The sequence below is a fragment of the Vibrio sp. 970 genome (assembly GCF_033339075.1).
In genome coordinates, this window is sequence record NZ_JAWOTW010000002.1 from 1 (window position 1) to 114445 (window position 114445).

Consider the following 114445-nt stretch of genomic DNA (forward strand, 5'->3'; position numbering starts at 1 on the left):
GCCGCCAGCGTTCAATCTGAGCCATGATCAAACTCTTCAATTTAAGATTTTGTTCGGCTCAATGAATACTGAACATTACATAAGTAATGTTTGAATTGACTGTGCTGAATCTTTCGATTCAATGGTCACTTCGTTTCATTGAAACCTAATTTGATACCGCTTTCCGTTAAGAAAGAAATATCTAATTGGATTATCATCAACGAGTGCCCACACAGATTGATAGGTCTATATTGTTAAAGAGCTTGCTTCGTAAGCTTTGCTATCGAAGCGGAGGCGTATTCTAAGGAATTAATTTTCAGTGTCAAACACTTTTTTAAATTAATTTTTAGAAGTTTTCTTTCGCCTTCTTGCCAACCGCTTTTGCGTTTCCGCTTTGCCCTGACAACGGAGGCGCATTATAGGGAGATGATTTTTCTTGGCAACCCCTTTTCAGAAAAAAAATCAAAAAAAAGCGTCGAATGATTAAATCTCACTCAAACGCTTATTTTTAGCACTCAGTTGTTAACTTCAAGTAGCAAATAGGCAATCAATATGTGTCTAGCCAAGACTCTTCAAAGCCTGTGATATCGAGACTCATTGATTGCGCCGCTTCGATTTGCTCGATAGCCTCCAATTCTTTATTTACACTGCTCATCGTCAGTGTGTTGCTGTCTAGCTCAAACACCTGACTTTGAGTCGTATAGTAGAACTTAAGGATCGTCAGCGCTTTTACATCGCCATTGTTCGCGGCTGCTTTAATGCTTTTTAGTTTACGAAAGATCTTGTTGTGCAGCTGCTTGAGTTTCCAAACGTACAGCACTTCTTCCATGTATGGTCGAGTTTTAATTTGATTCAATAAAGAGAGGGAAGTTGCAACTGCGAGAACGACACCAATCAAATTCCAATGGAAATTGCCCGTTGATTGTTCTGGTACGACTTCAGTGTTGCCAAACAAAACAATCAACAAGGTACTAAAGGCAAGAGAGGAGATGGCGAGCAACGCAACAAAACCGCCAATCACAAGGTTTACTTTCTTTTTATAAATGTCTTTATTTATCTGTTTGATTTCCATATACCACTCCTAACAGGGTTGCCTCCTATTCTAGCCAGCACACCCAGCTCCACAATCGAAGCTTTGTAAGTAAGTTCACATTTGCTATTAAACTCGCATCCCTTCCCTGCTTGGGTATATACTTCCGCGCATTCACTCTTCCTATATAGAGGCTAAATTCATGCGCTCTTTTGTTTTACGAGCTCGCGCGGCGCCAACCACCAGCAAAGCACTGTTAGAAGGTGTTGGTAATGAAGCGCATACAGAGATTCTTGCTCATACCATGATGAACACGATGTTCGTTGCTCAATCACACCGTGAAGATGTGGTTGTTCACTTGGTTTTAGAAAGCACAAAAGATTTCTCACGCACCATTACTATTCGCTCCAACGACATCACCAACATTGGCGGCTTCCATGAGTCAACCTTGATTGCAGCAGTGGCTCGCGCTTTGGATGCTTCGGTTGGTATGGGTAAAGAGCAACTTCGTGAAGTCGAACCTGGTATTACCGTTCGTACAGTGAGCTTTGAACGCCTAGTACAAGAACTGGCAGAAGATCACCAACTATATATGCTGGATAAGAAAGGCGAATTTGTTCGTGATGCAGAAATTGGTGAAAATCCATGTTTCTTGCTAACTGACCATATACCGATGCCGAAAAAGTCTTTTAACAGCTTAAAGCGCCTTGGCACAGAGAAGATCAGCTTAGGTCCTAAGATGCTTTTCGCTTCTCAGTGTGTAGTATTGATCCACAATGAGTTGGACATACGCGAATTCTAGTTATTCGCGCACACGTTGCTAGATAATGAAAGAGGACTCTATTGAGTCCTCTTTTTGTTTCTATAGTAATGCTAAGTTTACTTACCACCAATGCTCAAACGAGCAAAACGAACGTCTGGCGAGAAGAAAGTTCGGCTATCGTTAATTAGCTGAGTATCACCTACTGCCTCAACTTCTTGCAGCATATTGTAGAAGTTACCCGCTACCGTGATCCCACGAACTGGTTGAATGCGCTTACCATCACGGCACAAGAAACCACTCGCGCCAAATGAGAAATCACCACTCACTGCATCCGCACCAGAATGGACACCTTGAAGTTCGACTAACTCTAGGTACTCACCCGCTTTTACTTCTGACGCACTGCTGTTACCCGTCGCAATCACTTTGTGATTCGCTGATACGTCTAGGCTCGATTTTGCACCGCGAGCGGCACTTGCTGTCGAGACTGCGCCCAAGTAACTTGCGGTCTGGCTGTTGTGTAGCAAGGTTTTCAACTCACCATTAGCAATCATGACATTATCTTGAGTAGCGAAGCCTTCACTATCAAAACTCGCGATTGCCATACCATTTGGCATGTAAGCCGTATCAGTAAAGGTAATTAAATCACTCGCAACACGTTGACCAAGCTTGTCACCCAGTGGCGTAATGCCTTTCATCGCGCTTACGCCAGAGAAAGCACTGCCGAAAGCACCGAATAAACTTGCTAGCGCATTGATGTGGAAAATAGCAGGGTAGTTACCTGTCGCAACCGGAGCGCCTTCCAGAAGATCACGAGCAAGGTTGTAGCCACCTTCTATACAGTAAGCTGGATTCAACTCATCAAAACGGCGACCAAGTGACATTCTACCCGCCATTGACTGTTTGCCGTCTTTTTCAAACAAGGTATACGCGTAACAAGTGAACGAGCGCTCGAAGTGTTGACACAATGTGCCTTGAGTATTGGCAATGATCAGTTGTGTTTCGCCATCGCTATAACCATTGTAAGGTGCGCTAGAAGCGTGAGGCAGAGCCACTACGCCTTGCTCAAGTGCGAGAGACAGTTCAATTTTTTCATCAACCGAAGTTGTGTCTTCTTGAGCAATCTCAGCCACGTCAGTCGTGATTTGGCTGTTCACACAACTAATGGTCTGATGTTCATCTTGCTTGGAAAAACGAGCGCTTTGCAGTGCATTAGTTAGCATTAAATCCAAGCTTGGTTGCTCTAGTGATTCAGAATAGCTTGTCGCGACACGAGCATCTTTAATAAGTCGAACACCCAGCACTTGACTTGAGCTTACTTTGTACTCATCCAGCTTTCCTTGGTTCGCTTTCAGAGAAAAGCTGCTGTTGCGGTTTACAATGACGTCCGCTTCTGCACCTTGGCGTTTTGCTTCTGATAGGACGTAATCAACCGCATTGAGAAGTTGTTGTTCTTGGCTCATTAGTTACCGCCTCCTACCAGAATGTTATCGACTTTCAGCGTTGGCTGACCGACTGTTGTTGGCACTGAACCACTTACGGAACCACACATGCCCGGCGCAAGTGCCATGTCTTTGCCGACCATGCTGATTTCTTTCAACACTTTTGGACCCGTGCTGATCAGCGTTGCTGTTTTCAGAGGCTTGGTGATTTTACCATTTTCAATGAGGTAAGCTTCACGAACGGCAAAGTTAAACTCGCCCGTTCCCGGTTGAACCGAGCCGCCGCCCATCTTCTTCGCATAGATGCCGCGTTCAATACCTGCCAGCATGTCATCAAGTGAATGCTCGCCTTCTTCGATAAAGGTGTTACGCATGCGTGAGGTTGGTGCGAACTTGTAGTTTTGACGACGACCAGATCCCGTAGGTTCGTAACCCGTCTTCATGCCACCCATTTTATCGACCATAAAGCTGGTTAGCTTACCGTCTTTGATCAATTGGGTGCGCTGAGTCTTCATGCCTTCGTCATCAACATGAATCGAGCCCCATTCGTTGGTCATGGTACCATCATCGACTGCATTCACTGCGGCATGAGCAACCATTTCGCCCATCTTGTCGTGGAAGACTGATGCTTTCTTCGCAACTGAAGTAGTTTCTAGCAAGTGGCCACACGCCTCATGGAAGATTACTCCACCAAAGCCGTTACCAATCACTACTGGCATTTCACCCGATGGACAAGCATCCGCACCAAGTTTTACTAACGCTTGTTGCGCGATAGTTTGACCTAGCTCTTTCGCATCAAGCTGTTCACTGAACTCCCAACCAGCAAGAGCGCCAGGACCTTCCATACCAGAAGACTGCTCATTACCTTTTTGAGCGACAGTATTACCAGCAACTCGGATGTAGTGGCGAGTATCGTCAACGTGTAGACCTTCTGAGTTGAAGATAGACACTTGTTGTTCGCGCTGAAGCACGCTGCCGATGAACTGGCTGATATGTTCACTCTCTGCGCGAGCGGCTTGGTCAACTTGCAATAAGAACGCGATTTTAGAATCTAGGTTAGCGTCTTTGCCAAGTGGCAAACTACAACCATGTTGAATTGGGTAGCGGTTCAGATTGAGAGAACCTGCTGACGCGATTTGCTCACGCTTATCTTTTGCAGCAAGCAGTGAGGTTACGCGTTTAAGTTCAGCTTCATCGGTGCTGTTGGTGTAACCGTAAAGCACTTTATGACCGAAGAAGAGACGAATACCGATACCAAAATCGATACCCGAGTTAACCTTGTCCACCTCACCAGATGCGATCTGGACAGTGTTGGTTTGATGGTGTTCAACGAATAGCTCAGCGAAATCAGCCCCTAAAAAGAGGGCATGATCGATCACCGCTTTCGCTGTTACAGAATTAAGCATGAAATCTCCTTGCTCGTTGATCGTCCTAGCCTTCCCCACCTTTGAGTTAGACTCTGTTTATAACAGTCGTAACCTAAATTGGATGACTCAAAAGCATATTGGCAACGCGTTAAATATTAACACTTTTTTAACCTTGTTTTATGCTAATCCTTGCTAAATCAAACAACGATTCGTTACGTATTATGTCGACATCTCACTAATAGATAGTGTCTTGAACTGCCAGTTTCAATGCGGCACGTTATTTACACTAATTTCTGTTCTCTCGTTACTGCTCTCAAGTCTCATATTTAATCGATTGCCCCCTCTTGGCCGGAAAAAACACGTGCACCGTAACTGAGTGAACTGCTATTATCTTGACGAAATAGTCGGGGGGCCACACGACAAGTGTTGGCTGAGATCGAAATTCGAGACCCGTTGAACCTGATTCAGTTAGCACTGACGTAGGGAACTATGCACACTTTGCCTTTCGTCGCCCCTCTTAGGTAAGCGATAGCGATCGAAAAATCGATCTATCTGCAACGGTCAAAGTCAGTTCCTATACGTCTTGTAGTAGGAGCGACCATGACGCAGCAATCACAACCTCATTCACATCACACGCCAGCCTTGCCTACCCCTATCGTATTGACCATCGCGGGCTCAGACAGTGGTGGCGGTGCAGGTATTCAAGCCGACATCAAAGCGATGTCCGCAACCGGCAGTTTTGCTTGCTCGGTAATCACGGCGATTACTTCGCAAAATACCCAAGGCGTTTCTGCGATTTTCCCCATTCCTCTCGACCATGTAGAGAGCCAACTTGATGCAGTATTTACCGACCTCAACATCGTTGCAGTCAAAGTGGGCATGCTGGCAGATTCCAACATCATCAAAGTCGTTGCAGACAAAATTAAACAATACCAGCCAAAACACCTCGTGATTGACCCTGTGATGGTGGCCACCAGCGGCGATCTATTACTGGAACAGTCGGCAATCAGCACTTTAAAAGAAGAATTGATTCCGCTCGCAGACATCATTACCCCTAACCTACCCGAAGGCGCAGCATTGACGGGTAAGCCAATGCCTCAATCAGAATCTGAAATGAACGATATGATTACCGACCTTCGTGCGCTTGGCGCCAAAGCTATTCTGCTCAAAGGCGGTCACCTTGAAGAAAATGAAAACAGCAACGATCTGCTTATCATGCAAGACAGTGCCGAGTTAATTAGCGCCAAGCGATTTCCAACCAAAAACACTCATGGCACAGGCTGTACACTTTCTTCCGCCATTGCGTCTTATCTTGGCCAAGGCAACAACCTACACAAAGCGGTGCACCTGGGTAAGCAGTACATCAGCCAAGCTATCGCACACGCTGATGAATTGGATGTAGGTAAAGGCCATGGCCCTGTGAACCACTTTTTTGCGGGTCATACTTATGTTCGCTAACGCGATTGGCATTCAGCTTTCCGATGCTAGTCTGCGATACAAAGACAGCCAAACACCAACGCTAGCAGGGTTGAGTATGACTATTCCTGCTAATCAATGGACAGTGTTACTTGGTCGCAGTGGCTGCGGGAAAACCACAATATTGCGTTACTTAGCTGGCCTACTGGATGACCAAGTTGACTGGCATGGCGAACTCATCACAACGGATGGCGCTGAACTGCATGACCGTATCGCTTACATGGCTCAGCAGGATTTATTGCTACCGTGGTTGAATGTGTTAGACAACGTCTGCCTCAGTTCTCGATTTTCTCAAGTGCAAGCACCAGAGCAAAATAGACAACGTGCACTGACTTTACTAAGCCAAGTGGGACTCGCCGATTACGCGGATGCTAAGCCAGCTCAGCTCTCTGGCGGCATGAGACAACGTGTTGCCCTTGCTCGCACTCTGATGCAAGACAAGCCTCTAGTTCTGATGGATGAGCCTTTCTCTGCACTGGACGCGGTTACTCGTCATAAGTTGCAAACCTTGTCTGCCGAATTGCTGAAAGATAAGACGGTTGTTCTGATTACCCACGACCCACAAGAAGCGGTGCGATTAGCTCACCAACTCTATGTGTTGCAAGGCACACCTGCGCAAGCTCAGCACTTGGTCGTTCCAGACTCCAAGCCGCCCCGAGTTCTCGATGGAGAGTGCGCCGCGCTTCAACAAGCGATTTTGGATCAATTGGAGAAAGACTATGAGTGATATGACTCAGTACAACTCCGTTTCGGCACGTATTAGTAAAAAAGAACGCGTGACCCATCCGGCTCTGCGCTTAGTTATCAGCACAGCGGTGATCTTGGGATTGTGGCAGTTGGTCGTGGTGATATTCGATATGCCAAGCTTCATCTTACCTTCACCAATTGAAGTGCTGGATAGATTGGTCACTCGTTACGATGTCTTGCTCAAACATACTTGGGTTACCGCGCAAGAGATTTTACTTGGTTTGGCGCTTGGATTATCAATGGGTTTGCTGTTCGCATTGCAAATGCTGATGTTCGAACCGCTGAAGCGTTGGTTACTGCCCATTCTGATTGCTAGCCAAGCGATCCCTGTGTTCGCCATCGCGCCAGTACTCATGCTTTGGCTGGGTTACGGCATTGCATCGAAAGTCGTCATGGCGGCGATCATCATCTTTTTCCCCGTCACGACATGTTGCTATGACGGCTTACGCAATACACCAACAGGTTACCTCGATCTTGCCAAGACCATGGGCGCGTCTAAATGGCAGTTACTTCGTCATATTCAATTGCCAGCCGCACTACCAACTTTAGCTTCAGGTATTCGTGTTGCCGTCGTTATTGCGCCAATTGGAGCAGTGGTCGGTGAGTGGGTAGGTTCAAGTGAAGGCTTGGGTTATCTGATGCTCCAAGCTAACGCTCGCATGATCATTGATGAGATGTTTGCGGCGCTGTTTATCCTCGCCGTGCTGTCTATCTCACTCTACTTCATCACCGATAAATTATTGAAAAAAGCCATCCCTTGGGAAAGCAAGTAATTACAGAAAATAACCAAAGAAAATTGGGAAAGAAAAGGAAGAACCCCGTGAATAAAAACAAACTTATGGGCGCTGCTGCTCTACTCGCTTCAGTGGTATCAACCAACGTGCTTGCAGCTGAAAAAGAGATGACACTGATGTTGGATTGGTTCGTCAATCCAAACCATGGTCCTATCGTTATTGCCAAAGAGCGTGGTTACTTCAAAGAACAAGGTTTGAAGGTCAACATTCAAGAGCCGGCAGATCCAAGCACGCCACCTAAGTTGGTCGCGGCGGGTAAAGTCGACATGGCGATTTCTTACCAACCAAGCCTAACTATCGATGTCGCGGCGGGTTTGCCACTAATCCGCTCTGCGACTTTGATTGCTACGCCACTCAACACGTTGATGGTGCTGGATAACGGTAAGAATGAAAACCTTGGCGACTTGAAAGGCAAGAAGATCGGTATTGCGATCGCAGGCAACGAAGAAGCGACAATCGGCACCATGCTAGCGCAAGAAAACGTGAAGTTTTCTGACGTACAAATCATCAACGTAGGTTGGGCGCTGTCTTCGTCTCTTGCGTCTGGCAAGGTGGATGCGATTTGGGGCGGTCTACGTAACTTCGAAACCAACCAACTGGCACTAGAAGGTTATAAAGCTAAGGCCTTCTTCCCTGAAGAACACGGCGTGCCAGCGTATGACGAGTTAGTCTTCGTAGCCAATGCAAAAACCTACGACAAAGAAGCCATCAAGGCATTCAACAAAGCGCTAGAGCAAGCAACCACTTACATCGTTAACCATCCAAAAGAATCTTGGAAAGAGTTTGTTGCTTATTCACCAGACACGCTCAACAACGAGCTTAACCAACGCGCTTGGAACGACACGCTAACTCGTTTTGCTCTTCGTCCATCCGCAGTAGATCTGAAACGCTACGATGATTATGCGCAATTCATGTATTCACAAAAAATCATCGAAACACTGCCAAAAGCGAAAGATTACGTACCGAACTTTGACTAATTCTACTGACTTTGGGCTCTAAGCCTAGGGTCTTTTGATAACGAGATACCCATAATGAAATACCAAGATTTGATCGACGCTTGCCGCCAAGATTGGCAAGAATACACTGAGCATGCTTTCGTGCAGCAATTGGCGCAAGGCACTCTGGCTCAGCCTTGTTTTCTGCATTACCTAAAGCAGGATTTTCTTTTCCTAAAACAGTACGCACGAGCCTACGCATTAGCGATCTACAAAGCACGTACTTTGGATGACATGCGCCGTGCCTTACCAAGCGTACATGCATTGCTCGATTCTGAAATTGCCCACCACGTGACTTACTGTGAGCAATGGGGACTGACAGAATCCGACTTGGAAAACGAGCCAGAGGATTTCGGGACAGTAGCTTATACCCGCTACGTATTGGATGCTGGCATGACGGGCGACCTTGTTGATCTATACGCGGCACTAGCACCATGCTCTATCGGTTATGCCGTAATCGGTAAGATGCTGATTGAAGATGAAAAGACAGTAATCGAAGGCAACCCATACGCAAGTTGGATCAAACTCTACGGTGGTGAAGAGTTCCAATCTGGTGTCGCAAAAGGTACAGAACACTTTAACCAGTTATTGGCGGAAATCGACATCAATAGCCAGCGTGGTCAAAACCTGATTCAGGTATTCAAAACCGCAACGCGTATGGAAGTGGCATTCTGGCAACAAGGTCTGAACGCTCAGTAAGATTAATCGGAGAGTCTCATGTTAATTGAACAAATCACCCAAGCATTAACCGCAGTACGCCAGCAAAAGCCATTAGTCGTCAACATCACTAACTACGTGGTGATGAATAACTCAGCAAACGCACTATTGGCCATCGGAGCTTCTCCAATCATGGCGCACTCCAAGCAGGAAATGGCAGAGATGATGTCGTTCGCGGGTTCACTGGTTATCAACATTGGTACCCTAGACAGCGTTTGGATACCACGTATGAGCTATGCCGTAGAGCAAGCCAATGCCAATGGTAAAATCGTTGTACTCGACCCTGTCGGTTGTGGAGCAAGCTCACTACGTACAGAGACATCACGTGAAATCGCACGCCTTGCAGACAAGTTGATCATTCGTGGTAACGCCTCAGAAATCATCGGTCTCGCTGGCGAACAAGCACAAAGCAAAGGCGTCGATGCGTTAGACAGCAGCGACGCAGCACTTGGCGCAGCGAACTTCTTAGTTTCAGAGTATGGTGCAAGTGTGGTGATTTCTGGCGAGACTGATTACATCATCACGAAAGAGCAAACTGTGCAGCTAAACAACGGTCACGAGATGATGCCATACGTAACCGGAATGGGCTGCACACTAACGGCACTGACGGGTGCTTTCGCTGCTGTTGGTGATCACTCCGGACTTGCTGCCGCGGCGGTACTGGGCGTTGTGGGTGAAATTGCGGCTGAGCAAGCGCGAGGGCCAGGCAGTCTGCAAATGAACCTGTTGGATGAGCTTTACCAACTGGATGAAGAAACACTGGCAAAACGCCTAAAACTCCAAGTGAGTTAAGCTTTCTCTAACAAATACCGGCCTCTCACTCCCTGTAGATGAGAGGCCCAAAGGAAACAAAATGAACGCCTATCGTTTATATTTGGTCACCGATGACCAACAAGATTTAGCCACACTAAAGCGTGTTGTGAGAAAAGCCGTGGAAGGTGGCGTGACCATGGTACAAGTCCGCGAAAAACACGGCGATGTGCGTGCGTTTATCGAACGTGCTCAAGCCGTGAAAGACATCCTTAAAGATACCAATGTGCCTTTGATCATCAATGACCGCGTTGATGTTGCACTGGCAGTTGATGCCGATGGGGTTCACCTCGGGCAATCAGACATGCCCGCAACTATCGCTCGTGAGTTGATTGGACCAAACAAAATCCTCGGCTTATCCATCGAAAATGAAGAGCAGCTTGCAGAAGCGGACTCTCTTCCGATTGATTACATCGGCTTGAGCGCAATCTTCGCGACGCCGACCAAAACCAACACCAAGAAGTTCTGGGGTATTGATGGCTTGAAGATGGCGTTAGAGACGACTTCACTGCCGATTGTTGCCATTGGCGGCATTAACGAAAGTAACATTCCGCAACTCAGCGCCACTGGTGTTCATGGCTTAGCTTTGGTTTCAGCGATTTGCCACGCAGAAGATCCAAAAGCCGCATCGGAATATTTATTAGGGTTGATGAGCTAACCTTGCTCACGCCTGAACAAAGCGCTTATGGATGAGCGCGTTTGCCTTTCAGTACTTTCAACAACCTCTCCTTTCACAACGAAGAGCTGCAATGTCACTTTCACGCTCGAATTGACAGAGCGTTGATAAGTTTTTCACGCCAGATAACGTAAGATAAGCCCCTTATTTTCACGTGGTTGAATAACCCTCAATAAAAACAAAACGCTCTCAATGAAAACCAAAAAATATGGATTGATGATGCTCGCCTTGTTTGTTCTTGGCATCATCCCAATGTCGCTGTTTGGCTCTTATCACAATCTCACTTCACAGGTGCCGGAAAGTCTGGGTATTACTTTTACTTTGCTCACAGATTCTGCTGGTAGCAAAGGCTTTTTAATTACGTTAACACTGCTACTGCTTTCTTTATTTCGCTTTAAACCAAGTCGCATTGAGTGGATACAAAAACTCTCAATGTTAGGGTTGTTACTGGTGATTGGTTTTGCCAGCAAAACGGGGCTAAAACTGATGACAGAAAGCCCGCGTCCCTACACGGAATTGCTCGCAGCAGAACAATTGATTGAGCACCCAGACGCGTTTTATCAGTTGGATACAAAGCAGCAAGCCAACGTAATTAACCAGATTTCTGAACACGTCAGTGATTGGCGAACGCGCCATTGGCAAGGCGAGAAAGACTATTCTTTCCCATCCGGCCATACGATTTTCGTTTCGATTTGTTTGGCTTTCTTTGGCGGGTTGTTCTTACAGAACAAGTGCTATATCTCTGCACTGTCATTATGGATGTGGGGAATGAGCGTCGCATATAGCCGCTTATGGCTGGGGATGCATCGCCCTGAAGATTTAATAGGCTCAGTCTTGTTTGTCGCGATTGTATTTACTTTACTCCCGACATTTCAAATTAAGAAACAGATGCCATTTGTTTCTCTCGCTTCGCGCTAATGTGAACGATTACTAGATAAAAAAGAAGCCAGCGATTCGCTGGCTTCTTGCTTTAAAACGCTACTTTTTTCTAACCATTTCTTGGTGGTTCAAACGCTGTTAGTTCTAATTCTGGGCCAGTGTATTTTTCAATACGAACCAGCGCCGAGTTCGCCGCACAGCCGTTTGCAAGTCGAGAGGTCGGAATATCCAACGTTAACACGTTACAACCGCCGTTCTTACAAATGCCGGTTTTCGGATCCAGATCCGGCCAGCCGCCTTCATGAATACACACTGAACCTTGCTTGATTCGGTCAGTCACTTCTGCACCAACCAATACTTGGCCACGGTTGTTAAACGCACGAACTAAATCGCCCGTTTTAATACCACGCGCTTTCGCATCTTCAGGGTGAATCCAAATAGGTTCACGGTTTGCAATTGCGTACTCTTCGCGAATCTTCGCGTAGTTAAACTGGCTGTGTAGACGATGCGCTGCGTGCGCGGTCATTAGCTGCAACTCGCCGTCTTTTGCATTGCCAGTGTACTCGGTTGGTGCCATCCACGTTGGGTGTGGAGGACAGTCTTCCAACTGATAACCTTCAATGGTTTTCGAGAAGATTTCGATCTTACCACTTGGTGTACCGAGTGGATTCATGATCGGGTCTTCACGGAAATCTGCGTAACGAACAAACTGTGCGTTCTTCTCGTTCCACTTCATCTCGATCAGTTGGTTATCTTCCCAGAACTTGCTGAAGTTCGGCATTGCTACGCGAGAGCCACGGCCACCTTGTTGCGCCGCCTTGTAGAAGCCGTACAGCCATTCCATTTCAGTTTTGCCTTCGGTGTATACGTCACGGCCACCCGGAGCTAGCATCTCGGCCATGTCCGCGAATACATCGAAGTCATTACGCGCTTCACCTTGCGGCTCAACCACTTGCTTCATTGGCACCAAGTGTTGGTTACTGTAGTCACCCGTCATCGTTAAGTCGTTACGCTCGAACGATGTGGTGATTGGCAGAACAATGTCCGCGTGCTTCGCAGCCGCCGTCCAGTAAGGCTCTGAAATCACGATCAGCTCAGGCTTTTGCCACGCTTTGATCAGACGGTTGGTGTCTTGGTGGTGAGTAAAGTTCGCACCACCTGCCCACCAAATCATCTTGATGTCCGGGAACGTCAGTTCATGACCGTTATGATGGTAGGATTGACCTGGGTTTTCCAACGCCTCGACAATACGCGCCACAGGGAAGCTTTGCACCGCGCCAGACACCGCCCAGTCGTTACCCGCAGAAGAGCCACCACCCAGTGATGCCGAAATCGCAGGAAGTACGCCAGCATCACGAGCAGGGTTACCACCGTTTGAGTAGTGATAAGAGAAACCAAAACCACCGCCCGGTAAACCGATTTGACCCAACATCGTTGCCAGTGTAACCAGCATCCAGTGACGCTGCTCACCGTATTGTTGGCGCTGCATGCCCCAACCCGCCATCAGCATGGTGCGGTTTTTACTGAAGATATCAGCCAGTAACTCAAGTTGCTTCGCAGGTACGCCACAGATTTTTGATGCCCATTCTGCTGATTTTTCTACGCCGTCTTCTTCGCCCATCAGGTACGCTTCAAACTTGTCGTAACCTGCGGTGTATTTATCGAGGAAGGCTTTATCGTGCTTACCTTGTTTCACTAAGGTGTGTGCGATACCCATCATCATTGCCACGTCGGTCATTGGGTGAGGAGCAATCCACTCCGCATTCTCGCCAAAGAATTCAATGGTTTCAGAACGAACAGGGTCAATCGCAATAACCGTCTTGCCTGATTTTTTCAATTGATGGAAGAATTCAAGACCAGCACAGTCTGTTGAGCTCCACGCGATTTTTAAGGTGTTGATTGGGTTTAAGCCCCAAAGCACAACCACATCACTGTGCTCTAGCACCACTGGGTACGTGGTTTGTTGCTCGTACACTTCGATAGAGCCCACAACGTGCGGCATGATGATCTGCGCAGCACCCGTTGAGTAGTCACCCAAGTGGCCTGAGTAGCCGCCTGCCATGCTCATGTAACGTTGCAGCAAGGTTTGTGCTTTGTGCAGCACGCCACTTGAACGCCAGCCGTAAGAACCAGCAAACACAGAAGCCGGGCCATATTCTTTACGAATGCGCATGTGCTGTTCGTGGATCAGCTTGTAAGCTTCATCCCAAGACACGCGTACAAATTCATCGCTGCCGCGAACACCTTCGGGAGCTGATGGGTTTGCCAAGTAACCTTTACGAACCATTGGGTACTTAACACGCGCTTTAGTGTGCACTTGGTCAGGACCGGTGCTTTGTAGGCTATTTGGTACAGTTTGAGGCAGAGCATTGGTGGTCGAAACCAACTTACCATCTTGTACTTCACACAACATTGGGCCCATGCGGCCCGCCGTTAGAATGCCTTTGCCGCGAGCATTAGAAGACGCAACAGACATAGGTGCAAATGAAGTGAATGCCATTGCACCAGCCGCCATACCAGTGCCTTTTAGAAATCCGCGACGGGTCATATTAGTCATAATCTTATCCTTCTATTTATCGTTAGTGACCAACCACATCTTTCGCGTGGTGCTGGAAGAACTTGGTTAGAATTTCTAGGTTCTCGGCTGAAATATCAGTTCGATCACCCATACTTTTCGCTACCGGTCCCCATGCATTCACTGTGAAGTGATTTGAAGGAATTTTCGCGTGACAAGTTGCACAGTAAACGTTGTCCAACTCTTCTGCGTATGACCATACTGGTTCAAGCGTGTCAACAACTGGAGAATCAATAGCACCTGTTAGAGAAACCGCGCGCCATTCGTTGCCGTAAACATCTGCCTCAAATTCACCAGTTTCAAGCGCTTGTTGGCCTTGCTCGGTTAGCGTTGCTACGATGGCACGTTGACCTTCTCCCATGTAAAGCACTTGCTCTGCGCCTTTCATTTGGAATGCGTTCAACTTAACAGTGCGGTTGTCGCCTTCAGAGCTGATTACTTCCAACTTCGTCGTTGGGTTAATTTTACCCATCTCACCCATTGCGATTTCAGTCACAGGGTAAACAACCTTGGCATTAGGTGATGTTTTTGTGGTGAAGCTCATCAACGTTTCAAATGCCTTGCTGTCTAGCTCTGCTTCTGGTGCAAAGTGCGCCACACCTTTGTGACAATCGATACACGTTTGATCGTTCGCTTTTGCGTACTCGTGCATCTTCGCCGCATCACGTGATTGCTCAAACTCTTCCATTGCATCGAAATCATGACACGAACGACACGTCGCTGAATCATTTTCACGGAACTGAGCCCATACCGTTTCAGCCATATCTTTACGATGTGCTTCATATTTCTCTGGCGTGTCGATCTTACCTGTCACAAATTCATGGTAGATGTCTTTCGACGCGCGAATTTTGGTGATCAGGTAATCCATTGGTTCTTGAGGAATATGACAGTCAGAACATTCCGCGCGAATGCCTTTCGCATTACTGAAGTGCACTGAGCCTTGGTACTCTTTGTAAGGGGTTTCCATAGAGTGGCACGAGAGACAAAATTCAGTATCTGAGGTGTAATGCATTACTGCCGCACTCCCCCCCAAAGTTAACCAGCCCACACCAATGCCGGCAGCAACCAGCAGTGCAACATATCGTTTTTTTATTGACATAATTAGCAACACTTCCAAATAAAATGTAATTATAGGTCGCAAATTACTACTTTATGGGTAGTCCTCTCTTGATCCACATCATTTCCGTGTTGCTCTGTATGCCTCAAGTATGAAATTTTGTTATTTACATCTCAAAGATGAATATATGGCAATAATCCATTGCCTAGCCAACTATTCACCACATAAATCACTTTTATGAATGCAACTATTTGATTAAACAGATAAGAGGATGAGAGACTGAATCTCCACATTGATGCAGTAAGGACACGCATGTCAGTTTATATCGAGACGCACAGAAGCCAATTAAGACCCATCAAAGCCAGTGACTGGGAACTCTTTCAACGATTACTCTCCGAACAAGAGGTTATTGCGCTCTGTTTCGATCGTCCCAGCGAAACAGAAATAAGAGAAAAATTTGCTTCGCGATTATTACCATGGACCCCAAATAGCCAGCATTGGCTTTGCCTTGTAATACTCAATAAGCAATCAGAACAACCCATCGGCATCACTGGCTTTGCTATTGAAAACGGTAAGGCAGAGGTAGGTTACTTACTTTTGCCGGAATTTCATGGCCAACAGTTTGGAACAGAAACTCTTCAAGCGCTTCTATACTGGGCAACCTCGACACATAACATCAACCACTTTTCCGCGACGGTCACTGAAGGCAATATTGCGTCAGAGCGTGTCCTGATAAAATGTGGTTTCGAACTCATTGAGGTCATTCCAGACGCATACCAAATTGGTGGCAAACCCTACGCCGATAAAATCTACTCACTACAAAAATAAGGACGTATTTTGAATAAAGTAGTCATCATTACCGGCGCAAGCCGAGGCATTGGAGCCGCAGCGGCGAAAAAGCTGGCCGAGCAAGGCTATCGCGTTTGCGTTAATTACCGCACTCAGCAAGAGGCCGCCGACCAAGTTGTGGCAGAAATACAAGCAAACGGTGGCAAAGCGATTGCCATCGCCGCAGACGTAGCCGATGAGAAGCAAGTGCTCTCCTTGTTTGATGAAACAGAACGTGAATTTGGTGCAGTGACGCACTTGGTCAACAACGTTGGCATCCTATTTACTCAATCGCCTTTGTCAGAAATCAGCTTGGAACGCTTTCAGAAAGTAATGAACACCAATGTGAATAGCTGTTTTCTCTGCTGTCGAGAAGCGGCGAAGCGATTCAGTGCAGGCGGTGCAATTGTGAATGTCTCCTCTGGAGCGTCGCGCTCAGGCGCGCCATTTGAGTATGTCGATTACGCCACATCAAAAGGCGCGATGGATACCTTAACTAAAGGGCTCTCGCTAGAGTTGGCAGAGCGCAATATTCGCGTCAATGGCGTTCGACCTGGTTTCATTTACACTGATATGCATGCCGACGGCGGAGAACCAAACCGAGTAGATAGACTCAGCCCTCAAATTCCTCTTAAACGCGGTGGCACGGTAGAAGAAGTGGCAAATGCGATCGCTTGGCTATTAAGTGACGAAGCCTCTTATGTCACAGGATCATTTATCGATATTGCAGGGGGCAGATAGAATGCAAGTCCATATCCGACAAGCGATTCCCGATGATTTAGACGGAATTTTTCAGCTTAATTTTCAAATTAATTCACTGCATTTTGCGAATGCGCCAGAAGCCTTTGTTGCGCCTTCAGAAGCTGACCGTGAATTTCTTGCACAAGCACTAGAGAACAAAGAGCGACTCTTTTTGATTGCCGAACGCGAACAGCAAATTCTCGGCTTCTTAACCGCGATGATCACCCAAAACGACACCATCAGTTTTCTGATCAAAGACCCAATTTGTCGCGTGGGAACAATTGTTGTCGATGAAGCGCAAAAGCAGCAAGGAATCGGCCGCCAACTGCTCCAAGCCTGTGAGCAATGGGCGCGCGATGCCAATGCCACACAAGTTCGATTGGAAGTGATGGAATTCAATCAGCCAGCACAGCGCTTTTACGATAATCAAGGTTTTAAAACTAACTCACGCATTATGCTGAAACATTTGTAACGATAACGACAATTAAGCGCTTTTCACGACTAAACCCACCTAAATCGCATTTATCGATGCAATTTACCCCCTGATTTTAGAAAAAGACGATATGATGTGCGGATAAGGAGATTCGAACATGATTTATCTTTTCGATTGGGGGAACACCTTGATGGTAGATTTCCCTCACGCACAAGGAAAAATGTGCGATTGGGAACACGTAGAAGCAGTTCCTCAAGCCAGAGAAACACTGGCAATACTTTCCCAAAATCATCCCATCTACATTGCGACCAGTGCATCTGATTCCAACATGGAAGAGATTCAGCGTGCATTTGTTCGCGTCGACTTAGACCAATACTTAAATGGCTATTTTTGTTTTGCCAACCTCGGTATCGCTAAAAACCAACCTGAGTTTTATCTCGCCATCGCAAAACAGTTAGGGGTTAACGTAAGTGGAATAACCATGGTTGGCGATTTACCTCACAAAGATATTTACCCTGCGATGAAAGCGGGCGTAAACACAATTTGGTTTAACCCAACGGGCGCTGATGCACCAGCCGAAGCCATTCCTAACCAAATTCGTTGTTTATCTGAGCTTATCCCCTAACCGTTACTAACCTGCACTAATCAAGGAAGATGAATGCAAATCAGATCCATCAAGGTGAGCGATATCGCGCGCTTCACCGCGCTGTGGAATCGAGTGTACTCCGAAGGGGAATTTTTGATTTCTCCGGCACCCGATAACGCAACGCTTCGCAGAATCCTGCAACGTGTGGAAAACGAGTCCATCCCTCAGTTTGTCGCGTTTGACCGCCAAAAACTTATCGGTAGTGTTGAAATCTACCCAGCTGAGATGTGCGGTTACGAAAGAGGGCAACGCCTTCGCGTCGGTATTCTTGGTATTCACATCGACAAAAACTACCGAGGCAAAGGATTGGGGCGGAAACTATTGGCAGTCGCGATCGCACGTGGTTGGGAATTTGGTTACGACCAAATCGCACTCTACGTATACACAACCAACACACCAGCGATTGCTTTGTATGAACGGTTTGGATTTGAACATCAGGGAGAACTTGGGGAAGTGACCTTGCCAAATGGTAAAGTCTTGATGAGTCAAAAAATGATATTGTATAAAGCGCAAAGCCGTTCGAAAAGCCCAGATTTGTAGAGTCACGATAACCGTTGTTCGCAACACTTATTCGGGGTTAACACCCTTGCGTCACATGCCCTCGAACAATTGAATCGTTAGAGGCTTGATTCACGTAGTAGAAATAGCATGCTTCTTCTGCCAGTGTGTAACCTTGCGGCCAAATGTACACCACGCGATCAACACCCGATTTATCTAAGAACTGATAATCAGGAATAGCGACAAAATGAGCACTGTTTGGGTGCTGCTGACCGATGATGCAAAAATCACTGCCTTTGCACGGCACGTCAATTTTCGAATAACCTCTGGCTGGTAGATCGATTTCTAACAAAGCTCGAATACTATCGGCACTCGCTTCTGGCATGCCTTTGCGTGTTTTGACATGTCGGTCAATGTAGTGAACGTGCTCTTGGCCGTAAGCGTTATCAATCACTGATTGAGCATGAAAGAATTTGAGAGCCGTACCCAAAGAAGACTGAGAACTGTGCAGCATCGCAGCGTATGCTTGGCGATGAATATCGAGTAGTACTGGTAAAGCAGCTAATGCGATGAAAGCCAAAGTGGTGAGCACTATGGTGATTTCCATCAGCGTAAATCCCTTTGATTTCACGTTTCTTATCTCAACTAGCCCAAGACAATAGCCCCACATCCATGTGAGACCGAGCCAATATATCGCCAATTTTTTACGATTAAAGGTCCAAGGGGTAAGAAGAGACAAACACCACGCAAACTTGAGAACAGCAGCCAAAGAGCGGTGCAACAAAACGACGCTATGTATCAGATATTAGACGGTTTTCACTCTCTAGCTATTGAGTAAAGGCACATTATTTCGCACGAGACCACGACGAACATTCGTGCACATTTTGCCAAAACGACGAATCTCATCGAACTGCGGAACAATGCCGCGCTCCATGGCTGACTCCCAATAAGTGACTTCTGAATCGACCATTTCCAACAATTTCTTCGGACAGCCAATGCACTGCCCTTCTGGTCCACATACAAACGTTTCTGGTTCATAAATTGGTAGTTCCGCTTTTACTTGCTCGATGATGCTACGCATGGCGGTCATTCGATCTGGCTTTACCTTCATCATTCTGCTCCACGGATTAAGATGAAGCAGATTGTACCCACTGATACGCAAATGTCCCTACCCAGTTTAGGTATATTCTGTTTGAATCGATTTCTTTATCGTCAGATCCGGCTTTTTAACCACCAAATACACCGCCGTAGCTGCCAGTACGAAACCAGAAATCCCCATCCAATCAAATGACTCTCCAAACGCGAGCCAAGCCTGAATCGCCGTCGTTGGCGGCACCAGGTAGAATACAGAAGCTACGCTCGATGCAGCACCGTTCTTAACCATGTACAGCAGCAGTAGAATAGCTACACAAGAGAGCACGACGACCAACCACAACACAGTCAAAATAAACTCCAGTTCCCACTGCACTTGCATGGTTTCAAACTGCATCGCAACGGGCAGAAACATGACGAGCGCGGCCAAATATTGCACCGTCGCACCACCCACCATATCCACTTGTTGGCAATGTTTTTTCTGATAAAGCGTCCCTAGCGTGATACCAACCAAAGCCAACAAACACAAACCAATGGCCAACACTTTATGCTGCTCGGATTGCCACTCCATTTTACCCATCAACACCATAGCGATACCGACAAAACCAAGAGCCAAACCCAACCATTGCGAGGGTTTAAATTCCTCACGAACAAACGCCACCAGCAAAGCCGCGGTTAAAATCGGTTGAATACCCACCAGCAACGAACTCAACCCAGCAGGCATACCCAAGGCGATAGCGAAATAAGTACCGCCCAGATAGAAACCGTGGATCAACGCACCAACTACACAGCTGTGCCAAAAATCTTTTCCTGTCGGCAACCTTCTACGCAATACCGCCACAAGAACCAAAAACAATAAGACATTGAATGCCATACGGATAGAAAGTAGTGTCGCAGGCTCGGCATATTGCAAACCAAAACGCGCACCAACGAATCCAGAAGCCCAAAGGATGACAAATACAAAAGGGATGGCTCGGATTAACATGATCGCCTCACTCACGCTTGTTTTATGTTTTGAGATACTGCTAATGTAATTAGGTACAGTGTTTTCAAAAAGTGACAGATGGAAGTGTTTTTATGGGTACAGATTTATTGGGAAGCGGTGAAGGGAATAAGTACCTCGTGGTGGAAAAACACCTCAAACAAGCCATCAATGGTGGCGTTTATCAGGCGGATGATCGACTGCCTTCCATTCGCTCGTTGAGCCAAGAATTAAACGTCAGTAAAAATACCGTGATTCGTGCGTATCAAGAGTTGGAAGCACAAAACTTGGTGTACTCGGTTCCCAAATCGGGTTATCGAGTTAAAGTCGCCTTGCCGACCTCTCGCTCAATTCCGGATCCGACTCGCGTGGATTTGCTCTCGATCTGCAAAGAAATCCTCACGTACCCTGAATACCAAGAGCGTTTGCCTACCGGTTCTGCCCACCCAAACATTGACTCCCCCGCGATCAAAAGCTTGTACGCCGAGATCGGCCGCCACAGCCGCCAGCAAACGCATGTACCGAGCCATTACCAATTACCACCCGGTGATCACCTCTTAATCAAACAACTAGCGAAAATCACACAAGATTTGGGCACGCCAGCCAAGTTGGACGAGATCATGGTGACGCACGGCGCGCAACAAGCCATTAGCCTAGCGCTGCGCGCAACGACACAAAAAGGCGATATCGTCGCGGTGGAGTCCCCTTGCTATTTTGGCAACTTATTGATGCTAGAATCACTCGGCCTCAAAGTGGTGGAAATTCCGAGTTGCCCACGCGACGGTATGTGCCCCGAAGCCTTAGCAAAAGCAATGGCGACATGGGACATAAAAGCGATCATCGTAACGCCAAACTTCACCAATCCAACTGGTGCCATGATGCCGCTAGAAAAGCGTCAACAATTACTATTGGCGTCCGGCAATATTCCTATTATCGAAGACGATGTGTTTGGCGGGTTAAGTTATGATAAGCCGTTGCCAAGCTTGAGATTGCTCGATGACAAGCAACGCGTAATTTACGTGAATTCGTTATCCAAAACGCTCGATTCGCGTTTGAGAATTGGTTGGATGTTGGCGGGGCGATATCGAGATCAAATTGAGCAATATCTACTGTGTGAGAACATGGGCAGTTTGAACCTGATGCAATCTGCCGTGGCAACGTTTCTAACGTCAGGCAAGTATCGAACGCATACTGCGCGAATGGGTCGGGTTTATCAAAACAACATGCGTCGATTTATCCAGATGCTTCATCAATACTTGGATGAATACGAATCTCTAAAAAATCGATATCAGATCAACGCCGTACAAGGCTCGTTCTTGCTTTGGTTGCGCCTGCCCGAAGACACGGACAGCTATGCGTTGTATCAAGCGTGCAATAAGCACAGAATCAGCCTACTTCCCGGCACCGTATTTGGCACTCAAGGGCAATATCGGCATTGCGTACGCCTCAGCGTGGCAAACTTTGGTCATGAAACCGATTGGAGTCAAGCGATGCAAACACTGGCAAAATTGATAGCAAAGCATGCCTGTTAACTCGCTCTTGCTAAATGAACTTATGCCTACACACGCAAACAGGTAACAACAAAAAACTCCACGCAAAGGTGGAGTTTTTCATATCGTCATCGCCTTCAGTGCAACTTAATTTGCCACATTCTCGCGACGTTTTCGGCTAAGTTAGCAACGTTGACGTCGGCCTCTTTCATGGCCTCAGGTAAGCTCATTGCCCTTGGTACACAAGCAAACACCGCATCAATGCCGCACTCATAAACCGCCTGATAGTTGTCGCCCACACAGCCTGCTAATGCAATGACTGGTAAATTACACTGCTTGGCGACCTGAGCAACGCCCATCGGCGTTTTGCCATGTGCGGTTTGATGATCGATTCGACCCTCGCCTGTAAATACGATATCCGCATCCGCAACATGCTGAGCAAGTTTGACCGTTTCAAGCACAATCTCAATTCCCGGTTGCAAACGTGCTGGCGTGTACCCGAGCAAGGCCGCGCCCATACCACCAGCAGCACCCGCCCCTTCACGAGTCAGTACATGCTTACCCGTCGCTTGTTCCGTCAACTCGCCAAACTTGCGCAATGCGTTATCGAGCAGAGTAACGTCTGATACGGTCGCTCCCTTTTGCGGGCCAAAGATAGCCGACGCGCCTTTGTCACCACAGAGTGGGTTATCAACATCGCACGCTACCAGCACTTCGCAAGTTGCTAAACGAGGGTCAAGACCAGAAATATCGATGGACGCAAGCGCCGCTAACCCGCCTCCATTTGGGGTAATTGCATGACCAGATTCATCAAGAAACGCCACCCCCAACGCGGTCAACATGCCCACGCCACCATCATTGGTAGCGCTGCCGCCCAAACCAATGATTAAGCGTTGAATACCTCTATCTAGCGCGTGTTTGATCAGCTGTCCAGTACCAATGCTACTGGTCAGTTTTGGGTCGCGAGCATCACTCGGCACAAGGTGCAGACCACTGGCCTCCGCCATTTCAATAACCGCGGTTTCGCCGTCGCCGAGGATGCCATAAAACGCTTCAACATCATTCCCTAATGGCGCGGTCACCGTTGTGAAGACTTGTTCGCCTTGAGTTGCATCTATCAAAGATTGAACCGTGCCTTCGCCACCGTCTGCGACCGGAACCGTAACAAACTCGGCATCATGCCATACGCGAGCAAGACCCGTTTTGATCGCCTCGCTCACTTGTTTGGCGGTTAAGCTTTCTTTAAATGAATCAGGTGCAATTACCACTTTCATACGTATTTCCAGAGACTTATAAGAGAACGAGACTCAAAATGTACACCAATGCCATTGCCGTGACACCTTGAACGAGCGTAGCCATGGTTTGCGCGCGGTACGCTAAGCCCACCGACATGCGGCTAAACTGCGAAACTACCCAGAAGAAACTGTCGTTTGCATGAGAAACCGTCATCGCACCAGCACCGATCGCCATCACCGTTAATACGCGGCCCATTTCTGAATCGAGCCCCAATTGCGTAAGCATAGGCGCAACCAAAGCCGATGTGGTCACCAATGCAACCGTTGATGAACCTTGCGCCGACTTTAGCGCAGCCGCAACGATAAATGGCATGAAAATACCCACGCCCAGCGCCGATAGCGTCGTACCTAAGTATTCACCTAGCGGCGTTGCTTTTAATACCGCGCCAAAAGCACCACCCGCACCGGTAATCAAAAGAATAGGCGCAGCAGCCGTAATACCTTGGCTGATTCGCTCGCCAAATTCTTCAATCTTGTTGTCTGACTTGAGTAGACGAACAGAAAGGAACAGGCCAATCACCAATGCCGTTAGTGGCTGTCCTAAGAAAGTCAGAACATCAAACACAAAACCTTCGCCCAGCGGTAGGCTTGGGAATTTCGCGATAGAGCCAAAACAGATCAATAAGATAGGAACAAAAATAGGAGCGAATGCTTGGCTCGCCGTTGGCAATTTGCCGTAAGACGCTTTGAGTGCTTGCCAGTCTTGCTGAATTTCTTCTGCGGCTTCAATGCCATCTGGTTCAACATGTTGGAATCGGTTCGCCCACAACATCCCCGCTAACGCCGCAACCGCTGCAACAAACACACCCACACCAATCACTAAACCAAGGTTAGATTCCAGGCCTAAGTTACCCGCAGCGGCAATCGGTCCAGGAGTTGGCGGCACAAACGTGTGCGTTGCGTATAGGCCAGTTGCCAACGCCACACTCATCGCAACGCTTGAAGTTTTTAAACGCTTCGCGAGTGATTCTTTGAGCGAGTTCAGAATGACAAAGCCTGAATCACAAAATACCGGAACAGAAACGATGTAACCGATGATACTCGTGGTCAATGTTGGGAAACGCTCACCCAACACTTTGATGACCGTATCGGCCATAGTGATCGCTGCACCACTTTTTTCCAAAATAACACCGATGATGGTACCTAAAACGATAACCAAACCAATGTAACCAAGGATGCCGCCAAAGCCAGAAGCAATGGTTTTGGCAATGCTATCTGCCGGTAAGCCGTAAGCAAATGCCGCAAGGAACGCCGCGATGATCAGCGCTAAAAAGGGATGTAATTTGAATTTGGTGGTCGTGAGCACAATAAATGCGATCACCCCGAGCAGGATTAATATAAGGTTCATGATAACTCCATTTATTCTTATTTTGCTGAACGAGTCCGTGTTGGCTCACTCAACATGTAGGGACGCATGAATTATTAATCGTTTGCTTTCGAATTCCTTTAGGCGGAGTGACAAATGATGTGGTCAAAAAATGACGCGTATTGTGCAAATGCACAATATCACGCCATTTTTGAGAGCCGAGTCGCAATATAAAGCTCCGCTAACCCCACAAAATTGGTAGTTGGTAGCCCTGTTATCTCGGTGATTTTCTCTAACCGATAGCGCAGAGTGTTCCGGTGAATAAACAGCATTTTAGAGCATTCTGTTACATTGCCATTGCATTCAAACAACGCATCTAGGGTTTTCAGTAATTGCCCAGATTTGTCTTTCTCTTTCAACCGTTTCACGCCATCAATAATTTGTTCACCTTGCCAAATATCCGCCAACGGCGCTAACAAAACAGGCAAACGAAGTTCATCGAACAGGTACTTACGTTTCTCTGGGTAGAACTGCTTGCCAATGGCTAATACCTGCTTCGCGCTTTGGTATGACAACGCGACATCTTTAGGCTCATTAAACAGCTGTCCTAGCGCAATGTGAAACGTATGCGAATCGTGATCGCTTAAACGCGACATCAACTTATCAATGCGTTCACTTTCGATTTGGCTATCCCACTGCTTGGCGGAATGACACGGTTTCAACACCACAATTTCATTCACCGAGACAATCGCAACCAGGTTGTTACGCTCTGGGTATTCAAGCAGCTCAACAATATTGCGCACACTCTTCATGCTTTTCGAGGCGGACGGCGTCGAGACTTCAATCACCGTTGCCACCCGTGGTTGAGTAACATCGATAGAAAGACGCATCGCCCAATCTTTCAGCTCTTCATCGGTCAATTTGCCATTGATCCAAGCCAGAATAAACTCTTCACGATGACGTCTGTCCCACTGAAATTTTTCCACCAGCGCAGCTTGCTCGATTGTTAGTTCAGCGGTCATTTTAACCAGTTTTGCAAAATCTCGGATTTTCTCCGGCTCTCCTGTGACGCCAACAATACCGACCACGTCGCCATGTAATTTCAACAACATATTGATACCGGGTTTGACACCCTGCAACGTCAAACATTGCTGCTCATTAAGCTCTAGCGAATCGCCATGATTCAGCGCCAGTACCGCGCCATCATGCACTTGCCCAACACGTTTAGGGTCGCCACTGCCAATGATGATGCCTGCCGAGTTCATCACATTCACATTGTGACCAATGATGGACATGGTTCGATCAACAATTTGTTGTGCTAAAGCGTGGTCGAGAATCACCATTTCGAGTTTCCAAATTGACCGTTTAATCACTCAATAAATCACAAATGGCAAACTATCGCGATGCTGCGGTTCTAAATAACGGAAGCAGCTCAAAGCATTATCCAATTACCCATATTTAAAAAGTGGATTAACCTTCATTTTTAGCAGCGGGTTATATACTTAGAACAAAGGTTACCAATGCATTCTTCACTGTGCATTGATGCCACTCGTCTACCTACAGAGGAGAGATCAACATGGAGTTACGGAATAAATCGGGGGAAGTTGCAAATATTGCTGATAACCTCACTTTGAAGGAAATCACAGAAATGGGCTACACCGTAGATTTATGCGATGAAGCATTTGCTCCTGGAGAGCATTGGAAAGCGGAAGGTAAAACGCAAGGTATGGGCGAGTATCCAGAGGAGTAAACGTCCTGACGAACCAGCGCAAAAAAGCGCTCCACAAACAGAAAAGCCGAGCGACTTAACGCTCGGTTTTTTACTTTTGAACTTCTTGAATAAACAAGCTCATCTCTTCAAGATAGTTGCCGTTTGAGCATCCCCAGTCGGTGACCTCAATCAACTCTGTAACTAACTGTCCAGACTCATCATCTTGCACTCTCTGCACAAACGCTTCAAAACGTTCCAGTTGCGCCTGACTCTTAACGCCATGCACGGCATATTCTACAAGCAAGCCGTTATAAGTCTGCCAGCGCTGGTCGCCAGCAACATCATTGCTTAAAATCACAGAACACTTTTGTTGAATGCTTTCAACCGCATCATTTCTTGGTGGCGCGACTGTAGAACATCCAACTAAAATCGTACCTACCGCCAATAACGTAACTTTTGTTTTATTTATCATATTGTTTCCAACTGTATCGCCACGATATGGAAATCTTATTACACCTGATAAGGATCATCGATAGCGCATCGCGGATTAATTACTTAATAAACTGTAAACTCCATACCAGTCTTAATACTGCAAGCTCAGAACTCCTATTAACTCACCCAAAGGTAAACAAATAGTAAAATCACCTTTACGCGATGCAAAATCGACAAATGAGATTAGCGTTCCTTTCTCGCGACCAAGCGTGCAATAATCAACTGTCTACATAACGAAACCATTTGAAGGATCAAAATGACCGCAACGGATTACCTCAACGACCTCAATCAACGTTACCTTGCGATTCACCGCACCAAAGAAGATTTCTTTTGGGAAACTTACATGGGGATCAGCGATGACCATGATGGCTCGACGCAAGCACAAACGGCATGGACAAGCTTTTTAAGCAACGCCGAGCAAATTACTGCCATCAAACAACAGCTTGAAGCCGCGGACTCAATTACCGACCCACAAGAGAAACAACAAACCATGACGGGTCTATCTGGTTGGCTGGCGATGTTTGAATCTCACGCTATCGAGGGCGAAAAAGCACAAGCGTTGAAAAATCAGCTCATTGCCTTTGAAGCTGAGCTGTTCGAGAAAAAACAGAACCACGTACAAACGTTTACCGATGAAAACGGCGAGCAAGTGGAAGGTTCACTGCCAGTATTGAGCTCAACCATTCGCACCAACAATCATGAAGAAGTTCGCCAATCGGCTCATCAAGCGTTGCTGAACCTTGAACAATGGCTACTGCAAAACGGCTTTATAGAACTGATCAAACTACGCAACCAGTTCGCTCGCTCACTGGGTTATGCGACCTTCTTTGATTACTCCGTGCAAAAAACGGAAAAGATGAGCTCTGAGCAGCTATTCGAGATTTTGGAAGATTTCGAACAACGCACGCGAGATGCGCACCTCAACAGCTTAGAAAACTTGGCGAAAGAGAAAGGCGCAAGCGCACTCACCGGCTTCAACTTTGTTTACTCGTTCGCGGGTGACGTCATGCGTGACCTTGACCCATACGTGCCGTTCTCTAAATCTCTGAGACGCTGGGTAGAATCGTTTGGTCGTCTGAATATTGATTACTCTGGCGCGACGCTAACGCTGGATTTGTTAGACCGCAAAGGTAAGTACCCGAACGGGTTCTGCCACGGCCCTATCCCTTCATTCTACAATCAAGGCGAATGGGTCGCAGCACAGGTGAACTTCACCAGCAATGCCAAACCAGACCAAGTGGGCAGCGGCTACGATGGCATAAACACGCTGTTCCACGAAGGTGGTCACGCAGCACACTTTGCGAACGTAAAAATGAACGCGCCTTGTTTTTCGCAGGAGTTTGCGCCGACGTCGATGGCTTATGCAGAAACTCAGTCGATGTTCTGTGACAGCCTGTTAACCGATGCCGATTGGCTAAAACAGTACGCACTGGATGATGAAGGGAATTCGGTTCCTAATGAGATCATTCAAGCGATGATCAACAGTCGTCAGCCATTCAAAGCTTATGAAGAACGTAGCATCTTGGTTGTGCCATATTTTGAGCGCGCGTTGTATCAATTGAGCGATGACGAGTTAACGCCAGAGCGCATCACTAAGCTCGCTCGCGATTGTGAAAAACAGATCCTTGGTTTGGAATGCAGCCCTCGCCCACTGATGGCGATTCCACATTTGCTATCCGACGAAGCAGCTTGTGCGTATCAAGGTTATCTACTCGCGCACATGGCGGTGTATCAGACCCGTGCATACTTCCTTGAGAAGTTTGGTTACCTGACGGATAACCCAGAAATTGGCCCACTGCTGGCAAAACACTACTGGCACGCAGGCAATCACTTGTCGCACAACGAAACCATTGTCAGCCTGACTGGCGAAGGCTTCAATGCCAAATACCTTGCAGACGTGTGTAACCTGTCGCCAGAACAGGCATGGGAAGTGCAGCAGAAGAAAATCGACTCACTTGCGACGCGAGAGCGAGCATCAGTCGCTTCACTGAACGCCGCGATTAAAGTCGTCGACGGCAGTAAAGAGCTGGCAAGCAACACCATCTCTGACGAACAAATGTGTGACGATTTTGAACGTTACATCGTAGAGACTTACGGTCGATAACACGCAGAAAGCCAGGAGCTCGCCTTCTGGCTTTTTATTCTTTAGCTAATGCAATAGGAAGGAAGATCCATGTACCAAGAAGTCATCAAATTTTGGTTCGAGGAGCTATCGCCCCAAAATTGGTTTGAAAACAACCCAGAACTGGACAAGCGTATTGCATCGCGATTTGCCTCGGTATTAGAACAAGCCGCTCGTTGTGAACTGTTTAATTGGCGTAACAGCGCACAAGGACGATTGGCCGAAATCATCGTCCTCGACCAGTTTTCACGTAATGTGTATCGCAACACCCCAAAAGCGTTTGCACAAGACCAACTCGCATTAGCACTGGCTCAAGAGGCAATTCGGTTAGGTCACGATAAAGAATTAGCGCCTGAGCAGCTAAGCTTTTTGTACATGCCGTTTATGCACAGCGAATCTCGCCTCATTCATGTCGAAGCTGAGAAATTGTTTCGCGCATCAGGGCTTGAAAATAACTACGATTTTGAGCTAAAACACAAAGCCATCATCGACCAGTTTGGACGTTACCCACATCGCAACGCCATCTTGGGTAGAGAAAGCACACCTGAAGAGTTAGCATTTTTGCAACAACCTGGGTCAAGTTTCTAAATAACAATGAATAATGAGTTAACCATGAGAGCCCACGCAGTATGCTGGCCATGCTTGCTAAAACTAGACGGCGACGATGAGCTGATCTATACGCATTCCCAGTCCGACTTAGACTCTGAATGCGAAGCCCTCATTTTTGGGCAAGATGATTACGTTATTGACTCAAATGGCAACACGTTCGAATTGAAAAACAATGGTTCGAACACCACTCTTTTACACCCAAAAGAACGAACGCTGTCCGTAGAAGAGGTTACGTCATTAATCCAATCGCATGAATTCAGCCTCGCGCAACGGTGCATTATCAAGATTCATTTCACCTCGGTGAGGCAAGCTGTTGAGGCCTTAGCTCACTAACTCAATCCCAACATGTACAACATTAAATAAAATTATCATTTTTATAATTTATGATAATTTCATGTAATCAACATCACGCCATATACTCTCCCACATCGAAACAAGACAACGTTCAAACACACATGTTGGGAGCAAACAAATGAAAATGAATCATGTCGGTATTATGGTCGGAGATATGGACAAAGCGGTTGAGTTTTACACGCAAGCGCTAGGTCTAAAAGTCGTTATGGGCAACACGAAAGTGATTGAAGAACGCGAAACGGCAATTGGCAGAATGTGTATTGCGGTCTTTGGGGAAGGCTTTAAAGGCTTCAACATTGCGCACCTTGTGACAAGTGATGGCATCGGCCTTGAGTTATTCGAAATGAAAGAGCGTCAAGAGCGCCATGAAGTGGATTTTTCTCGCATCGGTATCTTCCATTTCTGTTTGCAGACAGACGATTTTGAAGGTGCTATCAAACGCACCGAAGCACTAGGTGGCAAAGTTCGCATGGACATCATGCGTTACCACCCAGAAGACGATAATAAGCCTGCGAAAATGGTTTACCTAGAAGACCCATTCGGTAACCTATTCGAGCTTTACTCACACTCTTACGAAGAAACTTACGCTTCTGATTACGAGTAATAGCCCCATCCATATACCAAAAGGCTAGCAATACGCTAGCCTTTTTTGTTTGCTTTAAGTTGCAGTGTTTCTGCACTCGCTCTAGCAAAAAAACGTCTGGAATTTGATCATTTCTCTCACCACTTTTAAGGTCACTTTATACTTACCTCAACACAATGCAAAAGGAGTGAAGCATGCCCACCAAAAATCCAATCGCCATCAAAGCGCTTGATCATGTTGTTTTAAGGACCTGTAACCTCGATGCTATGTTGCATTTCTATCGAGACATTTTGGGCTGCCCTGTCGAGCGCCAAGTAACGGAACTTGGTTTAACTCAACTTAGGGCAGGTAACGCATTGATTGATGTAGTGACGGTAGACAGCGAATTGGGTCAACTCGGCGGAAAGCCACCAGTTCAAAATGGTCGTAATATTGATCATTTTTGCCTGCAATTGGCGCCTTTTTCCGAGGATGAATTACTGGAATATCTGCGTTCGAACGGCATTGAAACCGAAGAGTTTGCGAAACGCTACGGCGCACAAGGATTCGGTCGCTCACTCTATATTCATGATCCGGAAGGAAATATCGTCGAGTTAAAACCTCAAGTGATTGATGAGTAAGCGAGTAAAAAAACCTTGTTATATTCTGAAAATAACAAGGTTAACTTCTAAAATAATTATTGAAGTAAGAACATATTATTAAGTCAAAATTCTAGCTGGCTCACCTGTTTCTTTTTCTCGCCACCATTGTTTATTTATCTGTTTTTTATGAACGAAAAAACTCTCCCCCGGCATTGGCGTCAGCAGCGTTATATGTTCTTTTTGACAATGGGCAAGCAAATCTAAAATCGGTTCGTCCCAGCGGTGAGTAAACAGCTCGTATGTAGCCCAATGTACGGGCAACAGTTTTTTCGCATTTAAATCGCGAAACGCTTGCACGGTATGATGAGCCTGCATGTGCCCCCAGTTTTCGACCGGATAACCTTGGCCTTTCACATCGGCAGCCACTTCCAAACAGGCAATGTCGATTGGTCCACATCGCTGTGCTATCTCGGAAAAATGCGAATCGTAAGCTGAATCGCCACTAAAATAGAGCGTCTCTTCTTTTCCTTTGATGACCCAAGAAGCCCACAGGGTCGCGTTTTTATCGAAATAAGTACGACCCGAATTATGGTTAGCAGGCGTACAAATCAGTTCGATTCCGGCATAGTGCACGCTATCCCACCAATCGAATTCCACGATGTTGTCTGCGCAAACGCCCCACTTTATCAGATGCTTGCCAACCCCTAAGGGCACATAAAACGTCACGGATTTATCAGCGTAGAAACGTATGGTCGATGCTTCTAAATGGTCGTAATGATCGTGTGAAATCACGATAATTTCAGGAATCGGCAAACAATCTCTGGCATGGGTATTGGGAATATTGCGTTCAAACCACGCTTTTGCGATGAACGGAGAAGCGTAATCAAATACCGGATCAGTCAGAATTCGAATGCCATCGACCTCCACCAGCATGGTGGAATGGCCCAGCCAAGTAACGCGCATCGATTCACTTCGCTGCGCAAACTGCGTAGGTTGAATTGGGAAATGTGGCAGATGTTCGTTAGGACTCAATGGCGTTCTACCACCAAGATAGCTCCAACACACCTGCCAGAATGATTGCGGGCTAGGGACATTTGGCATCTCGTTTTTAACTCGGCCGTTTTCAAATTGAGGCGAGTGGTGAACACGGTGCGCCAACTGCGCATCGTAGGTTTGAGGGGAAATCAGTGAACTTGGCTTTTGTGTCTTTTGTTCACTTGTTAGGTATGTGCGCTTAAGTATCGTCTCAGACATATCGTAGTTTTGTCTCGCTTGTGAACGCTCAACAGTAGGTTTATTAAAACGTGCGTGTATGTCTATTTCGTGACCAAAATGAGGTGTAAGATGAAGATTCAGTTTCAATCAAACGTCTCCTATTTAAGGATACGGTTCTCAAACCTTCTGAATACTGCGTCGGTTTGAAAGGAGAAAACTATGGTGACTTGCAGCCAATACGATTTTATTGAAATCGCCTGTATGTTTAAGCTCCCTATCGAGATCACACTAAAAAATGGTGAAACTCATCAGGGCAACGCGTTCGACACAGGCTACGACATGCAGCGACAAGAGTGCTTGTTTTTAGATATGGATGGTGAGCACACCGCTTTCCCGACTGAACAATTAGTCGCAATGCGCGCGCTCAAAACCAATCCGCATTTTGACGAAGTGACGTTTGAGTAAACGTCCTTCTTTCACTGGCACTGTCCAATAAAAAACGCCTCTCAAGCTGACACAACTTGAGAGGCGTTCTCTTACACTATTCACCGGAACTTCATGTTATTCACGCGACCGAATGAAAACCAGCATCGGCATCATGATCACGAACATCACTCCCACAAGCTGGAAGGTGTGCACAAACGCGACCATTTGCGATTGCTGCTGCAACATCTGTTGGTATTGGTCTAACGCAACCGGGTCGGTAATAGAAAGCCCCTGATTGGCCGCCCAGTCATGCAAGTTAGGATTATAAGGATTAATACCCTCTCCCAGTGCATGCCATTGCTGCTGACTATCACGATATTGGAACGTGGTGGCGATAGAAATACCAAACGAGCTACCAATGGTACGGAACAGATTGTAAATACTCGCCGCCGCAACAGATTGCTCTTTCGGAATCGTTAAATACGCCAAGGTGGATAGCGTCGAGAAGGTTAAACCAAGCCCCATCCCCTGAATCATACTCGGCATCACAATCCAAAATGTATCGATCTGCAGTGAGTATTGCGTCATCAAATAACTACCAATACCGATGCAGCTTAAGCCAAAGACTATTTTGATTCTGGGATCGAATTGCGGATTGAGCTTAATCACCAAAATCAACATCGCCGCTGACGCCAACCCACGCGGTGCCATTAATAAACCAGTGGTTGAGACCGGATAATCCAGCAAGCTTTCCAACAGCATTGGTTGTTGAGTCGTCAGACCAAACATCGCCATCGACACCACGGCAATCATCAATGACGAGACCATAAGGTTTCGGTCTTTCAGTAGCCACAATGGCGCTATTGGACTTTTGGTTTTCCAACTGCGATAGATCCACATCACCAATCCCATGACTGCGAGCAATATCGCGGTCTGAATCATACGTGAGTCGAGCCAGTCGTCTTCATTCCCTTTATCCAACACAAACTGCAACGCGCCCACACCTAACGCCATGTAACCGATGATCCACCAGTCAAAGTTAGGTTTGGATTTGTTGTCGATATGGATATAGCGATAAATCAAAGAGGTACAGATCAAACCGAATGGCAAGTTGATGTAAAAAATCCAGCGCCAGTTAATGTTGTCGGTGATCACACCACCTACAACTGGGCCCAAAATAGGACCAAGCAAAATGCCGATGGAGAAAATCGCCATCGCTTTGCCTTTTTGCTCATACGGATAGATCTGCACTAACGTCGACTGCGCCAATGGAATCACCGACGCGCCGAAAGCGCCTTGGATAATGCGAAATAGCACCATCTCTTCAAGAGACTGTGCTTGCCCACAAAGCGCACTGGCAATCACAAAACCGATCACAGCAACCAACATGACTTTGCGTTCACCAAAACGCGACACCCAGAAACTGGTCATCGGAATGAAGATCGCTTCCGCCATGCTGTAACCCGTCAACACCCACGTAATTTGGTCTGCCGTTGCGCCCAACGCGCCCATCATGTGCGATAGCGACACGTTCGCAACGGTCATATCGATTAACACCATGATGGCAGAAAGCATCACGGCGACGGTGGCAATCCCCCGTTTGTCTGCCGTAATTTGATGGCTCATTGCACGCTACTTTGCAAATCAATGGTGACTTCTGAGCTCGCACCCACGCGAAGTTGCGGCGCATCGGCCGGTACTTCTAATGCCAAACGTACAGGGAAACGCTGTTTGATTTTAACCCAGTTACCCGTTGCGTTTTCTGGTGGCATCAAGGAGAACGATGTACCACTCGCAGGCGATAGTTGTTCTACCGTTGCTTTCCACACCACGTCTGGGTACATATCAATCACCACATCCGCATGCATGCCAGGTTTAATATGAGTAAGATCGGTTTCTTTAAAGTTCGCGCGTACCCAATAGCTGTCTTTTAAAATCACAGGGAACAACGTTTGACCCACGCTAACGACCGAGCCTACGTGCGTATTGATCTCACCGGCAATGCCATCCACTGGTGACGTAATGTCGGTGTAGCTCAAGTTCAGCTCTGCTTGCGCTAACTGTGCTCCCGCTTGTTGAACAACCGCAGCCTCTGCGCCTTCTTCACCACGGTTCGCAATGGCTTTTTCTACCGTCGCGCGCGCTTGCTCCAGGCTCGCTTGGGCATTGGCTAGTTTGTTTTTTGCCGTATCTAAATCTTGGTCCGACGCCAGTTTGCGTTTCACCAAGGAATCCGTACGTTTGTACTCCACTTGCGCTTCTATCAGGTTAGAGCGCGCCGCATCTAAGCCCGCAACAGCTTCAGTTACCTGCTTATCGGCAACGTCATGTTGCTGGACCGCCAATTGGTATGCCGCTTTTGCTTGCTTCACTGCCAACAAATATGGGCGTGAATCTATCTTCAGCAGTAGGTCACCTTTGTTAACAGATTGGAAGTCTTTGACATCCGCGGAAACCACTTGGCCTTTTACCTGAGGCGCTACCGACAAAATTTTTGCCCTAACGTAGGCATCTTCCGTGCTTGGGTGACTGTCTGAATACTGCCAAGACCAATACATCGCACCAAATGCGATAACACAGAGAGTAAAGAAAAGAGTTTTTACCAGCTTAGATCTGGAGGAGGAATGCTTTGCGATGTCGTCGCTCATTTATATTGTCCACTTGTTCAATTATGTGATCAGTGTAGGACTTTTCGATCTTCCGACAATAAAATGATCTGCAAGGTAAAGATCCAATTTTGCATGTTGCTAAGTGGAGTAAATGATGTGCAATCAAAACGAGGATAAAAAAGAGGGGCAGTCCCCGTAACCGCCCCCAAAGTCATGCCAATAATAGTAATGTGCGTGTAACTACTGGTTTTTCTTAGAACTTGTAACCGCCGCTGATCATAAATACCCAAGGGTTAATTTTGACGTCGGTTTTTTGCTTCGCTCCACCTGCTTTGTAAGTTGCTTCTGTTTCAATGTTTGCGTACCACGCAGCAGCGTTGAGGAACCATTGATCGTTGATCATGTAGTCCACACCAATATTCGCTGCTAGACCGAATGAATCATCTAATTTCAAATCTGATAAGCCATTGTCTTTACCCGTGCTATTGAAACCCTCATCAAAGAACATGGTGTAGTTGAGACCTGCACCAACGTATGGACGGAACTTACTTTGTGGCTCGCCAAAGTAGTACTGCACCATTAGCGTTGGTGGTAAATGTTTGGTTTTCGCGATATCACTACCAACCAAACCTGTCGAAATATCGTGGCTGAATGGTGTTGCTGCTAGAAGCTCTAGGCTGATGTTATCTGTGAACATGTAGCCAAACGTCAAACCAAGCTGCGTATTTGAGTCAACTTCTAACTCTTCTTGAGAACTAAGAATCTTATCGCTGCTGTCATTTGGAACAACAGACGCCGCACCAACACGAAGAACGAAGTCACCTTGTTTATGAGCGAAAACACTTGGTGACACGAGTGCAGCAACCACTGCTAGACTGCAGATTGTTTTTTTCATTTTTTATTTCCTTTTATAGGGCTTCGTTATGTCGTACCCAAAGGTGTGCCTGCTGACTGGCCTTAGATTTCAAGTAAACTCAGCGCCTTGAAGCACACGGGCATCTATATTTTTTTGAGCTGCGCGCAATCTAGCACATAGAAACCCTACTATTTTGATGGAAATCAATTTGTGAAAAATATAGGTTTTTTGTATGGAGAAACGCCATATTGATCAACAAATTATGCAAATAGGATACAATTCTGTAATGCAAACTGTGCGTGTGAGTTGCCATGCATACCCATAAATGCGAATCCTCTCGTTAAGGCTCGTAGCCAGCAAAAACTTTTTTCGTCCTCTACGTCTTCTATTTTCAAAAAACAACCCACTTAAAACGCTCGTTTGCCCCCTTAAAATCGCGACTTGAGGGGTTTGTAAAGCACTGAAATACAAGAAGTTATTTTTCTGGAAAATCAGTCACTTGGAGTGCTAGTCTGCTCGCAGCTAAGGAGAAGACATGTTAAAAACCGATCTCATTTTTGAACGAGAAAACTTTTCTCATCACGATTTTCAGAATGCTACCTTTAAAAACTGCCACTTTTATATGTGCTGTTTCGACCATGCCGATCTGCGCGATGCTAAGTTCATCGACTGTCGCTTTATCGAATCCAAAGCGCTAGAAGGGTGTAGTTTTCGCTTCGCGAACTTAAAAGACGCCAGCTTTACGAACTGCATGTTGGCGATGAGCCTGTTTAACGGCGCAAATTGTATGGGCTTGGAGCTGCGTAAGTGCGATCTCAAAGGGGCAAACTTCCAAGGTGCGAACTTTGCTAATCGCGTCAGTAACACCATGTTTTTCTGTTCTGCTTTTATTACTGGCTGCAACCTCACCTACTGTAACTTCGAACGAGTGTTACTAGAAAAATGTGACCTCTTTGAAAACCGTTGGAACGGTGCGAACCTCGCAGGGGCAACTCTCAAAGGCTCGGATTTATCTCGCTGCGAATTCTCGCCAGAACAATGGGGAACCTTTAACGTTGAGCAATGTGATCTGACTCATGTCGAACTAGACGGGCTGGATGTGCGCCGCGTTTCTCTGTTTGGTGTTAAGATTTGTGATTGGCAACAAGAGCAATTGCTTGCGCCTTTTGGACTGATCATTCTCTAAGGAAAGGCCATGAACCTGTTTAAAGACTTACCGAATAACCTCGACGAGGAAGTGTTCGAAGACCTGCTGACCCACAAAAACCTGCGTATAGAACGCATTGTCTCAACGGGGCAAACCTCACCCGAAAGTGGCTGGTACGATCAAGAAGAACATGAATGGGTCTTGGTTCTTAAAGGAGCTGCAGAGCTGACTTTTGAATCAGGTGTAGTGCAACGACTTGAGGCAGGCGATCACGTTACGATTCCAGCTCATACCAAACACAAAGTGAGCTGGACTGACCCAACGCAAGAAACCATCTGGTTGGCGGTGTTTTATCAATAAACACAAAACGATCTTAAACCAAAAAATAGGCGCTGAATTTGCTCGATAATACTAAGCCGTCACTGGCACTGTTTGATTTTGATGGCACCATCACCCGAGAGGATATGTTTAGCCTTTTCCTCCACTATTCTGCTTATGGCCTGCGCAAACGAGTAGGAAAGGTCGCTATCATGCCATTTTATGCGCTGTACAAACTCGGAGTGTTACCCGCTCGTGTTATGCGTCCTCTCAGCAGTTTTATTGCATTTTCAGGGAAAGAAACGCAGAAAATTGAAGCGATTGGCACTCAGTTTGCCCATGAAGTGATCCCGCTGTACTTACGGCCAGAAGCGATGGAAAGGTTGGCGTGGCATCAGCACAGAGGCGATACCATTGTGGTGGTGTCGGCATCACTCAATGCGTATCTCAAGCCTTGGTGTGAAGCGAACGGTTACCACTTGCTGTGCAGTGAACTGATCTCAGAACAGCCAAAACTGAGTGGCTTTTACCAGCAAGGTGATTGTAGTTTAGAAAAAAAAGTCTCGCGCGTTAGGGCCACGTTTTCGCTCGACGAATTTGCGTCTGTTTATGCCTACGGTGATACACACGAAGACATTCCGATGCTAAAACTGGCAGACTACGCGATGCTCAACTGGAGCGAGTGGAGAGCAAGCGAATAACGATATGTGCTCTGATTTTCAAGACAACCACTCGACCAAAGTGATCGTTTTAGGCTAAAAAAACAAACCCTTCTAACATGAGAAGGGTTTTATTGTTCAGAGCCCGAATAACTGGCTTAACGCCATACACCCCATTGGCCTGTTGTGCCTGGTTCCTCACCAGACGTCCACCACTGGGCAGTCCATTCTTTGCCGTTGTGCGTCACCACATCACCTTGGTTGTATACGGCCGTCTTGTCCCACAAGTTGGTTGGTTCAACTGGTGGCGTTACATCCGCTTTGATCAGTGACAACGCATAACTGAAGTCTGCACTTGGCGCTAATACTTGGTTCGCATTCACGTTGTTACTATCGAACATGTAGTGGCTCATCTCTTGATGCCAAATGCCCACGTACCAATCGCCCGTTTGCTGCGCATTAAATTGATCCGCAATTTCTGCCGCCCAAGTCGCCGTATTGTTTGCACTGATTGGTAGTGAAATATCGACAATTTCATTGCCTGTCGCATTAAACGTACGAAAACGAATGGTGTCACCCGCTTCTACTGGTCCGAAACCTTGCTGAACAAAGTAGCCCAGAGATGTCAGATTATTGCCCGGTTCGGTTGGATCAACAGGGTCAGTCGGTGGCGTCGTGCCCGTTCCGTTTAACGTAATGTCACTACAGTTGTAGAAACCTTCCCCAGCGACATCAATGCGCTGCCAACGAGTATAAAGCACCGCATCGCCGGAACGATCAGCAGGGAAAGTCACCTGAATACGGTAGCGTTTTTCCGCATCAACATACACATCACCTGCGGTGTCGATCAGCTCTAAATCACTCCAAGTAAGAGGCTTTGAATCATCATAAGTTGGCTTGGTGAGATAGAATTCCCAGTACGATGGGTTGTGCGGCGCTTTGCCGTAAAACACCAATTCAATCTGGTTATTTGCATCTGGCGTAACATTGGTGCGCTGCCAGTTTGGAGAAGGAAAGTTCAAGCCTTTCTTAGCGGCATCGCCAGCAGAACATAGCTCACCGTCGCGAACCACGGCTTTCACATGCTCCATATCTCGGTAATTTGGTACGTTTGCTGCAATTTCACTGCGCTGCACAAACGGGTAAGCACCAGATTCTTCAAAAGCCGCTTTACACGCTTGGTTAGGGATCTCGTTGGTCCAAAAACCACCGTCTAAATAACACGTATTTTGACGAGCACTTGGAAACTCTACCCAGCCATGGGCGTTGACGTTAAATGAGCTCAATGCGGCAACAGCGCTTAAGCTCAAAAGAGGAAGTGTTACATGTGATTTCATCGTTCATCCTTAATTTTGCTGACTCGCCGCTCTGAAACACAAGCGGTTTAAGCAAAACTAGCAGGATGGGATTATTTAGAAGGTAAGAATAAATATGGAAATTGTAAGAGTGCCATCTGCTTTCCAGCATTTGTTGTGAACCATTCTCATACTCGACTGACTCTTTCGAGTCACTTCAAATTCATGTGCCACAAAAACTGTCACTCTCGTTTGGCTATCGCTCGTCTTTTGGTGTGTCCATCACCACCATCGTTGTGATCGACTTGACGTGTTCGCACTCACCCAACACATCAGCATGGAACGCTTTATAAGCGGCGAGATTTTGCGTCTCTACGCGTATGAGATATTCGTTAGATCCCGTAATGTTGTGACATTCCACCACCTCGTTTACAAAACGCACATGCTCTTCGAAACCCAGCTGTGCCTGCTTAGAGTGCGAGGCCAAACCAATCGACACATAAGCGACAAAACCCACACCAAGTTGCTGATTATCCAGTACTGCTCGGTAGCCTTTGATCACGCCTTTACGCTCTAAATCTTGCACTCGGCGTAAGGTTGCAGACGGAGATAAACCAACGCGTTCCGACAGCTCCACATTGGAGATTCTTCCATCTCGTTTGAGCACTTGCAATATTCTTTCGTCAAATCTATCCATCATGATGTTTCATTGCTTATTTAGTTTCTAATCATCAAATAAAAGCACAATATTGACCTCAGTTCTACTTATAGTTGTTCTCAACTTATCGAGAACTGATTCAAGGAACAATCTATGGAATATCATCAACTGGGCGCTTTGGCGTTGTTCGCTTTTGTCTCCACTTTTACGCCGGGTCCCAATAACATTATGTTGATGACCTCAGGGGCAAATGTCGGCTTTAAACGCACTATCCCACACATGTTGGGCATTACCTTCGGCTTTGGTGCCATGCTAATTTTGGTGGGTATTGGCTTGATGAGCCTGTTCCACGCATATCCAATTACACACTCCATTTTGAAAGTGTTGAGCTTGAGTTATTTGCTGTACTTGACGTACAAAATCGCCACCAGCGACAAAACCGAAGCAAAACACGATTTTCGCCCAATGTCTTTTTTAGGGGCTGTCGCATTCCAATGGGTGAACCCAAAAGGTTGGTCGATGGCGTTGACGGCCATTACGGTATACAGCAGTGGCGGTTCTTGGCTCGAACTGACTTTTATCGCCGGTATCTTCTGCTTAGCTAACTTGCCATCGGTAACATTTTGGACGGCGGCAGGTATGCAATTGCAGCGTTGGTTGACCACCGATAAACGCGTTAAGGGGTTCAACTACAGCATGGCTGCGCTGTTGCTTTTGTCTACGATTCCAATGATATAAGTCTATTTTGGGTTAAAAAACGACTCACTTTACGTAATTGGGAAAGGACAGATACTGCATTTTGCTTGAGGCTTTGGCGTTAATTCACAGTGTAAATTTGTTTAAAGACGCTACCCTCTTGTTAGGGAACTTGATAATCTTTAAATGAGAAAGAGAATAATTATCGAGTAAAGTAACAATGAAAAAGAAGCCTCAACCTAAAACGCTTGTTGTCACAGACACAGAAACCATCACTCCAAACATGCAGCGCATTACCTTGCAAGGTGAGGCGCTGAGCCACTTTCCTCGTGACTGCGAAGGCAGTTACATCAAATTACTGTTTAACGATATGGGCGGCGCGGATCTGAGCATCCTGTCAGAAGACGACCGACCAATCATGCGCACCTACACTATTCGACGCTTTCATCCAGAAACCAGTTCAATCGAAGTGGATTTCGTCCGACACGTAACGCAAGATCTGCAATGCGGATTTGCAGCGCGTTGGGCAATGGCCGCGCAAAAAGGCGACACGATCAGCATTGTTGGGCCAGGTAGCATCTCCAACTTAAATACTGAGGCGGATTGGTTCTTCATGGCTGCCGATATGACAGCACTTCCAGCACTTTCTGCGAAAATTCGTACGCTGCCAGAAGAGGCCAAAGGCTACGCTGTGATCAGCGTGATGTCTCCAGCCGACATTCAACCCCTAAACACGCCAGCCGGTATGGAGTTGATTTGGCTAACCGAACAGCAAACCTTGGCTGATAGCGTTCGCGAACTCGAGTGGTTAGATGGTAACGCTTCGGTATGGTGTGCGTGTGAGTTCGATTCAATGCGTGCGCTGCGCCAATATTTCCGCAACGAAAAAGAAGTCGATCGCGAGAATATCTACATCAGCAGCTATTGGAAGCAAGGCGTGTCTGAAGATGGGCACAAAGTGATTAAACGTGAAGACGCGGAATCCAACCAATAGTGGTTCATGTCTTTTCGATTCCAGCTCTCATCCTAATAAAAACGCCCGGCATCACCGGGCGTTTTAGCGATTTCAGTTGTATTAAAGTTATTGAAAACTCTAATCCGCTAGTTCCTGCGCTAAAAAGTCGATCAACAACCTCACTTTGGGCGATAAATTTCGGCTTTGTGGATACAGTGCCCAAATGCCTTCACGGTCATCTCGGTAATCGGTCAGCACCTCGACTAGCTCACCGTTATCTAGAGCTTCTTGAACGTAATAGTCCGGCAACTGCACTAAACCCAAACCACGCTTGGCGGCGCCCATTAGCGCAAAACCACTATTGCATTTAATCCTCCCCGACACACGCAAAGACTTATCGCGTTTATTTTCCTTAAAATGCCAATAATCGACCGAACCAACTAGGCACTGATGTCGAGCCAGTTCGAGTTCGGATAATGTGTGAGGCTCGCCAAATCGCTCCAAATACATAGGGCTAGCACACACGTAATTTTGACGCGACGAAAGACGCTTTGCGATCATGCTGGAATCTTGCAGGCGGCCAAGACGAATCGCCACGTCTACCCCTTGCTCTATCAAATCCAGTTTTTGATTGGTCAGAACTAAATCGAGGTCCACACGCGGGTATTTCTCCAAAAACTGATGCAAGAGCGGTGCGAGGTTCATTTCCCCATAGGTCACAGGCGCCGTCACACGCAGCAAACCTCGCGGTTCGGTCTGCATTTGCGTTACAGCAAGCTCAGCTAGTTCTAGCCCTTCGACCAAATGTTTGCACTGCTGATAATAAAGCTGTCCAGCTTCAGACAGAGAAACTTTTCGCGTCGTGCGATGCAGTAACTTAACCGCAAGACGCTCTTCAAGTGCCGATACGCGGCGACTGATTTGTGCCACTGACGTTTTCAGTTTAGCCGCGGCAGCTGTAAAGCTGTTGGTTTCCGCTACGGCAACAAACTCGCTGACTCCTTCCCAATTCGCCATGCTGTATTCCTGTCGACCTCTTCTAGACAAATAGTGATTACATTGTTCTCGTCGCGCTACGCTTTGAAAACGGGAAAACTTTACGCGTCAGGTAACGGACGAAGATCGTCGTATTGCGCATCAAGCTCAATGCCAAAATAGTCTTTCAACGCATCCAGGTAGGTTTGACCTGGCTCTAGCTCTATTTCTGTTAGCTCTTCATGATTGGTGCATCTGAGTGTGTAGTTAAGCAGCGTCACCAACCCACTTTCTGTCGCTCTAGCAGCGACTCTTGCGCTAGTAAAACGCGAATTAGGCGAAGTCGAGGTAAAGAAGTTGCTACATGCAATGTCACCAGCAAACACAAACTCTAGGTCAAAGCTGTATAGATTGTTCCACGTGTCCGTTCCATCGGTTGAAAGCACTTGGAGGAAATAACCAAACTGAGCATCTTTGACAAAACGGAAGGTTTGTAAATCCGTCTGAATCACTTGGTCAAGGATAAATGGCAATGGCGCTCGAGGGGTATTGGAGCCAAAACCCACATCGACAATCCATGTTTGTTCCTCTAACGTCACTAACGTGATTTGATGACTACGACCTGTTGGTGTACCAGACACATGTACACGCCCTAGCAAACTTCGCGCTTCAAACCCAAGAGTGTTGAGCACATCAAGCATTAAACCATTTAATTCAAAGCAGTAACCACCGCGAGAGTGGTACACGGTTTTTTGAATAATATCTTCAATCTCAACAGAGACGCCTCGCTGCAATGCGATGTCAAAATTCTCAAACGGCAGGCAACGATGTTGCGCCACGTGAATTCTGTGCAATGACTCCAAATCGGCGGGCAATTCACTAGGCAAGCCTAGCTTGGTTAAATAGGCACTCAGATCCGTCTTATTCATAATCACTCTTACTTAGCTGATGGTTTGACTGTTTTCTACTTTAGCCCCTCTATCTAACTTCAGGTCAATCACCTTTTCCATTTCCCTTCCGCTTTAAGGAGGCATCGCACTCTTTTTACACGCTCACCTTATCATTATTACGCATATGTAAAAATCATTTTCAAAATGGACGGATTATCATTTTTACTGAAACACCTAAAATGAGCACCAACAAAACGACGAAGCGCGGTAAGCAAACCTTAACTACGCTTATTACGTCACTCCATATACTGAAAATATAAAGGAAACATCCAATGTCGCTTGAAATCAAACCTGGTCAAACTCACATAAAATCAAAAGCAATGGTCGCTTGGGCTGCAGGTGAGCCGCTTAAAATGGAAGAAGTGGATGTACAACTTCCAAAAGCCGGCGAAGTGCTAGTACGCATCGTAGCAACTGGGGTTTGTCACACTGACGCATTCACACTATCAGGTGACGATCCAGAAGGTATCTTCCCTTCAATCCTTGGTCACGAAGGTGGCGGTATCGTTGAAATGGTTGGCGAAGGCGTAACAAGCGTTGAAGTTGGCGACCACGTTATCCCACTTTACACTGCTGAATGTGGTGAGTGTAAGTTCTGTAAATCTGGCAAAACGAACCTATGTCAGGCCGTTCGTGAAACGCAAGGTAAAGGCCTAATGCCAGATGGCACAAGCCGATTCTCTATCAACGGCGAAACTATCTTCCACTACATGGGTTGTTCTACTTTCTCTGAGTACACGGTTCTTCCAGAAATCTCACTAGCGAAAGTAAACAAAGAAGCACCACTTGAAGAAGTTTGTCTTCTAGGTTGTGGCGTAACCACTGGTATGGGTGCGGTATTAAACACAGCTAAAGTTGAAAAAGGCGACACAGTGGCAATCTTTGGTCTCGGCGGTATCGGTCTTTCTGCAATCATCGGTGCTCGCATGGCTGGTGCCAGCCGCATCATCGGTGTAGACATCAACGAAAGCAAATTCGACCTAGCGAAACAACTTGGTGCAACTGATTGCATCAACCCACAAAAATTCGACAAGCCAATTCAAGAAGTGATTGTTGAAATGACAGACGGTGGTGTTGACTACTCATTCGAATGTATCGGTAACGTAAACGTGATGCGCCAAGCACTTGAGTGCTGTCACAAAGGTTGGGGTGAGTCAGTAATCATTGGTGTTGCTGGTGCAGGTCAAGAGATCTCAACTCGTCCATTCCAACTGGTAACTGGTCGTGTATGGCGTGGCAGCGCTTTCGGTGGCGTTAAAGGTCGCTCTGAGCTTCCAGAAATCGTAAACCGTTACATGGCTGGTGAATTCGGCTTACAGGAGTTCATTACCCACACAATGGGATTAGCAGATGTCAACAAAGCGTTTGATCTGATGCATGAAGGTAAGAGCATCCGAACAGTTATCCATATGGATCAATAATGCTGCCTCAGGCTCTCCTTTTGGGGAGCCTGAATTCCTTCTGCTAATTAGAGAGTTTATTCATGACCATTGAAAATGTAAGCCAAGCCAAAGTGTTTGGCGGTTGGCACAAGCAATATACACACGAATCCAATGCCCTAAACTGCACCATGCGCTTCGCGATATTCTTGCCACCTAACGCAACGAAATCAAATCCCGTACCCGCGCTATACTGGCTCTCTGGTTTAACGTGTACCGATGAGAACTTTATGCAGAAAGCGGGCGCATTTCGTATGGCGGCCGAGCTTGGCATTGCGATCATTGCACCAGACACAAGTCCGAGAGGCGAAGGTATCGCTGACGACGAAAGCTATGACCTAGGAAAAGGAGCTGGCTTTTACCTTAATGCGACGCAAGCACCTTGGTCACTGCATTACTGCATGTACGACTATGTGACCGAGGAGTTACCTGCGATCATCGAAAGTAACTTCCCTGTCTCTGACGTGAAGTCGATTTCGGGTCACAGCATGGGCGGCCACGGAGCGCTCACCATTGGTCTGAAAAATTCAGAACAGTACCGTTCAATTTCAGCGTTCAGTCCAATCAGTAACCCAATGCAATGCCCTTGGGGACAAAAAGCCTTTACTGCTTACTTAGGCAAGGAGCTTGAAAGCTGGAAGCAATACGATGCAAGTGAACTTCTAAAACAACAACAATCACCATTACCAATTTTGGTTGATCAAGGTGATGCTGATGGCTTCTTAAATGAGCAGCTTAGACCGGAAGCGCTGATTGCTGCGGCAAAAATACACGATTCAAACCTAACCTTGAGAATGCAACCAGGCTATGACCATAGCTATTACTTCATCTCAAGCTTTATTGAAGAGCACCTCAACTTCCATGCAAAATATTTGTTTGCATAGTTAATTTAAGTAAGCTCATGAAATAAAAAATAAAGTCACCAAAACTAGGTGACTTTATTTTCTTTACGTACTAACAAATACATATCTGAATATCGATGATTTAAATATGTAAAATAATGTAACTTAAGAACAAATTCGACGTCCATTTCTCGCCTTATTAGATTCTCATTTCCGACACAGTATCTTTATTAAAAATGACACAAAGTTGCACTAAAAACCTATTAAATACCGCGAGATCATTACGAAACTCTACCATCATCCCAATACTCTGAGCTTTTAATTAAGAAGCAACTTAATAACCTTGACGTGACGTAAACCGACAGTTATTTTTGAAACATAACGTATTATAAAATCTCATCCGGTTGGCTCTATAATTATAAATAAATTACCGCTAGCACCTTTGTCCTAGCTAAGAAAAAAGAATAAAACTCAAAAGGGCATATGATGAAAAAAATAGTCGCGCTAGGTCTGTTTTTTGTTGCGCCATTCTTGTCTGCAAATACGATCGTATTTAGTAGTAGCCAGCAGCCTAGTGTCATACTGGAACTGGAAGAGATCCAAGCTTTACCTACCACTAGCTACACGATGACATTGCCTTGGCTTCCTGCCTCGTCAGAGTTTTTAGGCGTTAAACTCAGCACACTTCTTACACACGTCTACGGAAAGGTACCAGAGCAGGTTGATATCAGCAGCTTAAACGACTATCACTCGACATTGTCCCGACAAGATATTCTTCGATATCAACCAATACTGGCTTATCAACAAGATCAGAATTACATAAAAGTCAGGAATAAAGGCCCTTTCTGGGTGATATATCCACTCAATCTCTATCCAGAGCTAAACTACAATAAATATCATGCGCAAATGGTATGGCAAGTAAATGAAATAAAAGAAAAATAATAAGAATGAAGTTATCAGAACCCTATTCTAAGAAACAAAGAATATTGCAATATTCTACCACCAGCAAAATGCTGCTGGTGGTGTTTGCCGTTTCTTTGCTTCTCGCGAATGTCGTGCTTTTACAGCAAACACGTTCACTCTCACAAAATTTTAATAACGAACAAAAACAAGCGACTTGGTTTTTATTCCAACTCTCCAAAGAACTATCAGAACTTGTCGGCGAGGCCAGACGGTTAGATGAAAACGTATTGAATATTGATGGTGCAGAGCTTCAATACGAGTTAGCGTGGAGTCGCTTTGACTTATTGACCAGTAGCACGAAAGCCAATAAGTTTTTTTCTCGGAACAACATGCACCTTTACTTCATTAACCTTTTTGAAGAGTTCAAAGAGCTAGAAAAACAACTAGTAGAAGCTAGAACAGGTGATAGCCAAGCTGCTGCTGCATTTTATCGTTCAACTCAAACACTATATTTAGGCTTAATAGACTTCGTTAATCAAAACTTCCGTCTAAGTAGTAAAGCTTATGAAGCACAAAAAGGTCAAACCCAGCGCTTAATGCAAGCACAATATATGTTGTTTGCGACGTTCGTTTTGTCGATTATCTCTCTAACTTATTTCTTTTATCGTGAATCCCATTTTCATAGAAAATTGGCGCTAAGCGACCCTTTGACGAACCTAGGGAACCGCAATGCACTATTCATTACCCTAAACAAATTTACTCAAGAAAAAAGGCCCTTTTCTCTCTGGATTCTAGATTTAAATGGTTTTAAAGAAGTCAACGACACACACGGACACCAAGTTGGCGACACTGTACTGCGGGAAATCGCTAGGCGGCTTAATTCTATGACACTCAATGATTTTACTGTTTATCGCATGGGAGGAGATGAGTTCGCGGTTATACTTGAAGGTGAACATCTCAATGAAGAGAACGTACGTGAGCAGATAAATACCGTCTTTGATGCACAAATATTAAACTCCGATAAAGTCTCAACACTTTCAACGAGCATGGGCTTAGCGCAATACCCTAAAGACAGTGACAATGTTGACTTTCTTATCAGCATAGCGGATAAGCGCATGTACAAAATGAAATTTCAACGTTAAACGGTATATATGATGAGAAAGTTCATGCAAGTACTGCTTCTACTGGCAGTCATTGCGGCAGGTGTGTTGGCTTGGGTATTTATTCCATCGCACGAAACCATCGGGCAAAAAACGCTTGAGCAGGCACTCAACGACGACTACAGCCTAGTTGGGCATCGAATCTACTCAACCGATCCGGATGCTGGCAACCGATTCGGCTACTTCGTATTGGCAACGGGCCAGAGCATTGAAGAGCAAGAGCCGTTTTTGGTCACTTCGGATCAGTTTATTCGCATGGAGCAAACGGGTGATAATACCTTGTCTGTGACCATAAATGGCCGTATTTACCATTATCATAACGACTTGTGGGTGCCAAAATCAGACGGGAAATTGCAACACTTTTTAGTCAGCGCAACCGCCAAGTACGTACGCTAAAACGGGAACCTTACTCCCCCCAAAAAAAACAAAGCCCCGCAGTGTATGCGGGGCTTTTTACGTGAAGAAGAAAATAACATCGAAAAAATGAGCGTTACTTCGCTAACACTTTCTCTTTAATCACTTTGAGTACCCCAGCCTCTTGGTTGCTTGGCGCAGAATAACGAGCAATTTTCTTAATCTCTTCGTGCGCGTTGGCAACCGCGTACGAATGCTCACTGACTTGCAGCATTTCAAGGTCATTGAGGTAATCACCAAACGTCATTGTTTCTGCCGGAGTAAAATTCATCGTCTCTTGAAGGTGCTGAATGGCCGCGCCTTTAGACGCCTCGGCATTCATCACATCCAGCCAAATTTTTGCGCTCACTACGACTTTATGCGTTGCGCCAAACTTCGTATTCATGGTCGGGAACAGGAGCTCTTCCGAACCGTCAAAGTGACAAATTGCTACCTTAATAAACTCGTCTTCGACCTCAAGCAAATCCGGCACATATTCACAGCGGTGGTAGTACTTTTGAAATTCTTCCAGCGATTGCTGATCATGCGTTTCGATGTACGCCGAGCGCTTGCCACACAATACGATGTTCGCTCCGTCAATTTCACGAGCCGCTTTCACAATCTCCGCCACTTCCGCTTTAGGAATGGTGCAACTGTAGAGCTCTTTGTCTTGGTACATCACCAAGGTGCCGTTTTCAGCCACATACAACAGTCTGTCTTTGATTGGCGCGAACGTGTCTCGCAGACTGTAATACTGACGACCAGACGCAGCGGAGAACAAAATACCTTGCTCTTCCAGTTGCAAAAACAGATCGAAAAACTCCGGATCCAAACGACCGTATTGGTCAAGCAATGTGCCATCCATATCGGAAGCAATAAATTTGATGCGAACTTGTGACATTAACTAAAACTCTAAATGACGCTGCGAAAATATATCCATGTAAGGTACAGGATCTTGTATGAATCTCAAGTCGGGATGACGACGCCTTTCGCTATTACCAAGGATGCTGTTTAAAGTAATCTTCACTGTGATCGATGAAAGCTCTCACCGCAGGAGACAAGTGTTTACGTGATGAATACAGCGCGTAAATGTTGAGATCATTTGGCTTCCAATCCGGCAACACCGACTCAAGCTGACCCGATTTGAGATAGATATTGCTCAAGTAAGTTGGCAACATCGAAATACCCATGCCTTGTAAAGCGCCATGCAATAACGCCGTGGCCTCATTGCTGGTTAGGCGACACTCAATTCCCACCGATTCGAACTGGTCGCCCTGAGACAAATGCCACACGTGACGCTCAAAGTTTTTGTATCCCAAACAGTCGTGTGAAGATAAATCTCGCGGATGCGCGATCGCGTGGTGAGTTTGTAAATATTGCGGTGATGCTACCAAAACCGATTCGCACACCGCAATCGGCTTACCAATCAAAGAAGGATCGGGATCTGACGCAATTCGGATCGCCAGATCGATACGTTGTTCGGTTAGATCACTCACTGAATCTTGCAGATCTATGTCGATATGCACTTTGGGGTGCTTTTGCATAAAACTGTTTACTACGGGGATCAACTGTGAGAATCCAAATGAAGTACTAGACGCAAGACGGATTTTTCCGGACAGCTCACCATCAGCGGCAATGTTCGACGTTAATGTATCGGCCTGTTTTAACCAGCGCTCAATCTGAGGCAAGCTGCGCTCCCCTGCGGTGGTGAGGGACACCTTGCGCGTGGTGCGGTGTAATAAACGAGTTTGCAGCCAGTTCTCCATCGCCTCTACATAGCGAGTTACCATTGGCCGAGACATGTCTAACCGTTCTGCGGTCGCGGTAAAACTGCCAGAATACACCACATCTACAAATACTTTTGCTGCCGTTACTCTATCCATACATTTGCTCGAAATAAGAAATAGTGATGCATATTATTGTGTATTTTTCCGAGCGTATCAATTTCCTAATATAGCTCCCGTTCTCAAGCCATCGTCGCTTGGCCCCAAATTCTTTAGGAGCTTATTATGAAAAAATTCACTTTGATTGCTGCATCCATTTTAATGGCAAGCCCTGTTCTAGCGGCAAACCACTCTCCCCTTACTCTTGAGGTTTACAACGCCGACGGTAACAGCTTCCACGTAAACTCAACCTTGGTATACGGTGAGACTGACGCCATGGTTATCGACACTGGATTCACCAAAGCTGACGCGATGCGCATTGCCGCTAAAGTGCTGGACTCAGGCAAAACGCTTAAAACCATTTTTATCAGCCAAGCGGACCCAGACTACTACTTTGGCGCAGAGGCCTTACACCAACAGTTCCCTGATGCGCAGATCATCACAACGCCTGCGGTTCAAAAAATTATTAAAGAGAAATTGGCTGGAAAGCTGGCGTACTGGGGACCAAAGCTTGGCGCAAACGCACCGGTAAAACCAGTGATCCCTGTCGCGTACGATAAAGCATCATTGGAGCTAGAAGGTCATAAGATTGAAATTCGTGGTAACCATGGCACATCAGCACACCGCCCTTACCTATGGATTCCAGATAACAAAGCGATTCTAGGTAACGTAGCCGTGTACTCAAACGTACATTTGTGGATGGCAGATGCCGCTGACCAAACCGCCATCAATGCTTGGGAGCAGCAACTTAGCGAGATGCTTGCGCTTAAACCTCAAGTGGTCATTCCTGGTCACATGAAAGCAGGCACAAAGCTGAACGCAGACACCATTCGCTACTCGCAACAATACTTGCAGGATTTTCAGCAAGCGAAAAAACACAGCAATAACAGCGTTCAACTCATTGACACCATGTCTGCGAAATACCCAGAAGCTCAATTGCCAATCGCGCTAGAAATCGGTGCGAAAGTGCATACTGGTGAAATGTCATGGTAACCGTGCATTACTTCTTCGATCCCATGTGTGGTTGGTGCTACGGGGCATCACCACTCATCGAAGCCTTGATGGACACCTCTCAATTTAAGGTGGAGCTTCATCCCGGCGGCATGATTGAGAAGCGCGCAATTGAGCCTGAATTTCGTCAGCACATCATCAACAGTGACGCTCGTATCGCAACCGAAACCGGAGCAACGTTTGGTGAAGCATATCTACAACGCGTGAAAAGCGAAGGTGCGTTTGTTCTTGATTCTTATCTACCAACACAAGCGATCTTGAGTGCGGAGAAAATGGGGCTGAATCCATGGCACATGCTAAAGACCATCCAATCTGCGCATTATCAACTCGGGTTAAAAGTGAATGAAGCATCGACACTCAAAGCCATTGCAGAATCGCTAGGTTTAGCAAGTGATGCGTGGGAGCAAAACATGACGTTAAGCGAAGCCGAGCTAAACGAGAGAATTCACTCTAGCCGACAGTTGATGCGCCAGTTACACGTTGGTGGTTATCCAACCCTGATTGCAGAAGTAAATGGCGAGTACTTGACCTTGCCGCACTCGACCTACTACGACAAACCGGCACAGTGGAAGCTTGCATTACAAAAACTGCAATAAGCTCTTCCCCACTCGCTCTTGTTCTTAATCCAAGAGCGAGTGCCAACACCGACATGGCAATCCTGACTCAAACAGGTACAATCCTCGCTCGAATTTTTACTCGCGCGGATACCCACCATGCACTCGCCTGAACATTGTTTTACTCGTTTTACTGCTGATACTTCTGATTATGAATTACCAACGCAGTTTACGTTTCCGTTCTACTACACGCCGCATCCTCTTTGCGTTATAGCCGCAAAGCAATTGCAACAGCATTTATTAGCGCAAACCGACTTCGAACACGATTTTGGTTTGGTTAATGAAGAAACGGGGCGAGGCAAAATGTTTGGCGTATTGCTGGTAGAAAGCCCTCAAGGCGAGCTCGGCTTTTTAAGTGCGTTTTCTGGCAAAATTGCTGACCAAAACTTGATTCCAGGATTTGTCCCTCCTGTGTACGACATGCTGACCGATGAAGGCTTCTTCCGCGCAGAAACGGATGCCATCAACGCCGCCAATGCGGAGTACAAAACCTGTGCTGCGAATCCGGAATTGGCGGATCTTAAAGCGCAAATCCAAGCCGACCGAGCCGCTTATCAGCAAGAGGAGCAAACACAGCGCCAAGTGATGATTGACGGCCGCGCCGCACGCAAACGACAGCGCCAACAGGGTGAGCAAACACTCAATGCCGATGATCTCAAAATCTTGTTGGATGAGTTGGGTAAGCAAAGTGTCGCTGAGAAAAACGTTCTCAAATACTTAAAGCAAGCGTGGGATGAAAAGCTTGCAATCAAAGAAGCGCGATTGGCCGAGTTAGAGCAGCAACTTGCTCACCTGAAAGAGCAGCGCAAAACGCTCTCCAACGCTTTACAGCACAAATTGCATAAACAATACCGCTTCCTAAACAGCCATGGCGAAGCACGCGACTTGGTGGACATTTTTGCAGACACCACAAACCCAGTTCCACCAGCAGGTGCGGGGGAATGTGCTGCGCCAAAACTGCTTCAATACGCGTTTAAACACGGATTCAAACCGCTGGCGCTGGCAGAATTTTGGTGGGGTGTGTCGCCAAAGTCTGAAGTTCGCCAACACAAAAAATTCTACCCATCGTGCAACAGCAAATGTCAGCCGATTTTGGGCCATATGATGCAAGGGCTGGATGTCGAACCTAATCCATTGGCGGAGAATTGGGCAGAAGACAAAGAACTAGAGATAATCTACCAAGACGACGCTATGGTCGTCGTCAACAAGCCCTCGGGCTTACTTTCAGTGCCTGGTAAAACTATCAAGGACTCTGCTTATACGCGCCTACAAGCGATGTACCCTGATGTGGAAGGGCCGTTTGTGATTCATCGCCTCGACATGGCGACCTCTGGCATTTTGGTGTTTGCCTTAACCAAGCGCGCGAACAAGGGTCTGCAAAAACAGTTTATGGCTCGCGGCGTACAAAAACGTTATATGGCACTGCTCGAAGGCGTATTAAACGAGCCTGAAGGGGAAATCTCACTGCCAATGCGTGGTGACCCCGACGACCGCCCACGTCAACTGGTGTGTTTTGAACACGGGAAACATGCAGAAACCTACTGGCAACTGATTGACGTCAAAGATGGACGCAGCAAGGTATACATGTATCCGAAAACCGGGCGAACTCACCAACTACGTGTACACAGTGCCCATCACATGGGGTTAAACATGCCGATGGTTGGTGATGGTTTATACGGCGAAAAAGCGAATCGCTTACACCTGCATGCTGAGATGCTAGAGCTGGATCATCCATACAACAAAGAGCGCATGGTGTTCCAAGCTGAGTGCGAATTCTAACGTCTTCCCGAGTTTAAATAACAAAAAGGCACTGACTATCAGTGCCTTTTTTTCTAACACCAGAATAAGCGTGATGCGCGATACCGAAAACCGTTAGCTCACCTTAAACTTGGTCCACACCTGAGAGCGCCAACGTCTTGCCATGATGATACCACGTACCCATTCATCGAGAGCGATTGCCATCCAAGCCCCTAAAACGCCATAACCCAAGTGGATGCCAAAGATGTAAGAGAAAAGCACGCCTAGTCCCCACATACTCAAAATCCCCATTTGCACTGGGAACTTGATGTCACCCGCGCCTTTGAGCCCCGCGATAAAAATCAGGTTAAACACACGTCCGGCCTCGAGCAAAATTGAGCCCATGACTAACGAGCTTGCCAATGCGAGTATTTCCGGTTGATCGGTAAACACGCGTAGAATCTCTTCTCTAAACAGGTAAATCAGTGTGGTTGCCGCCGTTGATGCCACAAACCCCACTAAGAAGTAGATTTGTACGCGTTTTAAAATGCTACTCACCCAACCTTTACCGATGTAGTAACCGGTCTGAATTTGCGCAGCCTGACCAATTGCCAGCGCGAAAGCAAACGAGAAACGGGCAATGTTTTGCGCATAAGTGAAAGCCGCTAACGATGCCGTCCCCATTTGCACCACAAAGTACACAATGCAGATTTGCGCCACGTTGTAAGACAGCACTTCACCCGCGTTCATACCGCCGATTTTTAAGATTTTTTTGTAAATCTCTGCCGGTACTTGTTTCATAGTCGACATAGGTAGTTCAATGCTACTGCGAGCGAGAATAAACCATAACATTAACGTACCGATGACTTGGCTGACGACGGTTGCTATTGCCACGCCTTGCACACCATACACAGGTAAACCGAATGGCTGGTAAAGCGCAATATAGTTACCAATGATGTTGAACACACCCGAGATCAAATTCACCACCATTGGGGAACGTGAATAACCATGACTACGCAGAATAGTTGTAAAAACAACGCCAATCGTAACGTTAAACGTCATCGCACCGCTTATCAGCAGATATTCATGAGCGTACTGCTCAACTTGCGCTTCCAAGCCGTAATACGGGAGTAGATATATCGCACCAAGCACGGCAATCACACTCAATAGCACACCGACGAGCACAGACAACGCAATACTCGCAACACCAACGCTCACTGACTCTTGCTCGCGTCCAGCGCCATTGTATTGGGCAATCAAAATCCCCGTACCGCTACTGACAAACGTCGAAACGATGATTAAAAAGAAGGTAATCTGCGTGATCACACCAACAGCGGATACGGCTTTGTCTGAGTAGCCACTCAGCATGAACACGTCACTGGTTCCTAAAGCCGTCCGTAGCAAAATTTCGACAAGAATTGGCCAAGCTAATGCCACGATGGACATTCGTTGGTTGATGTTTTGGCTTTTAGGCATGCTTGTAACCTTTCCTACAACTAAAAACTGCCTCACAATTTTGTGAAGCAGTTTAAAAATAGTGACTCGAACGAAGCTCGATATGAGGTTGTGATTTAGCGCGGATTCTAGTCGCATATTGGTCATAACGACAACAATATTTCGCCCTGTTTCGGAAAAATATTTCTAATGCATTTTCGAAACGACATATGCCTTGACGATACGTAGAGCAGAGATTGGTGAACAATACTCTCAATCAACGAGCACCGAACAGAATTAGGATAATCAATATGAATGCGTCTAACTAGATACATTGCTTTGAGTTATCAGTCCAACCATATAGAGCCATGAAGAACCGTCATGAAAACCTGCATGCGCCACCATTCCTCTTTGAACACTCGCACCAAATCACACTGATGGCTTTGCACTAAAAATGACTGATATCACATTTGGAAACTTTGTTGTTCTATTTATCGCGAAAATACCGCCTAGAATAAGCGTACACGTTAATTAAGCAAGGATACGTAATGTCGACATTGGCTGGGGCGCGCTTAGAAGAAATGGCGGACATCCGCTCAACAAGAAAAAAGAAAATTGTCTTTTTATGCTCCAGTATCGCCGCTGCCTGTTTAACTTATGGTTCCATTGCTCAATCACTTGAGAATAACTGGGGTTTAAGCTTTTTCCATGCTTTGTGTGCCTTGGCATGCTTAGCAATCAGTTATGTAATAAAAGTCCAGCGGCACCATCAATACGCCGACTTATGGCTAAGTGCTGTCTTAATGTTCGAAGGGTTATTGTTACTTCTGTATAACGACGCTCCGTCAGGCAAGATGCTATGGCTATATCCTATTGTCGCCACTCTGGTATTAATTAATGAGTTTAAGGTCGGTCTGCTGTTCAGTGGCACCTACATTTTACTGATCTTTTTTGGGGTCGCTTTTTTAGATCGACTGCCAACAGCCACAGAAATCATAGAGCGGAGATTGATGCTGACCCTGATAGCGACCGCGTTTGTGTGTCACACGTTCTCGTATTACTACACGAAAGTCCTCAATTACATTCAAACACTGTATCGTGAGGGGATTGAGGAGTTAGCATATTTTGACCAGCTCACAGGGCTTGCCAATCGCTGGAGCTTTGAGACTTGGGCGCGCGCAAAGCTCGATGAAATCAAGCACTCATCTGATGATAGCATCACCGCATTGGTTTTTCTCGATATCGATAACTTCAAGCACATCAACGACACCTACGGGCACGATATTGGTGACCAAGTACTTCAAGCCTTCGCAACTCGATTAAAAAATAACATTCGCAACAAAGACAGAAAAACCGATAAACACGACTACTCCATCGCTCGATTTGCGGGCGACGAGTTTGTAATCATGCTTTACGATGTAAAAAGTAAAGATGACCTCGACAGCATCCTAAAACGGATCGTAAATCTGTTTCCGACAGGTTACCGAAGCTACGATATGATTAACGAGTTAACGATGAGTGTAGGTGCTGCTATCTATAAGCAAGATGCAAAGGATTTGTCTGAATTGACTCGATGTGCAGATAAAGCAATGTACGCAGCTAAACATACTGGTAAAAACCAGTACGCCTTTTATGAGCACTGCAATACGGAAGAACAGTCAACATCTGATGCACCAGCGGTACCAGAAGCTTGCTAATGACTAAGCGAACACATGCATCACCCAAAGCCCCACAACGAGGAATACGATTAACCACACTACTTGCAACGTTCTGTTCGGCTTGTCTTGCTGACGAGTGGGGTGATCTTTAAACGCACGGCCCTTCATTTTGCCCATTAAGCTCTTCCCTAGAGCACGTCGATAAAATTCACGTCTCTTATGAGCGGCGTTGGCAACTTCGGTAAAGCGCTGTCTTTGCTCATTGGTGAGATCTTTATCCTCGTAACGAGGAGGGAGATCAGAATGCTTGCGTTGTACTGCCATCACTTCCTCCCTGGTCGATGGGTACATTTTTATTAAGTATATACCCAAATAACCAAAAAGATGCGTTATAAGTGAAGCACATAGACGAAAAAACCACCCGAAGGTGGTTTTATGACGAGCAACAAATGAACGCTAGAAGTACTCACATAAATACGCAGTCGCTTCTTTCACTTGAAGCTCAAATGAAGAACTACCTTCCACTTCAAAAAACTCACCACTTTGATAAGTCGTCCAATCGCTCTCGCCAACACGCTTGACCACAAGCGCACCTTTTACAACCGTCATACGCTCTGGTGCTTGAGTACCAAAAGTGTACTCACCAGGAAGCATCACACCAACGCTAACATCCTGATCTTTCTGGTTAAAGCCTAGTGATTTTACACTACCAGCAAAATAGCTATTTTCCTTAATATTCATTATTGGTTTCCTTATCAAAAGTCCGCTCTTTTTTACCTTGTTTCTTTCCGTTACTCAAGCTTTGAAAGCCATTAAACTCAACGTAATAACGCACATCCTTTGCTACTGAGCGAGAACCTCTTTTCGCGAGGATTAATCAGGCGACCTAAACCGAGCAAGAAAACCTGCGAAGTAATGAATGTGAGCAAACAACAAAATCATCAATAAGATGTGTATCTGAATGTAAAAGTGGACATTAGATCATAGTTTCGTCGTCTCAATGGCGGGATTGTTTGTTTTTAAAAAGGAAGGTTTCCACCATGTTAAAAAAGTGGAGAAAATTAGATCTATGACGGACTCGACTCGCCGAAGGCGAAAAGCACGACAAGAACCAAAACTTTCATTTTTGGCTCGCCACCAATCCAAAATCCTCAAGAGTACATTTGTCTGCTTCGGGATGGGTCTGTTGACGTTTTTTGGCTATCAAATCCACCTCTCCTATCAAGACCACATTGATCCGGAAAAGGTGTACGGCGAATGGATTGAGATTGGCGCGCCACCCTACCAAACAGAACGTCTCGTTTTCACTGAAGATGGGGTATACCGAAACCATCGACTTATTACGACGGAATTTGAATTCGATGGCAAGGTCATCACTTTGAATACCGGATTAGGAAAGACAGCGTATCAGATCTCGGGCTCTCATCTTTCACCTCAAATACGCCGTATTGAGCCTCTTATTCCAGATCAGCGATTCATTCGTAAAGGATTTGAGCATACCGTTCAGGGCTCAGAAACCGGTGCAGCCTCTAAACGTCGCGCCGCGTTGAGTGAACACTTCAGCCGTGACTAGTATGTCTTCACGGCTATTTTTCCTTTCAATTCTCTTTCTATATCAATGAAACAAAACCTTAATAAACAACAAAATAAGGCCTTCATCGCATTTAACCAACTCGTTACTGAGTAAACAATAATTTTAGTTTCTGCTGAGATTTTATAAATTATTGACTCAGTCTGACACTTTCTGTGTAACAGAGTGCGAGTTTTAGTTAAGTTCTCTCAAGTGCCTCGAAAACCGTCTTAATTTTTTTTGACGAAAAAAAACTCTCTGAAATGCTGAGTGTGATGCTTTTGCACGTGGAGTAAATCCAATCATCTTATCTGGTGCAAGAGCAGCCTATGTTCTAGGTAGAACATGAATCCAAGGATTGAGAGAGAAGTTATGATTCGATTTAACCTATGTGCAGCTGGAGTTGCTTTAGCGCTATCAGGTGCTGCAGTTGCGGCTCCAACCGCACCAAGTATCGATATGTACGGTTCCAACAACCTTCAGTTTTCTAAAATTGAACTCGCGATGGAAACCACGTCAGGCTACTACGACATGGTGAAATACCATGAGCAAGCGAAGATCACTGTTAAATTTAACCAGTGGAGTGGCACACCTGGTGACACTTACAACGTCTATTTTGATGGTGTAAAAGTAGCAAGCGGCCCTATCACTGGTAGCCAAACGACAGCTTCGTTTGAATACGGCCAAGGTGGCTTATACCAAATGGAAATCGAAGCATGTGATGCGACAGGTTGTGCGAAAAGCGCACCAGCTGAAATCACGATTGCAGATACCGATGGTTCTCACCTGAAGCCACTAACGATGAATGTTGATCCAAACAACAAAACCTACAATACCGATCCAAGCGTCGTGATGGGTACGTATTTTGTTGAATGGGGCATCTATGGCCGTGACTACACAGTCGATAATATGCCGGTCGACAACTTGACTCACATCCTTTACGGTTTTATCCCAATTTGTGGCCCAAATGAGTCTGTGAAGTCTGTTGGCGGCAACAGTTTCAACGCGCTACAAACTGCTTGTACAGGTGTGCCTGATTATGAAGTCGTTATCCATGACCCTTGGGCTGCTTATCAGAAGAGCTTCCCACAAGCTGGTCATGAATACAGCACGCCTATCAAGGGTAACTACGCAATGCTAATGGCATTGAAACAACGTAACCCTGATCTAAAAATCATCCCATCGATCGGTGGTTGGACACTGTCTGACCCATTCTTCGATTTCGTGGACAAGAAAAACCGTGACACATTCGTCGCATCAGTTAAGAAGTTCCTGAAAACTTGGAAATTCTACGACGGTGTTGATATCGACTGGGAATTCCCTGGCGGCGGCGGTGCAGCAGCCGATAAGGGCGACCCTGTAAACGATGGCCCAGCATACATCGCACTGATGCGTGAACTGCGCGTAATGCTTGATGAATTAGAAGCTGAGACAGGCCGTACTTACGAGCTAACGTCCGCTATCGGTGTCGGTTACGACAAGATTGAAGACGTAGACTACGCAGATGCAGTTCAGTACATGGATTACATCTTCGCAATGACTTACGACTTCTACGGTGGTTGGAATAACGTTCCTGGTCACCAAACTGCGCTTTACTGTGGTTCATTCATGCGTCCTGGTCAGTGTGACGGTAGTGGCGTTGATGAGAACGGCGAACCGTACAAAGGTCCTGCTTACACAGCAGATAACGGCATCCAACTTCTTCTTGCTCAAGGCGTTCCTGCAAACAAGCTAGTACTTGGTACAGCAATGTACGGTCGTGGCTGGGAAGGCGTAACTCCAGATACGCTAACCGATCCAAACGACCCAATGACAGGTACTGCTACAGGTAAACTGAAGGGCAGCACAGCGCAAGGTGTTTGGGAAGATGGCGTAATTGACTACAAAGGCATTAAGTCATTCATGCTAGGTGCAAACAACACTGGTATTAACGGCTTCGAGTACGGCTACGATGCACAAGCTGAAGCACCATGGGTATGGAACCGTACTACGGGCGAGTTGATCACATTTGATGACCACCGTTCAGTGCTAGCAAAAGGTAGCTACGCGAAGTCTCTTGGTCTTGCTGGTCTATTCTCTTGGGAAATTGACGCGGATAACGGTGACATTCTAAACGCGATGCACGAAGGTATGGCTGGTGGTGTGGTTCCTCAACCAAACCGTAAACCAACCGCAGCCGCTGGCGCAGATCAATCGGTAACAGGTCCTGCAAATGTGGTTCTAGATGGCAGCCTGTCAAAAGACTCTGACGGCACCATCGCAAGCTACGCTTGGGAACAAGTATCTGGCACAGCAGTGGTACTAACAGGTGCAAACACAGCGAAAGCAAGCTTTGATGCAGCAGAAGTTACTGTTGAAGAGCAATTAACTTTCAAGCTGACGGTGACTGATAACGAGGGTGCAACGGCATCTGACCTCGTTGTAGTAACAGTGAAACCAGCAGGTGTTGTTGACCCAGTGAACAGCGCACCAGTAGCACAAGTTGTTGCTCCAGCAACAGCAAACGCTGGTGACGTTGTGGTTGTAGATGCATCTGCGTCTAGCGATGCAGACAACGATACCCTGACATTCAACTGGACTCTACCTCAAGGTCTGAATGCAACGGTTGAAGGCTCTAAAGTCACGTTCACTGCTGCGGAATACCCGCAAGACACAAGCTTAAGCTTCACTGTAAGTGTGAGCGACGGTAAAGCGTCTTCATCGGCAAGCGCGACAGTGGTTGTTGCACAGCACACAACCGATCCGAACCCTGGTACTTGTGACAACGCATGGGATGCGAGCGCAGTGTACACAGGTGGTAACCAAGTGACTCACGCAGGTAAAACGTGGGAAGCGAAATGGTGGACTCAGGGTGACGATCCTAGCCAATCTGGCGAATGGGGCGTTTGGAAAGAAGTTGGCGTAGCTAACTGTAACTAATTTCAGCCTTGCAGACTTTCTGCTAAATAAACAAAGGACAGCTTCGGCTGTCCTTTTTGGATTTAACCTCTTAACGAGGAGAGCAACACCAGAGACGAAAAAATCTGAGGTGTTACTTTCAAATCGAATTAGCGCAAAACGGAGCGAGTCAATCAGTAAAAGTAAGGGTTACCAAGCACTATCGAGCAAACGGTCAAAACTACTGAAGACTTGCTCACACTTCATCACTCTACCATGCCCCTGACCTTGTGTTGTCACTAACTCAACGTTTTTAATCTCTTCAGCCGCTTTTGCCGAGACACTGTATTTGGTGAACTTGTCTTGCTCATCATGAATAATAATGGTGTGAGACGGACGCTCAGACAAACGCTTCATCGGATCAATGGACTGTAACGGATAACCAAATTGGTCTTCAACTTCTGAAACCACAGCATTAAAAAGCTTCATCGAGTAACCGGAACGTGCAATGCTACCGAATAAGTTCTCTACGTAATTTAATACCGGAGCAATAAGCAGCAAAGGCTTGTTTTCTAATTTACTGTGCCTACACTCAAGAGCAGAAGCGGTGCCCATGCTGTGCCCAACTAGGCCAACAATATCCTCGACCGTATCCAACACATCTTCTAATCCTCTGACAAACCCCGGAATGTGCCCATACTGCCCCTCACTCTCACCATGTGCCGGATGATCGTACGCCAAAGCAGTAAACCCTTTCGACGCAATATGTTCCATCAGTGGATAAAACTGACTTGCCGTTCCAGACCAACCATGAGTTAGCACCCAAATAGGTCCAGAGCCCAAAGTATAGGTTTTGATGATGCCTGCATGCCCTTTAATTTCACCTTTGATAAGCCCTTGAGGCTCAATATTTTTAGGTTGCGTACGAGCAGGTGTCAGAAGAAGCTTGCGCGCGGTCTTCTTTGCATGTGACGGGGCCAGTGTATGGTGTAACCGAGTACTAATGTTCACCAAACTGCGCTTAATACTGAAACGTTGCGATGTATTAAAGTAAATTTTTTCACTCATAATCATGTCCTTAACTACCAGCTTTGCACAAAATAGAACGGTCGTGCTTTTTACGCTGATAAGAAAGAGCGAACTCAGCCGCTCTTTGTGATTTTATGTCTACGAATCTGGGAAGCGAATAACCGATATTAGCCTTTCCAGCGAGAAAATAAGTTGTCGATCCCTTGCCAAAACAGACGCAAGCTTTCTTGCTCACCTTTAATTGAGTAAAAAACATGCGCACTCAAATAGAGACCGTACAAATCAAACGTTGCTTGGCGTGTATCTAAGTCTGCTGAAAATTCTTGCTTCTCTTTGCCTTTCGCTATTTGGATCTCCAAATAGCTCAGCCAAGTGTCTATGGATTTACGCAGTCCGGCCTGAAGCGGGCAATCTTTATCTGCCGTATCATTCCAAGCGTCAAGAAACATACAACTTCCTTGGAATGCGTGATTCCAAGTCATCCAAGAGTCGAGCAACCCTCGAATTTTACGCTCGATATTGCCATCCCCGAGTTCTCGAGCAGGCTCAATAACCCGATCAGCGAACACTTTATTGGCGTGATCAAGCACCGATAGCTGTAAATTCAACTTCGAATTAAAGTGGGCAAACAGACCACTTTTCGACATACCGCATTGCTTGGCTAACTCTCCAATCGTAAGACTTTCTAATCCGTCTTCGCTGGCGATCTCAAAAGCCCGCTGCAGAATAAACTCTTTTGTCACTTTTCCTTTTTGCATAGTCTTATTTTTAGCACGATCGTTCTTTTTTGCAATCTCGAGTTAACTGGTCTAACCATTATTCAGTGCTATTTTCGACTCACGAATCAGGTATTGATTGCGTTAATAGGTTAATAATTAAGAAGTTTGAAGTAAGTCTTAATTTTCAAAACAGCTTCAATGTAAGCGCAAGTCTGTTGACTTTTTCACGCATTACTTCAGTAACAACCTGCTATTTTCACCTAAGTTTTTTATTTAGGTAAACAATGTAATGGCAAAGAAACAAAAAATAGCCAGCTTAGAGTTTGCACGTATCATTGCGATGCTTGCGATTGTGGGTTTGCATTGCCAGATGGCACTGACGTACTGGCAGTGGGATGGGATACCATGGGTTGGCTATATGCTCAACCAACTGGCTCGTTTTGCTGTTCCGCTGTTCTTTCTCATCTCGGGTTATCTAATCCAGCCGAAGTTGAGTCACTCACCTATTGATACTCTTAAGAACTACACCAAACCGTTAATGAAGGTTTGGCTCATTTGGAGCATGATCAGTTTACTGATGCCATTCCAATGGCAGACGGTCGCTGAGGCAGGGTATCTCGCCGAAAGGCAAGGTTATTGGGGGTACTTAATGTCAACCCCGATCAATTCACTCATCGAAGGCGGACTCGTTCATCTGTGGTTTATTCCGGCTCTGGTCATTGCCGTAGCGTTAATTGCCTTTCTCGTGCATATCAATATGGCGCAACTGATACTGCCAACCGCAGTATTGCTATACATATACGGGGCCTTTGCTGGCAGTTACGCGACCATTACCGACCTGCCAGCGCCTTTCTTTACTCGTAACGGGCCTTTTTTCAGCACGTTGCTAGTTGCTCTAGGTTATTTCGCACGAGAAGCGCAGTGGCGGTGGTCGAGAAACAATACGGTTCGATGCATTATTCTTGGCATGGCACTGCATTTTGGTGAAGCTTACTGGCTGATGCAACATGACATCGCTTTCAACTCGCACGACTTCCTATTCGGTACCGTTATCTGGGCTGTAGGTGTCTTTATGTGGCTTTTGGCTCACCCTCATTTTGGCGACATGCCTTGGATCTTCAAACTATCTCCTAGCGTGTTAGGGATATATGTTAGCCATCTGCTTATCATAATTGTCATGATGAATGTCGCTGGATTTATCGGGCTGCAACACCTCGCGAAAGATGTGTTTATTTATCCTGCAACAATTGTTGCAACCATACTGCTTGTGAAAGCAATCGACGCTTCACCGTTGAAAAAATGGCTCCTACGCTAAATGCATTCAGCTCTAGATATAGCTAGCTTTAACTCAAAAGGATTAGAGCTAGCCAGTTAAAAATGAGATTTCTCTCTCACTGACCAATTTTTGACTTTCTAATCCTTCAGAATTTGCTTTCACTCACAAAAAACATTGTTCATTTCCTTTAAATTGGCTCGACTATTACAACATTGCTCATTAAACGGAGGCTGTATGTGGGCAGGTCAAGGACTCGTTCCTTTTTTAGAGATTAGTCACTGGTTAACTTACGGTTTATATGCCGCTGCGGTTTTATTCGGCGCAGCAAGCATTGCGTCACTCAGAAAATAGTGGCGCACACTATCATTTCCTAACTCCTACTGTTAATTCGAGCTCTCTCACAACTAACTCATTCATTTGTGGCTAATATTTCTCCAACCAGACAAAGGAGAAATGTCTATGCCAATCTATCCAATTGTGGCTTTCTGCTGTTTGTTGTTCTCTAGCGCCACCTTTGCTGCATCAACCAATGAACTGAACCTTGTTAATTCTGGTGTCGGTTACGCGGCTCTGATTATCTTTTCGATCGCTTACATACTGGTTATGTTGGAAGAGTATCTGAAAATGAGAAAATCCAAGCCAGTGCTGCTCGCTGCAGGGTTAATTTGGATTCTGATTGGCTACACCTTTGCTCAGCACAACCAGCCTGAAATCGCCAAATCCGCACTAGAACACAACTTGTTGGAATATGCCGAGTTGCTGCTGTTTTTGCTCGTGGCGATGACTTACATCAACGCAATGGAAGAACGCAAACTCTTCGATGCCTTACAGGCGTGGATGGTTGGTAAAGGTTTTGGATTCAAAAAGTTGTTCTGGCTGACGGGGTTTCTCGCTTTTGTCATTTCACCGATTGCCGATAACTTAACTACGGCCCTTTTGATGTGCGCTGTAGTGATGAAAGTCTCTGGTGATAATCCTAAGTTCGTCAATCTTGCTTGTATCAACATTGTTATCGCAGCCAACGCTGGCGGTGCATTCAGCCCATTTGGGGATATTACAACTCTGATGGTGTGGCAAGCCGGTCATGTCAGCTTTGCTGAGTTCATTCCGTTGTTTGTACCGTCATTGGTGAACTACTTGGTTCCCGCGTTTTTGATGTCACTGTTTGTTCCAAACACAAAACCGAATACGATTCACCAACACGTTGAGCTAAAACGCGGGGCAAGGCGTATTGTCGCATTATTCATTCTGACTATTGCCACCGCAGTCTCTTTCCACGCTTTGCTGCACTTCCCACCCGTTATGGGCATGATGATGGGCTTGGCGTACTTACAGTTTTTCGGATATTTTTTGCGTCAAACTCTCAAACACTCACTCGCAAAGAAAGCGGCTATGGCAATTGCCAATGGTGACGATCAGGCATTGAAGCGCTTAGGCTCAGTGGTTCCGTTTGATGTGTTTCATCGTGTGTCTCGAGCCGAATGGGACACCTTGTTGTTCTTCTACGGTGTTGTGATGTGTGTTGGCGGTTTAAGTTTACTTGGCTACCTCGAACTGGTTTCAAACGTCATGTACACGCAATGGAACCCAGTCTGGGCAAACGTAATGGTTGGTGTCCTATCTGCAATCGTCGATAACATTCCGGTTATGTTTGCTGTACTGACCATGGAACCAAGCATGTCGATGGGCAACTGGCTACTCGTCACATTAACCGCAGGTGTCGGGGGCAGTTTGCTTTCCATTGGCTCCGCGGCAGGCGTCGCTTTAATGGGAGCCGCGCGTGGACAATACACCTTCTTTGGCCACCTAAAGTGGGCTCCCGTCATCGCCTTGGGTTATGCCGCCAGTATTGCGGTACACTTGTGGATGAATAGCGGTTTATTTACTTAAAAACACCTAGAATTAGTCACTTAACTTGCAATGTAACCTAACGGTCGGATGGATGGTTAACGCCATCCATCACTTCAATCGCTCCCAACTCATATGGGTTGACGCCCTCTAAGCAGCCGACATTATAGCCATACTCACTCGGGTCAGAACGACGCTGATGGTGCGTATAAATACCGCACTCGCCACAGAAAAAGTGCTTCGCAGTGTGTGTATTAAATTGATACTGCTTCAAGACGTCTTCGCCTTGCACAATACGAATACCGTTCAAAGGTACAGACGCGACAATCGCGCCACGACGTCGACACATAGAACAGTCACACCGTCTCGGTTTCTCAATACCATTGGGTAACGCCAGTTCCAACTCAACTTTTCCACAGTGACAACTCAGTCGATGTAATGTGTTGATTTGGGTGTTGCCAACTTTCTTAATCATAACTTTTCCTTGTTGTTTTTCTATCTGTGTACATTATGTTAAACAGGTTAATATCATCATAATCTCGTCCAAAAACTCGACATCCATCACTTTTCGCGACATTTTATTGGCCGATTTGTTAGTTGCTATTTTGGCGACTGTCTATCGCGTCCGTGAGACGTGTTATCTCCGGCGCGGTTTTTAAACCAAGGAAATTAATTTATTGACAAAGATCATAGCCTAAGAGAGAACCTCTTGGCTCTGACGCTCGGCAGTGCGTTGGTGTCACTTGGGGTGATATTTTTTAGCAAAGTAGGATTGCTCACTGGCGGTACGGCTGGTTTGGCGATCTTCCTAACCAAAGTGAGTGACTTCAGTTTTGGTCAGATATTTTTCGCTCTTAACCTCCCTTTTTATATTTTATCTGTGATGCGCATGGGTTGGCGCTTCACTATCAATACCTTTATTGCGGTTTCGATTGTCTCTTTTGCGGTCGATCATCTGCATCATGTGATTGAGATTTCACGAATCGAACCTTTCTATGCGGCACTTTTGGGTGGTGGGCTGATTGGAATCGGTATGTTGGTAATTTTCCGTCACAAAATGAGTTTGGGTGGCTTTAACATTCTAGCGTTGTACCTTCAGGAACGTTTTGGAGTTCGAGCGGGTAAAGTTCAAATGGCGTTAGATTGTGCCATCGTGGTGATGTCACTGTTCATTGTAGATGTGCACCTTATCGCTCTATCTGTTCTAGGTGCCATCGCAACGAACTTGATTTTGGCGATGAACCATAAACCAGGACGATACCAAGCAAAAGCGCAAGCAGCATAATCATCGCTGCATAGACAACAACCCTAAAGCCCCCAGCCAGTCGCTCGGGGCTTTTTTCATTCTACGCTAAGATCACGTCAACGAGCTCGTTTTGCAGTGCTGCTGCATCTCCTCATCCAATTTAGCTTTATATTTCTGGCTAAGATGGAAGTGTACTTGCATCAGCAAGTCATGTGCGTGGAACAGCTCAAGCGCGTCGCTACCATGTTGCTGACAAATATCTTCACAGCGCTCAGCATGCACTTTGGCTTCTTGCGGTTTATCCGCTTTAAGCAAGCTCATAGCTAAGCGATACTCTGCGCGCTCTTCTTGCATCCAACCCCCTGCCACTTTCCAATAGTCTAGCGCGAGTGTTGCTGCTTCTAACATCTTCGATGTTTCCATGCACGTGCGCTCAGCCAGCGCTTCGTACTGACATGCTAAGTTGTTTGCAGTGATCGCGAAAGCGCGCGCTAATGGCCCTTCTGCATCGTTCGGCGTCATTCCTAACGCTGCTTTCACCAACCATTGACTCGCCAGTTCAAGCTGAGCAAGTGCAGAAAGTTCATTCGAAATCAAAGCGTAAACTCGGCGTTGCTCTTGCTCTTCCAATAATTCCATATTGTCAGTGCCATCTACGAAATAGCGCGCAACGGCAATACTGCGTTGAAATGCCAAACTCTCAGCAACCTTGCGTTCATCAAAGTGCTCTAAACAAGTAAGAAACTGTTCTGGGCACTGGAGATGCCCAATAGCGGTATGCAGCATCAATGCGAATATTCGCTCGATTTGGGTAACGTCTTTCACCTCGCTCAGAGCCGTTTCTAGCTGAGCATAAATTTGTTCGGGATTTTCCTCGTGATGCTGCCAACACTCACTCATGAAGGCATCAAAATCCGTTTTGAAAGGCATGTCCTTATTATCCTTTTTATATTCGTATAACGAATATGAAACTCTACACTATCGTTACCTCTGTGTAGCACGCTTAATCCCAATATGAGAATCGCCTCACTTAAAGCGGTGTACCTTGCTCCAACGCAAGCAAACGTTGCTTGCGCTCCACTCCACCTGCATACCCAGTCAGTTTTCCGCTTTTGCCAATAACGCGATGACAAGGCACCACGATAGAAATCGGATTCTTCCCATTTGCTAACCCAACAGCACGCACAGCTTTAGGGTTACCTATCGCATTCGCGAGATCTTGATAGCTCCACGTTTCCCCATATGGAATGGTCGTTAGTGCCTGCCAAACTTGATTTTGAAAATCAGTGCCTGTCGCTGCAAGGGGTAAGTCGAATTCGTTGCGCAGACCAGCAAAGTATTCATCCAGTTGGGTGACAGCTTGGCGCAAAACCGGATGCTGCTCGTCTCGCACCCCCAGCTCACTCGGCTTAGTGGTGCATGTTTCAAACCAAATGCCAAGTAAGCCCTCAGCGTTCGATTGGATAGTCACCGTTCCTAGTGGACTCGGCATTTCGGTATAAAATGTTTTCATGATTGATTCCATAAGTGAAACGTCGCGTAGCTTCCCCAAGGGGCCGCAGTGTGCGTATTCAGTGATGAGTAACGCTGCATCGCCTTTTTCACCACTAAGTCTTTATCTAGAAAGCAATCGGGTTGAGATTGCCCTCGCAGTTGAGCATAACTGACGGTCCAAGGTCCAATGCCTTTCAAAGCTAGCCAGTGCTGGGGGTCAGCTTCTGAGTTGTCCTGCATAAACTGGGCGAAGCGCACTAGCGTCTCTTTACGGCTTTGCGGCATGCGCAAAAAGCTCACGTCGGAGTTCGCAATATCACTGGGAGTCGGGAAAAAACGTTTTTCTGACTCTCCGCTAAGTGTGGCCACCAATAAGTTAAGTTGACCAATCGCCGCTTTAACCGACACCTGCTGGCCTAAAATCGCTCTAACCCCTGCTTCCCATGCATTCCATACACCAGGAATACGAATACCTTTACTCGACACGAGCCCAGGCGCGACATACTCCAAATGCTGCTCAACAGTACAAATATCAGCGTCAAGATCGAACATACGACGAATGTCAGACACCAAGTTTTGCAGCTTCGTTACGTCTTCAATTTCAAACGCCAGTTCTAAGTATCCTTCACCTTTTGTCGCTTTAAACCAGGCTTTGCTGTCATCCAAAAAAACGTTGCGCTGATAACTCTCATCACTCACCAGCTCAACTCCCTCAACCGCTCGCAAACGATAGAAGTCCAACATGTGCGACCAATTCAACTCACCTCGATAAGGTAAGGCAATTCGATTGCAACCCGCACCATCAAACTCTTTACGGCGTACTTGAGAAGGCGTTAGTTTGAGAAACTTTTGAAAAGCATCGTTAAAGCGGCGCGTACTGTTAAAACCTGACGCAAACCCCACGTCGGTGACCGACATAGAGCTGGAGTGAAGCAACTGTTTGGCGAACATTAGTTGCTGATATTGCGCATACTGCTTGGGTGACATACCTAGATACTGCTCAAACAACATACGTAAGTAACGGTCAGAAATCCCAACACGCTCAGCCAACTCTGACACCGAATGGTGATGCAACTCCCCTCTATCAATTAACGAAATCGCTCGTTGAAAGGTCGTCTCGACACCTTTCCATGCCCAAGATCCAGGCGCGCTGTCAGGTCGACAACGTAAACACGGACGGTACCCTGCTTGAAGGGCTTGCGTCTTATCAGCGAAATACTCAACATTTTCTTCTTTAGGCAAATTTGCCGGGCAAATCGGACGGCAAAAGATTCCCGTTGTTTTTACCGCCACATAAAATCGCCCATCAAAACGACTGTCTCGCGCGACTCGCGCCTTGTGACACTGCTCGAAGGTCAGTGAGGTATGGGGGTGAATAAACATAGTGCTTTCCTTGCTCATGCCTTTTGTCATTTATTGTTCATAGGCATCGTTCAATATAGTGTTATTGTAGCTTGCTTAAGCGCCCACAATTAGCCATTTTCGGAACTCAATATTGAGATTTATTGGCATTAGCGCTTTTGTACACTAAAGTTAGATCCAGAACATCACAACAACGTCGGCTAAAGGGAATTGGCATGGACTTACATACTTGCGTAATTGTATTAAGAAACCAAAAGGTTATTACCAGTAAATCCGTAGATCATTCTATTGGAATTATCGAAAGAGACTCAGATAACGAGATCTCAGAAATTCAGATTAATGCGACGGATGGACGTAATATTCGAACTTATCACTACAACAATGTAGAGGAGTCATTAGAGAGCTTAATGAACCTCTGACGGTTTTCTTTAACACACCTTTCTCCCTTGTTAAAAGCGAAAGCAATAGAGCACAGTACATGTGCTCTTTTTTTGTTTAACAGCAAAAATGTTTATCGAAAATAATGACAGACCTTGATTTAAAACAGACAATAATCGGCAAATAAACACCCGAATATAAAAATCAAGACATTGATTTAAATAAATAAAAACCAATCATTCAATTTTTTAGAACGAGTTTATCAAAATCCTCCCGTTATTTTTATGTTCGCCTCTACCTAAACTGTTCTCAACAGCACGGGAGCACACGCTTCCCACTCATTGAAAAGAGTCAGAGGACAGAATCATGAAAGCACTATTACAGAAAATTACCACATCAAACGCAGGTTACAGCGCACTATCACTTCGCGTTCCAATCGGCATTATCTTTATGGCGCACGGCGCACAAAAACTATTTGGCTGGTTTGGTGGCTACGGCCTAGAAGGCACAGGTCAGTGGATGGCATCTATCGGTTTAGGTCCTGGCGTACTCATGGCGTTACTTGCGGGCAGCGCAGAGTTCTTTGGCGGCTTGTTCATTTTACTTGGTCTGCTAACTCGACCAGCAGCGGTTGCTTTGGCGTTCACGATGGTGGTAGCGATATTCTCTGTCCACTTTGAGAATGGCCTGTTCATGGCAAACAACGGTTACGAGTTTGGCTTGGCATTACTGGCAGCGAGCGTTTCTCTGGCGTTCTCTGGCGCAGGTAAAGCAGCGTTAGATAACTTATTAAACAAAAAGCTCTCTTAAGGAGGCCTTATGATTACGGTAAGACATGCAGCAGACCGAGGTCGAGCAAACTTTGGCTGGCTTGATAGCAAACATACGTTTTCTTTTGGTAGCTACTACGATCCTCAACATATGGGCTTTTCTGAGCTGAGAGTCATTAATGACGATGTAGTCAAGCCTGGCGCGGGTTTTGATACACATGGCCACCGTGATATGGAGATCATCAGCTATGTGTTGGAAGGTGTTATCGCACACAAAGACAGTGAAGGTAACGTCAAAACACTACCTGCAGGTGAATTCCAACTCATGTCGGCAGGGAAAGGGATTTACCACAGTGAGTACAATGCATCGAACCAAGATACGCTGCGGTTTCTACAGATTTGGATTCAACCGAACACATTTGGAACCAAACCAGGTTATCAGCAAAAAGATTTTGGTCGCAATCCTGGGTTAACGACTATCGCAACTCCAACTGGAGAAAACGGCACGCTACTTATTAAGCAAGATGCGACTTTGCATCAGTTAATTCTTGAGCCAAGTAGCGAACTAAACTTTGAGATTGAGTCGGGCCGAAATCTATTCATCCATCAAGTGACTGGGAGCCTTAGTGTCGACAATACCACTTTGACGGCTGGCGACGGCGCGAAGGTTGAACACCAGAGTAAGGTTGTTTTGCGCAATACATCAAACGAAAGCACAACAGCCCTGTTGTTTGACTTACCATAACTATCGATTCATCGAGATAAAAACAAAGCCGCCTTGATTTCTCAAGGCGGCTTTTTCGTTTTTCTGACTTTTCATTCAACGCTATTCGTCGGAAGTGCCAGAACCAATTTGCTGAAAACTGTAAGCGGTCAGTGGATCGATCTCTTTGACAATTTCTTCCACTTGCTTAATCGCGTCTACAGACGAGCTAGCTTTACGATAGCTCAAATAGATAGGGCGACACCAATCTTCTACTCCAGACACCTTGTGAAGCTGCCCATTAGCGATAAATGGCTCCACGAGAGAGATTGGTAAGTACGCGGCTCCACCCTTCTCTAAAATAAAGTCCAATGCGATACGCGCTGTTGAAGTGCGTAAATATGGAGCCGGAATCTTAGGGTGACGCTCAGAATGCTCTGAGGAGAAACGCGTCCCCCAGTCAACGTACACATATTTGTTTTCGAAAACGGTGTCTAAAGAATCTTTCTCAGTCGATACCAGAACGAGAACAACATCCGCCACTTTTTTACAGTTAAGCTCATCAGCTTTGATCTGATCGAACGCAAATGCCATATCTAACGTGCGCTCTAGCAAGCTACGACTGAGCATCTCACGTCCCATCACTTCTGCCATGAAGCCATAACCACCAAACGAATCTGTGACGACACTTAAACAATTCTGTAAATAAGCGTCCCAAATGTTTGGCGTGCCACCTAACGTTAGTTGCAGCGCTTTGCCATCTTCAAGCGATAATTCTAGCTTCGCTTGTTGCAATGTAGTGACCATTACCTCGGCATAGCTGATTAAGCGCTCACCTGCAGAGGTCAACTTTATGTTATTTCGATCACGAATAAACAATTGCGTATCGAAGTAACTTTCCAATTGTTTGATACGTGCGCTCACAGCGGCTTGGGTAATATAAAGGTTCTCAGCAGCACGTCCGAAGTGACGAACTCTTGCCAGCTCTAAAAATGTTCGAAAGACTTTTACATCCATAAACCATCTCCTGGTTAATATAAAACCAGATTAACAACTAATTAAAATCATGACGACAAAAAAGTTTTGTTTTTCTTTTGTTAGATTTAAGCCTAATTTTCGCCGTAAGTTCACTACATTCATCAATAACGGTTACAGAGGCTGTTGACATGTCTGACACTGAATTCCGTCATGGCAAAAAACGTTTTTACGATAACGTAAAATTCCCACGCGGCTTTGCAAAGTCTGGCGATTTTACTCTTTCAGAAGAGGAAATCCTAACAATTTATGGGGATACAATGCTTGGCTTAGAGTCAGGCGAATTAACACCTGAAAACAGCGAAGAGAAACACTTCATCAAGGTGTTAGAAAACCCGGGCAAAGCAAAAACAAAACTTGAGCGTACGTGGCTAAAGTACACCCAACTTGCTCGTGGTCGCAAGCGCTTCCATACGCTAAATGGTCGTAACAAGCCTGACGCCACAGAAGAATACATTGAAGAGAGTTTGGTTGAAGACGATTAATAACCAATAACCTAGTTCTCGCCTTTTTCTAGCAGTAGGCGAAAGCTCGTTTGACTTTACTGAGCGAGCAAGACAAGCTCATTTCTTCTCCTAAAGCCCAAGGGGGCATTCTCCCAAGGGCTTTTTTAATATTTGGGTGATGACCGTTTACTTGGCGAGCGTCGCAATCTTTTTCAGAAAGCTCTCTTTCAAATGCTCTTGGTCATATTCCAAGTGATAGGTGTTGTGGAAGCCAATTTTTAGCTCAACACCATTCCCTCTCAAGAAAACGTTGTACCCATCGTAGTCAGAAAACGCTTCTACACCTTCATACATTTTACCAAATTCGGTTGGCGTACCGTTGTTCATCACACATTCGTAAGCCTGTAGTACTTTGCTCGGATCTAACTCATTTTTCATACCGAATTCCTCACTGGTTTACACATTTCAATTATGGTTAAAGAATGAGCGCCATGCCATATCTAACCCATAATATTTGAAGTTCGTGTGCGATTTCGCACTCTGTAGGTTGTTAAAAAACAAGGTTAAGTGCGAAGGCAGAACTTAATTTAGATCATAAATTTTATCTATTGATTCGTCAGTTTCATAATGCAATTTCTTTGTAAAAAATCGTCTTATAAAAGCATTTAGATATAAAAATCGTCGACAAAACCAACATTGGTTAAAGAAAAAGCAAAATTTTGACCTAAAACAATAGCAGTTCGCCATTACTTATTTTATAATGCGAATTAATGTTTCAGTACATCGTTAATTCCAATAACTAGGGGCACAAAATGAGACTTATCCCGTTAACTCGAGCAGCACAAGTAGGTAAGTGGGCAGCTGCGCATATCGCTAAGCGTATCAACGACTTTAAACCTACTGCTGAGCGTCCATTCGTTCTGGGTCTACCAACTGGTGGCACTCCTCTAGCAACCTACAAAGCCCTAATCGAGCTTTACCAAGCCGGCGAAGTCAGCTTCAAAAACGTCGTGACTTTTAACATGGATGAGTACATTGGCATCCCTGCGGATCACCCAGAATCTTACCGCTCGTTCATGTACAACAACTTCTTTAATCACATTGATATTCAAGAAGAAAATATCAACCTACTGAACGGTAACACAGACGATCACGACGCAGAATGTAAGCGTTACGAAGACAAAATTAAGTCTTACGGCAAGATCAACCTGTTCATGGGCGGCGTGGGTAACGACGGTCACATCGCGTTCAACGAGCCAGCGTCATCTCTTTCTTCTCGTACTCGCATCAAGACCCTCACTGAAGACACTCGCATTGCGAACTCTCGCTTCTTTGACGGCGATATCAACCAAGTGCCTAAATACGCGCTGACTATCGGTGTTGGTACGCTTCTAGACTCAGAAGAAGTGATGATCTTGGTCACTGGTCATAACAAAGCTCAGGCACTTGAAGCAGCCGTGGAAGGTTGTGTAAACCATCTATGGACAGTTTCTGCTCTTCAGCTTCACCCTAAAGCGGTGATCGTATGCGACGAACCAGCTCAACAAGAACTGAAAGTGAAGACAGTGAAGTACTTCTCTGAGCTAGAAGCAGAAAACATCAAAGGCTTTTAACCCATAGGATTGCAGCCTAGAAATACACTAAAAATACAAAACCCGTGTTGAACACGGGTTTTTTCTTATCTGAACAGCGGGCTTAAGTCGTCAATAAGCTTTAATACCAAACTGACGAAGACGCTTAGGAAGCACTTCATCCAACTTGTCTAGTTCACTCGGTTCGACTTCGATAAGGTTGAAATGATGCTGCTTATAAACAGTACGAATGGTCTCACGGTCGGCCTGAGCCATCTCCCCATCGTCACTTCCCCAAAATTGCAAATAGACTTTACCGCCTGGTAAGTAAAAATCGCTAGTGACATCTTGGTCAATCGGCAGCTGACGCTCATAAGCGTGCACTACACCAGCCAAGTACAGCCAGTTGTCAATGAGCAACTCACCCTTAGAGCGTACGTAATGCCCATCTAATGTTCGGTGCTTGGCTTCAAATTTTTGGCGAAAGCTTGAGTACGATTTATCCGTAGAATGTGACTCCGCGTCTTGCCCTAAAAACTCAATGACAGACTGCTTAAGACGCTTGTTACGCAGCACCACATCGTGCCATACGACAAAGGTATTTTGTGTTTCTTTATCGGTTCTTTGCTGCCCACCAGCGCGCACACCAGCTTCTGTGACACTCCATCCCTCTTCGGATTTGGTCAACCAACCCAGTTCACTCAAAAGCTGGTTCATGCGCTTCGCATTCAATTTCAGCTTTTCACCCAGTTGTGTCGCGCTCAATGTTTTCCCTGAGCTGGGAGTCAGCTCAATATGTAAGTTGGTCGGCCAGACGATGAACTGGCCAAATTTAGGGTGATCCACATACTCACCGCCAAACTTTGCCCCTTCTTCGGTCAAAATCCACTTTTCATCTTGGCGAACGATGTAGCCTGCACGTTTGAGATCGGCAAACAGCAGCTTAGCTTCTACCTTGCGCATTTTCGCTAATGCCGACGTCGATATTTTTTCAGACATGTGGGTACCTCATGCTGCTGCAAAATTGAACACTATGTCGTCATAGTAACGCATTGATTTCACGGCTTGAAGTCAGGCAAACAAGATTTCGTGTTACAAATAGCAAAGCCAGCGTATAGGTGCTGGCTTTGTTATTTCGGTAAAAAAGCGAATGTTATTTAATAAAAGCGATGCATCCTTGCAAAATCACTAAATTCACAATGTCGATGAAGAATGCACCGACAATTGGAACCACCATAAATGCTTGTGGTGATGGACCATATCGACTCACGATGGAGCCCATATTCATGACCGCAGTCGGTGTAGCACCTAACCCAAAACCGCAGTGTCCGCTAGCGATCACCGCCGCATCGTAGTTGCCTCCCATCATGCGGAATGTTACGTAGTAAGTGAACATCGCCAACACTGCCGACTGAATAGCAAGAATAATAAGGAATGGGATCGCAAGATCGAAAATATTCCACAATTTCAAACTCATCAAGGCCATGGCAAGAAATAGAGATAGTGCAACCGTGCCAAGAATATCAACGGTTTCTAAATCAACCTTGCGCGCCTTCGTCACTTCCATGATGTTAGTGATAACAACACCAATAAACAGCGCATAAACAAAATCGGGAATCATTAACCACTTGATGTCAAAACTGCTTACCCAACTCTCCAGATACTTCGCGCCTGTCACGCAAAGTAAAATGATGGACAAGCTTTCAACGACTCTTTTCGCTGTGACACGATCTTCCTCATGTTCGTTGTACGTCACCAGTTCAGGGAAACTCTGATGACTTTGATTGGTGCGTCCGTATTCCGATTCCAAGTTGTGTTTGTTTAGTAGCTTTTGTGCAACAGGGCTGCCAATAATCCCGCCCATCACCAAGCCAAATGTAGCAGAAGCCATTGCCACCTCTAGAACATTATGCAAACCATACATTTCTTGAAAAGTTTGCGACCACGCAGCTCCAGTTCCATGTCCGCCAGAAAGCGTAATGGATCCGGCGATCAACCCCATGAGTGGATCTAACCCCAACGCTGTTGCTAAGGACACGCCGACCGCATTTTGGATAAGAATGTAGACCGATGCCACAACTAGGAAGATGAAAACCTTCGCACCGCCTTTAATCAGTTGGGTGTAATTTGCCGCTAAGCCAACGGTTGCAAAAAACATCAGCATAAAAACGTTTTGCAGTGGTAAATCAAAGGATACATCCACACCGTTTAAGTGCATCGTCGTGATGACGCAAGCGACCACTAGACCACCAACAATTGGCTCTGGAATATTAAATTTTTTTAAGGTTGGTAACTTGGTATTGATGAACTGCCCTAAAAACAACACGCAAATTGCGACGAGGAACGACTCCTGTGGGCCGATAGATATTACCTGATTCATGAGACCTCTTTACTCTACTCTTTCTCATTCATTGAGCACGGGCTCAACGTGAGATAGGTGCCTAAGCCAGTCAGATTGCCTCTCGAAACTTTTGTTTTCTAGGCCTCTTTGACCATCAATTCTCATCAAGTAATAAATAGGCAGACCTAAAATTATGCTAATTATCATTCAGTGAGAATATTCATTTAGAACAGGTGATAAGTGTATTGATGGGAAGAGAAAAACAACACTTCTCAACTTATGAGAAGCAATTAATTTCCATATAAAACAAAACCTCAAAACAACGACCACATAGGTGGATATTTAGAGCGAATGAGACAGGCGGATACACTAGGTTTTAAATTATTACTTTCTCTCTAATGCACTAGGTGTTATACATATATACAACACCATCTCAACCAAGAGATTCACTCATGACTAATTGGCATGATCGCCAACCGATATTTCGACAGTTGGCAGACCAGATCACGCAGCAAATACTGCAAGGTGTCTGGCAAGAAGGCGATGCTCTGCCCTCCGTCCGTAGCATCTCTGCAGATATGAAAATTAACCACCTCACCGTTATGAAAGGCTATCAATTGCTTGTTGATGACGGGCTAGTGGAGAAAAAACGCGGTCAAGGTATGTTTGTCGCTTCAGGAGCAAAGCTCAAATTACTCGCAGACGAGAAGGCACGTTTTCTTCAGCAACAAATTCCGCAGATAGCCGACACAATACAGCGTCTGGATATGTCACTCGACGAATTCATTCAACAACTAAAACCACACTTGAAAGGTGACCAATGAGCGCATTAGTCAGTGTAAACAACGTCTCCAAGCAATATCAGCAACAAGGAGAAGCACTGCATGAAGTGAGTTTCGACCTACATGCAGGACAAGTACTTGGCTTACTCGGCCATAATGGCGCAGGTAAATCAACGCTTATTAATGCCCTACTCGGTGCACATGAATATCAGGGCACTATTCGTATCAACGGATTTGAACCCATTATGCAACGCGACAAGATAATGCAGAGCTTATCCTACATCTCGGATGTCAACGTTCTGCCAGATTGGATGACCGTTGCTCAACTGCTTAACTATACCGAGGGCGTGCATCCAGGGTTCAATCGCGCCCAAGCAGATACGCTACTTCGTCAAACGGACATCAAACCTCGTGCGCGTATCAAATCTTTATCCAAAGGGATGAAGGTGCAATTACACCTCGCGATTGTGATCGCGACCAACACCCAAATCCTCATATTGGATGAACCGACACTCGGGTTAGATCTCGTGTATCGCGAGACGTTTTATCGTCACTTATTGGAATGGTTTCACGACGGCGAGCGCGTGTTGATCATCGCCAGTCATGAAGTATCAGAGATTGAGCACTTGCTGACAGATGTTCTGATTCTTAAGCATGGTCGCCCCGTTCTGCAAACCTCGATGGACAGTATCAGTGAAGACTATTTCATTCTTGAAGCCAACGACGAGCACCGCACACAAATTGAAGCGATGAACCCACTCTCGTCACAAAAAGGCCTCGGTTCAACGAAATGGTTACTCAAAGCCCAGTATGCCCAACAAGCAGAAACAATGGGTTCCATCCATGGGGTGAAGTTAGCGGATCTATTTTTAGCATTGCAGAAGGAGGCAGCGTAATGCGTTCAGTTGTCGCGATGTTGCAAAAAGAGTGGTTAGAAAACCCTCTTGTTTTACGTATTCCACTGTTTGTGTTGGCGTGTGGAGTTATTCTCTTTGTGAGTTTAATGAGTAACGACACTCTACAACACAATATGTTTTTCCAAATGAGCTTTGGTGGCGATGTCAGTGACATTCACAAAGAGCTTGGTGATGATGTCAATATGTTGATTACCGGAGGAGCAGGGCTGCTGTCTATCTTGTTAGCCGTTCAGTACTTCCCAAGAACGCTACGCAAAGAACGGGCGGAAGGCAGCATTATGTTTTGGCGCAGTATGCCTGTCAGTGACATAAAAACCCATTTAGTGAAGCTAGGATTTGGCTTATTGGTGATTCCGCTCGTCTGCTCGGTGCTCGTACTCGCTGCAAATTTAATGTTGTGGTTGCTGAACATCTCTACTGATCACCAATTGGCTTTATTGTACCGCCAAGCCTCGTTAGGTTACGTGCTGCTGCATTGGGGAGAGTTTTTAATCAGAATGTTGTTCGCCGGTATTCTGCTGTTACCGCTGGCATTAACTGCGATGGCTATTTCACAAAAAGTGAACTCACCACTGGTCATTTTGTTTATCGCCATTTATGCGCTGCGTTGGATGCCTATCGCACTTTTTGGTTTCTACGGACTAGATCAGTTTTTCTCCGAAGTGCTTTACCTTCCGCTGCACGCCATTATTACACCAAACCCATTCAATGCCATTCCTCAAGCGGGTTGGTTAAACGTTGGCATATACGCCTTCATTGGTATTCTTGGTTGGACAGCTAGCCTCAAGTTCAGCCGAACTATCCAATAATGCTTCGTTCAATAAACGACCAAACCAAGTCATAAAAAAACGGTCACAACCAGTGTTGTGACCGTTTTATTTCGCCTCTAGGAGCTCATCCACTTAACTTTAACCAAGGAATGAAATGTAGCCTTGCAAGATAATTAAGTTGACGATGTCGATAAAGAAAGCGCCCACAATTGGCACCACCATAAATGCTTGTGGCGACGGGCCAAATCGGTTAACGATCGAACCCATGTTCATTACGGCTGTTGGGGTTGCCCCCAAGCCAAAACCGCAGTGCCCCCCTGCAATAACCGCAGCATCGTAGTTGCTTCCCATCACTTTGAACGTAACATAGTACGTAAAGATTGCTAAGACGACAGACTGCACAGCTAAAATAACCAAGAATGGAATCGCTAGATCGAAGATATTCCATAACTTCAAGCTCATCAGAGCCATCGCTAAGAACAGAGATAGCGATACCGTACCTAACATATCGACCGTTTCGGCATCTAACTTACGAATCTTGGTCACTTCCAAGAAATTCGTAATGATCACACCAATGAATAGCGCATATACGAAGTCTGGAATCATCAGCCATGAGATTTCATACGTGCTTACCCATTGCTCGACATACTTGGCCCCAGTAACACAGATCAGTAGGAAGAAGAGTTTCTCCACCACTTTTTTCGCCGTTACTTTATCTTCTTCGTATTCATTGTAAGTCACCAACTCCGGGAATTTCTCGTGAGTTTTGGCATCTCGACCACCACGACCATACTCAGACTCTATGCTGTTCTTTTCCACCAGACGCTGCGCTACAGGGCTACCAATGATACCGCCGATGATCAAACCAAAAGTCGCTGATGCCATTGCAATTTCTAAGACGTTATCCAATCCATACACGTCTTGAAAGGTTTGTGACCACGCAGCACCTGTACCATGACCACCTGACAGAGTAATCGAGCCAGCAATTAACCCCATCAAAGGATCTAAACCGAGCGCCGCCGCAAGTGAAACGCCAACGCCGTTTTGTATGATGATGTAAAACGATGCGACAGCTAAGAAGATAAAAACCTTCGCACCTCCTTTCATCAACTGAGTGTAATTTGCGGCCAAACCAACTGTCGCAAAAAACATTAACATAAACGTATTTTGTAATGGCAAGTCGAACTCTAAATCGATGCCGTTGAAATGAAGAGCAGTAATCATGCAGGCTACAATAAGACCACCTACAATCGGCTCAGGTATGTTGAATTTCTTTAAAATCGGTAGCTTAGCATTAATAAAATGCCCCAGGAAAAGCACACTGATTGCGACCAAGAAGGACTCCAGTGCACCTACAGATATTAAATGATTCATATCGCCTCTTATTATTGTTCTCTTCATTCTCCGTAATGAATGAGTGTTAGTTTAACCTTCGTTCAATAGCAAATTTTCTCGCTTTATTGTTTCGAAAATACTCAAAAAGTTGGTGTAGATGCGCCTTAGGCTAGTTTAAGGGGCGCTCCTTAAGCGATGTGTCAGTTTTTACGCTGTTAGCAAGCCCTTAAATGTGAAAGGAGCTGATACAGCTCCTTCAAATGGCCCCTCGCAATACCTGTGCGTTATCGCTTGGGGTGTCGTGTTGTGAGTAAATTCTGGGTGACACTTTCTGAACCACTTCGGGCTCCCTTACTTAAACAGAATGTGTCAATTACTATCAAACAAAGTTCCTTCCCGTTGTAACCGCTAAACGCCGAGAGCGCGTTCAAAACAATTGGGTTTGCCTGTTCCTGTCGTAGCTTTTCAACTCTGGCTCATGGTGTATAAACGAGCCGAATCCAAGGAAACTCTCAGGCTGCAACAAACGTTTTCGTCACAACGGAGCAGGATTATAACATATCGCTGATAATTTTCTTCAATTCAGTGACATTCACCAACCCCATAGTTAAACCTTGCAATGATTAACTGCCTATTATCATTTTCACAGATAAAGATCGAAGCACAGTTACTCAGTAAGCTTCTTAGAATACGATGCATAGCTAATAACTTCACCGCCGTTCTTATCCAAGAGGTCTTGATAAACGCCCTAGAGAACCAAGCAGCCGAAATATGCGATGTTATCATGATTGCTTTTCGAGACCGACGTCCCGACTTTGGCTAATGAGTACAACCCCAACTATGCATCAGGCAAAAACATGTATAATTTTTTATACAAGTTATTCAATAACAAGAGTCCCACATGAACATTCATTCGCTTTGCGCTGCGCTATTACTCAGCGTCGTCTCATCAGCTACAGCAGCTGAAAACATTCGTATTCAATATTCTCCCGTAGAGACAACTCATGAAAAAATCGCCCAACAATCGATTCAAAGCAGCGATGTAAACACCATCTTTGCTGAGCTGTCTCAGGCCTACTTTCCATTTGATAAAGCTCTCACGCTGGTTTACGGCGGAGAAGATGGTCCAATGTATGACCCTGATACACACACAATATACGTTCCTTACACTTTTTATTTGGAGTCGCTCAATTACTTCTCCAATAATCAGTATGAAGAACGCTTCGGAAAATCCCCAAAAACAGGGGCGCTAGATACGTTATTGCACACTTTACTTCATGAAGCTGGACATGCTTACATCGAAGATCAAAGCATCCCTGTTCTCGGAAAAGAAGAAGATGCGGTCGATAATTTTGCCACTATTTTAATGATTGACTTCCTAGAAGATGGCGCAGATATGGCCATTAGCGCCGCCGACATGTTCGCATTCGAATCCGACGACAGACCGGACTACTACGATTTTGGCGAGTACATTGACGAACACAGCTTTGATTTGCAGCGTTACTTTTCAACGTTATGTCTGGTGTACGGTAGTGATCCTGAGCAATACAAAGCCTTACTCGATGAAGTAGAAAAAGACTACCTGCGTGATCGCAAAGAGTTCTGCCAATTCAATTACGGCAACATTCGCGACAATTGGCTGCATTACTTGCAAAACAATGAACCAAAAGAAAATTCGCCACGTAAAAGCGATTAGAAAATCTCAAACAAGAAAACCGCAATGACAAAACTCACCATATTTTATGACGGAACCTGCCCGCTTTGTGCCAAAGAGATGAAGGCGCTAAAACAACGCGATGCCAAGCAGCAAATCAAAACCGTCGATATCTATAGTGATGCATTCGCAGATTATCCGCAGATCGATCCGGAGCAAGCCAACACCATTTTGCACGCCCTTAACGATAAGGGGGAGCTGCTGCTTGGGTTGGATGTGACTCATCGCGCATGGCAACTGGTCGGTCGCGGTTGGTTGTATGCACCGCTGCGTTGGCGCGTTGTCAAACCTGTTGCGGATTGGCTTTACCTCAAATTTGCCAAAAACCGCTACCGCGTCTCCTACTGGTTAACGGGCACTTCTCGCTGCAATAACGGTTCGTGTTCACGTTAATTGTGATCCTGCTTAAAAATGCTACGACCTTAGTCTAAATTTATAAACTTCCAGTACTTCTGATTGATTAACTCGGTTAATCTCTAAGCATTACAACAATAAGTATTAATAATTTTATCAGGCAAGCTTATTCAGCTTGTCACTTGTAACGCTGCGCCGAGAGAAGGACGTCTCTATGAATCTGACGATCAGAAAACGACTATATATCCTTTCAATAATTCCAATTCTAACCATGGCAATAGGCATGATGTGGTTCACCTATCTACAAACCACAGCCTACAACGAACACGAGATTGAGCAGACTCGAAGTCAAATGATGGAGATGAAAAAAGCCGAGCTCAAAAACTACGTCCAAATGGCGCGCTCCGCCGTCGAACCACTACTCGCTCAAAATGCCCCACTTGAAGAAGCATTGCCTATCTTGAAACAGTTGGAGTTTGGTCAATCCGGCTACATCTTCGGTTACGATTCAAAAGGCGTGCGTGTCGTGGTGGGTAAAAACACCAAAGGCATCGGAGAGAACTTCTATAACTTGCAGGACAAGAAAGGCAATTACCTGATTCAGGATTTGATCAAAAATTCCAAAACTGGTGAGTTCACGACTTATTACTTCCCGAAACTCGGTCAGAACGAAGCACTACCGAAATTGAGCTACTCAGTCTTTATTCCTGAATGGGATTTAATGTTGGGTACGGGCTTCTACACTGACGATATCGACGCGATTGTGGCAAACATGGAAGAAGCCGCGCATCAGGCCCTCAACACCACACTGACGGCAATTGCTCTGTTCTGTGTTTCGATTGCAGCTATCGTCGCGGTCTTCGCTGTGTTTGTTAACCGCAGCATCATGAAGCCTATTGAGCAGTTTGATGCCTCAATCCACTCTTTCGCGCAAGGCGATGCAGACTTAACCGCGCGGATGGAAGAATCAAGCGTACCTGAATTCACTCAGCTGAGCCGTAATTTCAATATCTTCGTTGAAAGCCTGCAAGGCATCATCAAGAGTGTTAGCCACGTAGGGCAAGAAGTGGTTTCAGAGACCAACGACATGTCACAGCGAGCGTCGCAAGTGGACGAATTGGCTTCAGGTCAACGTGAAGAAACCGAACAAGTCGCTGCGGCAATGACCGAGATGACAGCAACGGCGCACGAGATTTCCAGCAACGCTAACCAAGCGGCGCAATCCGCCAAAGACGCTGATGATAACTCACAGCAAGCAAAACACATTGTTGATTCCGCAGCGAGCTCTGTCGAAGCGCTCGCACTAGAAGTGTCGGAAGCCAGCACGGTGATTTCTCGCTTAGAAAGCGATGTACAAAACATTTCTTCTTCGCTAGAAGTGATTCAAGACATCGCCGAGCAAACCAACCTATTGGCACTAAACGCAGCCATTGAAGCAGCCCGTGCAGGCGAACAAGGTCGCGGCTTCGCAGTCGTTGCCGATGAAGTTCGAAAATTGGCGAGTCGCACTCAAGACAGCACAGGCGAAATTCACCAAATGATTGAGCAGTTGAAGTCTGGCTCGGATGCAGCAGTGAAAGCCATGGGTTCAAGTCAAGCGCGTGGTGAAGCAACGGTTGAGGAAGCACGAGCTGCCTCTGCCGCACTGCAAGAAATCCAAGCCGCAATTGCTAACATCATGGACATGAACACCTTGATCGCAACGGCAACCGAAGAGCAAAGCCAAGTTGGGCAAGAGATTTCACAACGTATTGAAGTGATCTCTCAACAAAGCAGCCAATCGGCACACCTTGCCAACCAAAACCGTGCAGGCAGTGGCAACCTTAACCACAAAGCTAACGAGCTGTACGACTTGGTCGGTCGCTTTACGGTTTAACGCTTTCCTCCCCCTTACACCTTGCAAACAGCGACGCCAAAACGTCGCTGTTTTTATTTCTGCTATCCTCAGAAGTCTTAGCTATAATGCCGCCAACTTAGCACCTACAAGGGCAAACCAGATGATTATTATGACCACCAATTTCGGTGACATCGAGATTGAACTGAACCTAGAACGAGCACCAGTTAGCTCAAAGAACTTCAAAAAATACTGTGAAGATGGCTTCTACAACGGCACTATTTTCCACCGCGTTATCGACGGCTTTATGATCCAAGGTGGCGGTCACACCGAAGACATGGCAGAAAAGCCAACGCGCGCCCCGATCGCGAACGAAGCAAACCGTGGTCTTAAGAACCTTGTTGGCACTATCGCAATGGCGCGTACCGATGCACCGCACTCTGCAACGGCACAGTTCTTCATTAACTTGGAAGACAATGATTTCCTAGACCACACTGCAACTACCAACCTAGGCTGGGGCTACGCCGTGTTTGGTAAAGTGACCGCGGGTATGGATGTCGTAAATCGCATCGCGAAAGTGAAAACGACCTCTAAGCTTGGTCACGATGATGTGCCATGCGATCCAATCATTATTGAGAAAGTGACAGTCAGCGAATAAGCCCATTCATCTCTTCGGAGAAATCGTCGCTATAAAACAATAAAAGCGCCTAACGTTATATGACTTAGGCGCTTTTTGTTTTCGTTGCTGAAACAAATGAGCAGCGAGTTTACAGTGTAAAGAGTGAGCAGTTCTAGCGATTACATTCCTTTGAATAAACTTTGAGATGCACGGCTCACAGGGAGCTTGTTTTCTCCAACGTGCACAAACATTCTGCCAGCAAAGTCTTTGTTTACTTTGCTAATTTTGCACACTTGCACCACGCTTGAACGGTGCACTTGCCAGAACTGTTCTGGGTTAAGCTGCCCTATCAACTCTTTCAACGATGTACGAATCAAATACTCCTGCACTTTGCCTTGTCCTTGTTGGGCATACACAGAAACGTATTTTTCTTCCGCTTTGAAATACAACACATCAGACGTGGCGATCAGATGAATATCTTCCCCTTGCGTCGCTTTGATCCACTGAAGATATTGCGGCGTTTGTGGAGCGGATAATTGCTGCAACTGTTCTAACAGGCTGCTCATCTGCACATTACTGCTTTCTTGCTCTCGCTTAGCAAGGCGTGCTTTCACTCTTTCACACGTCGTCAGAAGGCGCTCATCAGAGATAGGCTTGAGCAAATAATCGGCGGCATTTTGCTCAAAAGCTTTGATGGCGTAATCATCGTACGCAGTGACAAACACAATCAAAGGTGGATTGGCGAGTTGATTGAGTTTTTGCGCTAATGTCATGCCATCCAAAACTGGCATACGAATATCGAGAAACGCAATATCAGGTTGGTTTTGCTCAATGGCTTGCAACGCTTGTTCACCATCGGCGACTTTGGCTATCACCTCTAGCTCTGGCCACACTTCAGCTAGGCTTTTATCAAGATGACGCCTCAATAGCGGTTCATCATCAGCAATAATGGCAGTAAACCCTGTATTCATTCCTTTCTTCCTTGATTACGATTCCATTGGCCAGCTCAGGCGAACACAAACGCCACCCTGAACAGACTCACTGATAGAAACCTCTCCTTGCCCTGCGAACAAAGCTTCAACTCGCTGCTTGAGATTACTTAGACCCACGCCAGAGCCCATGTGACCACTCACGTGATTCAAGCCAACACCCGTGTCTCTGACTTCAATCTTCAAGTTCTGTTGTTCGCGCTTGATGAGCAAGCTGACTTCACCACCCTCTCGCTTCGGCTCAATACCATGGATGATGGCGTTTTCGATTAAAGGTTGGAGCATCATCGGCGGTAATTCGGTTCTGCCTAACCCCTCTTCCACTTCAATCTTGTAACTGAGTCGGTCACCCAAACGAGTTTGTTGGATGCCTAAGTAAGCCTCAAGTAACGCCGTTTCATTGTCTATGGTGGTGTGTTCTTCGCGTGAGCTTTTTAGCGTTGCACGCAGTAGCGCGGTTAACTGTTCTAGCATCAGCTTGGCTTTATCGACATCTTGCGACATGAGCGCGCTGATATTTGCCAAAGTATTGAATAAGAAATGCGGTTCAATCTGGCTTTGCATCTGCTTAAGCTGACTTAGCAACAGCGCACGATCTTGCTCTGCTTTCTCGCGCTTGATGGCTTCCAACTCTCGTTGAGCAACCGCCTCTTTCTCACGCGAGTAAAAATAGAAATAACACATACCGCTAAACAGTAATCCCATTAAGCCAACAGGGATCATATCGGAGATACCAAAATACTCTCCGAGCCAAAATTGCGCATTAATCACCCCAAACAATAAACAGGCAACAAGCGAACACACCACTTCTATCATACGTGGGATGGTTGGAAATAAACGGTCAATCAACCATGAGAAGAAGATAGCCGAATAGCCAAATCCAAAGCTAACCGCCACATGAATGTAAAATGGACCGCCCCAAACCGAGAGCGTCATTGCTGCGATAAAGAGACAAAATGCCGTGGTCACTAATAAGCTACGCGGCCATCCACTTTTCACCACTGATTTTGCTGAACACATTTAGAATTTCCCTTTGATGTTAAATACAATCATATGCTTATCATTGATTTGTGCGTAAGCAGATTGGTCGTCTCCGGTTAAAAAGCGTGCGGCAACTTCCACTTCTACACTTTGATCGCCGGTATCAATCCATTGGTAGTTAAGCCACTGCGTGACAATCACACCGCCATCTTGGGGCGACAGCATCACATCCAACGTAGGGGTTACATCACTTAGCCAGCCCATATTCGCTTTGCCGTTCCATGCAGCCCATGCTTCCACATCCCAACTCCAGTGCAGCATTAGGCTATGCTGAACGATATTGGCATGCCGCCAGATAGGTTATCGGGCATGTGATGAATAAACTCACCCAAGCCAACGTGTTCTAGCATTTGTGTGGCGAGCTCGGTTTGTTCTGCTTTTGAAAAGCCATTGAGATGCAGCGGATACGCCACGTTCTCCAACGCTGTCATCACAGGGACAAGATTGAATTTTTGAAATACAAAGCCAAGCTTTTCACGGCGCATTTTCGCCGCCTGCATTTGTCCAGTTGGGTATGGGTTGCCTGCAAACGTCACCTGACCTTGGTATTGAGTATCCAGCATGCCAAGCACGTTAAGTAGGGTGCTTTTGCCTGAACCAGACGGTCCGCATAATGCCACCATTTCGCCAGCAAATACTTCCCCAGACACCTCTCGCAATGCACGCACCGTTTGGCTGCCAAGGGCGTAATCGCGGCTAAGTTGATTAAAAACGATCATGACGCCTCCCTAATACTTGGCTAACAACGCTTTCGCGGTTTGCGTTTCTAGATTGCTGTCGCCCAATTGCTCCATTTGCGCTAACCATATTTTGGCTTGTTGAACATCTTCAGCGCGCAGTGCCGCTTCAATGGCATAACGGTAAATCCACGAAGTAGCCGCGAAAGGTTGTTGGCTAAAACTCGGTTCATCGAGCAGAGAAAGGTACAGCTCGTAGCCACGCTCAAAGTGATTGAACATGTCTGGCAGAGAGGTAACCATGGCGGTAGCTAGCTGGTATTCCGGCAAGCCTTGTAAGCGTTGTTGCTCTTGCAGTGGTACTGGCTGATTCGCCATTAAATCCAAACCTTTTTGGATTGTGGCAAGACCACGCTCGGTAAACTTCATCTTGTTCCAAGGCATAAACGCCTCACGACCTTGCAACGTCTCCGCACTGCCTAAGTAAACCAAGGTCACTGGCGTTGCGCCCTGCTCTTCGAGTTGTTTGGATAATTCGCCGTAAACGGTATCAACTAAGCCAGAGTCACCTTGCGCTGCTTGGTTGAATTGACTGAGTGTGCGCTCGCTTGGATTAGCCAGAGCCAAATTGCTGCTGAGTGCAAATGCGGCGATAAACGTACTTGCCAGTTTAAGAGCTTTGATTGAGCGAGATTGAGAAACCATCATGTACTGTCCTTAGTTGAACGTGATTTGATGGTTTCAGGTTAAGGGAGAAGATCGCACGCTGCTTTTGCATGCGACCAATGGCAGTTATGCGGAGTGAATGGTATTGAGAGAGGATGAATGACATTCACTTAAACAGAAAATACAATTCCGTTCATTCGTAACGCTACATTTTTACGGCAGTCACAATAAAAACACTGGCTTAAAATCTGAGGCTAGTGTATTTATCCATCCCACAACTACCCATAACAGACAGTGCGCACTCTCCTTTCTTACACACCTTTACATGGTGTCTGTTGTTTCCAAATCGAGATTCTTAGCATCGGAATAGTTTGAACTCTTCGAGTTTTAGTTGTTTTCGCACTCAAAATAGGTGCGTTATTAGGTCGTTGACAATGAATAAGCGTTATTTCCCAAGAGTTGATTTGCCACTACTCATGGCGATCATTCCGATCATGCTGTTAAGTTCGCTCACTCTCTGGAGTGCCAGTAGCTTTAATGAGGCGATGCTCTTCAAACATTTGGCGCGCTGCGGACTGACATTAGTTTGCATCTTGGTCATGTCCTCGATTCCAGCGTCCAGCTATCAGCGCTCAGCTCCATATCTCTACATTATTGCGGTTGCGCTACTACTTGCTGTTGCTTTATTTGGTGATAGCACCAATGGCTCTCAACTTTGGCTCGATATCGGCTTCTTCCGCTTTCAACCGTCTGAACTAATCAAACTTTCCATTCCAATCATGATCGCCTGGATGCTTCATATTGAAGGAGGTCGACCAAACAATCGGAAAATTGCGTTTTGCTTACTTATTACAATGATTCCTGCCGGGTTAATCGCGCTACAACCGGATTTAGACGGTGCAGTTTTTACCATCATTTATGCATTGTTCGTTTTGTTTTTGGCTGGCATGAGCTGGAAAATAATCTGCGGGTTTATTGCAAGCATTTTAACGTTAGCACCTATTTTATGGTTCTTCGTTATGGAAACCTATCAAAAGAGCCGTGTAACACAGTTCTTGCACCCTGAGTCCGATCCACTGGATTCGGGCTACCAAATCATCCAATCTTTGATTGCGATTGGCTCAGGCGGTATGAAAGGCAAAGGTTGGATGAATGCAACGCAGGGAACACTTGGCTTTATTCCAGAAAGTCATACGGACTTTATTTTTTCGACCTATGCGGAAGAATGGGGCTTTGTTGGCAGTTTAGTCTTACTCGCATTGTACTTGTTTATTACTGCACGCGTTATGTTGCTTGCATGTCAGTCTGACCACTTTTTTAGTCGGCTGGTAAGTGGCGCATTAGCGATGAGCTTTTTTCTGTATGCTTTTATCAATACGGGCATGGTGAGTGGCTTGTTGCCAGTAATGGGTAGCCCACTTCCCTTCTTTAGCTATGGCGGCACGGCGATGCTAACTCAAGGTATCTGTTTTGGTGTAATCATGTCGCTGTGTTATTCCAAATATCGTAACGCATAGCTCTGCTTGAGAAAAAGCGATCAAAAAAAGGCTTCCCTGAGGAAGCCTTTTTACAACGATATGAGCGAGTTAATTACAGCTCTGCGTTGTGGTAAACCTGCTGAACATCATCACAGTCATCTAGAAGATCTAGGAATTTCTGGAACTTCTCAGCATCTTCACCCGATACAGGCGTATGAGTTTGCGGAACGAATGTGATTTCTTCAACATCGATCGTTAGATCTGGGAATGCACCGTTAAGCGCAGTTTTTGTTTTGAAGAATTCTGTGTGAGGTGCGAATACAGTGATAACACCGTCTTCTAGCTCAACGTCAGTAACGTCTACGTCTTCCATCATTAGCGTTTCTAGGATGATTTCATCATCGTCGCCTTTGAACTGGAATACCGCTTGGTGGTCGAACATGTGAGAAACCGAGCCCTCAACACCAATTTTCGCACCGACTTTCACAAAGCATTGGCGTACATCTTGGAAAGTACGGTTGCCGTTGTCTGTTAGACAGTCAACGATAACGCTAGTACCGCCAGGGCCGAAGCCTTCGTAACGTGCTGGAGTGTAGTCTTCACCACCGCCACCGTTCGCTTTGTCGATCGCTTTATCGATAACGTGCGCAGGAACTTGGTCTTTTTTCGCTTTTGCGATCAGGTGTTTCAAAGACAAGTTCATGTCTGGATCACCACCACCGTTTTTCGCGCACATGTAAATTTCTTTACCGTATTTGGAATAAACTTTAATTTTCGCGCCTGCAGTTTTCGCCATAGAGGCTTTGCGCACTTCAAAACTTCTTCCCATCGGGATGTCTCTCTAAATTCAAATTTAATGCGAAGGATTTTAGCAAAAAGCGAAACCTTTTCAATTTCGCTTAGCAAAGGAATAGGGAGGCTACCTCATTCGTCGCATTGGATTGAACCATTGCCACGGTTCGCGTTAAGCGACACCCATTACTCGTTTGTACTTTTCGACCGATTGCTGGAAAAACGCCTTTTCATCAGCATCGTTAATCTTGGACAACTGTTCTTCTATTGCTTCAGGACCAGATTTGGCCTCTCTGAGCTTCCAAACCAAAAACGACGCCTGCTTATCCAGTTCGATTTTGTTTTTTTCGTCAGGCGGCAATAGGGATAGATTAAACGACATTCACAGCCTCAAGGTACTTTAAATACTAGCCGGGCACTATATCACACAGAGTTACAATTACAGAATAGAAACGCACTTAACTTGATCGATTTCAAGTTAACTATTTAGGCACAGCGCTGATTTTCAGTGCTTTTGGTAAATGCTGTTCGAATATTTGTTGTAATCGAGTCTTGGTAACGGGTTTAGCCACGAACTCGTTCATCCCAACATCGAAGCAATGTTGCTGATCCTCTTTAATGACATTGGCACTTAGCGCAATAATTGGAACGTGTTTCCCCCACTCTCCCATTTTTCGAATTCGCTCCGTAGCAATAAACCCATCCATCACAGGCATTTGGCAGTCCATAAAAATCAAATCGAAAGGCTGCTGATCACACAGCTGCAATGCTTCTTCGCCATGGTTGGCGACACTCACTCGCACACCCAGTTTTTCTAACATGATGCGAACTACCTTCTGATTGACGATGGTATCTTCAACAACCAATACCCAAGGTTTATCATTATATTGAGGGCTGATTTCGTTGTCTTCCGCTTTCCGGAAATCTAATACATTAAGTTGGTCGGTATAGGTCGATTGCGCATTTATTACAGCAACAGGAATCGAAAATTCAAAACAGCTTCCCAGCCCAAGCTCACTTGTTAGTTGTATTTCCCCTCCCATCAAGTTAACCAACTGTGCAGCTATCGCCAAACCAAGCCCTGTCCCACCATACTTTCTGGTGGTACTACCATCAGCTTGTTGGAAGCGTTCGAAGATTGCTTGTTGGTGCTCTTTCGCAATACCAATACCAGAATCCACAACCCGAAACCGGATATAAGCGGTCTCTCCATCAAGTCGAGATAACGCTACAAGAAGCTTCACATGGCCGCGCTCGGTAAATTTAATCGCGTTGCTCAACAAATTGTTCAGAACTTGTTTCAATCGTGTGGCATCACCTTGCACTTCCATTGGCAAGTGAGGATCAATATCGCTGAGCAGCTGTAAGTTTTTCTGCTTGGCTTTGACACTATGTAAACTGATGACATCGTCAAGTAGCTCGCGAAGATCATAGCTCGTGTATTCCAGCTCTACTTTGCCAGCTTCAACTTTAGAGAAGTCCAAAATGTCGTCGATGATCGTCATTAGTGAGTGAGAAGAACTGTCAATGATCTCTACAAACTCTTTTTGCTGGGGATCGAGGTCGGTGTCATTGAGCAACGACGACACACCAATAATGCCATTCATCGGTGTGCGGATCTCATGACTCATAGTGGCAAGAAACTCACTTTTCTTACGATTAGCGACTTCTGCCCTATCGCGTTCAGCCTCTAACTCAGTCTGGTGCTCTTTCACTTTCTCAACACTTCGGTTGTATTTCTCTGCCAAAACACTCACTTCATCAAAGCACCATCGTTTAGGGAGAGTCACTTTACTCGGCACTGTACCGCCACGAAAATCGCTCACCGCACCAGACAGCAATTGTAACGGATTGACCAACAAGCGAAACGCCACCCAAAGAACACCAATGATGAGGACAAGAATTTTGATCGCTTCTGTCGTAAGTAGAAAAAAGAACTGCTGCCAAAGATCTTCATATATCGCGCTAAGATCCGATTGAACCGTTAATATCGCGAGATCATACGTTTTATCGCCGACCCGATACTGCATCGGCCAGCTTCTCTCGACAACATCCTCAGAAAGCGCCGAACCTAATTCAATGATAACTTCGTCTTCACTAGCAATACGTAAGTAGTCCACCGAGGGCATACGCATTGCACCTTGAGCTTGTGTCAACAACAGCTCCCTATCCTCTACCCACAAACTCGCAGAAAAGCTCGATAAATAGCTAGACTCAACCTGCTTTAATTCAACATCTAAATGGGCTAAATCTTCGTGAAAAACTCGATATAAGCTCACTGTAGAAATGATGACCGTAAAGATTAAACTCAACGTTAATACCGCCAACATAAGTTGGTTGCCGATACTAAAACGACGTTGAGATCGCTCTTTTTCATCCATATGAAACCGCTCCGATAAACTTGCGCTACTCTAAATATAGCTACGCACAAATAATAATCGAGGATACGATGAAAAGACTTCTACTTAGATTGGCTTTTAGCTTAATTGTTGTAAGTTCTCATGTGACCGCAAATCAAGTGAACTATTACGTCATTGCTGAACAAGCTCGACCATTTCAAATTGAACAACAGGGACAAATGCACTCCGGAATTGTGACCGATATCGTCAGCGCTATCTTCGCGGAGTCGGATTACCAAGTGAATTATCATACTTATCCATTTAAACGTATGATTTCCATATTGGAAGAAGGCGCTGAGCCAAACTGGTTAACTTATGGCAGCCCGAACTGGGGCAAGGTGCAATCGGAAAATTTATCTGAGGAGCCCATTTACACTGTAAAACATGTACTGGTGTCGAGTAGCGAGAAGCCTTTAGAATTCAAAAATATGGATACGATGCATGGTCGTTCTATTGTATTACTGCTGGGGTTTGATTATCCAAATTTAACACCGTTCTTTGAAAATGGCAGTGTCAATGAAATGCGTGTGAAAGACTACAACGCCGCATACCGAGTGATAAGCCGAACCCCTGGAGATACAGCTTTTGTCGAGATGGAATCCCGAGTCCTTTACAACTTAAAGCGACTCAATTTGCCGTTAGAGAATTTTCAGATACAGCCTTTCAGCTCGGTTATTCCTGACTACTCAATCTACCTGGCTTTTTCACCTCAAATGCAACCAGAAACTCAAAATTACATCAATACACGACTCGTTGAATTAAAAGCCTCAGGGGAAATTGATGAAATCATTCAAAAGTATCAATGAATCAACTCATTAACAAAAACGCCAACGATGATACGTTGGCGTTTTTGTTTCTGGGAAATCTGTAGCACTTACTTAATGTGGTTAACAAACTTAGGATCAAACATGTGCCCCAATTTACTCGCCTTGGTTTGCAGGTAATGTTGATTACTTGGGTTATTCCCTTCTTGTAATGGCACTCGTTCAATGACGTTAATATCAACCGCTTTTAAGGCGGCGAGCTTGCGTGGGTTATTCGTCATTAGACGCACAGCGTCAATCCCCAAATGCTCTAGCATTCCTTTACAAAAAGCGTAATCACGCATATCAGCGGCAAAACCTAAACGTTCATTTGCTTCCACGGTATCTGCGCCATCATCTTGTAAGTGATAGGCACGAATTTTATTAATCAAGCCGATTCCACGTCCTTCTTGACGTAAATAAAGCAGCACGCCACATCCCTCTTTGACGATGTTTTGTAGCGCTCTATTAAGCTGAAAACCACAGTCACAACGCGTGCTAAATAGAGCATCTCCGGTAAGACACTCCGAATGCAACCGAATAAGTGGTGCTGCACTTTTTGTTGGCTCGCCATAGACCAGAGCAAGATGCTCTTTATTTGTCGCGGCTTCAATAAAGCCGTACATCATAAATGTGCCCCACTGGGTGGGCAATTTGGCTTTATCGATAAACTTCACGAGATTGTAAGGCTCAACATGTCTCAGCTCTGCCCGCACATTCATCAGAATCTCTCCTAGATGATTTTCTCCTTTACCATCTCCCCCGTCTCCCCAAAAGGCATCTTTATGAGAATGCTCTGTTAGGCAAGCGTTACCCGTTCTCATTAATTGCTGCGCTAATGGTGGATTTTGTAGAAACTTTTCCCTAACGATGAAAGCCATAACAGCCAACTTTATATCGTCCCAATCGCTTCTGACAAAGTGTTCGTATTTACGGCTTAAAGCAAACGCTTCATCAGGGGTGCTTGCGTGCTGAATTTTACTTTGCAACTGAGCATCGAGAAACTTTTGGGCTTGGTAATAATGTTCGCTGGTGGGCCAAGTTTGGGAGGAGATATTGACTGGGGCATGGCAAAAATTTGAGAGAAAACCGTGGGGCTCATCGGGCTCATAAAAAAGGATTTGATCAACCATACTTGCGCTCCTTGCTTTATGGTTGCGATAATCAACAAAAAGCATATCGCTACTGATATATCTAGTAACACAAGGTCAGATTGTCAAACTTCTTCGGGACGGGACGTGAGTGTGAAACTCGTGCTTTTGAGGCGCAAGACAGGTAAATGGAGGTTTTGAATAAGAGAGTAATAGAGTGAAAAAATAAAAAGGGCAGTCCGTCGACTACCCTATGGGTTGCTAAACCAACCTGAGGCGATCAGTGTATCAAGCCAAGCTCCCTTGCTTCTTCAATGGTCAACCCACTTTCACGGATCTCACGTAACGCTTCAATGCGTCTTCTGGCTTCTGCTGATTTCACTGTTTTCTCTGGCTTCACAACGGTTTCCTCATCAGGTAATTCCCATTTGTGAGCGATGTTGGTCATCTCGTCATGGTCGATAGAATTAATGGACATATTTCCTCCGAACACACCATGTTTTCGATGCGTAATCTATAGCAAAACCGGAACAAGGTGGTAAGAAAAACTGTAGGGAAATGTGACCCCTCCCGCCCTTTCGTTAACTCCTTAATAGATTCATCATTTAAGTTTTGCCAAGGGACAAATTTACGATTAAATTTGAGTAATTCCCCCTACGAAAAGTGTGCTGATCTAGCTCTCAATTCTGCTCTTCTTTAGTTTTATCAACGACGCATTACACCACTTCCTGTTTAACCTAACTTTCGACTCACTTCACTGATTCATAGCTTGATACTTTCTAAAAACCGCCACACCTGATAATGATAATAATTATCTTTTAGATTGATAAGGTGTTTATATGGATGGTATTAACTTAAGTCATGCATACCACAATGACCCGGTCATCCAGATCCGAGATTTGTGCGTCGATTACATCACTGATAATGGTGATTTTAATGCGGTAAAGTCCGTCAGCTTTGATATCGGCAAAGGCGAAGTATTTGGTCTTGCCGGTGAATCTGGATGTGGTAAAAGCACAATCGCATTCTCAATAAATCGTCTTCATAAGCCGCCAGCGTTCATTTCTGGCGGTAAAATATGGTTTGATGGCAAAGATATCCTTAGTATCTCAGACTCTGAACTGACCGCTCTAAGGTGGAGTGAAATCGCCATGGTGTTCCAGAGCGCGATGAACTCACTCAACCCTGTCTTAACGATACAAGAGCAATTTGCAGATGTGTTACGACACCATCAAGGCCTCACTAACGCTCAAGCAAAAGATAGAGCAGAAAAGTTGTTGGACTTGGTCAATATTCCTCGAGAACGCTTAGCAGAATATCCTCATCAATTTTCAGGAGGAATGCGTCAGCGCTTGGTGATAGCCATTGCTTTGTCTCTAAATCCAAAACTGATCATTATGGATGAACCCACAACAGCATTAGATGTAGTGGTACAGAGAGAAATTTTACAGCAAATTTATCAGCTTAGAGATGAGTTCGGTTTTTCAGTCCTCTTTATCACTCATGACCTGGCACTCATGAGCCAACTATGTGATCGAATTGCAATCATGCGTCACGGAGAAATCGTCGAAGTCAATCGAGCATACGATATACGCAATCATCCTCAACACCCCTACACGCAAAAGCTATGGGCTTCTTTCCCAAACATCCATGACGTCCACAAACAACCAGAGTTACAAGGAGCGTAACCATGAGCCAGCCTATCATCCAAATGAAAAATGTGATTAAAGAATTCAAAGTGGGCGGTGGTTTAGCGAAAGAGGAAACCTTTCGTGCGCTTCAAGGAGTGACTTTTGATCTGTACGCAGGAAAAACCTTGGCTTTGGTTGGAGAGTCAGGCTGCGGTAAGAGTACTTGCGCTCGCTTAATAACCAAAGTCTATCCTGCAACGGAAGGCGAGATCCTTTTCAATGGCACTGACATAAATGAGATCACGTCACGATCGGCTCTACAAGAATATCGCAGTAAAGTACAAATGGTGTTTCAAGATCCGTTTGGCTCTCTCAATCCAACTCATACCATTCGCCATCACCTAACACGTCCTTTAAAAATTCATAAACAAGTCAAAAACGAGCGCGACATCCCAGCCCGCTTGGAAGAGCTCCTAAAGCTGGTGGAACTACCTGAAGAGACATTGAATAAGTTCCCTCACGAACTCAGTGGTGGGCAACGTCAGCGAGTAAACTTAGCAAGGGCTTTAGCGGTAGGTTCGCAAATCATTCTTGCGGATGAGCCTACGTCTATGCTGGATGTTTCTATTCGCTTGGGAGTGTTGAATTTAATGCAACGAATGAAGCAAGAACTGGGAATTGGTTTTTTATACATCACTCATGATCTGGCGACTGCGCACTACATCGCGGAAGAAACCGCAGTAATGTACAAAGGGCAAATCGTTGAATGGGGCGACACTCATTCAATACTTAAGAATCCGCAGCATCCTTATACTAAGCTGTTGATTTCTGCAGTTCCTGATCCTGACTTACCTTTTGGTAACTTAGTGAAAAATGAGCCAAACTATTCGATAGATGCCGATGAAATTCGTCAACGTAGCAGCATAATTGTCGACGAATTTGATCAAATAGGGCCAAATCACTATGTAAAACAATGGACTGAGGCAGCGTAATGGATTTGAGTACTTGGCAAGATCAAATCGCCATGTGGTACGAACAGCGGAAACATGATCAAGTAGAAAAATTGGAAACGATCTTATATCAGGTGCCTGATGACGTGTTTGGACCCGAATTGAGTGATCTTCAAAGTAAAGCGATTGCTTGCTGGTTGGATGGATGTTTACGCGTGTTTCAACATGCAAGGTATCAAGACCCTCAGAAAGCATATCAAACCTTGCTTTATACGAGTGCAAAGCTTGAACAAGCAGCATGCCAAGTCTCGACTGATATTCTGATCAAAGATTGGTGTTTGAGACGACTTCAGCATCTCACCGTTGTGGCTTTAGAGTTTTGTAATCAGCAGTGTGATCAAAACAAGTGGCAGGAACAAGCCCATAGCTTAATCGAATCACATGTTGCGTTGATGCGTTCATTACACTGGAATGAATCCAAGAAGCATGATCAAGGTTTACCTCATTAGTCCGGAAAAATGATCAAGGCTTAATTAGCGGAATTTTAGGCAAAAAAAAGCGAGTTTCCTGAGGAGAAACTCGCGAAGTCTATTCAGAATGAATGTAACAATATGAGCCAATCTATTAATCATCAGAAAGGACAAAAGGTTGTCTATTCGGGATAAATAGTAGTATTAGGCTTGGCTTCTAATGTCAGTGGTTTGTAAGAGTTAAGTCTGTTTTTTATCATCGAAAGACATTGTTACATTTCAAACCGATACATCACACCTATAGCTTGATACACATCAAGCGACACTTTTAAATCGCCATTTCATCCAAGGCACGAAATACCATTTCATCCATGTGACCATCGAAGATTTGACGACAAACTTTCCGACGCACCGCTAACCCCGCAATCAAGCGCTCGATGGTAAGATGCTTAACATCGTTCTGGGTGTTAAACAGCTCGACGGTTTTACTTAATGTCTCATAAGGAATCGGCTCATCCCCTACCCTTAGCCAATCGAGCTTCTCTATGTAATCTGAGCACTCTTCTTTGATTGAGGCATACGAGTGCCCTGTCATCGCAGACAAAGCCGTTATACTGCGTTCTAGAGCCTCTGGTGAGGTATATTTAGATAGAGTAATGGTGATCTCATCAGCATTGATCTCTACCAAATGTTTTCTTTGCTTCACGCGTCGCCCTAAATTTCCTCTTGGAGACGGTGCTTTGCGTTGAATGGGCTCAAATTCGCCGTCTATGATGCCTGAGAGCTCCTCAAGCTGCTGTCGGGTTACCATCTCATTACGAAGCGGGTTTGGCAGCGTAGGCGCCATGTTGCGCTTTCCTGCGTTGGTCGTTCGCGCTCGCGAGTAACGTAAGACCTCTTCGACATCACATTTGATGTCGATCTGGTAGTCCATCACTTTGTCATTTTCGATCATGGTTTCGATCGTCAGGTGATAACCCCACAAATTAACGACGAATAGATCATCATTCCCTTTTCCATCAGACAAACGCTTTAGTTCTCGGATCAGATCCATGGAGAAACGTCGCCATTCAATGTTACGTGCAAGTTTCTGGTTTAACTCACTCAATAGCATGCAATCCGTGTGACGACGAACCATGCGACTACGGAAGAAAGAGTACAGTTGAAACACCAAAGTATGTTGTTTCAAGATCTCTGGCGGAAACAAGAAGAAATAATCGCGCGTTAACAGCTCTTCATAAAACGAAGGTTCCCAAACTAAAATATATAAGTTTGGCTTGATACGAATTTCACCATCGCTTCCCTCCACTGGTGCCTCTTCAGAGGCTGTGATGGTTCGAGCAAGAAAACGAAAACGATCACTTTTGAAGCCCTCTGGCATGTTTTCACTTAGCCAACGTCCAGTAAGTTCATGGAGCTGAAAATCAGTGAATTCAATGCGATCAATGCTATCGCGAATGGAATCACGAGCTGGGCCACTGTCTTTTTTGCCTCTGAGCGACAAAATATCAGTGATGTATAGCGGCGTTTTGTTTGGTACGTGAGCCGCATCAAGCTGATACTGATCTTTGTGATGATCATGATATTGAACCGTTAACGTGAAGAGAGCGAACAGGGTCATGAGATCATCCACAGTCATGATATTTTTGGATGATCGCGTCTCAATAACGGCTTTTGTGCCAGAGATCGACACCATGGATTTCTGATAACTTTTTCGAGTTCTTGGTGGCGCAAGTGCTTGGTCAATTATCCCAGCCCAATTTGTTGGAGATACAACAAATTGATCGGCTTCATCTTTCATCGTGGGAGGTGTGTTTAACCCGTGCTCATTCAACAAACGTTTGTTTACTTGAGTCTGAGCCAATGCTTTCGAACGTTTTTGTTTCTCGTTCTGGCGAACTTTGTCGGTAACAAGACTTGTTGCTCCCAACACAGATATAAGCTGATTGGGATTCACAAATTTATGTAGCATCGTTTTACCAGCAAGTCCCTCTTCAAAACGCACTGGAGTTTGAGTAAATAAACCAATATTTACTGCCGCGCGCAAACGTTGTTGCAGGGCTGCGCGTGTGAGTTGCCCATCTGTTGCTTCCACAATCTCTGTGGTTGAAACCAAACCATCCTTGCTGCTGAAGCCTCGTAATGAGATCAGATTAAGCAACTCTAAGATGCTTTTGGTCACCCCTTTGAAATGTTGGTACTGCTCTACCCAATCCGCAGAGGATTCATGTACCTCAAAAAGATGGCCATCTTTGTGGCTTCTCGGTGCTTTAATCAGAATTTTTTCATCAGCCGTCATTTTAGATCCAGATCACACTAGCCGTAGTTGTGCTATGGTTCCGAAGAATAAAGAAAAACAGATCATAAATAAAGAAAAAAGATTGTTTTTTAAATAACTGATCTTTTTGATTAATCTGATCTTAATTGATTATATGATCTAATGATCTGGCTTGAAATTTCTTGCTAAGCTTTTGTTCTATAAGACTATTATTTCCATGTACTTCGGAACTATGATCATAAGAAGTCTGAAAGTATGATCAACAATAACCTGAAAGCATGATCATATTTATTCGTAAGCATGATCATTAAGGTTATGAAAAGATGATCAAAAGAGTCTTGAAACGATGATCATGATGTTTTTACAGGTTATCCACAGATGCAGTATTTAATAATGATCTTCACGATGATTATATTGTGCATTGGTGATGTTATTTATACTCGGATCGATGATCAAGAGCCAATATATCTATCGTTCTGGCGCCCATATTGATGAGATATCACTCATCTGATTAAAATATATTCAAGTCGCTCATATTTAGAAGTAAATCCTAGTCTCTGCTTATTTACAGGAAGCATGATCATGAGAGCGTGATTTATCATAGCAACTTGAGCAATTTCATTGTTCCGGCTTCTATAACGTCAATTTCTGCTCAATCCCCCATTCTGTCTGCACTCAACCGTAAATCAGAGAAGAAAACTCATGCTTCCGAGAGATTCTAAGGCTTGATCATATTTCCGATTAATGGATCTTATTTTATTTGCGTGTTTACACCGTACTCTGCTCAATTTTGCCATGATCATGCTTTCGGATTTGTTTATTAACACGGAAGCATGATCATAAGTATACCTTGATCATACTTCCATAGATGTTTCGCTGGAACTGCCCTATTTTGTTCGGAGACATGATCAAGGTGTTCAGGTCTTTATTGTTCCGATATTACTTACTATTTTTCGTTTAAATTAGGTTGGTCTAACATAATCCGTAATTTAGCTTAAGATTATAATCGTTCCGGTAGAAAATTGATTTACATTGTAAATGAGTGACGCTGTAACACTTTTTATTTTTAAGTTTAGGTGTCCACTTATGAGAAGATTATTTGATTAAAAATAGTTATCTTTTTGACCATAAATCATAAAAGCGTCGATTTGGGTGTTTTTTTATGTGATGGTAATTCAAAATGTTCGTGCACCTTTTTGTTGTTTTTGGTCTTTACTGCTGTACAATTGCAATTATAAATCCTTCCAACGGAATTTGGCATGAAAAGAGAAAAAACGATTGAAAACCTTCTTGAGTTAGCGGAGCTGACTCAGCAGGTTCAAGCTGACCGTATTGAAATTGTTTTAGAAGAGCGAAGCGATAACTACTTCCCACCAATGTCGAAAGCGATGATGGAAACCCGTTCTGGTCTAACTCGCCGTAAGCTCGACGACGCGATTGGTAAAATGGAAGCCGCTGGGCATCAATTTACTAAAAACAACGCGAATCATTATTCAATTACGTTAGAAGAAGCACACATGCTCATGGATGCGGCTGAAGTGCCTAAATTTCATGAGCGTAAAAAGAATTCAGGTAACAAACCTTGGATTATTAATGTGCAGAACCAAAAGGGCGGTACAGGTAAATCAATGACCGCGGTTCATTTAGCGGCATGTTTAGCGCTAAATTTGGATAAACGATACCGTATTTGTTTAATCGACTTAGACCCACAAGGCTCGCTACGTTTATTCCTCAACCCGCAAATCAGCATGGCAGAGCATGATAATATCTATTCTGCGGTAGACATTATGTTGGGTAACGTGCCTGATGGTGTGGAAATTGACAGTGAATTCTTACGTAAAAACGTATTGCTGCCAACGCAATATCCGAACTTAAAGTCGATTTCAGCGTTTCCAGAAGACGCGATGTTTAATGCGGAAGCATGGCAAACGCTATCTGAAGACCCATCACTCGATATCGTCCGTCTGCTGAAAGAGCAACTGATTGATAAAATTGCTGATGACTTCGATATCATTATGATTGATACCGGTCCACACGTTGACCCATTAGTATGGAATGCTATGTATGCATCAAATGCCTTGCTAATTCCTTGTGCGGCTAAGCGTCTGGACTGGGCTTCAACAGTAAACTTCTTCCAGCATTTGCCTACGGTATATGAAATGTTCCCGGAGGACTGGAATGGTCTTGAGTTTGTTCGCTTGATGCCAACCATGTTTGAGGACGACAATAAGAAGCAAGTTTCTGTTTTAACTGAAATGAACTATCTTCTAGGTGACCAAGTTATGATGGCTACTATTCCTCGTAGCCGTGCGTTTGAAACCTGTGCCGATACCTACAGCACAGTATTTGATCTGACAGTAAGCGATTTTGAAGGCGGTAAGAAGACACTAGCCACCGCGCAAGACGCTGTTCATAAAAGCGCACTGGAATTAGAGCGTGTGCTGCACTCTAATTGGCCGTCATTGAATCAGGGGTAATAAGTAAATGGCTTTGAAAACGTCTGAATTAAACGCGAAATTATTTGGCAAAACGAATAAGCGTCGTGTTGTGACTCCGCAAGAGGCGCAAACTGCGGCAAAAGAGAAAGCTCAAACGATTGAACTAGCAGTTGCAGGTGAAAATATTGTTCAGTTTGAACTTGTGCGTATTCCTGCAAATAAAGTTGCGACAGAAACAACAGTATTTGTTGATAACGCTCGTGAGCAATCGTTCTTAAACGAACATGCTTTATCTGATGTTTTAGTCACACTCAAAGAGCGTGGCCAACAATATCCAGCTGTGGGTCGTAGAACTGAAGATGGCAAGATCGAAGTTTTAGATGGTAGCCGTCGTCGCATGTCTTGTATCCTCGCTGAACAAGATTTTTTGGTTTATGTTGCTGACAACATCAATACTGACCATGCTAAGTTTTTGTCTGATGTGGCAAATGCTCACAAACCGCTCTCTTTATACGAAAAAGGTAAAGAGATGCAGGCTAAGCTTGATAGTGGTGAAGCTGAGGATCAGAAAGCATTGGCAAAAATGTTCCAGTGCAGTGAAGCGTTGGTAAGTGGCGCTTTAAAAGCCGCAGCATTACCGTTAGAACTGCTTCAAGCGTATCCGAATGTTGGCGATCTCGGTCGCCCAACAATCGTGAAACTGCACAAACAGTTTTCAACGCTAACGCCAGAGCAGCAGCAAGAGCTGTTAGATAAATGTCGCTCTAGCGAAGGGTTTTTATGGCAGCGAAGCACAGCTCAAGGCGTTGCTCGTCTGACAAAAGAAGTCACGGAAAGCATCGAAAATTGGATTACTGAACTTGCACCAGCAAAACCTGGTAAGAAGACGGAAAAAGTCGACTTAGTTAAAGGTCGAGCAAGCTATAGCCGAAAAGGTAGCAGCCTGGCGTTGAACTTGAAGAAAGTTGACGACAGCTTAATGGAAGAGATTCTTGCGTTTGTACAAACCAAACTGCAATAACAAATGATGATTGAATCAACCGCCTCCGGGCGGTTTTTTTATATCTCAGAAGCGTCAAATTAAAGATGTGATACCATTGCGTCAGTTCAACGTTGGATAGACAAAATGCAGACACAATCTGATTTCCTTTCATCACTTCAACATCAAGCTCACCAATCTTTCCAAAGGATTGGTGTTGTCATTCAAGGCGAGGCTTCTTGGCAAAATGCGTTGATGTCAGAGTTCCATAAAACGCAGCGCCATCAACGTTGGTTTTCTGTTGGTGATTTTGGTTTGAAAAACGTATCCAGTGTTTCGTCTAAACAAGGGCACATGTTGCTAGGCAGAGAGTGTGACGTTCTATTGTTTGATGCTCGAAATGACTTTGACGCAAATAGTTTTACCGCCGCGCTTGGCTCATTGGTTGGCGGCGGTTTTCTTATTGTCATTACTGAGCCGCGACAAAATGCGAATTTTGCTCAGCAATGGATGCACAAACAATGGGAGAAGCTCGTTGTTATTGAGCAAGACAAACCATTGCCAACGGCTCCAGACATCAAGCAAGCAGAAAAAGAAAGCCACTACACGGAACAAGAACATGCCATTTCTCTAATTGAAAAGGTGGTAACTGGACATCGAAAGCGACCGTTAGTTTTGACCGCTGATCGTGGGCGCGGAAAAACAAGTGCCCTCGGCATTGCGTGTGCGAGCTTATTACAGCAGAAGCCACTTAGAATCTTAATTACGGCACCATCTATAAAAGCCGTTGAGCCTGTTTACCTGCATGCTTTGCGGCTACTTCCTAATGCGCAGCGTATTAGGAAGGACAGATTAGAATCAGGGCAGGGATCCATTCAATTCATTGCTCCAGATGAACTATTATTGAGTCGACCTGAATGTGATTTGTTACTTGTCGATGAAGCGGCTGCAATTCCAGTTCCTATGCTCAAAAGCATTACCGAACATTATCATCGACTCGTTTTTTCTACGACTATTCACGGTTATGAAGGTTGTGGCCGGGGCTTTACGATTAAATTTGTTGATTGGCTTCAGAAACAGCGTTCGGGAATGAAAACATGGCACATGACACAGCCCATCCGCTGGAGCATGAATGATGCGCTTGAATCATGGCTCTATGACGCGTTTTTGTTGGATGCGGAGTTAACGCACCATCAACTTAAACAGGTCGACTCAATTTCCCTTTCTAAAGCCGATAAGAACAATTTGATATCGCAGCCTAGTTTGCTGCGTGAGTGCTTCGCTCTTTTGGTGAATGCTCATTATCAGACCTCGCCGAATGATTTGATTCACCTATTGCAAGACGACAACAGTCAGCTCTATTTTGCTAAGCAAGATAATGCGGTTGTGGGGGTGATATTAGCGGTCGAAGAGGGGGGCCTTGACGATGAATTGATTGAAGAAATCCAGCTTGGTAAGCGTCGTCCTAAAGGACACTTAGCCCCAATTACGATTGCAAACCACCTAGGATTCCCGAATGTCGCGAATCTATCGACGCTGCGAGTCATGAGAATTGCGGTTCATCCAGCATTGCAAGGCAAAGGCATTGGTCAAAAAATTCTGCAGCAACTTGAGCAAATGGCTGCTAAACACATTGCCTACTTATCCACGAGTTTTGGTGCGACGGAAGAGTTGCTCTATTTCTGGCGACAATCGAACTTCCGTACAATTCGCTTAGGGTCAATGCGCGATGCTGCTAGCGGTTGTTATTCAGTCTTGATGGTCAAACCTTGTGATTCCCAACAGACGGCTTGGGTCGATGAATCTCAGGCGCTATTTGAAGAAATGTTGTCTAACAATGTGGCTGACGTCTATCCAAAATTAGAAGCCTCTATTTTTCGAGCTCTATTACCGCAACCTTTGGGAATGAGTCCACTTCATCCCGCTAAGTTATTACTAATTGAATGTTATGCTGATGGTGGTAACAGTTATGAGTCTGTGTCTGTGTGGCTTCAACAGTGGTTACTTAATTTAGGTTTGAACTCTGTTTCCGACTTGATGATTAGTAAGCTTTTTCTTAACCGTAGTTGGACTGAATGTGCTCAGCAATTTGGTTTACCTGGAAGAAGGCAAGTTGAGCAGCAGTTAAGGGACGAAGTAAGACACATTTGGAGCGATTTACACTGTAAACAATAAAGGGAAATTTACACTGTAAATGAAATTATTGGGAGCTGATTTTACACTGTAAATCCAGCTCCTTTTTGTTTCAGCGTGTATTTTGATTGAGCTTTAGGTTAAATCGAGTTTTCTCTTAATATGCTGTTTAACCGTTATTGATGGATTACTTTCTTTAGTGACGTGAGCCCTATAATAAGAAATGCGAGGTTTGTTCAGAAAACGGATTTGGTTAGACTGAAAGTGTTGATGGGAAGCAAAGTGGTAAGGGTATGTGGAAGCTGTGTCTTGAGTTATCTGAAGATAAGACCAAGGTGATAGCCCGTCTTCCGGGAGAAGTGGACCTCGGTGGTGAGCTAAATCAAAATGAATTAAACGAGCAGCTCGTCGCAATGAACGCTGAAAGGATGTTTGTTGTTGAGGGGGAAGTCGTTAGGTTCATTAACTGCGCCAAAGAACGTAAAGCCGAAGCTTACGAAGGCATCGTCATTGCGGAAAAACGCAACGCGCAAGTTGAGGTCGAATTATCGAATAATGACATGCTCGCCAGTATGAACGTTGTCGGTGCGTACGGAGGCCGAGGTTTACGTGGCCCCGAGATTGTTCAAGCCCTTGCTCAAGCGCGAGTTTCGAAAGGCATCAACAAACGGGCTTTGAAGAAAGTGTTGGTTGTCAGCACTCAGCTCAAACCCGGCGAAACTTTTTCTCAACCTGTAGCGGTTGGTAAGCAACCTATCAAAGGCAAAGACGCTCTTTTTACTCCTCTCGTTAAAGACATCACCAAACGCATCCTCAAACCCAAAGACGGCCAATCTGCTAGCGACAAAATTGATTTACGTAACCTCGGTGAAACTATCGCGGTTGACGTAGGCGATGAGGTGATGCGCCGCACGCCTGCGACCAAAGGTACGCCAGGTTTTACTGTTCAAGGGCGAGTGATTCCTCCACAAGCTGGAAAAGACAGCCCAATGAAGCCAGGCAAGGGCACCGAGATAAGCAAGCACGATCCAAACCTATTGATTGCATCGGTATCCGGTACGCCTCTAATTAAAGACAAAACCATTGAAGTTGATAACGCACTCTGTCTCAATAGCGTTGGCGTGAATACAGGTCACGTGAAATTCAAAGGGAATGTGATTATCGGTGGCAACATCGAATCCGGAATGATTGTTAAAGCGACGGGCTCTATTACTGTAGGCGGCTTCATTGAATCGGCTGAAGTACAAGCGCAAGACGACATTCAAGTTGGTAAAGGGATCATTGGCCACACCGTGAGTGATGGCCAGCCAAAGAGTTGTCACGTCAAAGCCAAAGGTTCGATTCGTGCCAGCTACGCCCAATATTGTGATTTGCAAGCCGGCGAAGATATTGAGTTGGCGGTGCACAGTATGAATAACGATATTGTTTGTCGGCGCAATCTGACGGTGCTGGATGCGAACGGTAGGAACGGTACGCTCAGCGGCGGAGATGCAAAAGTCGGTGGCAAAGTGGTGTGCTTACAATTGGGCGTAGAAGGCGACACCGCCACAAAGGTAGAAGCGTTTGCGCGCTATTCTGCATTTAAGGAGCGATTAGCAGAGCTCAAAGATCAATACAAACGCGCTCAAGAAGGAACGATGGATGTGATTCGTAAAGAGCTCGAATTTAAGAAACGTCCTAAAGCCGAACGTACCGACGAAGAACAAGCTCAGATTGACGTGATGAAAACACAAAACAACGAGCAGCTTGAAGCGATAAAGCAAAAGCTAGAACAAACGGAACATGACTTTGAAGTCGCGTTAGAAGAAAATATTGTCGAAGCCAAAGAGCGTGTCTTCACACGCGTGACGGTGCAGTTTGGCGACGAACAAGTAACGACAAAGCGCACTCATGGCGGTTGTTCGTTCCGTTTCAATCAATACGAAATTAAAGTCTCGGCGAACTTGGAAGAAGAGGACGTCGCTGCGGTTTAAGCTTTCTTACTCATTGAGCCCACACGTCGCAACAAGATGTGTGGGCTTTTGTTTATCTACAAATCGACAATGTGCTCTTGATAGTAGTCCGCAAGCGCACCGACTTGGCTGCTACACATTACTTTCATTGCTTGTTTAATGTGTTCTATTGGCCAGTTCCACCATTGGATATTGAGTAGAGTCTCAATCTCTTTATCGCTAAATCGTTGACGTACGACTTGGTTGTTTCCAACCACCACCGAATAAGGTTGCACGTCTTTCGTCACTACGGCGCGTGCTCCGATGACGGCTCCATCGCCGATGTTTACTCCGGGCATGATCATCGCCTCACTGCCAATCCAAACATCGTTCCCCACCACTGTATCTCCGGCACGCTCGAAACCGTCTTGTACGCCTTCTCCAAATTCTTCAGGAGAGAAGGGGAAGGTCGAAATCCAGTCAATGCGATGACCTTGGTTTCCTGCCATCATGAAGGTGGCTCCAGAAGCGATGGAACAAAACTTGCCAATGATTAATTTGTCGATGCTATCGGGTTCTCTACTTTGCCATTCTTGAAGTGTGACGGGGTCACCCAACAAGTAGCGTACCGCTTGCTCTTCGAAGCTTTTTTGATGATAGAAGCCCGAGTAATAGCTGTAATCGCCAACGATGATATTGGGATTAGTGATGTGATCTTTAATGACTTGACCTTTTAACCACGTGTCGAAAACACTCATAACTCATCCTTTCAAATTTAGGTTGTACAGAGTTTAGAGGCTTTCTATTATTTCCAGTAGTTTGATTTTAGAGATTCAGAATTACTGTATGGAAATAAAATGGCTCAGCTACGTACCACTTTACGTCGCTTTGTGTGAGGAACGAAGTATTGCTGGTGCAGCAAAGCGACTGAATTGTTCGAATGCGCATGTAAGTCGGCAACTTAAACAGCTTGAAGACATATTGTCGGTGCAGCTTATTCAGCGAACTACGCGCCAGTTTAATTTGACCTACGATGGTTTGCGGTTTTATCAGCAGGTAAAGCAACTGCTCGAAGGCGCTGAGCAGATCAATGAGCAAGTCATGGCAAACGAGATCGTATCGGGAAAATTGAGAATAGCGGCGTCCGCTTCTTTCGGAGCTGCGTTACTCAGCCAAACATTGATCGAGTTTCGATTGCAACATCCACAAGTGAGTGTTGAAGTGATCTTCACAGAGACACCTCTCGACTTGATTGAGGCTGGGTTTGATATCGCATTCTACTTTACCGATACTCCCCCAGAGGGATACGTCGGCCATCAGCTACGCACTTTACACTGTAAACCGATCGCTCATCGCTCGTATTTAGCTGATAAACCAAATGTAAGTACGCCAGAGGAGCTTGGTGACTTAGAGCACATCCTTTATAAAAGTCGTGACTTGGTGTTAGACAAGTGGACGTTTACGCATAAGCAAACTCAACAGCAGTGCAGCATTGAGTTAGAAAGTACGCTGAGTTTTAATCTTGTCCAGTCCATGTTGGATGCTACTTTGACTGGCTGTGGTGTAGCCATGTTAGATGAATTTGCACTGGCTAAACTCGACCCTGCACAAAAAGAACAACTCGTGAGTTTGCTGCCAGAATGGCAAACGGATGCGATTTTGCCGCTTTATCTGCTTTACCCAAAACGTGAGCACTTACCAAGAAGAACGCGAGCGTTCATCGAACACTTTAGGAACATATATTCTGTCGGCGAATAGCGACAACAAACTTAGCAACAATTGAGGAAGCAAAGGAATGCGAAAACACTGTATTGCGATTGGCGGTGGGGGCTGGATGATGGGAGAGAATCCGAGCCCGCTAGATCAATACATTTTGTCTTTGTCTGGTAAGGAGAATCCAAACATTTGTTTTCTACCGACAGCCACGGGAGACGCCGATGAAGTGATTGAACGTTTTTACGATGCGAAGCTTAGTGAAAACGTGACCCATTTTCCGCTGTTTAAGTTTGAAGCTGGTTGGAAAGAAACGCTATTTGAACAAGACATCATTTACGTCGGTGGCGGTAATACGCGTTCGATGTTGGCCATTTGGCGCGAATGGGGTATCGATAGAATACTCAAGCAGTGTTATGAACAAGGCATCATCATTTGTGGCATGAGCGCAGGTGCAATTTGTTGGTTTGAGTTTGCGGTGACAGACAGTGATCCCGAAGCATACCAAGTTATGCGTTGTCTTGGATTTATTGACGGTTTGGCTGCGGCGCATTTTTCTCATGTAGGTGAGAAGTTCGAGGTTTTCCAAGCCTTTGCTCGTTCTCAACCGAGCATCACTTGTTATGGCATTCACGATTATGCGGCATTGCACTTTGTCGATGGAAAATTGTTAGCTACTGTCACCAGCTTTCCTGATGCCGGTGTGTTGGTTAAAACAGGTAACGAAGAAAACATATTGCGAGGGTGAGCCTCTTCAAATCAGCATTAAAGGCAATAACTACTGACCGGACACAGAAGAAGCTCATGGATTCAGCTAACTTACATTAAGTATCGTGCTTACAGCTCGTAACGCAGACCTAAGTGGTAGTAGCTTTCGTCTGCGTGCGCACCGCCAAACGAGACTTCTTGTCCATTGCTGTAGCCACGCGAACCGTTACGATCAACGTAGTTTGTGTAGATAGAAGAACGAGGCGTCAGTTTGTATTGCACTTCTAGCGTTGTATCTTTCAGCTCTAGCTCGTCACCCTCACTGTTTTCTAAAGAACGATAACCAGCACGCAGTGCCCATTTGTCATTTACACTGTAAACCGCCGTCAATTCCATCACTTTGTCGGTACTGGTTTGCGAGTAATAGCCCTCTAGTTCATCTTCCGAGTACAACGCACCCAACATCAAATCTCCTAGGTAGTAACGTGTACCTGCGCCCCAGAATGTGTAATCGGTGTCGTTGCTTTCACGCGCATCACCTTTATTTTTCTGCATCGCCACCACTGGTGCCAAGGTACCCAAATTCCCCATGTCTAGCGTATAACGCAGTGCAGCGTTGTAACCGTAGTCGAGCTCAGAAGTGTTGTTTCCTAAAATGTACGCGACAGAAAAGTCGAAATTACCTAGGCTGTTTTGATATTGCAGCGTGCCATCTTGACGGAAAACTTGCGTCGCGGTTTTGTCGACTTTATTCGCTTGGCGCGCCATAGAAACATCGGAAGAGGCGAACACATCACCAATGTCGGTAAACATAATCAACCCAGATGCCACGCGACCACCAGTAATGCGACCATAATCTTTCGCATCAATACCCGCCCATACATAACGTGCGGTCAGAGACGGTTTGTCGTTTACTTGGTTTGCGTATTCAGCGGCACCCACTTGGTATTGCGCTTGGCCGATGATCGACGCGTACTCGTTGATGGTTTGTGAACCGTTTAAACCAATACGGCCATCAAACTCGCCATTTGCATCGCCGTGCTCATCATTTTTACTGGTGACATTGAAACCAAGACGAGAGTAAATATTTAAAACTGACCCATCTTCCGCTTGATACAGCTGCGCTGCCATTGCGTTTGATGCCATCAATGTTGGGAGAAGTAGAGTCAAAATGTGCTTTTTCATGATTAACGACCTTTCATTTCTATTGTTTTAGGTACGACAAAGCCCCTTCCGAGTAACGGAATAAGAAAAATTGTCGTGAAGTAGAGAGAGGGTGCGCCCTTGTTTGCCAAGGGCGCGAGCTAGTCCATTCCTATAGGGGAAGAATGATTTAGCTTAAATCGACGTCTTTGCAGCCAAAGAAGTAAGTCGCGAGGAAGCCGACGATGTAAGAGATAAGCAGGCCAGCAACAAACACCATCATGCCCGGGAAGATGCCATTTTCAGATGTCATGAGAGGAATCGCCACGATACCGGATGGGCCAAACACCGTATTAAGACCAACTGGTAAGCCAAGGTAAGAAACTAAACCGATAAAGAAGCCGCCCGCAGCACCACCAATACAAGCGGTAACGAATGGTTTTACACGTGGTAATGTCACGCCGTAAATCAATGGTTCGCCAATGCCTAGAAGACCCGGAATAATAGCGCCTTTAACTTGAGTGCGCAGTAGAGCGTCTTTTTTGGCTTTGAAATACAGCGCCATTGACGCGCCAACCTGACCGCCACCTGCCATCGCCAGGATAGGGAATAGTGAGTTAAAGCCCTGTGCTTCCATCAATGCGAAGTACACTGGAACAAAACCCTGGTGGATGCCAAATACCACAGAAATTAAGAACAAACCTGCCAAGATTGCAGCGCCTAATGGGTTATCGTTCAAGTTGAGGAACAACCAAGACATCCCTTTAAACAGCTCGCCGCCGATTGGCATGATGATCAAGAAGGTTACCGCACCCATGATCAACAGAGTGATAACGGACGTTAAGATCATGTCCAGATCATCTGGCATGTATTGACGAACCTTACGCTCGACTTGTGCACCGATGATCGCTGCTAAAAGTACGCCGATAATGTTGCCGCGCGGATCAATCGCAAAGCCGAAAAACTCGTTCATGCCAGAGTAAATGCCGGATGTCGCCTCTGGGTTGTAACCCAGCACAAACAAAGAGGCGAGAATGGCACCATTAACACCAGAGCCGCCAAATGCTTGCTGCGCGTTGTAACCAATCAGAATACTTAGGAAAGCAAACAGGCCCTTACCAAAGACTTTCATGTAGGCGATCAAATCCAACATAAACTGGCTTGGTGTCTGGTCAAGAACAAACATCTGCTCCAATAACGTCGCAAAACCTAGCAACAAACCAGCGGCAATAAAGCCAGGGATCAACGGCGTAAAGATGGTGGCAAACTTGCTTAAAAAACGCTGAACCGCACTGGTTTGTTTGCTCTTCATCTGTTTTTTCTGCTCGGCCGCGACGGCAGAAAGATCTTGTTGCGGCATATCTGCTTCTTCACTGTCACCAGAGGTTAAGCTTTCGATCAGTTGATTCATCATCTCAGCCGCTTGTTGAGCTTTTCCGGGACCGAGAATGATCTGAAACTGCTCATCGCTTTCCACCACACCCATTACGCCGGGAATTTGCTTGATAACTGATTGATCAGCCAAGCCATTGTTGGCGAGCGATAAACGCAAACGCGTCATACAGTTACCACATTTGCTTACGTTGCTACTGCCACCCACTGCGGACAGCAACTGCGATACTGTGTTTGAAGTTATTTTTGCCATAGGGTCTATCCTTCAGAACTCGGATTATTTAGTTATTATTTAGTGCTGCGCGAATAAAGCCGTTGTGCGCGGCTAGGCGTGATTTGGCTTGTTCGGCATCCAAATCGGCCAAAATCATTAAGATGGCGGTTTTGCAGTGGCGACCACAGGCATTTAATGCTCGCTCTGCTTCTTCTTTTGATGCGTCGGTTGCTTCCACAACAATGTTGGTTTGGCGTTGGATGAGCTTGGCGTTAGTGGCTTCTACATCCACCATTAAGTTGCCAAATACCTTACCGCTACGAATCATTGCGCCTGTCGTGAGCATGTTTAGCACCAGTTTTTGTGCGGTGCCGGCTTTCATGCGAGAAGATCCAGTGACAACCTCTGCGCCAACTATCGGCAGAATCGCGATGTCGGCCGCTTCTGCCATGGCACATTCTGGATTACAAGCGATAGATGCGGTCGTGGCTCCGATGGATTTAGCGTACTCCAAACCACCTAGTACATAAGGTGTACGGCCACTCGCTGCAATGCCTACAACCACGTCATGCTTGGTGAGGTGAAGTGCTTTTAAGTCGTCTTGACCCATTTTCGCGTTGTCTTCTGCGTTTTCTACCG

Annotated in this window: 113 protein-coding genes, 2 pseudogenes and 1 riboswitch (1 of these 116 cut by a window edge); of the genes and pseudogenes, 64 read left to right on the forward strand and 51 right to left on the reverse strand. The window is 45.6% G+C overall.

Translation table 11 applies throughout. The features are described from left to right. Positions 1 to 526: 526 nt before the first annotated feature. Positions 527 to 1051 carry a DUF3087 domain-containing protein gene (locus R7Q11_RS02540; RefSeq protein ID WP_225466153.1) on the reverse strand — a complete coding sequence of 175 codons (525 nt, stop codon included), beginning with the start codon at positions 1049 to 1051 and terminating at the stop codon, positions 527 to 529. Between the two features lie 160 nt (positions 1052 to 1211). On the opposite strand from R7Q11_RS02540, the gene trmY reads away from it, so the two are divergent. Continuing rightward, the gene (trmY, locus tag R7Q11_RS02545; RefSeq protein ID WP_017634347.1) at positions 1212 to 1811 is read left to right on the forward strand and encodes a tRNA (pseudouridine(54)-N(1))-methyltransferase TrmY; all 600 of its coding nucleotides are present in this window, start codon (positions 1212 to 1214) and stop codon (positions 1809 to 1811) included. A gap of 77 nt (positions 1812 to 1888) precedes the next feature. Here trmY and R7Q11_RS02550 read toward each other — a convergent pair whose 3' ends face one another. After that, positions 1889 to 3232: a TldD/PmbA family protein gene (locus R7Q11_RS02550; RefSeq protein WP_064376367.1), complete on the reverse strand. Its 1344-nt coding sequence runs from the start codon at positions 3230 to 3232 to the stop codon at positions 1889 to 1891. Continuing rightward, positions 3232 to 4617: a TldD/PmbA family protein gene (locus R7Q11_RS02555; RefSeq protein ID WP_225466154.1), complete on the reverse strand. Its 1386-nt coding sequence runs from the start codon at positions 4615 to 4617 to the stop codon at positions 3232 to 3234. Before R7Q11_RS02555 ends, R7Q11_RS02550 begins: the two co-directional genes overlap by 1 nt. Before the next feature lie 356 nt (positions 4618 to 4973). Beyond that, positions 4974 to 5081: riboswitch (TPP riboswitch) on the forward strand. Between the two features lie 97 nt (positions 5082 to 5178). Here R7Q11_RS02555 and thiD point away from each other — a divergent pair. The 8 genes from thiD to R7Q11_RS02595 all read left to right on the forward strand — a co-directional run bounded on the left by thiD (position 5179) and on the right by R7Q11_RS02595 (position 11711). After that, positions 5179 to 6036 carry a bifunctional hydroxymethylpyrimidine kinase/phosphomethylpyrimidine kinase gene (thiD, locus tag R7Q11_RS02560; RefSeq protein ID WP_005383329.1) on the forward strand — a complete coding sequence of 286 codons (858 nt, stop codon included), beginning with the start codon at positions 5179 to 5181 and terminating at the stop codon, positions 6034 to 6036. Further along, positions 6026 to 6781 (forward strand): ABC transporter ATP-binding protein, encoded by a 756-nt coding sequence (locus tag R7Q11_RS02565; protein ID WP_225466155.1) that lies wholly within the window; start codon positions 6026 to 6028, stop codon positions 6779 to 6781. Before thiD ends, R7Q11_RS02565 begins: the two co-directional genes overlap by 11 nt. Continuing rightward, the gene (locus R7Q11_RS02570; RefSeq protein ID WP_005374292.1) at positions 6774 to 7574 is read left to right on the forward strand and encodes an ABC transporter permease; all 801 of its coding nucleotides are present in this window, start codon (positions 6774 to 6776) and stop codon (positions 7572 to 7574) included. Before R7Q11_RS02565 ends, R7Q11_RS02570 begins: the two co-directional genes overlap by 8 nt. Positions 7575 to 7621: 47 nt before the next feature. Continuing rightward, a complete protein-coding gene (locus tag R7Q11_RS02575) occupies positions 7622 to 8572 on the forward strand; it encodes an ABC transporter substrate-binding protein (protein ID WP_225466156.1) in 951 nt (316 codons plus the stop codon). A gap of 54 nt (positions 8573 to 8626) precedes the next feature. Then, on the forward strand, positions 8627 to 9289 hold the full coding sequence (gene tenA / locus R7Q11_RS02580) for a thiaminase II (protein ID WP_085569488.1): 663 nt from the start codon (positions 8627 to 8629) through the stop codon (positions 9287 to 9289). Between the two features lie 18 nt (positions 9290 to 9307). Further along, the gene (thiM, locus tag R7Q11_RS02585) at positions 9308 to 10099 is read left to right on the forward strand and encodes a hydroxyethylthiazole kinase (protein ID WP_085569487.1); all 792 of its coding nucleotides are present in this window, start codon (positions 9308 to 9310) and stop codon (positions 10097 to 10099) included. Between the two features lie 61 nt (positions 10100 to 10160). Then, positions 10161 to 10775, forward strand: a complete 615-nt coding sequence (thiE, locus tag R7Q11_RS02590) for a thiamine phosphate synthase (protein WP_005374296.1) — start codon at positions 10161 to 10163, stop codon at positions 10773 to 10775. A 210-nt stretch (positions 10776 to 10985) separates the two neighbouring features. Further along, the gene (locus tag R7Q11_RS02595; protein ID WP_005374297.1) at positions 10986 to 11711 is read left to right on the forward strand and encodes a phosphatase PAP2 family protein; all 726 of its coding nucleotides are present in this window, start codon (positions 10986 to 10988) and stop codon (positions 11709 to 11711) included. Between the two features lie 70 nt (positions 11712 to 11781). Here the strand turns inward: R7Q11_RS02595 and R7Q11_RS02600 are convergent, their stop codons facing one another. Next, positions 11782 to 14229: a trimethylamine-N-oxide reductase 2 gene (locus tag R7Q11_RS02600; protein WP_047102515.1), complete on the reverse strand. Its 2448-nt coding sequence runs from the start codon at positions 14227 to 14229 to the stop codon at positions 11782 to 11784. Between the two features lie 22 nt (positions 14230 to 14251). Then, positions 14252 to 15346, reverse strand: a complete 1095-nt coding sequence (locus R7Q11_RS02605) for a NapC/NirT family cytochrome c (protein ID WP_047102514.1) — start codon at positions 15344 to 15346, stop codon at positions 14252 to 14254. A 270-nt stretch (positions 15347 to 15616) separates the two neighbouring features. Between R7Q11_RS02605 and R7Q11_RS02610 the strand changes: the two genes are divergently transcribed. From R7Q11_RS02610 to R7Q11_RS02630, 5 genes are all read left to right on the forward strand, one after another. Further along, entirely contained in the window at positions 15617 to 16132 is a 516-nt protein-coding gene (locus R7Q11_RS02610; RefSeq protein WP_047102513.1) for a GNAT family N-acetyltransferase, read from the forward strand. Positions 16133 to 16141: 9 nt separating this feature from the next. Beyond that, positions 16142 to 16873, forward strand: coding sequence for a glucose 1-dehydrogenase (locus R7Q11_RS02615; RefSeq protein ID WP_005383319.1), 732 nt, complete (start codon positions 16142 to 16144; stop codon positions 16871 to 16873). Between the two features lies 1 nt (position 16874). Then, the gene (locus R7Q11_RS02620) at positions 16875 to 17345 is read left to right on the forward strand and encodes a GNAT family N-acetyltransferase (RefSeq protein ID WP_047102512.1); all 471 of its coding nucleotides are present in this window, start codon (positions 16875 to 16877) and stop codon (positions 17343 to 17345) included. Positions 17346 to 17463: 118 nt separating this feature from the next. After that, a complete protein-coding gene (locus R7Q11_RS02625) occupies positions 17464 to 17931 on the forward strand; it encodes an HAD family hydrolase (protein ID WP_047102511.1) in 468 nt (155 codons plus the stop codon). A 33-nt stretch (positions 17932 to 17964) separates the two neighbouring features. Then, a complete protein-coding gene (locus R7Q11_RS02630; RefSeq protein ID WP_047102510.1) occupies positions 17965 to 18492 on the forward strand; it encodes a GNAT family N-acetyltransferase in 528 nt (175 codons plus the stop codon). Positions 18493 to 18529: 37 nt separating this feature from the next. On the opposite strand, the gene R7Q11_RS02635 is transcribed toward R7Q11_RS02630, so the two are convergent. The 3 genes from R7Q11_RS02635 to R7Q11_RS02645 all read right to left on the reverse strand — a co-directional run bounded on the left by R7Q11_RS02635 (position 18530) and on the right by R7Q11_RS02645 (position 20527). After that, positions 18530 to 19120, reverse strand: a complete 591-nt coding sequence (locus R7Q11_RS02635; RefSeq protein WP_225455765.1) for a type II secretion system protein — start codon at positions 19118 to 19120, stop codon at positions 18530 to 18532. 153 nt (positions 19121 to 19273) lie between these two features. Further along, positions 19274 to 19561, reverse strand: a complete 288-nt coding sequence (locus R7Q11_RS02640) for a hypothetical protein (RefSeq protein ID WP_154204436.1) — start codon at positions 19559 to 19561, stop codon at positions 19274 to 19276. A gap of 66 nt (positions 19562 to 19627) precedes the next feature. Then, positions 19628 to 20527, reverse strand: a complete 900-nt coding sequence (locus R7Q11_RS02645) for a DMT family transporter (protein WP_017634359.1) — start codon at positions 20525 to 20527, stop codon at positions 19628 to 19630. Positions 20528 to 20619: 92 nt separating this feature from the next. Between R7Q11_RS02645 and R7Q11_RS02650 the strand changes: the two genes are divergently transcribed. Further along, complete coding sequence (locus R7Q11_RS02650) at positions 20620 to 22056, forward strand: PLP-dependent aminotransferase family protein (RefSeq protein ID WP_213872692.1); 1437 nt, start codon at positions 20620 to 20622, stop codon at positions 22054 to 22056. A gap of 95 nt (positions 22057 to 22151) precedes the next feature. On the opposite strand, the gene R7Q11_RS02655 is transcribed toward R7Q11_RS02650, so the two are convergent. The 3 genes from R7Q11_RS02655 to R7Q11_RS02665 form a co-directional block, all read right to left on the reverse strand. Beyond that, positions 22152 to 23288 carry a glycerate kinase gene (locus R7Q11_RS02655; RefSeq protein WP_213872691.1) on the reverse strand — a complete coding sequence of 379 codons (1137 nt, stop codon included), beginning with the start codon at positions 23286 to 23288 and terminating at the stop codon, positions 22152 to 22154. A gap of 16 nt (positions 23289 to 23304) precedes the next feature. Next, a complete protein-coding gene (locus R7Q11_RS02660) occupies positions 23305 to 24657 on the reverse strand; it encodes a GntP family permease (RefSeq protein ID WP_213872690.1) in 1353 nt (450 codons plus the stop codon). Between the two features lie 158 nt (positions 24658 to 24815). Next, positions 24816 to 25958 carry a sugar diacid recognition domain-containing protein gene (locus R7Q11_RS02665; RefSeq protein ID WP_081008279.1) on the reverse strand — a complete coding sequence of 381 codons (1143 nt, stop codon included), beginning with the start codon at positions 25956 to 25958 and terminating at the stop codon, positions 24816 to 24818. Between the two features lie 233 nt (positions 25959 to 26191). On the opposite strand from R7Q11_RS02665, the gene R7Q11_RS02670 reads away from it, so the two are divergent. Beyond that, complete coding sequence (locus R7Q11_RS02670) at positions 26192 to 26365, forward strand: hypothetical protein (RefSeq protein ID WP_005374332.1); 174 nt, start codon at positions 26192 to 26194, stop codon at positions 26363 to 26365. A 70-nt stretch (positions 26366 to 26435) separates the two neighbouring features. Here the strand turns inward: R7Q11_RS02670 and R7Q11_RS02675 are convergent, their stop codons facing one another. After that, positions 26436 to 26798 (reverse strand): hypothetical protein, encoded by a 363-nt coding sequence (locus tag R7Q11_RS02675; protein WP_017634365.1) that lies wholly within the window; start codon positions 26796 to 26798, stop codon positions 26436 to 26438. A 276-nt stretch (positions 26799 to 27074) separates the two neighbouring features. Here R7Q11_RS02675 and R7Q11_RS02680 point away from each other — a divergent pair, with 276 nt between their 5' ends. From R7Q11_RS02680 to R7Q11_RS02700, 5 genes are all read left to right on the forward strand, one after another. Next, positions 27075 to 28922, forward strand: a complete 1848-nt coding sequence (locus R7Q11_RS02680) for a M3 family metallopeptidase (RefSeq protein ID WP_151515198.1) — start codon at positions 27075 to 27077, stop codon at positions 28920 to 28922. Between the two features lie 69 nt (positions 28923 to 28991). Continuing rightward, a complete protein-coding gene (locus R7Q11_RS02685; RefSeq protein WP_213872689.1) occupies positions 28992 to 29528 on the forward strand; it encodes a DUF924 family protein in 537 nt (178 codons plus the stop codon). Between the two features lie 24 nt (positions 29529 to 29552). Further along, positions 29553 to 29882 carry a DUF4144 domain-containing protein gene (locus R7Q11_RS02690; RefSeq protein WP_213872688.1) on the forward strand — a complete coding sequence of 110 codons (330 nt, stop codon included), beginning with the start codon at positions 29553 to 29555 and terminating at the stop codon, positions 29880 to 29882. 139 nt (positions 29883 to 30021) lie between these two features. Continuing rightward, positions 30022 to 30507: a VOC family protein gene (locus R7Q11_RS02695; RefSeq protein ID WP_025768760.1), complete on the forward strand. Its 486-nt coding sequence runs from the start codon at positions 30022 to 30024 to the stop codon at positions 30505 to 30507. Between the two features lie 173 nt (positions 30508 to 30680). Continuing rightward, positions 30681 to 31106 (forward strand): VOC family protein, encoded by a 426-nt coding sequence (locus R7Q11_RS02700; RefSeq protein ID WP_054578555.1) that lies wholly within the window; start codon positions 30681 to 30683, stop codon positions 31104 to 31106. A 78-nt stretch (positions 31107 to 31184) separates the two neighbouring features. Here R7Q11_RS02700 and R7Q11_RS02705 read toward each other — a convergent pair whose 3' ends face one another. Further along, positions 31185 to 32321, reverse strand: coding sequence for an MBL fold metallo-hydrolase (locus R7Q11_RS02705; RefSeq protein WP_136976853.1), 1137 nt, complete (start codon positions 32319 to 32321; stop codon positions 31185 to 31187). Positions 32322 to 32501: 180 nt separating this feature from the next. Here R7Q11_RS02705 and R7Q11_RS02710 point away from each other — a divergent pair, with 180 nt between their 5' ends. Next, on the forward strand, positions 32502 to 32747 hold the full coding sequence (locus R7Q11_RS02710; RefSeq protein ID WP_005374351.1) for a Rho-binding antiterminator: 246 nt from the start codon (positions 32502 to 32504) through the stop codon (positions 32745 to 32747). A 96-nt stretch (positions 32748 to 32843) separates the two neighbouring features. Here the strand turns inward: R7Q11_RS02710 and R7Q11_RS02715 are convergent, their stop codons facing one another. The 3 genes from R7Q11_RS02715 to ompW all read right to left on the reverse strand — a co-directional run bounded on the left by R7Q11_RS02715 (position 32844) and on the right by ompW (position 36212). Next, on the reverse strand, positions 32844 to 34334 hold the full coding sequence (locus tag R7Q11_RS02715; RefSeq protein ID WP_005383288.1) for an MDR family MFS transporter: 1491 nt from the start codon (positions 34332 to 34334) through the stop codon (positions 32844 to 32846). Then, complete coding sequence (locus tag R7Q11_RS02720; protein WP_136976756.1) at positions 34331 to 35356, reverse strand: HlyD family secretion protein; 1026 nt, start codon at positions 35354 to 35356, stop codon at positions 34331 to 34333. The genes R7Q11_RS02715 and R7Q11_RS02720 overlap by 4 nt, the downstream gene beginning before the upstream one ends. Positions 35357 to 35570: 214 nt before the next feature. Continuing rightward, positions 35571 to 36212: an outer membrane protein OmpW gene (ompW, locus tag R7Q11_RS02725; protein ID WP_136976757.1), complete on the reverse strand. Its 642-nt coding sequence runs from the start codon at positions 36210 to 36212 to the stop codon at positions 35571 to 35573. 496 nt (positions 36213 to 36708) lie between these two features. Here ompW and R7Q11_RS02730 point away from each other — a divergent pair, with 496 nt between their 5' ends. From R7Q11_RS02730 to R7Q11_RS02740, 3 genes are read left to right on the forward strand one after another with little or no spacing between them, the layout of a single operon-like run. Next, a complete protein-coding gene (locus tag R7Q11_RS02730; protein ID WP_005374358.1) occupies positions 36709 to 37359 on the forward strand; it encodes a Qnr family pentapeptide repeat protein in 651 nt (216 codons plus the stop codon). A 9-nt stretch (positions 37360 to 37368) separates the two neighbouring features. Further along, entirely contained in the window at positions 37369 to 37680 is a 312-nt protein-coding gene (locus R7Q11_RS02735; RefSeq protein ID WP_136976758.1) for a cupin domain-containing protein, read from the forward strand. Positions 37681 to 37718: 38 nt separating this feature from the next. After that, complete coding sequence (locus R7Q11_RS02740; RefSeq protein WP_062730856.1) at positions 37719 to 38339, forward strand: HAD-IB family hydrolase; 621 nt, start codon at positions 37719 to 37721, stop codon at positions 38337 to 38339. A gap of 116 nt (positions 38340 to 38455) precedes the next feature. On the opposite strand, the gene R7Q11_RS02745 is transcribed toward R7Q11_RS02740, so the two are convergent. Both R7Q11_RS02745 and R7Q11_RS02750 read right to left on the reverse strand, forming a co-directional pair. Then, complete coding sequence (locus tag R7Q11_RS02745; RefSeq protein ID WP_136976759.1) at positions 38456 to 39634, reverse strand: lytic polysaccharide monooxygenase; 1179 nt, start codon at positions 39632 to 39634, stop codon at positions 38456 to 38458. 214 nt (positions 39635 to 39848) lie between these two features. After that, positions 39849 to 40289 (reverse strand): Lrp/AsnC family transcriptional regulator, encoded by a 441-nt coding sequence (locus R7Q11_RS02750; protein WP_031780811.1) that lies wholly within the window; start codon positions 40287 to 40289, stop codon positions 39849 to 39851. Between the two features lie 114 nt (positions 40290 to 40403). On the opposite strand from R7Q11_RS02750, the gene R7Q11_RS02755 reads away from it, so the two are divergent. Beyond that, a complete protein-coding gene (locus R7Q11_RS02755) occupies positions 40404 to 40988 on the forward strand; it encodes a LysE family translocator (RefSeq protein ID WP_064369529.1) in 585 nt (194 codons plus the stop codon). Between the two features lie 178 nt (positions 40989 to 41166). Beyond that, on the forward strand, positions 41167 to 41940 hold the full coding sequence (locus R7Q11_RS02760) for a siderophore-interacting protein (protein ID WP_053303996.1): 774 nt from the start codon (positions 41167 to 41169) through the stop codon (positions 41938 to 41940). Positions 41941 to 42039: 99 nt separating this feature from the next. Here the strand turns inward: R7Q11_RS02760 and R7Q11_RS02765 are convergent, their stop codons facing one another. Both R7Q11_RS02765 and R7Q11_RS02770 read right to left on the reverse strand, forming a co-directional pair. After that, positions 42040 to 42918: a LysR family transcriptional regulator gene (locus tag R7Q11_RS02765; protein WP_225466157.1), complete on the reverse strand. Its 879-nt coding sequence runs from the start codon at positions 42916 to 42918 to the stop codon at positions 42040 to 42042. An 80-nt stretch (positions 42919 to 42998) separates the two neighbouring features. Further along, the gene (locus R7Q11_RS02770; protein ID WP_213872687.1) at positions 42999 to 43805 is read right to left on the reverse strand and encodes an arylamine N-acetyltransferase family protein; all 807 of its coding nucleotides are present in this window, start codon (positions 43803 to 43805) and stop codon (positions 42999 to 43001) included. A 293-nt stretch (positions 43806 to 44098) separates the two neighbouring features. Between R7Q11_RS02770 and R7Q11_RS02775 the strand changes: the two genes are divergently transcribed. The 5 genes from R7Q11_RS02775 (at position 44099) to R7Q11_RS02795 (ending at position 48566) form a co-directional block, all read left to right on the forward strand. Then, positions 44099 to 45247 (forward strand): S-(hydroxymethyl)glutathione dehydrogenase/class III alcohol dehydrogenase, encoded by a 1149-nt coding sequence (locus R7Q11_RS02775; RefSeq protein WP_017821027.1) that lies wholly within the window; start codon positions 44099 to 44101, stop codon positions 45245 to 45247. A gap of 62 nt (positions 45248 to 45309) precedes the next feature. Beyond that, positions 45310 to 46149 (forward strand): S-formylglutathione hydrolase, encoded by an 840-nt coding sequence (gene fghA / locus R7Q11_RS02780; RefSeq protein WP_005374382.1) that lies wholly within the window; start codon positions 45310 to 45312, stop codon positions 46147 to 46149. A gap of 444 nt (positions 46150 to 46593) precedes the next feature. After that, a complete protein-coding gene (locus tag R7Q11_RS02785) occupies positions 46594 to 47049 on the forward strand; it encodes a hypothetical protein (RefSeq protein WP_005374384.1) in 456 nt (151 codons plus the stop codon). Positions 47050 to 47054: 5 nt separating this feature from the next. Further along, complete coding sequence (locus R7Q11_RS02790; RefSeq protein WP_053303994.1) at positions 47055 to 48152, forward strand: GGDEF domain-containing protein; 1098 nt, start codon at positions 47055 to 47057, stop codon at positions 48150 to 48152. A gap of 24 nt (positions 48153 to 48176) precedes the next feature. Next, positions 48177 to 48566 (forward strand): hypothetical protein, encoded by a 390-nt coding sequence (locus R7Q11_RS02795; RefSeq protein ID WP_017633832.1) that lies wholly within the window; start codon positions 48177 to 48179, stop codon positions 48564 to 48566. A 94-nt stretch (positions 48567 to 48660) separates the two neighbouring features. Here the strand turns inward: R7Q11_RS02795 and R7Q11_RS02800 are convergent, their stop codons facing one another. Together R7Q11_RS02800 and R7Q11_RS02805 are read right to left on the reverse strand one after the other, a co-directional pair. Beyond that, on the reverse strand, positions 48661 to 49464 hold the full coding sequence (locus tag R7Q11_RS02800; RefSeq protein ID WP_025768751.1) for a Cof-type HAD-IIB family hydrolase: 804 nt from the start codon (positions 49462 to 49464) through the stop codon (positions 48661 to 48663). 94 nt (positions 49465 to 49558) lie between these two features. Beyond that, positions 49559 to 50446 (reverse strand): LysR family transcriptional regulator, encoded by an 888-nt coding sequence (locus R7Q11_RS02805; protein ID WP_005383264.1) that lies wholly within the window; start codon positions 50444 to 50446, stop codon positions 49559 to 49561. 126 nt (positions 50447 to 50572) lie between these two features. Between R7Q11_RS02805 and R7Q11_RS02810 the strand changes: the two genes are divergently transcribed. From R7Q11_RS02810 to R7Q11_RS02820, 3 genes are all read left to right on the forward strand, one after another. Next, complete coding sequence (locus R7Q11_RS02810; RefSeq protein ID WP_017633829.1) at positions 50573 to 51439, forward strand: MBL fold metallo-hydrolase; 867 nt, start codon at positions 50573 to 50575, stop codon at positions 51437 to 51439. After that, positions 51433 to 52053 (forward strand): DsbA family protein, encoded by a 621-nt coding sequence (locus tag R7Q11_RS02815; RefSeq protein ID WP_213872685.1) that lies wholly within the window; start codon positions 51433 to 51435, stop codon positions 52051 to 52053. Before R7Q11_RS02810 ends, R7Q11_RS02815 begins: the two co-directional genes overlap by 7 nt. Before the next feature lie 117 nt (positions 52054 to 52170). Next, positions 52171 to 53850, forward strand: coding sequence for an RluA family pseudouridine synthase (locus R7Q11_RS02820; RefSeq protein ID WP_213872684.1), 1680 nt, complete (start codon positions 52171 to 52173; stop codon positions 53848 to 53850). Between the two features lie 93 nt (positions 53851 to 53943). Here the strand turns inward: R7Q11_RS02820 and R7Q11_RS02825 are convergent, their stop codons facing one another. Continuing rightward, positions 53944 to 55284 (reverse strand): MATE family efflux transporter, encoded by a 1341-nt coding sequence (locus tag R7Q11_RS02825; RefSeq protein WP_017633826.1) that lies wholly within the window; start codon positions 55282 to 55284, stop codon positions 53944 to 53946. Positions 55285 to 55790: 506 nt separating this feature from the next. On the opposite strand from R7Q11_RS02825, the gene R7Q11_RS02830 reads away from it, so the two are divergent. Next, positions 55791 to 56939 (forward strand): GGDEF domain-containing protein, encoded by a 1149-nt coding sequence (locus R7Q11_RS02830; protein WP_025768745.1) that lies wholly within the window; start codon positions 55791 to 55793, stop codon positions 56937 to 56939. A 3-nt stretch (positions 56940 to 56942) separates the two neighbouring features. On the opposite strand, the gene R7Q11_RS02835 is transcribed toward R7Q11_RS02830, so the two are convergent. Beyond that, positions 56943 to 57224, reverse strand: coding sequence for a hypothetical protein (locus tag R7Q11_RS02835; RefSeq protein ID WP_005374405.1), 282 nt, complete (start codon positions 57222 to 57224; stop codon positions 56943 to 56945). Positions 57225 to 57356: 132 nt separating this feature from the next. Continuing rightward, positions 57357 to 57641: a pyrimidine/purine nucleoside phosphorylase gene (locus R7Q11_RS02840; RefSeq protein ID WP_132936197.1), complete on the reverse strand. Its 285-nt coding sequence runs from the start codon at positions 57639 to 57641 to the stop codon at positions 57357 to 57359. Between the two features lie 328 nt (positions 57642 to 57969). Here R7Q11_RS02840 and R7Q11_RS02845 point away from each other — a divergent pair, with 328 nt between their 5' ends. Both R7Q11_RS02845 and R7Q11_RS02850 read left to right on the forward strand, forming a co-directional pair. Next, positions 57970 to 58473 carry a DUF2850 domain-containing protein gene (locus tag R7Q11_RS02845; RefSeq protein WP_005374408.1) on the forward strand — a complete coding sequence of 168 codons (504 nt, stop codon included), beginning with the start codon at positions 57970 to 57972 and terminating at the stop codon, positions 58471 to 58473. Between the two features lie 369 nt (positions 58474 to 58842). Continuing rightward, positions 58843 to 61389: a glycosyl hydrolase family 18 protein gene (locus tag R7Q11_RS02850; RefSeq protein ID WP_017633824.1), complete on the forward strand. Its 2547-nt coding sequence runs from the start codon at positions 58843 to 58845 to the stop codon at positions 61387 to 61389. A gap of 168 nt (positions 61390 to 61557) precedes the next feature. Here R7Q11_RS02850 and R7Q11_RS02855 read toward each other — a convergent pair whose 3' ends face one another. Both R7Q11_RS02855 and R7Q11_RS02860 read right to left on the reverse strand, forming a co-directional pair. Then, positions 61558 to 62415 carry an alpha/beta hydrolase gene (locus tag R7Q11_RS02855; protein WP_017633823.1) on the reverse strand — a complete coding sequence of 286 codons (858 nt, stop codon included), beginning with the start codon at positions 62413 to 62415 and terminating at the stop codon, positions 61558 to 61560. Positions 62416 to 62543: 128 nt separating this feature from the next. Further along, on the reverse strand, positions 62544 to 63134 hold the full coding sequence (locus tag R7Q11_RS02860) for a TetR/AcrR family transcriptional regulator (protein WP_017821036.1): 591 nt from the start codon (positions 63132 to 63134) through the stop codon (positions 62544 to 62546). Positions 63135 to 63384: 250 nt separating this feature from the next. On the opposite strand from R7Q11_RS02860, the gene R7Q11_RS02865 reads away from it, so the two are divergent. Both R7Q11_RS02865 and nhaD read left to right on the forward strand, forming a co-directional pair. Beyond that, positions 63385 to 64410, forward strand: a complete 1026-nt coding sequence (locus R7Q11_RS02865; protein ID WP_176311392.1) for an acyltransferase — start codon at positions 63385 to 63387, stop codon at positions 64408 to 64410. Positions 64411 to 64830: 420 nt separating this feature from the next. Next, on the forward strand, positions 64831 to 66261 hold the full coding sequence (nhaD, locus tag R7Q11_RS02870; protein ID WP_017633821.1) for a sodium:proton antiporter NhaD: 1431 nt from the start codon (positions 64831 to 64833) through the stop codon (positions 66259 to 66261). Between the two features lie 37 nt (positions 66262 to 66298). Here nhaD and R7Q11_RS02875 read toward each other — a convergent pair whose 3' ends face one another. Further along, a complete protein-coding gene (locus R7Q11_RS02875) occupies positions 66299 to 66694 on the reverse strand; it encodes a GFA family protein (protein ID WP_017821038.1) in 396 nt (131 codons plus the stop codon). Positions 66695 to 66895: 201 nt separating this feature from the next. Here R7Q11_RS02875 and R7Q11_RS02880 point away from each other — a divergent pair, with 201 nt between their 5' ends. Then, on the forward strand, positions 66896 to 67504 hold the full coding sequence (locus R7Q11_RS02880; RefSeq protein ID WP_005374427.1) for a YitT family protein: 609 nt from the start codon (positions 66896 to 66898) through the stop codon (positions 67502 to 67504). Positions 67505 to 67576: 72 nt separating this feature from the next. On the opposite strand, the gene R7Q11_RS02885 is transcribed toward R7Q11_RS02880, so the two are convergent. The 3 genes from R7Q11_RS02885 to R7Q11_RS02895 all read right to left on the reverse strand — a co-directional run bounded on the left by R7Q11_RS02885 (position 67577) and on the right by R7Q11_RS02895 (position 70342). Further along, complete coding sequence (locus R7Q11_RS02885; RefSeq protein WP_225466158.1) at positions 67577 to 68395, reverse strand: hypothetical protein; 819 nt, start codon at positions 68393 to 68395, stop codon at positions 67577 to 67579. A 100-nt stretch (positions 68396 to 68495) separates the two neighbouring features. Continuing rightward, entirely contained in the window at positions 68496 to 68978 is a 483-nt protein-coding gene (locus R7Q11_RS02890; RefSeq protein WP_005374431.1) for a methylated-DNA--[protein]-cysteine S-methyltransferase, read from the reverse strand. Continuing rightward, positions 68975 to 70342, reverse strand: coding sequence for an AlkA N-terminal domain-containing protein (locus R7Q11_RS02895; protein ID WP_225466159.1), 1368 nt, complete (start codon positions 70340 to 70342; stop codon positions 68975 to 68977). Before R7Q11_RS02895 ends, R7Q11_RS02890 begins: the two co-directional genes overlap by 4 nt. 194 nt (positions 70343 to 70536) lie before the next feature. On the opposite strand from R7Q11_RS02895, the gene R7Q11_RS02900 reads away from it, so the two are divergent. The 3 genes from R7Q11_RS02900 to R7Q11_RS02910 all read left to right on the forward strand — a co-directional run bounded on the left by R7Q11_RS02900 (position 70537) and on the right by R7Q11_RS02910 (position 72214). Beyond that, positions 70537 to 70740 carry a hypothetical protein gene (locus R7Q11_RS02900; protein ID WP_017633816.1) on the forward strand — a complete coding sequence of 68 codons (204 nt, stop codon included), beginning with the start codon at positions 70537 to 70539 and terminating at the stop codon, positions 70738 to 70740. 325 nt (positions 70741 to 71065) lie between these two features. Beyond that, positions 71066 to 71509 (forward strand): DoxX family protein, encoded by a 444-nt coding sequence (locus R7Q11_RS02905; RefSeq protein WP_017821042.1) that lies wholly within the window; start codon positions 71066 to 71068, stop codon positions 71507 to 71509. A 9-nt stretch (positions 71510 to 71518) separates the two neighbouring features. Further along, positions 71519 to 72214 (forward strand): pirin family protein, encoded by a 696-nt coding sequence (locus R7Q11_RS02910; protein ID WP_017821043.1) that lies wholly within the window; start codon positions 71519 to 71521, stop codon positions 72212 to 72214. Positions 72215 to 72295: 81 nt separating this feature from the next. Here R7Q11_RS02910 and R7Q11_RS02915 read toward each other — a convergent pair whose 3' ends face one another. Further along, positions 72296 to 73189 (reverse strand): LysR family transcriptional regulator, encoded by an 894-nt coding sequence (locus tag R7Q11_RS02915; RefSeq protein WP_005374436.1) that lies wholly within the window; start codon positions 73187 to 73189, stop codon positions 72296 to 72298. Between the two features lie 149 nt (positions 73190 to 73338). On the opposite strand from R7Q11_RS02915, the gene R7Q11_RS02920 reads away from it, so the two are divergent. Continuing rightward, positions 73339 to 73692: a DUF413 domain-containing protein gene (locus R7Q11_RS02920; protein WP_005374439.1), complete on the forward strand. Its 354-nt coding sequence runs from the start codon at positions 73339 to 73341 to the stop codon at positions 73690 to 73692. 147 nt (positions 73693 to 73839) lie between these two features. On the opposite strand, the gene R7Q11_RS02925 is transcribed toward R7Q11_RS02920, so the two are convergent. Beyond that, positions 73840 to 74091, reverse strand: a complete 252-nt coding sequence (locus R7Q11_RS02925) for a DUF3081 domain-containing protein (protein WP_005374440.1) — start codon at positions 74089 to 74091, stop codon at positions 73840 to 73842. Positions 74092 to 74465: 374 nt separating this feature from the next. Between R7Q11_RS02925 and nagB the strand changes: the two genes are divergently transcribed. Then, positions 74466 to 75266: a glucosamine-6-phosphate deaminase gene (gene nagB / locus R7Q11_RS02930; RefSeq protein ID WP_005374441.1), complete on the forward strand. Its 801-nt coding sequence runs from the start codon at positions 74466 to 74468 to the stop codon at positions 75264 to 75266. A gap of 90 nt (positions 75267 to 75356) precedes the next feature. On the opposite strand, the gene R7Q11_RS02935 is transcribed toward nagB, so the two are convergent. Continuing rightward, positions 75357 to 76223: a hypothetical protein gene (locus R7Q11_RS02935; RefSeq protein ID WP_025768733.1), complete on the reverse strand. Its 867-nt coding sequence runs from the start codon at positions 76221 to 76223 to the stop codon at positions 75357 to 75359. Between the two features lie 154 nt (positions 76224 to 76377). Next, complete coding sequence (gene gltS / locus R7Q11_RS02940; protein WP_025768732.1) at positions 76378 to 77604, reverse strand: sodium/glutamate symporter; 1227 nt, start codon at positions 77602 to 77604, stop codon at positions 76378 to 76380. A gap of 413 nt (positions 77605 to 78017) precedes the next feature. On the opposite strand from gltS (R7Q11_RS02940), the gene R7Q11_RS02945 reads away from it, so the two are divergent. The 3 genes from R7Q11_RS02945 to R7Q11_RS02955 are packed head-to-tail and all read left to right on the forward strand — an operon-like array spanning position 78018 to position 80073. Beyond that, positions 78018 to 78389 (forward strand): GntR family transcriptional regulator, encoded by a 372-nt coding sequence (locus tag R7Q11_RS02945; protein ID WP_005374444.1) that lies wholly within the window; start codon positions 78018 to 78020, stop codon positions 78387 to 78389. Further along, entirely contained in the window at positions 78386 to 79243 is an 858-nt protein-coding gene (locus R7Q11_RS02950; protein WP_005383221.1) for an ABC transporter ATP-binding protein, read from the forward strand. The genes R7Q11_RS02945 and R7Q11_RS02950 overlap by 4 nt, the downstream gene beginning before the upstream one ends. After that, positions 79243 to 80073 carry a hypothetical protein gene (locus R7Q11_RS02955; protein ID WP_054576512.1) on the forward strand — a complete coding sequence of 277 codons (831 nt, stop codon included), beginning with the start codon at positions 79243 to 79245 and terminating at the stop codon, positions 80071 to 80073. Before R7Q11_RS02950 ends, R7Q11_RS02955 begins: the two co-directional genes overlap by 1 nt. 99 nt (positions 80074 to 80172) lie before the next feature. Here the strand turns inward: R7Q11_RS02955 and gltS (R7Q11_RS02960) are convergent, their stop codons facing one another. Next, positions 80173 to 81408 (reverse strand): sodium/glutamate symporter, encoded by a 1236-nt coding sequence (gene gltS, locus R7Q11_RS02960; protein ID WP_005374448.1) that lies wholly within the window; start codon positions 81406 to 81408, stop codon positions 80173 to 80175. An 862-nt stretch (positions 81409 to 82270) separates the two neighbouring features. Between gltS (R7Q11_RS02960) and R7Q11_RS02965 the strand changes: the two genes are divergently transcribed. The 4 genes from R7Q11_RS02965 to R7Q11_RS02980 all read left to right on the forward strand — a co-directional run bounded on the left by R7Q11_RS02965 (position 82271) and on the right by R7Q11_RS02980 (position 85929). Beyond that, entirely contained in the window at positions 82271 to 83065 is a 795-nt protein-coding gene (locus tag R7Q11_RS02965) for a DUF4344 domain-containing metallopeptidase (protein ID WP_005383215.1), read from the forward strand. Positions 83066 to 83089: 24 nt separating this feature from the next. After that, on the forward strand, positions 83090 to 83476 hold the full coding sequence (locus tag R7Q11_RS02970) for a thiol-disulfide oxidoreductase DCC family protein (protein WP_225466160.1): 387 nt from the start codon (positions 83090 to 83092) through the stop codon (positions 83474 to 83476). Positions 83477 to 83651: 175 nt separating this feature from the next. Further along, a complete protein-coding gene (locus R7Q11_RS02975; protein WP_114092547.1) occupies positions 83652 to 85313 on the forward strand; it encodes a methyl-accepting chemotaxis protein in 1662 nt (553 codons plus the stop codon). Positions 85314 to 85434: 121 nt separating this feature from the next. Next, complete coding sequence (locus R7Q11_RS02980; RefSeq protein WP_005448882.1) at positions 85435 to 85929, forward strand: peptidylprolyl isomerase; 495 nt, start codon at positions 85435 to 85437, stop codon at positions 85927 to 85929. Positions 85930 to 86069: 140 nt separating this feature from the next. On the opposite strand, the gene R7Q11_RS02985 is transcribed toward R7Q11_RS02980, so the two are convergent. The 5 genes and pseudogenes from R7Q11_RS02985 to R7Q11_RS03005 all read right to left on the reverse strand — a co-directional run bounded on the left by R7Q11_RS02985 (position 86070) and on the right by R7Q11_RS03005 (position 89305). Continuing rightward, a complete protein-coding gene (locus tag R7Q11_RS02985; protein ID WP_045371237.1) occupies positions 86070 to 86861 on the reverse strand; it encodes a LytR/AlgR family response regulator transcription factor in 792 nt (263 codons plus the stop codon). Between the two features lie 15 nt (positions 86862 to 86876). Beyond that, positions 86877 to 87899: a sensor histidine kinase gene (locus R7Q11_RS02990; RefSeq protein WP_170889910.1), complete on the reverse strand. Its 1023-nt coding sequence runs from the start codon at positions 87897 to 87899 to the stop codon at positions 86877 to 86879. Then, positions 87900 to 88214: pseudogene (locus tag R7Q11_RS02995) on the reverse strand (hypothetical protein); the annotation flags it as partial. It abuts the gene before it with no gap. Beyond that, positions 88184 to 88639 (reverse strand): annotated as a pseudogene (locus tag R7Q11_RS03000) (ABC transporter ATP-binding protein); the annotation flags it as partial. The pseudogenes R7Q11_RS02995 and R7Q11_RS03000, both read right to left, overlap by 31 nt. Before the next feature lie 9 nt (positions 88640 to 88648). After that, a complete protein-coding gene (locus R7Q11_RS03005; protein WP_225466161.1) occupies positions 88649 to 89305 on the reverse strand; it encodes a hypothetical protein in 657 nt (218 codons plus the stop codon). A gap of 392 nt (positions 89306 to 89697) precedes the next feature. Here R7Q11_RS03005 and rodA point away from each other — a divergent pair, with 392 nt between their 5' ends. Next, positions 89698 to 90780: a rod shape-determining protein RodA gene (gene rodA / locus R7Q11_RS03010; protein ID WP_225466162.1), complete on the forward strand. Its 1083-nt coding sequence runs from the start codon at positions 89698 to 89700 to the stop codon at positions 90778 to 90780. Between the two features lie 73 nt (positions 90781 to 90853). Here rodA and R7Q11_RS03015 read toward each other — a convergent pair whose 3' ends face one another. From R7Q11_RS03015 to R7Q11_RS03025, 3 genes are all read right to left on the reverse strand, one after another. Further along, entirely contained in the window at positions 90854 to 91570 is a 717-nt protein-coding gene (locus R7Q11_RS03015; protein WP_005374482.1) for a YebC/PmpR family DNA-binding transcriptional regulator, read from the reverse strand. Between the two features lie 135 nt (positions 91571 to 91705). Continuing rightward, the gene (locus R7Q11_RS03020) at positions 91706 to 91915 is read right to left on the reverse strand and encodes a DUF3283 family protein (protein ID WP_005374484.1); all 210 of its coding nucleotides are present in this window, start codon (positions 91913 to 91915) and stop codon (positions 91706 to 91708) included. Positions 91916 to 92015: 100 nt separating this feature from the next. Further along, entirely contained in the window at positions 92016 to 93914 is a 1899-nt protein-coding gene (locus R7Q11_RS03025) for an ATP-binding protein (RefSeq protein ID WP_225466163.1), read from the reverse strand. Between the two features lie 68 nt (positions 93915 to 93982). On the opposite strand from R7Q11_RS03025, the gene R7Q11_RS03030 reads away from it, so the two are divergent. Then, positions 93983 to 94738: a substrate-binding periplasmic protein gene (locus tag R7Q11_RS03030; RefSeq protein WP_005374490.1), complete on the forward strand. Its 756-nt coding sequence runs from the start codon at positions 93983 to 93985 to the stop codon at positions 94736 to 94738. Positions 94739 to 94806: 68 nt separating this feature from the next. Here the strand turns inward: R7Q11_RS03030 and ribA are convergent, their stop codons facing one another. Further along, positions 94807 to 95868, reverse strand: a complete 1062-nt coding sequence (gene ribA / locus R7Q11_RS03035; RefSeq protein WP_005374492.1) for a GTP cyclohydrolase II — start codon at positions 95866 to 95868, stop codon at positions 94807 to 94809. 238 nt (positions 95869 to 96106) lie between these two features. Beyond that, a complete protein-coding gene (locus R7Q11_RS03040; protein WP_005374493.1) occupies positions 96107 to 96304 on the reverse strand; it encodes a PA3496 family putative envelope integrity protein in 198 nt (65 codons plus the stop codon). Positions 96305 to 96665: 361 nt separating this feature from the next. On the opposite strand from R7Q11_RS03040, the gene R7Q11_RS03045 reads away from it, so the two are divergent. Genes R7Q11_RS03045 through R7Q11_RS03055 form a run of 3 tightly spaced genes read left to right on the forward strand, consistent with a single transcriptional unit; the run spans position 96666 to position 98916 of the window. Continuing rightward, on the forward strand, positions 96666 to 97514 hold the full coding sequence (locus tag R7Q11_RS03045) for an ABC transporter ATP-binding protein (RefSeq protein ID WP_005374497.1): 849 nt from the start codon (positions 96666 to 96668) through the stop codon (positions 97512 to 97514). Positions 97515 to 97516: 2 nt separating this feature from the next. Then, positions 97517 to 98449, forward strand: coding sequence for an ATP-binding cassette domain-containing protein (locus tag R7Q11_RS03050; protein WP_017821873.1), 933 nt, complete (start codon positions 97517 to 97519; stop codon positions 98447 to 98449). Beyond that, a complete protein-coding gene (locus tag R7Q11_RS03055; RefSeq protein ID WP_065275567.1) occupies positions 98449 to 98916 on the forward strand; it encodes a transcriptional regulator in 468 nt (155 codons plus the stop codon). Before R7Q11_RS03050 ends, R7Q11_RS03055 begins: the two co-directional genes overlap by 1 nt. 289 nt (positions 98917 to 99205) lie before the next feature. Here the strand turns inward: R7Q11_RS03055 and R7Q11_RS03060 are convergent, their stop codons facing one another. After that, complete coding sequence (locus R7Q11_RS03060; protein WP_017635223.1) at positions 99206 to 101176, reverse strand: replication initiator protein RctB domain-containing protein; 1971 nt, start codon at positions 101174 to 101176, stop codon at positions 99206 to 99208. Between the two features lie 1238 nt (positions 101177 to 102414). On the opposite strand from R7Q11_RS03060, the gene R7Q11_RS03065 reads away from it, so the two are divergent. From R7Q11_RS03065 to R7Q11_RS03080, 4 genes are all read left to right on the forward strand, one after another. Further along, the gene (locus R7Q11_RS03065) at positions 102415 to 103632 is read left to right on the forward strand and encodes an AAA family ATPase (RefSeq protein ID WP_005374503.1); all 1218 of its coding nucleotides are present in this window, start codon (positions 102415 to 102417) and stop codon (positions 103630 to 103632) included. A 7-nt stretch (positions 103633 to 103639) separates the two neighbouring features. After that, complete coding sequence (locus R7Q11_RS03070; RefSeq protein WP_005374504.1) at positions 103640 to 104614, forward strand: ParB/RepB/Spo0J family partition protein; 975 nt, start codon at positions 103640 to 103642, stop codon at positions 104612 to 104614. A gap of 105 nt (positions 104615 to 104719) precedes the next feature. Beyond that, on the forward strand, positions 104720 to 106747 hold the full coding sequence (locus R7Q11_RS03075; protein WP_225466164.1) for a tRNA(Met) cytidine acetyltransferase TmcA: 2028 nt from the start codon (positions 104720 to 104722) through the stop codon (positions 106745 to 106747). A gap of 251 nt (positions 106748 to 106998) precedes the next feature. Then, on the forward strand, positions 106999 to 108678 hold the full coding sequence (locus tag R7Q11_RS03080; protein ID WP_225466165.1) for a DUF342 domain-containing protein: 1680 nt from the start codon (positions 106999 to 107001) through the stop codon (positions 108676 to 108678). 56 nt (positions 108679 to 108734) lie between these two features. Here R7Q11_RS03080 and catC read toward each other — a convergent pair whose 3' ends face one another. After that, positions 108735 to 109394 (reverse strand): type C chloramphenicol O-acetyltransferase, encoded by a 660-nt coding sequence (gene catC / locus R7Q11_RS03085; RefSeq protein ID WP_021821184.1) that lies wholly within the window; start codon positions 109392 to 109394, stop codon positions 108735 to 108737. Positions 109395 to 109482: 88 nt separating this feature from the next. Between catC and R7Q11_RS03090 the strand changes: the two genes are divergently transcribed. Next, positions 109483 to 110394 (forward strand): LysR family transcriptional regulator, encoded by a 912-nt coding sequence (locus R7Q11_RS03090; RefSeq protein WP_085569464.1) that lies wholly within the window; start codon positions 109483 to 109485, stop codon positions 110392 to 110394. Positions 110395 to 110431: 37 nt separating this feature from the next. Continuing rightward, positions 110432 to 111097 carry a peptidase E gene (locus R7Q11_RS03095; protein WP_054575283.1) on the forward strand — a complete coding sequence of 222 codons (666 nt, stop codon included), beginning with the start codon at positions 110432 to 110434 and terminating at the stop codon, positions 111095 to 111097. An 89-nt stretch (positions 111098 to 111186) separates the two neighbouring features. Here the strand turns inward: R7Q11_RS03095 and R7Q11_RS03100 are convergent, their stop codons facing one another. From R7Q11_RS03100 to murQ, 3 genes are all read right to left on the reverse strand, one after another. After that, entirely contained in the window at positions 111187 to 112242 is a 1056-nt protein-coding gene (locus R7Q11_RS03100; RefSeq protein ID WP_015313726.1) for a porin, read from the reverse strand. Positions 112243 to 112390: 148 nt separating this feature from the next. Next, positions 112391 to 113845, reverse strand: coding sequence for a PTS N-acetylmuramic acid transporter subunit IIBC (gene murP / locus R7Q11_RS03105; RefSeq protein ID WP_170902810.1), 1455 nt, complete (start codon positions 113843 to 113845; stop codon positions 112391 to 112393). A 28-nt stretch (positions 113846 to 113873) separates the two neighbouring features. Next, positions 113874 to 114445, reverse strand: partial view of an N-acetylmuramic acid 6-phosphate etherase gene (murQ, locus tag R7Q11_RS03110; RefSeq protein WP_225466166.1) — the 3' portion only. 331 nt of this gene lie beyond the right edge of the window; only the last 572 of its 903 coding nucleotides appear in the window; its start codon lies off the right edge, out of view; the stop codon is at positions 113874 to 113876.

Bases quoted from the DNA above. Each gene is read 5' to 3' on its own strand.
- R7Q11_RS02600 (WP_047102515.1), bottom strand. From the start codon at position 14,229: ATGACTAATATGACCCGTCGCGGATTTCTAAAAGGCACTGGTATGGCG.
- R7Q11_RS03040 (WP_005374493.1), bottom strand. From the start codon at position 96,304: ATGTCCATTAATTCTATCGACCATGACGAGATGACCAACATCGCTCAC.
- R7Q11_RS02620 (WP_047102512.1), top strand. From the start codon at position 16,875: ATGCAAGTCCATATCCGACAAGCGATTCCCGATGATTTAGACGGAATT.
- R7Q11_RS02920 (WP_005374439.1), top strand. From the start codon at position 73,339: ATGTCTGACACTGAATTCCGTCATGGCAAAAAACGTTTTTACGATAAC.
- R7Q11_RS02805 (WP_005383264.1), bottom strand. From the start codon at position 50,446: ATGGATAGAGTAACGGCAGCAAAAGTATTTGTAGATGTGGTGTATTCT.
- R7Q11_RS02760 (WP_053303996.1), top strand. From the start codon at position 41,167: ATGAAAAAGAAGCCTCAACCTAAAACGCTTGTTGTCACAGACACAGAA.
- gltS (WP_005374448.1), bottom strand. From the start codon at position 81,408: ATGAATCATTTAATATCTGTAGGTGCACTGGAGTCCTTCTTGGTCGCA.
- R7Q11_RS02825 (WP_017633826.1), bottom strand. From the start codon at position 55,284: ATGCCTAAAAGCCAAAACATCAACCAACGAATGTCCATCGTGGCATTA.
- tenA (WP_085569488.1), top strand. From the start codon at position 8,627: ATGAAATACCAAGATTTGATCGACGCTTGCCGCCAAGATTGGCAAGAA.
- R7Q11_RS02895 (WP_225466159.1), bottom strand. From the start codon at position 70,342: ATGTTTATTCACCCCCATACCTCACTGACCTTCGAGCAGTGTCACAAG.
- trmY (WP_017634347.1), top strand. From the start codon at position 1,212: ATGCGCTCTTTTGTTTTACGAGCTCGCGCGGCGCCAACCACCAGCAAA.
- R7Q11_RS03080 (WP_225466165.1), top strand. From the start codon at position 106,999: ATGTGGAAGCTGTGTCTTGAGTTATCTGAAGATAAGACCAAGGTGATA.
- R7Q11_RS02765 (WP_225466157.1), bottom strand. From the start codon at position 42,918: ATGGCGAATTGGGAAGGAGTCAGCGAGTTTGTTGCCGTAGCGGAAACC.
- R7Q11_RS02860 (WP_017821036.1), bottom strand. From the start codon at position 63,134: ATGCAAAAAGGAAAAGTGACAAAAGAGTTTATTCTGCAGCGGGCTTTT.
- R7Q11_RS02865 (WP_176311392.1), top strand. From the start codon at position 63,385: ATGGCAAAGAAACAAAAAATAGCCAGCTTAGAGTTTGCACGTATCATT.
- R7Q11_RS03065 (WP_005374503.1), top strand. From the start codon at position 102,415: ATGAAAAGAGAAAAAACGATTGAAAACCTTCTTGAGTTAGCGGAGCTG.
- R7Q11_RS02835 (WP_005374405.1), bottom strand. From the start codon at position 57,224: ATGGCAGTACAACGCAAGCATTCTGATCTCCCTCCTCGTTACGAGGAT.
- R7Q11_RS02670 (WP_005374332.1), top strand. From the start codon at position 26,192: ATGGAGTTACGGAATAAATCGGGGGAAGTTGCAAATATTGCTGATAAC.
- R7Q11_RS02975 (WP_114092547.1), top strand. From the start codon at position 83,652: ATGAATCTGACGATCAGAAAACGACTATATATCCTTTCAATAATTCCA.
- R7Q11_RS02950 (WP_005383221.1), top strand. From the start codon at position 78,386: ATGAGCGCATTAGTCAGTGTAAACAACGTCTCCAAGCAATATCAGCAA.
- R7Q11_RS03050 (WP_017821873.1), top strand. From the start codon at position 97,517: ATGAGCCAGCCTATCATCCAAATGAAAAATGTGATTAAAGAATTCAAA.
- R7Q11_RS02630 (WP_047102510.1), top strand. From the start codon at position 17,965: ATGCAAATCAGATCCATCAAGGTGAGCGATATCGCGCGCTTCACCGCG.
- R7Q11_RS03095 (WP_054575283.1), top strand. From the start codon at position 110,432: ATGCGAAAACACTGTATTGCGATTGGCGGTGGGGGCTGGATGATGGGA.
- R7Q11_RS02915 (WP_005374436.1), bottom strand. From the start codon at position 73,189: ATGGATGTAAAAGTCTTTCGAACATTTTTAGAGCTGGCAAGAGTTCGT.
- R7Q11_RS02845 (WP_005374408.1), top strand. From the start codon at position 57,970: ATGACGGACTCGACTCGCCGAAGGCGAAAAGCACGACAAGAACCAAAA.
- gltS (WP_025768732.1), bottom strand. From the start codon at position 77,604: ATGAATCAGGTAATATCTATCGGCCCACAGGAGTCGTTCCTCGTCGCA.
- R7Q11_RS02610 (WP_047102513.1), top strand. From the start codon at position 15,617: ATGTCAGTTTATATCGAGACGCACAGAAGCCAATTAAGACCCATCAAA.
- R7Q11_RS02750 (WP_031780811.1), bottom strand. From the start codon at position 40,289: ATGGATAGATTTGACGAAAGAATATTGCAAGTGCTCAAACGAGATGGA.
- R7Q11_RS02855 (WP_017633823.1), bottom strand. From the start codon at position 62,415: ATGAGTGAAAAAATTTACTTTAATACATCGCAACGTTTCAGTATTAAG.
- R7Q11_RS02570 (WP_005374292.1), top strand. From the start codon at position 6,774: ATGAGTGATATGACTCAGTACAACTCCGTTTCGGCACGTATTAGTAAA.
- R7Q11_RS02785 (WP_005374384.1), top strand. From the start codon at position 46,594: ATGAAAAAAATAGTCGCGCTAGGTCTGTTTTTTGTTGCGCCATTCTTG.
- R7Q11_RS03090 (WP_085569464.1), top strand. From the start codon at position 109,483: ATGGAAATAAAATGGCTCAGCTACGTACCACTTTACGTCGCTTTGTGT.
- R7Q11_RS02665 (WP_081008279.1), bottom strand. From the start codon at position 25,958: ATGGTGATTCTCGACCACGCTTTAGCACAACAAATTGTTGATCGAACC.
- R7Q11_RS02595 (WP_005374297.1), top strand. From the start codon at position 10,986: ATGAAAACCAAAAAATATGGATTGATGATGCTCGCCTTGTTTGTTCTT.
- R7Q11_RS03015 (WP_005374482.1), bottom strand. From the start codon at position 91,570: ATGGGAAGAAGTTTTGAAGTGCGCAAAGCCTCTATGGCGAAAACTGCA.
- R7Q11_RS02565 (WP_225466155.1), top strand. From the start codon at position 6,026: ATGTTCGCTAACGCGATTGGCATTCAGCTTTCCGATGCTAGTCTGCGA.
- R7Q11_RS02650 (WP_213872692.1), top strand. From the start codon at position 20,620: ATGGGTACAGATTTATTGGGAAGCGGTGAAGGGAATAAGTACCTCGTG.
- R7Q11_RS03060 (WP_017635223.1), bottom strand. From the start codon at position 101,176: ATGACGGCTGATGAAAAAATTCTGATTAAAGCACCGAGAAGCCACAAA.
- R7Q11_RS02735 (WP_136976758.1), top strand. From the start codon at position 37,369: ATGAACCTGTTTAAAGACTTACCGAATAACCTCGACGAGGAAGTGTTC.
- R7Q11_RS02790 (WP_053303994.1), top strand. From the start codon at position 47,055: ATGAAGTTATCAGAACCCTATTCTAAGAAACAAAGAATATTGCAATAT.
- R7Q11_RS02700 (WP_054578555.1), top strand. From the start codon at position 30,681: ATGCCCACCAAAAATCCAATCGCCATCAAAGCGCTTGATCATGTTGTT.
- thiD (WP_005383329.1), top strand. From the start codon at position 5,179: ATGACGCAGCAATCACAACCTCATTCACATCACACGCCAGCCTTGCCT.
- R7Q11_RS02705 (WP_136976853.1), bottom strand. From the start codon at position 32,321: ATGTCTGAGACGATACTTAAGCGCACATACCTAACAAGTGAACAAAAG.
- R7Q11_RS02840 (WP_132936197.1), bottom strand. From the start codon at position 57,641: ATGAATATTAAGGAAAATAGCTATTTTGCTGGTAGTGTAAAATCACTA.
- R7Q11_RS02715 (WP_005383288.1), bottom strand. From the start codon at position 34,334: ATGAGCCATCAAATTACGGCAGACAAACGGGGGATTGCCACCGTCGCC.
- R7Q11_RS02555 (WP_225466154.1), bottom strand. From the start codon at position 4,617: ATGCTTAATTCTGTAACAGCGAAAGCGGTGATCGATCATGCCCTCTTT.
- R7Q11_RS02900 (WP_017633816.1), top strand. From the start codon at position 70,537: ATGGACTTACATACTTGCGTAATTGTATTAAGAAACCAAAAGGTTATT.
- R7Q11_RS02755 (WP_064369529.1), top strand. From the start codon at position 40,404: ATGGAATATCATCAACTGGGCGCTTTGGCGTTGTTCGCTTTTGTCTCC.
- R7Q11_RS03020 (WP_005374484.1), bottom strand. From the start codon at position 91,915: ATGTCGTTTAATCTATCCCTATTGCCGCCTGACGAAAAAAACAAAATC.
- R7Q11_RS02550 (WP_064376367.1), bottom strand. From the start codon at position 3,232: ATGAGCCAAGAACAACAACTTCTCAATGCGGTTGATTACGTCCTATCA.
- thiE (WP_005374296.1), top strand. From the start codon at position 10,161: ATGAACGCCTATCGTTTATATTTGGTCACCGATGACCAACAAGATTTA.
- R7Q11_RS03055 (WP_065275567.1), top strand. From the start codon at position 98,449: ATGGATTTGAGTACTTGGCAAGATCAAATCGCCATGTGGTACGAACAG.
- R7Q11_RS02685 (WP_213872689.1), top strand. From the start codon at position 28,992: ATGTACCAAGAAGTCATCAAATTTTGGTTCGAGGAGCTATCGCCCCAA.
- R7Q11_RS02675 (WP_017634365.1), bottom strand. From the start codon at position 26,798: ATGATAAATAAAACAAAAGTTACGTTATTGGCGGTAGGTACGATTTTA.
- R7Q11_RS03025 (WP_225466163.1), bottom strand. From the start codon at position 93,914: ATGGATGAAAAAGAGCGATCTCAACGTCGTTTTAGTATCGGCAACCAA.
- R7Q11_RS02945 (WP_005374444.1), top strand. From the start codon at position 78,018: ATGACTAATTGGCATGATCGCCAACCGATATTTCGACAGTTGGCAGAC.
- R7Q11_RS02965 (WP_005383215.1), top strand. From the start codon at position 82,271: ATGAACATTCATTCGCTTTGCGCTGCGCTATTACTCAGCGTCGTCTCA.
- R7Q11_RS02795 (WP_017633832.1), top strand. From the start codon at position 48,177: ATGCAAGTACTGCTTCTACTGGCAGTCATTGCGGCAGGTGTGTTGGCT.
- R7Q11_RS02635 (WP_225455765.1), bottom strand. From the start codon at position 19,120: ATGTGGGGCTATTGTCTTGGGCTAGTTGAGATAAGAAACGTGAAATCA.
- R7Q11_RS02710 (WP_005374351.1), top strand. From the start codon at position 32,502: ATGGTGACTTGCAGCCAATACGATTTTATTGAAATCGCCTGTATGTTT.
- R7Q11_RS02980 (WP_005448882.1), top strand. From the start codon at position 85,435: ATGATTATTATGACCACCAATTTCGGTGACATCGAGATTGAACTGAAC.
- R7Q11_RS02905 (WP_017821042.1), top strand. From the start codon at position 71,066: ATGAAAGCACTATTACAGAAAATTACCACATCAAACGCAGGTTACAGC.
- R7Q11_RS02745 (WP_136976759.1), bottom strand. From the start codon at position 39,634: ATGAAATCACATGTAACACTTCCTCTTTTGAGCTTAAGCGCTGTTGCC.
- R7Q11_RS02770 (WP_213872687.1), bottom strand. From the start codon at position 43,805: ATGAATAAGACGGATCTGAGTGCCTATTTAACCAAGCTAGGCTTGCCT.
- R7Q11_RS02775 (WP_017821027.1), top strand. From the start codon at position 44,099: ATGTCGCTTGAAATCAAACCTGGTCAAACTCACATAAAATCAAAAGCA.
- R7Q11_RS02970 (WP_225466160.1), top strand. From the start codon at position 83,090: ATGACAAAACTCACCATATTTTATGACGGAACCTGCCCGCTTTGTGCC.
- R7Q11_RS02605 (WP_047102514.1), bottom strand. From the start codon at position 15,346: ATGTCAATAAAAAAACGATATGTTGCACTGCTGGTTGCTGCCGGCATT.
- R7Q11_RS02625 (WP_047102511.1), top strand. From the start codon at position 17,464: ATGATTTATCTTTTCGATTGGGGGAACACCTTGATGGTAGATTTCCCT.
- R7Q11_RS02730 (WP_005374358.1), top strand. From the start codon at position 36,709: ATGTTAAAAACCGATCTCATTTTTGAACGAGAAAACTTTTCTCATCAC.
- R7Q11_RS02800 (WP_025768751.1), bottom strand. From the start codon at position 49,464: ATGTCACAAGTTCGCATCAAATTTATTGCTTCCGATATGGATGGCACA.
- ompW (WP_136976757.1), bottom strand. From the start codon at position 36,212: ATGAAAAAAACAATCTGCAGTCTAGCAGTGGTTGCTGCACTCGTGTCA.
- R7Q11_RS03075 (WP_225466164.1), top strand. From the start codon at position 104,720: ATGCAGACACAATCTGATTTCCTTTCATCACTTCAACATCAAGCTCAC.
- R7Q11_RS03100 (WP_015313726.1), bottom strand. From the start codon at position 112,242: ATGAAAAAGCACATTTTGACTCTACTTCTCCCAACATTGATGGCATCA.
- rodA (WP_225466162.1), top strand. From the start codon at position 89,698: ATGAATAAGCGTTATTTCCCAAGAGTTGATTTGCCACTACTCATGGCG.
- R7Q11_RS03070 (WP_005374504.1), top strand. From the start codon at position 103,640: ATGGCTTTGAAAACGTCTGAATTAAACGCGAAATTATTTGGCAAAACG.
- R7Q11_RS02660 (WP_213872690.1), bottom strand. From the start codon at position 24,657: ATGAACCTTATATTAATCCTGCTCGGGGTGATCGCATTTATTGTGCTC.
- R7Q11_RS02820 (WP_213872684.1), top strand. From the start codon at position 52,171: ATGCACTCGCCTGAACATTGTTTTACTCGTTTTACTGCTGATACTTCT.
- R7Q11_RS02695 (WP_025768760.1), top strand. From the start codon at position 30,022: ATGAAAATGAATCATGTCGGTATTATGGTCGGAGATATGGACAAAGCG.
- R7Q11_RS02925 (WP_005374440.1), bottom strand. From the start codon at position 74,091: ATGAAAAATGAGTTAGATCCGAGCAAAGTACTACAGGCTTACGAATGT.
- murP (WP_170902810.1), bottom strand. From the start codon at position 113,845: ATGGCAAAAATAACTTCAAACACAGTATCGCAGTTGCTGTCCGCAGTG.
- R7Q11_RS02875 (WP_017821038.1), bottom strand. From the start codon at position 66,694: ATGATTAAGAAAGTTGGCAACACCCAAATCAACACATTACATCGACTG.
- R7Q11_RS02640 (WP_154204436.1), bottom strand. From the start codon at position 19,561: ATGAAGGTAAAGCCAGATCGAATGACCGCCATGCGTAGCATCATCGAG.
- R7Q11_RS02810 (WP_017633829.1), top strand. From the start codon at position 50,573: ATGAAAAAATTCACTTTGATTGCTGCATCCATTTTAATGGCAAGCCCT.
- R7Q11_RS02910 (WP_017821043.1), top strand. From the start codon at position 71,519: ATGATTACGGTAAGACATGCAGCAGACCGAGGTCGAGCAAACTTTGGC.
- R7Q11_RS03045 (WP_005374497.1), top strand. From the start codon at position 96,666: ATGGATGGTATTAACTTAAGTCATGCATACCACAATGACCCGGTCATC.
- R7Q11_RS02815 (WP_213872685.1), top strand. From the start codon at position 51,433: ATGGTAACCGTGCATTACTTCTTCGATCCCATGTGTGGTTGGTGCTAC.
- R7Q11_RS03030 (WP_005374490.1), top strand. From the start codon at position 93,983: ATGAAAAGACTTCTACTTAGATTGGCTTTTAGCTTAATTGTTGTAAGT.
- R7Q11_RS02540 (WP_225466153.1), bottom strand. From the start codon at position 1,051: ATGGAAATCAAACAGATAAATAAAGACATTTATAAAAAGAAAGTAAAC.
- nagB (WP_005374441.1), top strand. From the start codon at position 74,466: ATGAGACTTATCCCGTTAACTCGAGCAGCACAAGTAGGTAAGTGGGCA.
- R7Q11_RS02850 (WP_017633824.1), top strand. From the start codon at position 58,843: ATGATTCGATTTAACCTATGTGCAGCTGGAGTTGCTTTAGCGCTATCA.
- R7Q11_RS02985 (WP_045371237.1), bottom strand. From the start codon at position 86,861: ATGAATACAGGGTTTACTGCCATTATTGCTGATGATGAACCGCTATTG.
- R7Q11_RS02935 (WP_025768733.1), bottom strand. From the start codon at position 76,223: ATGTCTGAAAAAATATCGACGTCGGCATTAGCGAAAATGCGCAAGGTA.
- nhaD (WP_017633821.1), top strand. From the start codon at position 64,831: ATGCCAATCTATCCAATTGTGGCTTTCTGCTGTTTGTTGTTCTCTAGC.
- R7Q11_RS02890 (WP_005374431.1), bottom strand. From the start codon at position 68,978: ATGAAAACATTTTATACCGAAATGCCGAGTCCACTAGGAACGGTGACT.
- R7Q11_RS02990 (WP_170889910.1), bottom strand. From the start codon at position 87,899: ATGTGTTCAGCAAAATCAGTGGTGAAAAGTGGATGGCCGCGTAGCTTA.
- R7Q11_RS02885 (WP_225466158.1), bottom strand. From the start codon at position 68,395: ATGCCTTTCAAAACGGATTTTGATGCCTTCATGAGTGAGTGTTGGCAG.
- R7Q11_RS02655 (WP_213872691.1), bottom strand. From the start codon at position 23,288: ATGAAAGTGGTAATTGCACCTGATTCATTTAAAGAAAGCTTAACCGCC.
- R7Q11_RS02720 (WP_136976756.1), bottom strand. From the start codon at position 35,356: ATGAGCGACGACATCGCAAAGCATTCCTCCTCCAGATCTAAGCTGGTA.
- R7Q11_RS02645 (WP_017634359.1), bottom strand. From the start codon at position 20,527: ATGTTAATCCGAGCCATCCCTTTTGTATTTGTCATCCTTTGGGCTTCT.
- ribA (WP_005374492.1), bottom strand. From the start codon at position 95,868: ATGGTTGATCAAATCCTTTTTTATGAGCCCGATGAGCCCCACGGTTTT.
- R7Q11_RS02955 (WP_054576512.1), top strand. From the start codon at position 79,243: ATGCGTTCAGTTGTCGCGATGTTGCAAAAAGAGTGGTTAGAAAACCCT.
- catC (WP_021821184.1), bottom strand. From the start codon at position 109,394: ATGAGTGTTTTCGACACGTGGTTAAAAGGTCAAGTCATTAAAGATCAC.
- R7Q11_RS02690 (WP_213872688.1), top strand. From the start codon at position 29,553: ATGAGAGCCCACGCAGTATGCTGGCCATGCTTGCTAAAACTAGACGGC.
- thiM (WP_085569487.1), top strand. From the start codon at position 9,308: ATGTTAATTGAACAAATCACCCAAGCATTAACCGCAGTACGCCAGCAA.
- R7Q11_RS03005 (WP_225466161.1), bottom strand. From the start codon at position 89,305: ATGATGGTTTCTCAATCTCGCTCAATCAAAGCTCTTAAACTGGCAAGT.
- R7Q11_RS02830 (WP_025768745.1), top strand. From the start codon at position 55,791: ATGTCGACATTGGCTGGGGCGCGCTTAGAAGAAATGGCGGACATCCGC.
- fghA (WP_005374382.1), top strand. From the start codon at position 45,310: ATGACCATTGAAAATGTAAGCCAAGCCAAAGTGTTTGGCGGTTGGCAC.
- R7Q11_RS02680 (WP_151515198.1), top strand. From the start codon at position 27,075: ATGACCGCAACGGATTACCTCAACGACCTCAATCAACGTTACCTTGCG.